Origin of the sequence: Mariniflexile gromovii, from assembly GCF_017814435.1 — a bacterium.
GTDB lineage: Bacteria > Bacteroidota > Bacteroidia > Flavobacteriales > Flavobacteriaceae > Mariniflexile > Mariniflexile gromovii.
In genome coordinates, this window is record NZ_JAGJCB010000007.1 from 57672 (window position 1) to 173014 (window position 115343).

General features: G+C 33.1%; 91 protein-coding genes, 1 tRNA gene and 1 pseudogene (2 of these 93 cut by a window edge). 25 read left to right on the forward strand and 68 right to left on the reverse strand.

The annotated features are described in order from the left end of the window. The 30 genes and pseudogenes from J8H85_RS09115 to tnpA all read right to left on the reverse strand — a co-directional run. A protein-coding gene (locus J8H85_RS09115) for a fasciclin domain-containing protein (RefSeq protein WP_209654814.1) crosses the window boundary here: on the reverse strand, positions 1 to 587 show its 5' end (the start). It extends 934 nt beyond the left edge of the window; the window shows 587 of its 1521 coding nt (coding positions 1–587); its start codon is at positions 585 to 587; the stop codon falls past the left edge of the window. Positions 588 to 667: 80 nt separating this feature from the next. Beyond that, the gene (locus tag J8H85_RS09120; protein WP_209654816.1) at positions 668 to 2332 is read right to left on the reverse strand and encodes a fasciclin domain-containing protein; all 1665 of its coding nucleotides are present in this window, start codon (positions 2330 to 2332) and stop codon (positions 668 to 670) included. Positions 2333 to 2596: 264 nt separating this feature from the next. After that, entirely contained in the window at positions 2597 to 4261 is a 1665-nt protein-coding gene (locus J8H85_RS09125; RefSeq protein ID WP_209654818.1) for a fasciclin domain-containing protein, read from the reverse strand. A gap of 21 nt (positions 4262 to 4282) precedes the next feature. Continuing rightward, complete coding sequence (locus J8H85_RS09130; RefSeq protein WP_209654819.1) at positions 4283 to 5743, reverse strand: RagB/SusD family nutrient uptake outer membrane protein; 1461 nt, start codon at positions 5741 to 5743, stop codon at positions 4283 to 4285. A gap of 23 nt (positions 5744 to 5766) precedes the next feature. Further along, positions 5767 to 9000 (reverse strand): SusC/RagA family TonB-linked outer membrane protein, encoded by a 3234-nt coding sequence (locus J8H85_RS09135; RefSeq protein ID WP_209654827.1) that lies wholly within the window; start codon positions 8998 to 9000, stop codon positions 5767 to 5769. A gap of 24 nt (positions 9001 to 9024) precedes the next feature. Beyond that, positions 9025 to 11328: a fasciclin domain-containing protein gene (locus J8H85_RS09140; RefSeq protein WP_209654829.1), complete on the reverse strand. Its 2304-nt coding sequence runs from the start codon at positions 11326 to 11328 to the stop codon at positions 9025 to 9027. A 636-nt stretch (positions 11329 to 11964) separates the two neighbouring features. After that, positions 11965 to 12936, reverse strand: coding sequence for a type I phosphomannose isomerase catalytic subunit (locus J8H85_RS09145; RefSeq protein ID WP_209654831.1), 972 nt, complete (start codon positions 12934 to 12936; stop codon positions 11965 to 11967). Positions 12937 to 12953: 17 nt separating this feature from the next. Continuing rightward, entirely contained in the window at positions 12954 to 14141 is a 1188-nt protein-coding gene (locus J8H85_RS09150; RefSeq protein WP_209654833.1) for a DUF4861 domain-containing protein, read from the reverse strand. A gap of 1 nt (position 14142) precedes the next feature. Continuing rightward, on the reverse strand, positions 14143 to 14937 hold the full coding sequence (locus tag J8H85_RS09155; protein WP_209654835.1) for a gluconate 5-dehydrogenase: 795 nt from the start codon (positions 14935 to 14937) through the stop codon (positions 14143 to 14145). 5 nt (positions 14938 to 14942) lie between these two features. Then, complete coding sequence (gene kduI / locus J8H85_RS09160) at positions 14943 to 15785, reverse strand: 5-dehydro-4-deoxy-D-glucuronate isomerase (RefSeq protein WP_209654837.1); 843 nt, start codon at positions 15783 to 15785, stop codon at positions 14943 to 14945. Positions 15786 to 15884: 99 nt separating this feature from the next. Next, positions 15885 to 16214 carry an L-rhamnose mutarotase gene (locus J8H85_RS09165; protein ID WP_209654839.1) on the reverse strand — a complete coding sequence of 110 codons (330 nt, stop codon included), beginning with the start codon at positions 16212 to 16214 and terminating at the stop codon, positions 15885 to 15887. A gap of 26 nt (positions 16215 to 16240) precedes the next feature. Next, positions 16241 to 17572 (reverse strand): L-fucose:H+ symporter permease, encoded by a 1332-nt coding sequence (gene fucP / locus J8H85_RS09170; protein WP_209654840.1) that lies wholly within the window; start codon positions 17570 to 17572, stop codon positions 16241 to 16243. Between the two features lie 37 nt (positions 17573 to 17609). Then, a complete protein-coding gene (locus J8H85_RS09175; protein ID WP_209654842.1) occupies positions 17610 to 18392 on the reverse strand; it encodes an L-fucose dehydrogenase in 783 nt (260 codons plus the stop codon). A 12-nt stretch (positions 18393 to 18404) separates the two neighbouring features. Beyond that, positions 18405 to 19235, reverse strand: coding sequence for an amidohydrolase family protein (locus tag J8H85_RS09180; RefSeq protein ID WP_209654844.1), 831 nt, complete (start codon positions 19233 to 19235; stop codon positions 18405 to 18407). A 2-nt stretch (positions 19236 to 19237) separates the two neighbouring features. After that, entirely contained in the window at positions 19238 to 20095 is an 858-nt protein-coding gene (locus J8H85_RS09185) for a fumarylacetoacetate hydrolase family protein (protein ID WP_209654846.1), read from the reverse strand. Between the two features lie 110 nt (positions 20096 to 20205). Beyond that, entirely contained in the window at positions 20206 to 20985 is a 780-nt protein-coding gene (locus J8H85_RS09190) for an SDR family NAD(P)-dependent oxidoreductase (protein ID WP_209654848.1), read from the reverse strand. Between the two features lie 29 nt (positions 20986 to 21014). After that, a complete protein-coding gene (locus J8H85_RS09195) occupies positions 21015 to 22676 on the reverse strand; it encodes a UxaA family hydrolase (RefSeq protein WP_209654850.1) in 1662 nt (553 codons plus the stop codon). Positions 22677 to 22810: 134 nt separating this feature from the next. Further along, positions 22811 to 23575, reverse strand: a complete 765-nt coding sequence (locus J8H85_RS09200) for a DUF6250 domain-containing protein (RefSeq protein ID WP_209654852.1) — start codon at positions 23573 to 23575, stop codon at positions 22811 to 22813. Beyond that, complete coding sequence (locus tag J8H85_RS19050) at positions 23575 to 23790, reverse strand: hypothetical protein (protein WP_209654853.1); 216 nt, start codon at positions 23788 to 23790, stop codon at positions 23575 to 23577. Before J8H85_RS19050 ends, J8H85_RS09200 begins: the two co-directional genes overlap by 1 nt. 26 nt (positions 23791 to 23816) lie before the next feature. Next, positions 23817 to 25229 carry a GH39 family glycosyl hydrolase gene (locus J8H85_RS09210; protein WP_209654854.1) on the reverse strand — a complete coding sequence of 471 codons (1413 nt, stop codon included), beginning with the start codon at positions 25227 to 25229 and terminating at the stop codon, positions 23817 to 23819. Positions 25230 to 25244: 15 nt separating this feature from the next. Next, positions 25245 to 26693, reverse strand: a complete 1449-nt coding sequence (locus J8H85_RS09215; protein WP_209654855.1) for a glycoside hydrolase family 30 protein — start codon at positions 26691 to 26693, stop codon at positions 25245 to 25247. A 32-nt stretch (positions 26694 to 26725) separates the two neighbouring features. Then, a complete protein-coding gene (locus tag J8H85_RS09220; protein ID WP_209654856.1) occupies positions 26726 to 28321 on the reverse strand; it encodes a sialate O-acetylesterase in 1596 nt (531 codons plus the stop codon). A gap of 251 nt (positions 28322 to 28572) precedes the next feature. Continuing rightward, the gene (locus J8H85_RS09225; protein ID WP_209654857.1) at positions 28573 to 31269 is read right to left on the reverse strand and encodes a carbohydrate-binding protein; all 2697 of its coding nucleotides are present in this window, start codon (positions 31267 to 31269) and stop codon (positions 28573 to 28575) included. 15 nt (positions 31270 to 31284) lie between these two features. After that, positions 31285 to 34245 carry a CBM96 family carbohydrate-binding protein gene (locus J8H85_RS09230; RefSeq protein WP_209654858.1) on the reverse strand — a complete coding sequence of 987 codons (2961 nt, stop codon included), beginning with the start codon at positions 34243 to 34245 and terminating at the stop codon, positions 31285 to 31287. A gap of 292 nt (positions 34246 to 34537) precedes the next feature. Then, positions 34538 to 37486 (reverse strand): CBM96 family carbohydrate-binding protein, encoded by a 2949-nt coding sequence (locus tag J8H85_RS09235; RefSeq protein WP_209654860.1) that lies wholly within the window; start codon positions 37484 to 37486, stop codon positions 34538 to 34540. 237 nt (positions 37487 to 37723) lie between these two features. Continuing rightward, entirely contained in the window at positions 37724 to 39193 is a 1470-nt protein-coding gene (locus J8H85_RS09240; RefSeq protein WP_209654862.1) for a sulfatase-like hydrolase/transferase, read from the reverse strand. 105 nt (positions 39194 to 39298) lie between these two features. Beyond that, positions 39299 to 40867, reverse strand: a complete 1569-nt coding sequence (locus J8H85_RS09245) for a sulfatase family protein (RefSeq protein WP_209654864.1) — start codon at positions 40865 to 40867, stop codon at positions 39299 to 39301. Between the two features lie 42 nt (positions 40868 to 40909). After that, entirely contained in the window at positions 40910 to 42712 is a 1803-nt protein-coding gene (locus J8H85_RS09250) for an arylsulfatase (protein ID WP_209654869.1), read from the reverse strand. A gap of 132 nt (positions 42713 to 42844) precedes the next feature. Further along, positions 42845 to 44677, reverse strand: coding sequence for an arylsulfatase (locus J8H85_RS09255; RefSeq protein ID WP_209654870.1), 1833 nt, complete (start codon positions 44675 to 44677; stop codon positions 42845 to 42847). Positions 44678 to 44888: 211 nt separating this feature from the next. Continuing rightward, a pseudogene (gene tnpA / locus J8H85_RS09260) lies at positions 44889 to 45242 on the reverse strand (IS200/IS605 family transposase); the annotation flags it as partial. 291 nt (positions 45243 to 45533) lie between these two features. Here tnpA and J8H85_RS09265 point away from each other — a divergent pair. Continuing rightward, positions 45534 to 45737: a hypothetical protein gene (locus tag J8H85_RS09265; protein WP_209654871.1), complete on the forward strand. Its 204-nt coding sequence runs from the start codon at positions 45534 to 45536 to the stop codon at positions 45735 to 45737. 103 nt (positions 45738 to 45840) lie between these two features. Here the strand turns inward: J8H85_RS09265 and J8H85_RS09270 are convergent, their stop codons facing one another. After that, a complete protein-coding gene (locus tag J8H85_RS09270) occupies positions 45841 to 47487 on the reverse strand; it encodes a sodium/sugar symporter (RefSeq protein WP_209654872.1) in 1647 nt (548 codons plus the stop codon). A 133-nt stretch (positions 47488 to 47620) separates the two neighbouring features. On the opposite strand from J8H85_RS09270, the gene J8H85_RS09275 reads away from it, so the two are divergent. The 3 genes from J8H85_RS09275 to J8H85_RS09285 are packed head-to-tail and all read left to right on the forward strand — an operon-like array spanning position 47621 to position 50827. Then, positions 47621 to 48619: a GntR family transcriptional regulator gene (locus J8H85_RS09275; RefSeq protein ID WP_209654873.1), complete on the forward strand. Its 999-nt coding sequence runs from the start codon at positions 47621 to 47623 to the stop codon at positions 48617 to 48619. 18 nt (positions 48620 to 48637) lie between these two features. Beyond that, positions 48638 to 49786: a galactokinase gene (gene galK / locus J8H85_RS09280; RefSeq protein WP_209654875.1), complete on the forward strand. Its 1149-nt coding sequence runs from the start codon at positions 48638 to 48640 to the stop codon at positions 49784 to 49786. A 21-nt stretch (positions 49787 to 49807) separates the two neighbouring features. Continuing rightward, positions 49808 to 50827 (forward strand): UDP-glucose--hexose-1-phosphate uridylyltransferase, encoded by a 1020-nt coding sequence (locus J8H85_RS09285; RefSeq protein WP_209654877.1) that lies wholly within the window; start codon positions 49808 to 49810, stop codon positions 50825 to 50827. 346 nt (positions 50828 to 51173) lie between these two features. On the opposite strand, the gene J8H85_RS09290 is transcribed toward J8H85_RS09285, so the two are convergent. The 5 genes from J8H85_RS09290 to J8H85_RS09310 all read right to left on the reverse strand — a co-directional run bounded on the left by J8H85_RS09290 (position 51174) and on the right by J8H85_RS09310 (position 56638). Continuing rightward, positions 51174 to 52436 carry a site-specific integrase gene (locus tag J8H85_RS09290; protein ID WP_209654879.1) on the reverse strand — a complete coding sequence of 421 codons (1263 nt, stop codon included), beginning with the start codon at positions 52434 to 52436 and terminating at the stop codon, positions 51174 to 51176. Between the two features lie 930 nt (positions 52437 to 53366). Next, a complete protein-coding gene (locus tag J8H85_RS09295) occupies positions 53367 to 54668 on the reverse strand; it encodes an MFS transporter (protein ID WP_209654881.1) in 1302 nt (433 codons plus the stop codon). A 170-nt stretch (positions 54669 to 54838) separates the two neighbouring features. After that, positions 54839 to 55525, reverse strand: a complete 687-nt coding sequence (locus J8H85_RS09300; protein WP_209654883.1) for a VTT domain-containing protein — start codon at positions 55523 to 55525, stop codon at positions 54839 to 54841. Between the two features lie 161 nt (positions 55526 to 55686). Beyond that, positions 55687 to 56193 (reverse strand): hypothetical protein, encoded by a 507-nt coding sequence (locus J8H85_RS09305; RefSeq protein WP_209654885.1) that lies wholly within the window; start codon positions 56191 to 56193, stop codon positions 55687 to 55689. Positions 56194 to 56290: 97 nt separating this feature from the next. After that, on the reverse strand, positions 56291 to 56638 hold the full coding sequence (locus J8H85_RS09310) for a hypothetical protein (RefSeq protein ID WP_209654886.1): 348 nt from the start codon (positions 56636 to 56638) through the stop codon (positions 56291 to 56293). Between the two features lie 137 nt (positions 56639 to 56775). Between J8H85_RS09310 and J8H85_RS09315 the strand changes: the two genes are divergently transcribed. Further along, positions 56776 to 57726, forward strand: coding sequence for a hypothetical protein (locus tag J8H85_RS09315; protein ID WP_209654888.1), 951 nt, complete (start codon positions 56776 to 56778; stop codon positions 57724 to 57726). Positions 57727 to 58051: 325 nt separating this feature from the next. Here J8H85_RS09315 and J8H85_RS09320 read toward each other — a convergent pair whose 3' ends face one another. From J8H85_RS09320 to J8H85_RS09335, 4 genes are read right to left on the reverse strand one after another with little or no spacing between them, the layout of a single operon-like run. After that, positions 58052 to 59116 (reverse strand): CNNM domain-containing protein, encoded by a 1065-nt coding sequence (locus tag J8H85_RS09320; protein WP_209654902.1) that lies wholly within the window; start codon positions 59114 to 59116, stop codon positions 58052 to 58054. A gap of 40 nt (positions 59117 to 59156) precedes the next feature. Further along, positions 59157 to 60101 carry a TerC family protein gene (locus J8H85_RS09325; protein ID WP_209654904.1) on the reverse strand — a complete coding sequence of 315 codons (945 nt, stop codon included), beginning with the start codon at positions 60099 to 60101 and terminating at the stop codon, positions 59157 to 59159. A gap of 52 nt (positions 60102 to 60153) precedes the next feature. Continuing rightward, the gene (locus J8H85_RS09330) at positions 60154 to 60381 is read right to left on the reverse strand and encodes a TFIIB-type zinc ribbon-containing protein (protein WP_209654906.1); all 228 of its coding nucleotides are present in this window, start codon (positions 60379 to 60381) and stop codon (positions 60154 to 60156) included. 26 nt (positions 60382 to 60407) lie between these two features. Then, positions 60408 to 61058: a DedA family protein gene (locus tag J8H85_RS09335; RefSeq protein WP_209654907.1), complete on the reverse strand. Its 651-nt coding sequence runs from the start codon at positions 61056 to 61058 to the stop codon at positions 60408 to 60410. A gap of 157 nt (positions 61059 to 61215) precedes the next feature. Here J8H85_RS09335 and J8H85_RS09340 point away from each other — a divergent pair, with 157 nt between their 5' ends. Beyond that, positions 61216 to 61869: a TetR/AcrR family transcriptional regulator gene (locus tag J8H85_RS09340; RefSeq protein ID WP_245243774.1), complete on the forward strand. Its 654-nt coding sequence runs from the start codon at positions 61216 to 61218 to the stop codon at positions 61867 to 61869. Between the two features lie 919 nt (positions 61870 to 62788). On the opposite strand, the gene J8H85_RS09345 is transcribed toward J8H85_RS09340, so the two are convergent. Continuing rightward, positions 62789 to 63784 (reverse strand): IS110 family RNA-guided transposase, encoded by a 996-nt coding sequence (locus tag J8H85_RS09345; RefSeq protein ID WP_209654918.1) that lies wholly within the window; start codon positions 63782 to 63784, stop codon positions 62789 to 62791. 755 nt (positions 63785 to 64539) lie between these two features. Between J8H85_RS09345 and J8H85_RS09350 the strand changes: the two genes are divergently transcribed. Then, a complete protein-coding gene (locus tag J8H85_RS09350; RefSeq protein WP_209654920.1) occupies positions 64540 to 65079 on the forward strand; it encodes a BfmA/BtgA family mobilization protein in 540 nt (179 codons plus the stop codon). A gap of 172 nt (positions 65080 to 65251) precedes the next feature. Then, positions 65252 to 65455, forward strand: a complete 204-nt coding sequence (locus J8H85_RS09355; RefSeq protein ID WP_209654921.1) for a hypothetical protein — start codon at positions 65252 to 65254, stop codon at positions 65453 to 65455. A gap of 268 nt (positions 65456 to 65723) precedes the next feature. Here the strand turns inward: J8H85_RS09355 and J8H85_RS09360 are convergent, their stop codons facing one another. After that, the gene (locus J8H85_RS09360; protein WP_209654923.1) at positions 65724 to 66074 is read right to left on the reverse strand and encodes a hypothetical protein; all 351 of its coding nucleotides are present in this window, start codon (positions 66072 to 66074) and stop codon (positions 65724 to 65726) included. Continuing rightward, on the reverse strand, positions 66074 to 67237 hold the full coding sequence (locus tag J8H85_RS09365) for a HEPN domain-containing protein (RefSeq protein WP_209654925.1): 1164 nt from the start codon (positions 67235 to 67237) through the stop codon (positions 66074 to 66076). Before J8H85_RS09365 ends, J8H85_RS09360 begins: the two co-directional genes overlap by 1 nt. Positions 67238 to 67392: 155 nt before the next feature. Here J8H85_RS09365 and J8H85_RS09370 point away from each other — a divergent pair, with 155 nt between their 5' ends. From J8H85_RS09370 to J8H85_RS09385, 4 genes are all read left to right on the forward strand, one after another. Then, on the forward strand, positions 67393 to 67611 hold the full coding sequence (locus tag J8H85_RS09370) for a helix-turn-helix domain-containing protein (RefSeq protein ID WP_209654927.1): 219 nt from the start codon (positions 67393 to 67395) through the stop codon (positions 67609 to 67611). 190 nt (positions 67612 to 67801) lie between these two features. Continuing rightward, on the forward strand, positions 67802 to 68899 hold the full coding sequence (locus J8H85_RS09375) for a Fic family protein (protein ID WP_209654929.1): 1098 nt from the start codon (positions 67802 to 67804) through the stop codon (positions 68897 to 68899). A 78-nt stretch (positions 68900 to 68977) separates the two neighbouring features. Then, the gene (locus tag J8H85_RS09380) at positions 68978 to 70825 is read left to right on the forward strand and encodes an ATP-dependent nuclease (protein WP_209654931.1); all 1848 of its coding nucleotides are present in this window, start codon (positions 68978 to 68980) and stop codon (positions 70823 to 70825) included. Continuing rightward, positions 70815 to 72851: a UvrD-helicase domain-containing protein gene (locus J8H85_RS09385; RefSeq protein WP_209654932.1), complete on the forward strand. Its 2037-nt coding sequence runs from the start codon at positions 70815 to 70817 to the stop codon at positions 72849 to 72851. Before J8H85_RS09380 ends, J8H85_RS09385 begins: the two co-directional genes overlap by 11 nt. Positions 72852 to 73224: 373 nt before the next feature. Here the strand turns inward: J8H85_RS09385 and J8H85_RS09390 are convergent, their stop codons facing one another. The 3 genes from J8H85_RS09390 to trxB all read right to left on the reverse strand — a co-directional run bounded on the left by J8H85_RS09390 (position 73225) and on the right by trxB (position 75857). Continuing rightward, positions 73225 to 74481, reverse strand: coding sequence for a site-specific integrase (locus J8H85_RS09390; protein WP_209654934.1), 1257 nt, complete (start codon positions 74479 to 74481; stop codon positions 73225 to 73227). A 214-nt stretch (positions 74482 to 74695) separates the two neighbouring features. Continuing rightward, a tRNA-Pro gene (locus J8H85_RS09395) sits at positions 74696 to 74770 on the reverse strand. 106 nt (positions 74771 to 74876) lie between these two features. Further along, positions 74877 to 75857, reverse strand: coding sequence for a thioredoxin-disulfide reductase (trxB, locus tag J8H85_RS09400; protein WP_209654936.1), 981 nt, complete (start codon positions 75855 to 75857; stop codon positions 74877 to 74879). Between the two features lie 169 nt (positions 75858 to 76026). On the opposite strand from trxB, the gene J8H85_RS09405 reads away from it, so the two are divergent. Further along, positions 76027 to 76473: a hypothetical protein gene (locus tag J8H85_RS09405; protein WP_209654938.1), complete on the forward strand. Its 447-nt coding sequence runs from the start codon at positions 76027 to 76029 to the stop codon at positions 76471 to 76473. A 51-nt stretch (positions 76474 to 76524) separates the two neighbouring features. Here J8H85_RS09405 and J8H85_RS09410 read toward each other — a convergent pair whose 3' ends face one another. From J8H85_RS09410 to J8H85_RS09420, 3 genes are all read right to left on the reverse strand, one after another. Beyond that, positions 76525 to 77193, reverse strand: coding sequence for a bifunctional 4-hydroxy-2-oxoglutarate aldolase/2-dehydro-3-deoxy-phosphogluconate aldolase (locus J8H85_RS09410; protein WP_209654939.1), 669 nt, complete (start codon positions 77191 to 77193; stop codon positions 76525 to 76527). 45 nt (positions 77194 to 77238) lie between these two features. Then, positions 77239 to 78456, reverse strand: coding sequence for a 6-phosphofructokinase (locus tag J8H85_RS09415; protein WP_209654941.1), 1218 nt, complete (start codon positions 78454 to 78456; stop codon positions 77239 to 77241). Positions 78457 to 78554: 98 nt separating this feature from the next. After that, a complete protein-coding gene (locus J8H85_RS09420) occupies positions 78555 to 79601 on the reverse strand; it encodes a sugar kinase (protein WP_209654943.1) in 1047 nt (348 codons plus the stop codon). A 161-nt stretch (positions 79602 to 79762) separates the two neighbouring features. On the opposite strand from J8H85_RS09420, the gene J8H85_RS09425 reads away from it, so the two are divergent. Continuing rightward, positions 79763 to 80791 (forward strand): LacI family DNA-binding transcriptional regulator, encoded by a 1029-nt coding sequence (locus J8H85_RS09425; protein ID WP_209654945.1) that lies wholly within the window; start codon positions 79763 to 79765, stop codon positions 80789 to 80791. A 135-nt stretch (positions 80792 to 80926) separates the two neighbouring features. On the opposite strand, the gene J8H85_RS09430 is transcribed toward J8H85_RS09425, so the two are convergent. From J8H85_RS09430 to J8H85_RS09450, 5 genes are all read right to left on the reverse strand, one after another. Next, positions 80927 to 82345 (reverse strand): sulfatase family protein, encoded by a 1419-nt coding sequence (locus J8H85_RS09430; RefSeq protein WP_209654947.1) that lies wholly within the window; start codon positions 82343 to 82345, stop codon positions 80927 to 80929. A 10-nt stretch (positions 82346 to 82355) separates the two neighbouring features. Next, positions 82356 to 83072, reverse strand: a complete 717-nt coding sequence (locus tag J8H85_RS09435; protein ID WP_209654948.1) for a sialate O-acetylesterase — start codon at positions 83070 to 83072, stop codon at positions 82356 to 82358. Between the two features lie 163 nt (positions 83073 to 83235). Next, positions 83236 to 84219: a glycoside hydrolase family protein gene (locus J8H85_RS09440; protein ID WP_209654949.1), complete on the reverse strand. Its 984-nt coding sequence runs from the start codon at positions 84217 to 84219 to the stop codon at positions 83236 to 83238. After that, a complete protein-coding gene (locus J8H85_RS09445; protein ID WP_209654950.1) occupies positions 84209 to 85651 on the reverse strand; it encodes a hypothetical protein in 1443 nt (480 codons plus the stop codon). Before J8H85_RS09445 ends, J8H85_RS09440 begins: the two co-directional genes overlap by 11 nt. Positions 85652 to 85674: 23 nt before the next feature. Continuing rightward, on the reverse strand, positions 85675 to 87096 hold the full coding sequence (locus J8H85_RS09450; RefSeq protein ID WP_209654951.1) for a sulfatase family protein: 1422 nt from the start codon (positions 87094 to 87096) through the stop codon (positions 85675 to 85677). Between the two features lie 726 nt (positions 87097 to 87822). On the opposite strand from J8H85_RS09450, the gene J8H85_RS09455 reads away from it, so the two are divergent. Further along, positions 87823 to 88197 carry a DUF6252 family protein gene (locus tag J8H85_RS09455; protein ID WP_209654952.1) on the forward strand — a complete coding sequence of 125 codons (375 nt, stop codon included), beginning with the start codon at positions 87823 to 87825 and terminating at the stop codon, positions 88195 to 88197. 80 nt (positions 88198 to 88277) lie between these two features. Here J8H85_RS09455 and J8H85_RS09460 read toward each other — a convergent pair whose 3' ends face one another. From J8H85_RS09460 to J8H85_RS09475, 4 genes are all read right to left on the reverse strand, one after another. After that, positions 88278 to 89549 (reverse strand): glycosyltransferase family 4 protein, encoded by a 1272-nt coding sequence (locus J8H85_RS09460; protein WP_209654953.1) that lies wholly within the window; start codon positions 89547 to 89549, stop codon positions 88278 to 88280. A gap of 5 nt (positions 89550 to 89554) precedes the next feature. Further along, positions 89555 to 91387: an ABC transporter ATP-binding protein gene (locus tag J8H85_RS09465; RefSeq protein WP_209654954.1), complete on the reverse strand. Its 1833-nt coding sequence runs from the start codon at positions 91385 to 91387 to the stop codon at positions 89555 to 89557. A 478-nt stretch (positions 91388 to 91865) separates the two neighbouring features. Next, the gene (locus J8H85_RS09470; protein WP_209654955.1) at positions 91866 to 92249 is read right to left on the reverse strand and encodes a DUF1398 domain-containing protein; all 384 of its coding nucleotides are present in this window, start codon (positions 92247 to 92249) and stop codon (positions 91866 to 91868) included. A gap of 165 nt (positions 92250 to 92414) precedes the next feature. After that, positions 92415 to 93179: a helix-turn-helix transcriptional regulator gene (locus J8H85_RS09475; protein WP_209654956.1), complete on the reverse strand. Its 765-nt coding sequence runs from the start codon at positions 93177 to 93179 to the stop codon at positions 92415 to 92417. Positions 93180 to 93677: 498 nt separating this feature from the next. On the opposite strand from J8H85_RS09475, the gene J8H85_RS09480 reads away from it, so the two are divergent. From J8H85_RS09480 to J8H85_RS09515, 8 genes are all read left to right on the forward strand, one after another. Beyond that, positions 93678 to 94853: a DmpA family aminopeptidase gene (locus tag J8H85_RS09480; RefSeq protein WP_209654957.1), complete on the forward strand. Its 1176-nt coding sequence runs from the start codon at positions 93678 to 93680 to the stop codon at positions 94851 to 94853. A 4-nt stretch (positions 94854 to 94857) separates the two neighbouring features. After that, positions 94858 to 95700 (forward strand): GNAT family N-acetyltransferase, encoded by an 843-nt coding sequence (locus J8H85_RS09485; RefSeq protein ID WP_209654958.1) that lies wholly within the window; start codon positions 94858 to 94860, stop codon positions 95698 to 95700. Between the two features lie 302 nt (positions 95701 to 96002). Continuing rightward, the gene (locus J8H85_RS09490; protein ID WP_209654959.1) at positions 96003 to 97691 is read left to right on the forward strand and encodes a T9SS type A sorting domain-containing protein; all 1689 of its coding nucleotides are present in this window, start codon (positions 96003 to 96005) and stop codon (positions 97689 to 97691) included. Between the two features lie 109 nt (positions 97692 to 97800). Further along, positions 97801 to 98424 (forward strand): CatB-related O-acetyltransferase, encoded by a 624-nt coding sequence (locus J8H85_RS09495; RefSeq protein ID WP_209654960.1) that lies wholly within the window; start codon positions 97801 to 97803, stop codon positions 98422 to 98424. 548 nt (positions 98425 to 98972) lie between these two features. Next, positions 98973 to 100382 (forward strand): DUF5689 domain-containing protein, encoded by a 1410-nt coding sequence (locus J8H85_RS09500; RefSeq protein ID WP_209654961.1) that lies wholly within the window; start codon positions 98973 to 98975, stop codon positions 100380 to 100382. Positions 100383 to 100631: 249 nt separating this feature from the next. After that, entirely contained in the window at positions 100632 to 102401 is a 1770-nt protein-coding gene (locus J8H85_RS09505; protein WP_209654962.1) for a tetratricopeptide repeat-containing sensor histidine kinase, read from the forward strand. After that, complete coding sequence (locus tag J8H85_RS09510; protein ID WP_209654963.1) at positions 102398 to 103147, forward strand: LytR/AlgR family response regulator transcription factor; 750 nt, start codon at positions 102398 to 102400, stop codon at positions 103145 to 103147. The genes J8H85_RS09505 and J8H85_RS09510 overlap by 4 nt, the downstream gene beginning before the upstream one ends. A gap of 159 nt (positions 103148 to 103306) precedes the next feature. Beyond that, the gene (locus J8H85_RS09515; RefSeq protein WP_209654964.1) at positions 103307 to 103975 is read left to right on the forward strand and encodes a porin family protein; all 669 of its coding nucleotides are present in this window, start codon (positions 103307 to 103309) and stop codon (positions 103973 to 103975) included. A gap of 1007 nt (positions 103976 to 104982) precedes the next feature. Here J8H85_RS09515 and J8H85_RS09520 read toward each other — a convergent pair. The 8 genes from J8H85_RS09520 to J8H85_RS09555 form a co-directional block, all read right to left on the reverse strand. Next, positions 104983 to 105915: a zinc metalloprotease gene (locus J8H85_RS09520; RefSeq protein ID WP_209654965.1), complete on the reverse strand. Its 933-nt coding sequence runs from the start codon at positions 105913 to 105915 to the stop codon at positions 104983 to 104985. 109 nt (positions 105916 to 106024) lie between these two features. After that, on the reverse strand, positions 106025 to 106669 hold the full coding sequence (locus J8H85_RS09525) for a head GIN domain-containing protein (protein ID WP_209654966.1): 645 nt from the start codon (positions 106667 to 106669) through the stop codon (positions 106025 to 106027). A 27-nt stretch (positions 106670 to 106696) separates the two neighbouring features. Next, positions 106697 to 108040: an amidohydrolase family protein gene (locus J8H85_RS09530; RefSeq protein ID WP_209654967.1), complete on the reverse strand. Its 1344-nt coding sequence runs from the start codon at positions 108038 to 108040 to the stop codon at positions 106697 to 106699. Positions 108041 to 108082: 42 nt separating this feature from the next. Next, positions 108083 to 108748: a porin family protein gene (locus J8H85_RS09535; protein WP_209654968.1), complete on the reverse strand. Its 666-nt coding sequence runs from the start codon at positions 108746 to 108748 to the stop codon at positions 108083 to 108085. Positions 108749 to 109500: 752 nt separating this feature from the next. Continuing rightward, positions 109501 to 109941, reverse strand: a complete 441-nt coding sequence (locus tag J8H85_RS09540) for a hypothetical protein (RefSeq protein ID WP_209654969.1) — start codon at positions 109939 to 109941, stop codon at positions 109501 to 109503. A 24-nt stretch (positions 109942 to 109965) separates the two neighbouring features. Then, positions 109966 to 110454 carry a cupin domain-containing protein gene (locus tag J8H85_RS09545; protein ID WP_209654970.1) on the reverse strand — a complete coding sequence of 163 codons (489 nt, stop codon included), beginning with the start codon at positions 110452 to 110454 and terminating at the stop codon, positions 109966 to 109968. Positions 110455 to 110533: 79 nt separating this feature from the next. Then, positions 110534 to 111103: a Crp/Fnr family transcriptional regulator gene (locus J8H85_RS09550; RefSeq protein WP_209654971.1), complete on the reverse strand. Its 570-nt coding sequence runs from the start codon at positions 111101 to 111103 to the stop codon at positions 110534 to 110536. A 547-nt stretch (positions 111104 to 111650) separates the two neighbouring features. Continuing rightward, positions 111651 to 112241: a Crp/Fnr family transcriptional regulator gene (locus J8H85_RS09555; RefSeq protein WP_209654972.1), complete on the reverse strand. Its 591-nt coding sequence runs from the start codon at positions 112239 to 112241 to the stop codon at positions 111651 to 111653. Between the two features lie 71 nt (positions 112242 to 112312). Between J8H85_RS09555 and J8H85_RS09560 the strand changes: the two genes are divergently transcribed. Both J8H85_RS09560 and J8H85_RS09565 read left to right on the forward strand, forming a co-directional pair. Continuing rightward, positions 112313 to 112888: an HD domain-containing protein gene (locus J8H85_RS09560; RefSeq protein WP_209654973.1), complete on the forward strand. Its 576-nt coding sequence runs from the start codon at positions 112313 to 112315 to the stop codon at positions 112886 to 112888. A gap of 7 nt (positions 112889 to 112895) precedes the next feature. Next, on the forward strand, positions 112896 to 114059 hold the full coding sequence (locus J8H85_RS09565; protein ID WP_209654974.1) for an MFS transporter: 1164 nt from the start codon (positions 112896 to 112898) through the stop codon (positions 114057 to 114059). A 151-nt stretch (positions 114060 to 114210) separates the two neighbouring features. On the opposite strand, the gene J8H85_RS09570 is transcribed toward J8H85_RS09565, so the two are convergent. Further along, a complete protein-coding gene (locus J8H85_RS09570; RefSeq protein ID WP_209654975.1) occupies positions 114211 to 114720 on the reverse strand; it encodes a GNAT family N-acetyltransferase in 510 nt (169 codons plus the stop codon). Positions 114721 to 114822: 102 nt separating this feature from the next. Beyond that, positions 114823 to 115343, reverse strand: partial view of a DMT family transporter gene (locus tag J8H85_RS09575; RefSeq protein WP_209654976.1) — the 3' portion only. The gene runs 343 nt beyond the window's last position; the window shows 521 of its 864 coding nt (coding positions 344–864); the start codon falls outside the window, past its right edge — the gene reads right to left on this strand; the stop codon is at positions 114823 to 114825.

Below are 115343 nucleotides of genomic sequence, written 5' to 3' on the forward strand. Positions count from 1 at the left end.
TTAAATTGAGTTAGAAAAGTCATTAACGAAGGATATTCGCTTTCGTTACTGTTAAGGTATCCCCAAATATTTGGGCTAACCTCTAAAACTTCATTTATAGTGTGTAGAATACCATTAGATGTCAGTATGTCTTTTGTTGCAAGATTTATACCTCCAAAAGTAGAAGCTCCAGATGTATTAATGAATTCAATATATTTATCATTGAACATTTTCACAAGGGTTTCCTGATTACTGGTTGTGTTATAAGAAAATAAGCTTATGTGATTTCCTATCAACTCTTTTAACGCATCAGGATCATTTAATATAGCACTAGACACTTGAGCAAAAGCTGCATTGTTTGGTGCCCAAACGGTATAGGCTTGCGATGTTTGTAATTGACTTTTATAGCCAGTTTGTTCAAGTAATGTAACAAATGTTGAATATTCTGGATTTTCAGACAATACCGTAAATATGTTCTTTTCTAGTCTAGAATCTTGTTGGTCGTAGTGGTCATCCCAAGCTTCTTCTTTACAGCTGACCGTAAGGAATATACAAACGATTACCAGTAATCGACTGAAATTAAATATGCAATTGTTTTTGTTCTTCATTATTAATTGTTTAATTATTTTTCTTAATATGAAGGAATCCAATTTAGGTTATCATTGGATTCCTCCCAGTTTAATAGTTTCTAATCATTATAACAGTTTGAATCGTCTGCTGGTCCATTTTCAACAACAGGGATCCACTCTATGTAATCTATTGGCATAGCTCCTGACTTAACAGCCTCTAGCCTGACAACATGGCGCTTTTGTTCAGGACAAAGTAATTCTTTGGTAACAATAAATCTACTCCAATTGTGTCCGTCGTATTGGGCGACTCCCGACCCATTTTTAATGCATTTATAACCGTGACGCCATCCTCTAGATTCCATAAGAGCTTCATCTGGAAATCCTTTGGCAGCAGCATTTAAAGTTAGATTGTACAGTGCCCCTACTGGCTCGCCATCCCAATATGTTTGGTAAATACCTCTAGAACTGGCACCACCATTACTACATATTAACATTTCATACTTTCCTTTAGGTAATACGGGTGTATCAAATTCTATCCAAGCAAAACCACTTACGTCAAATACATCATAATTTAAAGCAGAATTACTAGATGCACCAGACCATCGCTTATCGCCTTCTGGAAACCATCTTACAAATTCATAAGCCGTACTTGGTACGTTTACTCTATTCCCAATTAATCTAGACTGAATTTCTGGTTGATCACTCACCACATCAAAAATAATATGTTTTGGTTTTGGCGTGAATATGGTAAATAACTTATTCACCGTATGGTAAACCCCATTTTTGGCAGGAAAGTTACTTTCACTAATAATTAAAGAAACCCAGGTATCATTCTCGCCCGTTTCGGTCTCGTTTATTCTAAGTTCAGTATCAGTTTTAAAAGATTTCCAGGCATTTCTTTCTAAAACTGTATTTACAAAAGCATTACTTGGGAAATTTCTTGAATATAAAAAGTTTTGAGTAGCGTGGTATGCTACAAACCTGTTTAATTCATTTTGAGGATTGGTAAAATCACTATCATTTGGAGAAATTCTGCTAACCAAATCATTAAATGAGTTAATACCTTCTTGTGCATAAACCACATCCGATTCTGCTAAAAGAGTAAAATTAGTTCTAGAACCAAACTCATTAAATATAACCGAAAATTTTTGATAATATCCGGTTTGTTTTAAGGCTTCAACAAAAATAGTATGTTTACCCGCTTTATCCATAACTACAGGTACTGGATCTATATAAGGATCTAATACACCATTAATAGTATGTATAAGACCATTACTAGTACTTATGTCGTATTGTTCCAACCCTACCGTACGGTTAATTTCAACATTAGCTATTCCACCTCCTTTTAAAAAAGATGTTGTAAGGTAATCTCCTGTAAAAGTTGTATCCGCAAGTCTTCCTTCTACAAAACCACTGGTTCCTCTACCTGATGGTATGGTTTGGAACTTTACAACAATTTTTAAAAACTCAATATCTTCAGCATTCGTTATTTGGCTTACCGATTCTACATTGAATTTTTCCATCAAATAAGCCTTTACAGCTTCATTTGTAGGTGCAAAACAGGTATAGTTTCCATAACTTTTAAAAGAATTGTAAAAGTCGGTTTTTTTAAGAATCTCTATGTAAGACGAAAACGTCTCTGGGTTAGATTCTAATGTCTGAATAATCGTCATTTGATCCGAAGTAAAAAATGTGGTTCCATCGAGTTTGTCATTGCATCCTATCATGCCAAGCATAATTAAGGCAAGCCCTCCAATCCAAGTAATAAGTCTATTATTTTTCATAACAATATGAGTTTTGAATTAAATTAGGGTTAAAAATATTTTGATTTTAATACAATGGAGAATAAAATAAAGCGCTGAATAATGCTTAAATTATTTTTGTAACAACTAACCTTGTTTTCTCCTTCACAAGGTTAGTTACTACTTTTAAGCCAATGAAATTAACTATGCCATATTTCTATTGCTCATTTAAATTTTTTAATTACTTCTTTTTTATAAATCTTAACTATCATCAAGTTATTTACTTGCAGATAGATTTTATTATTTTTAGTCATTATAACAGTTTGAATCGTCCGCTGGTCCATTTTCAACAACAGGAATCCATTCTATGTAATCTATTGGCATAACTCCTGCTTTAACAGCTTCTAATCTAACAACATGGCGCTTTTGCTCTGGACAAAGTAATTCTTTGGTTACAACAAATCTACTCCAACTGTGTGAGTCGTATTGGGCGGCTCCTGACTTATTTGTAATACATTTATAACCGTGACGCCATCCTCTAGATTCCATAAGAGCTTCATCTGGAAATCCTTTGCCTCCAGAATTCAAAGTTAGATTATACAGCGCACCAACAGGTTCGCCATCCCAATATGTTTGGTAAATTCCTCTAGAACCAGCACCACCATTACTACATATTAACATTTCATACTTTCCTTTAGGTAATACGGGTGTATCAAATTCTATCCAAGAAAAACCACTTACGTCAAATACATCATAATTTAAAGCAGAATTATTAGATGAACCGGACCATCGCTTATTTCCTTCTGGAAACCATCTTACAAATTCATAAGCCGTACTTGGTACGTTTACTCTATTCCCAATTAATCTTGACTGAATTTCTGGTTGATCACTTACCACATCAAAAATAATATGTTTTGGTTTTGGCGTGAATATGGTAAACAACTTATTAACCGTATGGTAAACTCCATTCTTTGCAGGAAAATTACTTTCTCTGATTATTAATGATGTCCAAGTATCATCCGTACCTGTTTCGGTTTCGTTTATTTTAAGTTCTGTGTCTGTTTTAAAAGATTTCCAAGCATTTCTTTCTAAAACTGTATTTACAAAATTATCTTCTGGAAAATTTCTTGAGTATAAAAAATTCTGGGTAGCATGATAAGCGACATATCTGTTTAACTCATTTTGAGGATTGGTAAAATCACTATCATTTGGAGAAAACGTGTTTACCAAATCATCAAATGAATTAATACCTTCTTGTGCATAAATTTCATCGGATTCAGCCAAAATGGTAAAATTGTTTTTTGAACCAAATTCATTGAAAATAACTGAAAACTTTTCATAATATCCCGTTTGTTTTAAGGCTTCAACAAAAATAGTATGTTTCCCAGCTTTATCCATAACTACGGGTACTGGATCAACATATGGATCTAGCACTCCATTTATGCTGTGTATAAGACCATTAGCGGCTTTAATATCATACATTTCTAACCCTACTGTGCGGTTAATTTCTACATTGGCTATTCCGCCTCCTTTTAAAAAGGATGTAGTAAGGTAATCTCCTGTAAAAGTAGTGTCTGTAAGTCTGCCTTCAACAAAACCACTAGTTCCTCTTCCTGACGGTATGGTTTGAAACTTTACAACAATTTTTAAAAACTCAATATCTTCAGCACTAGTTATTTGGCTTACCGATTCTACATTGAATTTTTCCATTAAATAAGCCTTTACAGCTTCGTTTGTAGGTACAAAACTGGTATAGTTTCCATAACTTTTAAAAGCATTATACAAATCTGTTTTTTTAAGAATCTCAACGTAAGACGAAAACGTCTCGGGATTAGATTCCAATGTTTGGATAATAGTCATCTCATCCGAAGTAAAGAACGTTGTATCCTCTAGTTCGTCTTTGCACCCTACACAGACGACCATAATTAATACGATGCTGCCTAGCCATGTAATAAATTTTTTAGTTCTCATAATATATAGTTTAATTTAGTTTTAGTTTTCGTAATAAGGGTTCTGAACTAAATTAGGATTCAGGTTAACCTCATTTAAATATATTGGCAAATAATAAGATTCTTTCTCAGAATAATAACTTAAAATTTGCTCATAATCGTCCGGTCCGGCTTTCACTGTTGCTAAATCTAACATAAGATACTGATTCTCAAAATTATTACGTTTAGCAAAGCGTAATAAATCGTACCATCTTTTTCCTTCAAATGCAAGTTCTTTTTGGCGTTCCAACAATAAAGCATTTAGCAATTCGCCTTCTGTTGAGATAGGATCTAAAGGTGCTCCAATAGCACGCTCATGCACTTGGTTAATAAGATTGTAAGCCTTAATTAAATCTTTATTTGTTGTAGAAAGTATATAGGCTTCAGCTTGCATTAATAAAATATCGGCATATCTGTAAAAAATGAATGTGTTATAAAACTGGTTTTGTCCTCTATAAAGACCTGATGCATCTACCCCAGCATATTTAAAAACCGAATTTTGAGACATACCAAATGTTGCTAAATTTCCTCTTACATCATTAGGAAACTGGTTATATAATTGAAATATTTGATTGTAGGGTGCATAAATAGGATTACCTACATAAAATGAATTTCTTAATGTAACATTGATATCGCTAAACTGAAGTTCAAAAATACCTTCATCTGAATTACCTTCGAAGAAGATATCGTTAAACCAATCCGCACCATCTACCAAACGGTATTTATTCAAGTTTACTAATCGTGTAGTTACATCTATACAGTTGTCATACTGCTCATCCCACAAATAAATATCTGCCAATATTGCTAATGCTGCTCCTTTGGTCATTTTTCCTTTATCGTGAGCTGGCGATTGTGCAAATCCTAGATTAAGGTCATTTACAGCCGCTTCAAGATCTGTTGTTATTTGAGCAATAATTTCATCTTCTGTGCTTTTTGCTGGATAAAAATCTGTATCTGTGTTAGCTGTAGCCGTTAATATTAATGGTACCTCTTTAAAGTTTTTAACCAATATAGAGTAAACTAAAGAACGAATGGTTATGGCCTCGGCTTTAATTCTTCTTAGTTCTTGTTCTGTAAAAGACAAATCGTTTGCTTGTGCTTGATCGGCAAAAGTTAATACCAAGTTACAATGGTTAATGGTTTTGTAAAATTGGCTCCAGTCTACAAAAGAATTGCTAGGGAACATATAGTTCTTAAGCATATTGTTTTGGTTGTTTCCCGCTCTTAAGGAAACCAACATGTCTCCTCTTAGTTCTCCCCACAACAATACTTTATCTGTAAAACCAGACTGGTTCATAGATGCATAACACCCTGCAAGCGCAGCAGATACCTGTTCTTTATTTTTCCAGAACTCTTGTTGTATTAAACTATCTTGTGGTTCCAATTGTAAATAACTATCGCATGAAAACAATGTTATAAATAGTATTGGAATGATGGCGTATATTTTAATTATGTTTCGTTTCATAATGTTTTATAAATTTTTACAATTTAGAATGACAGATTTACCCCTAAAGTTATCTGTTGAGACCTTGGTGTTTGATTGGTATCGTAACCAAGTTTTTTCCAATCACTACTACCTCCAGTTTCTGGATCTGGACCAGAATACTTAGTAAACGTAAGCAAATCTGTACCAGTAACAAAAAGCGATGCACTATTAAAGTTCAGTTTTTGAATAAATGTTTTTGGTAAATCGTATTTAAGGGTTATGAACTTCATTCTTAAAAAAGAGGCGTCTTCAAGAAAACGATCGGAAGCCAGTGTATTTACAGGGCTATTTAAAACAGCTCTTGGAATATCGGTAACATCGCCCTCAAACCTCCATCTACGTAAAACCGCAGTGTTTTGGTTATCAAAATTATCCATACTTTCAGTTTCCATTCTTGCAAGGTTAATAACCTTTTGGTTGTACCTAAAGTTAAAGAATGCATTAAAAGATAAGTTTTTATATCTAACCGTTGGTCCAAAACCACCATACAATAAAGGATTGGCATTACCTAAATAAACAACATCCAAACGGTCTATACTACCGTCATTATTTACATCCTCGTATTTAGCCTCTCCTGGTTGAAACAAACGTCTACTTGGACCAAACGCCATACCTTTTGGCGTACCATTTAAATCGTATATAATATTGCCATTTTCATCACGTGCCACTAACTCCTCAGTAGTACTATACACGCCTAGGTATCTATATCCATAAAATGACCCAATTGGGTTATTTTCTTGAATTCTTTTAAGATACCCATTTGGTCCTGTAGCAAAAGGATCACCATCTTCAACATCTTGTGCCTCAGATATTTTTGTAATAAGATTGGTATTACGTGCTATGTTGAAATTCACTTCCAATGAAAAATCATTGTTTTGAATTAATTTTGTTCTAACACTTAATTCAAATCCTTGGTTCGAAATATTTCCTAAATTAAGAAAAGGTAAATTTGAAAAACCTGATGATGAAGGAATTGCAGTATCCTTTCCTAATAAATCTTTAGTTTCTTTTTTATAAAATTCTAAATCTCCACTTACACGATTATCAAAAAATGAATATGTAAGACCTAAGTTACTCTGTATGATAGTTTCCCATCTTAAATCGGTTAACTCCATGTTATCTGGATATACCGGACGCTCACCAAGATAATCATAATTATAGGTAGAATAGGTGTTGTACTGCCCGTAGTTAAAGTTTGGCGAGTTACCGTTTACACCATAACTGGCTCTTAAACCTAACTCATCAATAAAGTCATACGATTCCATAAAAGGCTCGTCAGAAAGTATCCATTTAGCTGCAATACTAGGGAACGTACCGTATCTATAACTACTACCAAATCTAGAGTTTCCTTCAGAACGAATACCACCACTTAAGATATAGCGATCTAAGAACTGGTAATTGAACATAAAGTTATAAGCTATGGATCTGTTTTGTGAAAAACTAGAGCCCAAACTGTTACCAGATCCTTCTATTCTTGTTTGTGCAATAGGCGTTTGTATTAAACTACTTGGGGAATTACTTGTTATAGCAGAATATCCTTGACTTGTTTTATCATAAGTTTGAATGGTTCCACTAGTAAAAATAGAATGGTTATCGCCTAAATTAGGATTCCAAATAAGTTTGTTTTCTGTACGCATTACAAAAAATTCGGCATCAGCAAATCTTGATAAGTTAGCAGCAGAATTTGTCCACGATGCTCCAAATGCTGCTTCCGGTATGAAATTAGACTGCTTATCCGTGTTAACATCAAACGCAATATAACCATCATATGTTAACTGTTTTAAAGGCTTATAATTAAGCCTAAAAGTAGGCGTAATTCTATTATTCTCTACATTGGTAGTAGATAATTTAGCCATGGCAACCGGATTATAATAAGATAAACCACCTCCTTGAAATGCATCTACAGGTGTAAAATACACTTCGGTTGGGTTACCAAACTCATCCAATTCATAAATGGATTGATTTGGCATTTTTCTAAGAGCGAGCTCCCTAATTTTATCAAAAGACTTATCTAAAGACCCATGGGTATATGCCAACTCTGTAGAAATACGCAATTTATTAGAAATGTTATAATCTAAAATGGTTCTAGTTGTAAAGGTTTTTAACCCACTACCAATGGTAGTACCTTGTTGGTTTTTATAACTGGCAGATACACGGTAAGCCGATTTTTCTCCACCTCCTGATACACCTAAAAAGTGTTCGTGTGTGTAACCTAATTGCGTTATTTCATCTACCCAATTAACATTCTTGTTATAAAGATTGTATTGCGCATAATTTGGATCGTACTCAATTTGAGGTTGGCTAGTTGTATTATTAACCGCCGTAAGCTCATCTTTAATTAGAGTAGAGTATTGGTCTCCATTTAGCATAGGCATTCCTTCAGGTTGCCATCCCACACTACCTCTGTAACTGTAAGAAAATTGAGCTTTACCTTTAGCTCCTCTTTTTGTTTTAATAAGCAAAACTCCATTTGCTGCACGCGAACCGTATTGAGCTGTAGCAGCGGCATCTTTTAATACTGAAATTTCCTCAATATCATTTGGCGATACACCAATTAAGGCAGCATATTGTTGTTCATCGGCAGAACCAAAATCGAATAATGCATCAATTTCTGTTTCAAAAGGCACACCATTGATAACAATTAATGGTTCAGAAGAAGCATTTAGTGATGATGTTCCACGTATTCTGATGGACATACCAGCTCCGGGCTCACCTGAACTTGCAACAATATCTACACCACTTAAGCGTCCTTGTAGCTGATCAACAAGACCTGTAGAAACGGTTTCACTAATATCTTTCATATCAATGGTTTCCATAGCTGTAGCTATACGGCGTTTGTCCATTTCAAAATCTCCAGTAAACACCTTCTTTGTGCCTCGAATTACGATGGCGTCTAATTCTGAAATGTCTTCTTTTAATGCAATGTTAAATTGCGTTTGTTTTCCTGGAACCAATTGTTTGGTAACAAAACCTACATAGGAAAACGTTATTGTATTATTTGGATTTGAGACTTTTAATGAATAATTTCCATTAAAATCTGCAACAACACCATTAATAATACGATTGTTTTTATCTTTTTCAGCTATCGTAGCTCCGGTTAAGGGTAGTCCGTCTGATTCGGCGGTAACTACACCTGTAATAATAATAGATTGCGACTGTGCTGACATGTTGTACATTGAAAACAATGCAAACACTATCATTAAGGCATAGGAATATGACTTGTGTTTATCCTTCATACTTATCAAGCTTTTGTTGGTTTTCTAGTTTAAATAATTTTCAATTTCGTGAATCACTACTCTTCTGGACAGTAAGTTTGTCACGGCTCCTGTTTCGGTAATTACCTCTCCAGTTGCTGGTTTTTTTATTGTTAGATTTGATGTTGCATGGTTATTTTCGAATAAGTATTCATCGTAAACTGGTACAAAATCAATAACTTTTCCAAAGTACATAGATGCGTATGAACCTGCTGTTATACCATCTGTTGGAATAGCTTGTTGTATAAAATGCTTTTTAGCAAAATTTAAAAGATCTTGTTTAGCAATAGCCTGTTCAAGGGCTGGTAAAGAATTTACTGTACTTGGTTCTACTATAACACCATCACTAATGGCTTGGTTAACGGCATTATTATTTGGCGCTAATAATGTAAATGTTCTTGACAAATTTAAGAAACTTACCAATTTATCATTATTATTATTAGGTATTGCAACAAAACCTCCCGTAGATTCCATGACTTCAATAAATCTTGAAAATGTTGCTGAATTATCTACTAAAGCCCCATAAGTAAACTTCAAAGGTCTTTCTATAGCCCGAGACATTTCATAAAACTTACCGTTATCTGTATCTCTAACAGAAGTAACTAGTGCAGGATCGTTTATATTACCACCGCCTGACACTTTAGTGCCCTCAGATACATAAATAAACTCACCACTTTTTGTAGCATAGTAATTATTACTACTAAGATCTACCGCTTTTTCTACTATTTGGTTAAGGACAATATCTTTTAATGTATTTGTTACATAAGCTACGTCTGCAGAAGTAGGACTATTTATATCTAATGGATAACGACGGTTGTTTGCTGCTACAGGATCTCCTGTCACTTCTATTTGTATTACTGATAGATCTGCTGTATAAGCAACTATACTTATTTTTCTTGAATCACTGTTGGGGTCGGCAATATTTACATATTGATCATTCTTAATTCCGAATACTGAAAATTGAGAACCTCTACTTTGCAAAGCAACATCAATCCCTAAATCTTTCACCGCTTTTAACATGATAGTATAATCCGGGTCTAATAATAAAGGTCCTAAAATTGTTGAAAAGTTAGCATTAGTATATACTTTATCTATACCAACAAATAAACCATTAGTACACATTTTTACGTCTACAACATCATTTATATTATAATCAACAAGTTGCAAACCAACATTTAAAGTTTCGCCTTGGTTACTAGGGCAAAGTGTCCAAAAGTGTGTAAAGAAAAATGTACTAATAAATTTACCAAGAACATCCAATGGCATATCATCATAAGAATCATAAAACTGCCCAAGAATACTATCTCCTTGCAGGTATGCCTCCAAAGCATCATTAGTAGGTACCACCAACCCTGTTGCATTAGCTAAAGTTCTATCCACAGAATTAAGTAAAAGCGGATATGATTCATCATAAGGGTTGAAGGGTAAATAGTTATTTGTTACACCTGTTAAAAAATTTAAATAGTAAAGTGGTTCTATCTCTCCTGTTGCTTCATTAGGCAAATTACCCCTAAAATCCATATATGCAAAACGCTCTAACAATTGCTTAAAACGTGTATACTTACCACCATATTCTTCTGAAGTAAGGTTTTTGTATTGAGTATTTCTTGGTTCAATCACCTTGTCTAAAGCATAAATCATTCCGTTCTCAGCAACAATATTAGTTTCTGATACGTTTGCCTCAAATACTTTCATACCATTGTCTGTAAATGTTTCACCAGGAAACATAAAGGCATAATCCGATGTTTGAAAATCAGCTTTAGTATCAAAATAAGACTGAAGGAAATATGTTGTAGGTTTAATTTTCCCGTAACTTTGATCAATCCTATATACACCTGGAGGCGGTGTATTAGCAGTTTCATATAGGTTATAATCTTCGGTATTAATTGTTGCAATAGTATCTTGATACTGTGTACGACGTTTAAAAGCACTACCCGCATAAAATTGGCTTGGGTAATAAGTCAGCGTTGTTGTATTCCATCCACTAGTTATTATTGAATACTGCACAATATGCAATAATCTACTAGAAGGGATATCATCAACAGATGTATAACCTTCTGCTTGCATAAACTTTTCAAAAGCTTCATCTGTTGGAGCAAAAATAGTCCATGACCCTCCTTTTACTAAGGGATCTTTATACTCAGTTTTATCAATGCATTGTAAATAATAATTAAAGTTCCCCATGGATTCTAGCTGGCTATAAATAGTACCAGCCAAATCATTTGGTCGAGCAAATTCGAGAGGATCAGGCTTGCAGCCAAAAGTTGATATAATTATAAATAACATAATTATACCCATTCTATGCGTCATTTTTTTTACCATGTTTTAATGTAATTGAGATTAGTAAAAATTTTCATTTAATTAGTTTTTAATTTACTGTTAATATTTAGTTTAATTTAAGTTAGCAATATCTTAACATATGGTTCTTAGATATGTTAATATTTGTTAACGCAATTAATAAAAAACTAGGTCTTTAATTAATAAATTATGGTTCTTTAATAATAAATTATCGCCCTTTTTATGTATTTTTTATGGAAAAAACCTAGTATTTACCTTAGCTGAGGTGCTTTTAAGGTAATTTCTTACTCTTCTAGTTGTTTTAATTAAAGCAATTAAATTTTAAAAGTTTTATATATGTATACAAACTATTAAGGAGGTTTTGAGGTATCTTAATTTAAGCAATTATCTTCATTTTACAAACATTTTTTAGCCCCTTAACCATTAAGTACATATGAATGGTATATACTTATATTTCGTGGTATTAAGCAAAAGCTAAACTTATACAAATTCCCTTAGCGGTTTTTAATGGTGTTTAAAGAAAAAATACGTCTAAATTCGTTTGTAAAAAAAAAGGCGGGTTAAAAAACCCGCCTTTTTAATTACTTCATTTTAGAAAACTTCTAAAAGCTTTTTATACTACTCTATATTGTATCTTGTAAGTATGAATTAATAATAAACCTCTAATACATCGGCGTTACTAGACTTTAATTCAACATTCTTAATTGCAGCTGGCAAAAACAAGGTTTCACCTTTTACTACTTTATAGGTTTTGCCTTCATAAACTAAATCTAAAGAACCTTCTACACATATGTATATAACAAACGAATCTAAATTTGAATAATCCTTTTTAATTTCGCCTTTTATATTTAATATATTGGTTTTAAAGTAAGGAGAATGTACTAAGGTATTTGTTTCATTTTCAGCTACTACATAATCAGTTTTGTAATTGCTATCAAAACTATAATCTATAACATCTACAGCTAAATCAGTATGTAATTCTCTAGTTTTACCTGTTGTTGCATCAACACGATCGTAATCGTAAATTCTATAAGTGATATCCGATGTTTGCTGAATTTCAGCTAACATAACACCTGCACCAATGGCATGAATACGACCCGTTGGAATGTAATACGTATCGCCTTTAGAAACGGTATCATTATTTAATACTTCCAAAATTTTACCTGAATCCAATGCTTTTATATAGGATGCTTTATCAACTTTTTGATTGAAACCTACAATTAATTCAGCATCTTTTTCAGCTTCCATAACATACCACATTTCATTTTTACCAAATGAATTGTGACGCTGTTTAGCTATTTCGTTACTTGGATGTACTTGAATGGATAAAGGTGTTTTAGCATCAATAAACTTAATTAGTAATGGAAATTCCTCACCAAATTTTTTGTAAACATGAGCCCCAACAACATCTTCTTTAAAGTCTTTAATTAAATCTCTTAACGATTTTCCTGCTAACGCTCCTTCACTTACCAGTGTTTCATCACCTTTTACATCTGAAATCTCCCAAGATTCGCCTATATTCTCTTCAGTATAATTTTTATTTAAAACTGTTTTCAACTTATTCCCACCCCAAATTCTATATTTATAAAGGGGCGTGAATTTTATTGGATATAATGTCATACTTATGCTTTTTGTTATTAATTAAACACAACTTCAATGGGATTATTGATTTTACGACTAAAGTCGCTAAGGTATTTCTCCCAATACCTTTTAGTTGGGTATTGATTGGCTTCTTTCCACGCAAAACCAGCGTAATAAACCACTTTACCATCTTCAACTTTTAATTGCGCATACAAATTACTTCTATCCTTTTGAGGTGTTACATAGTATTCTGATGACAACATGGTTCCTTCCTTAGCTACAACAGCTGTTCCTAGTTCTGAATTGAAATAATTAGGTTCCCAATAAGAAATCCAACCCTTATCAGGGTTTTCTGTTATTTCGCCATCATTTTCATGAAGCGTTAATCCTACAGATAACACATCTGCACCCGTAGTATGTATTTCAAATCTGGAAAGATTGCTTCCATAATCCAACGAGATATATTTTTTTTCTGTAATAACTTGTCCATCAGCATCCCAATCAGCATATTCCAAAACGAAACTTGTTCTAATTGGTCCTGTTGTAATGGTTTTCCAACCTGTGAAATTTTTAGAAATGTAATACGTAGAATCTTTTTTTACTGCTGTTCCGCCAACACCTCTACTAGAACCTACATGAAAATTATCTAAACCTTCACCGTGATCGATATGATAAAATCCTGGATCTTTATCATTTTCTGCATACCATTTATTAATAATGGGGTAGTCTACTTTTTTTAACCATGCATCAATTCCAGAAGACAATGTACCACCTGGAACAGAATCTTCAATCATTTTTTGTGCTGTTGGTCCATAAGTTCTAAAAGCTACTTTGTTATTTTCCCAAGCATAATCGTCTGTACGTTCAGGAACAAATCTTGAGTAACAATGCATTGTTGCTGTAGGTTTAGCCCCTTCTCCTAACATAACCAATTCATATTGCTTCTCAGAGTTTGGATCTAATTTAGGTTGAAACAATAACACATCGGCTGCTCCATCACCATCTTTATCTACAAATTGAGAAACAACAAGTACATCTTTTGAAACATCTTGTACCTGAAGATCTTCAAAATTTTGGTCTTCAGATAAATTTAAATCTGCTTTTGAAATTTCAATCGTTTCAAAATTTCTTGGTAAATCCAAATTGTTCTTTAAAGTAATTACTGTTTTTCCTTTTTGCTTAGCACCACAACTCACTAATATTGTAAATACTAAAGCATATACATAAACTACGCTTTTTTTCATCTTAATTTTCGTTTGAAGGTTTTCCTATAGTTGCCAAAATTCCACCGTCTACATATATTACATGTCCGTTTACAAAATCGCTAGCTTTAGAGCTTAAAAAAATAGCTGCACCAGCCAAATCGTTTGGATCTCCCCATTTCGCAGCTGGGGTTCTGTTGATTATAAAGTCGTTAAATGGATGTCCATCAACACGAATAGGTTCTGTTTGCGAAGTAGCAAAATAGCCTGGGCCTATACCATTAACTTGAATGTTATGTTTTGCCCATTCTGTTGCCATGTTTTGCGTTAACATTTTAAGTCCTCCTTTAGCAGCAGCATATGCCCCTACACTATTTCTACCCAATTCACTCATCATAGAGCATATGTTAATTACTTTCCCCTGTTTTCTTTTTACCATGTTTTTTACTACATGTTTAGAAACAATAAAAGGACTTACTAAATCGACATCAATGACTTCTTTAAAATCTGCCACTTCCATTTCTAATAATGGCGTACGCTTGATGATACCTGCGTTGTTGATTAAAATATCTATAGGACCTACTTCTGCTTCAATTTTAGCAATAGCTTCTATTACAGCCGCTTCATCCACCACATTAAATTTAGAACCTACAGCTTTAATACCCTCTTTTTCATATTCTATAATAGCCGCATCAATTTTTTCTTGAGAAGAATTACCATTTACAACTATGGTAGCTCCTGCCAATCCTAAACCTCTGGCCATTGCCATACCTAACCCATGTGTGCTTCCTGTTACTAGGGCTACTTTTCCTTTTACATCAAATAAATTTAAACTCATATCTTTTATCTTAAATCGGTTATTTTAGCAACATCCATATCGCCATAATCTAAATTTTCTCCTGCCATTCCCCAAATAAAGGTATAATTTGACGTACCTGAACCTGAATGAATAGACCAAGGTGGAGAAATAACAGCTTGATCGTTTTGCATCCAGATATGACGTGTTTCTTGCGGTTCGCCCATAAAGTGACAAACAGCTTGATCTTGAGGAATATCTAAGTAATAATAAATTTCCATTCTACGGTCATGAACGTGTGCCGGCATGGTGTTCCATACACTACCTGTTTTTAATTCCGTCATACCCATTTGCAATTGGCATGTGGTAACAATACCACCAATAATCATTTGGTTTACCGTACGGTGGTTGGCTGTTTCCAAAGAACCCAGCTCTAATTTATTGGCTTCAGCTTTACTCACTTTTTTTGTTGGATAATTGGTGTGTGCCGGTGCAGAGTTAAAGTAGAATTTAGCCGGATTTTTAGCGTCTTGACTAGCAAAAACAACTTCTTTATTGCCCATACCTACATAAAGTGCATCCTTTAAACCTAATGGATGTACAATACCATCAACAATAACGGTACCATTTCCGCCTACATTTATAATACCTAATTCTCTACGCTCTAAAAAGTAAGGAGCCTTTAATGGATCAATTGTCTCCAATGTTAATGTTCCAGCAACAGGAACGGCTGATCCTGCGATGTAACGATCGTAATGTGTATATGTTAAAATGATTTTATCTTTTTGCATTAAGTTATCGATTAAAAACTCATCGCGTAACTCTTTGGTGTCGTACTTTTTCACCGCTTGCGGACTTGATGCATAACGGCTTTCATAAATTGTACTCATGTTGTGTTGTTTTTATTTTTGTTATTATTAATTCTGTTTAATAATTTGATTTGGTTTTGATTCCCAAAATTGAGAATAATTTCTTTATTAAATTCGTTTTTATAATTTAAAAATACAATCCATTAGCTTCCATTTTTCACCTGGTTTGGAATTCGGCAATGCCTTTTGATAATTCCACATAAGGGTTTCCCATTTTTGAACGGTTTCATTTTTAGAATCCATTTCACCTTTTTTTTCTAAAGAAAAGGAATCATCTGCTTCAACTATCATAAATAAGCGATCTTGAACTAAATAGATTTCAGCATCAATAATTCCAGAATCTTTGATACTTTTCAATATTTCTGGCCAAACATTTTTATGGTAACTTACATATTCATCTATTAAGTTTTGATCGTTTTTAAGATCGAGTGCAAAGCAATAACGTTTCATTAATTGTTGTTTTAAATTGTTTTGTTTTAGTTGTTAGATATTACGTCATCTGAGGTTTCATGTCTTTTAAAAACCCTTAAACCATACCACGCAATATATATAAAACAGATAAGTGGTAAAATAAATGAGAAATTAACTTCTGAAACGCCTGCGATTTTTATTTCATTAACACCTGAACCTCCTAAATCTATGATGGAACCTTGCCACTGTGGCATTAAAGCACCACCAACAATAGCCATAACCAAGCCTGCTGCACCAATTTTTGATTCTTCTTCATTAAGTCCGTCCAAGGCTATACCGTAAATAGTAGGGAACATTAAAGACATACAGAATGAAACCCCTACCAAACAGTATAAGCCCACCACGCCATTTATCCAAATTGTTCCTATGGTGCAAAACATGGCTAAAAGCGCGAAATACATTAGTAGTTTACCAGAACTAAAAAAGCGCAACAAATACGTTCCAATAGCACGCCCCACAAGAAATAAAATAAAAGCTACAAATTGATAATTCGCGGCCGTTTCACTATCAATGCCCATACCTTCAGCATATTGGTAAATATAGGTCCAACACATAATTTGTGCACCAACATAAAACACTTGCGCCAAAACCCCTAAAGTATACTTATTGTTTTTTATTAATGAAGAAAATGTTGCTTTGATGCTAGGTACTCCACCTTCATCTTTTGCTTGAGGCATTTTATTTATGGCTATTAAAATAAAAACACCAATAATAACTAAACCTAGCACAACATATGGATTTCTTATCACCATTAAATCGGCCGTTTTTATCATTATTTTTTTTGCTTCAGCCAATTCACTAAAATTCGCATAATCATCTGACTGCAAATTTTTCAAAACAAATTGTTGCGCCACTAACAACCCTAAAAGCAAACCAACAGGGTTAAATGCTTGCGCTAAATTTAAACGTTGGGTTGCGGTATCTTTAGCTCCCATTGCTAAAATATAAGGGTTGGCGGTAGTTTCTAAAAAAGCCAATCCGAATGTTAAAATATATAAGCCTAAACAGAAAAACCAAAATTGTTCTGTTATAGCCGCTGGGTAAAACAATAAGGCGCCTATAGCATAAAGTGCCAAACCTATTAATACGCCTGTTTTATAAGAATATTTACGCACAAATAATGCTGCTGGTAGAGCCATACAGAAATACCCTCCATAAAATGCCATTTGAACCCATGCTGCTTGTGAGTTACTAAGTTCTAAAACTTTTTTGAAAGCCTGAACCATGGGATCGGTTACTGCATTTGCAAATCCCCATAAAGCGAATAATGATGTTACTAGAATGAATGGTACTAATACCTTTTTTGAAACAACTGGAGATTTATGAATGTTTTCCATATATTTTTTTAATTAGTTTAAGTTGGGTTTAATTTATTTATTCGATTGATCTATCTAAATGGGTATAACCACCATCTACATAAAGTAACTGCCCTGTGGTATGGCTAGATTTGCTTGATAGTAAAAAGGCTACGGTGTCGCCTATCTCTTCAGCAGTAGTCATTCTTTTTTCAAAAGGAATGTGTTTTGTTATAGCCGCTAGTTTTTCTTCTTTATCAGGAAATGTGCTTATCCATTTTTCATATAAAGGGGTATAACACTCGGCTACAATTAAGGCATTTACCCTGATGCTGTATGGCAGAAGCTCTACAGCCCACTCTCTGGTTAAGGCATTACGACCTCCATTTGAAGCTGCGTACCCCGAAGTACCTCCTTGCCCCGTATCGGCCGTTTTTGAACCAATATTCACTATGGCACCTTTGCTTTTCTTCAATTCTGGTAATGCATAATGCGCCATTAAATAATAATGAACCAAATTTCGTTTTAATGAAGACATGAAACCTTCTAAATTACCATCTTCTAAACCAACACCATCATTCACCCCTGCATTGTTTACAAGACCATCAATACGGCCGTATTTGGCAACAACTTCATCTACTGCTCTTTTACACTGTTCGGCATCAGTTAACTCTGCTAGTGCATAAAACACATCGTGACCTTGCTCATTAAATGTCTCTAAAACCTCTATAACACTTTCTTTGTTTCTTGTAACAATTACAGGAATGGCATTTTCCCTTAATAAAGATTCTACGATACCTAAACCAATACCTTTAGAGCCACCTGTTACTATAATTACTTTATTTTCTAATTGTAAATCCATTTTGTATACTTATTATCTTTTAATGTTATAGATTCTTATTGCATTTTCTCCCATCACCTTTGCACGGTCTTCTTTAGAAAAATCAACAAAATAATTTTGAACTATTTCTAGTACTTTTTGATATTCGGCAGCCAATAAACATACTGGCCAATCGGAACCATAAAGTAATCTGTCTACACCAAACGCTTCAACAACTGCATCAATAAATGGTTTGAATACCGCTTCATTACCTTGAAAATTTTCGACTTCGGTTACTAAACCTGAAATTTTACAAGCTACATTTTGATGGGTTGCTAAGGTTTTAATATTATCCAACCAAACAGCATCTAAAGCTTCAGACATTCTTGGTTTGGCTATATGATCTAATACAAATTGCTGCTTCGGAAATTTTTGTACCAACTTAATGACATTTTCTAGATGATGTGGAAACACCAAGATATCGTAAACCAGTCCAAACTGTTCTAATTTACCAATACCATTTTGAAAATCGGGTCTTAAAACAAAGGTTTCACTTTCGGCCTGAACAATATGGCGAACACCTTTAAACAGTTTATTTTTTGAAAAATGTTCTAGTTGGGTTTCAACGGAATTTGAAAGTAAATCTACCCATCCTACAACGGCCTTGATAAACGGATTTTCTTCAGCACATTGCAATAAAAACTCAGTTTCTGCTTCAGATTGATCTGCTTGTACAGCAATACAACCATCTACCCCATTTGTTTCTAAAATAGGCTTTAAATCTGAGGGTAAAAAATCTCTTCTTATAATAGTCATAGAATCATTGATCCAGCTATCTCTAACTGGATCATAATTCCAAAAATGCTGATGCGCATCTATAACCATAATTAAGCTTTGTAGTTTTTACAAACTTGCTTAGAAGTTCCTAAACCTTCAATTCCTAATTCCATCACATCACCTTCTTTTAAATATACTGGTGGTTTTAAACCTAAACCTACGCCAAAAGGTGTTCCTGTTGAAATGATATCACCAGGTAAAAGGGTCATGAATTGACTGATGTGACTCACAACGTGTTGTACGTTAAAGATAAAATCGGAGGTGCTGCTATTTTGCATCATTTTCCCATTTAACTTTAACCATAAATTTAAATTATTAGGATCTTTAATTTCGTCTTTAGTTGCAATAAAAGGACCTACAGGTGCGAACGTATCACAACCTTTACCTTTACACCATTGCCCTGAACGTTCAATTTGAAAAGCACGCTCACTAACATCATTATGCAATACGTAACCAGCTATATGGTCATTGGCATCTGCCTCTTCAACATACGATGCTTTTTTTCCAATTACAATGGCTAATTCTACTTCCCAATCAGATTTTGTACTTCCTTTTGGTATTATTACATCATCATAAGGACCCACTAAAGCTGTTGTAGATTTAAAAAATAACACAGGCTCTTTTGGAACTTCCATACCTGCTTCTGCTGCATGTTGTGCATAATTTAACCCAACACATACAATTTTTGAAGGACGCGTTAAAGGCACTCCTAAACGTGTGCTTTCTGGAATTACTGGACAGCTTTCTTGATTTTCTTTTAACCAATTCGCTAGTTTTTCGATACCATTATTTCCGAAGAAGGTTTCATTATAATCCAATCCAAATGCTGATACATCTATTTTAGTTCCATTTTCTAACTGCACCCCTGGTTTCTCGTTTCCTACAGCGCCAAATCGTATTAGTTTCATGTGTATATATTTATTATTTTTTAATGGTCACATGCTGTTTGCTATTAATCATACCATTGTGTGATAATGCTTTTAACATGCTCGTTTCATGTGTTTTTATTTATTATTTTTTAGTTTCCGTTTAATGTTACAAATCCGCCATCAATTGCATAATTGGACCCTGTGATAAAGCCTGCTTCATCTGAACATAAAAACAAAGCCAAATCTGCCATTTCCTGTGGTTTTCCCATACGGCCAATTGGTTGTGTTTTTGATAGTTTATCAAACATTTCTGCTTCTTGTCCTGGATAATTTTTACTAATAAACCCATCAACAAAAGGTGTATGAACACGCCCCGGAGAAATGCAGTTGCAACGAATTCCGTCTGCAATATAATCTTTTGCTATGGAATATGTAATAGTTAGAACCGCTCCTTTTGTCATAGAATACGCAAAACGGTTATTTATGCCAACAGAAGAGGCTATGGATGCCAAATTTAAAATAACACCTTTACTTGCTTTTAGTGCTGGCAAACTTGCTTTAATACAGTTGTAAACCCCTTTTATATTTACGTTATACAATCGATCCAAATCGGCTTCTTCTACTGCTTCAATATTACCAATATGGGCAATCCCTGCATTATTGATTAAAATATCTATGGAATCATTTTTAGTGATGGATTCTACAATATCACTTACATTCGTTTGGTTTGAAACGTCGCATTTGTGGGCTTCAGCAGCTTCACCAAGTGCCTTAATTTCTGCAACGGTTTCTTCAGCACCTTCCATATTAAAATCTAAGATATGTACTTTGGCACCTTGCTTTGCAAACGTTAAAGATATAGCTTTACCAATACCACTTCCACCACCTGTAACAAGTGCTACTTTATTTTTTAAACTGAATTTTGTCATGTTTAATCAATTATTTTTATGAAATTATTTTATAAAGACATGCCTCGTTTCCAAGGAATAAAATCGTCTTGTCTTAATTGTCTTGCTTTCGTTTGTTTTCCACTAGCTACTTCAATAACATAGTCTAATAAATCTTCACCCGCTTTTTCAATGGTTGATGAACCTTCTATAATAGTACCCGTGTTAAAGTCTATAATATCAGGCATTTTATTAAACAATTTAGAGTTTGAAGATACTTTTATAACAGGCGTAATAGGGTTTCCGGTTGGTGTACCTAAACCTGTTGTAAACAAAATGATGTTACATCCAGAACCTGCCAAACCTGTTGTAGATTCCACATCGTTACCCGGTGTACATAATAAGTTTAAGCCGCTTTTTGTAACCTGCTCGGTATAATCCAGTACATCTTCTACGGGTGAAGTTCCACCTTTTTTAGCTGCTCCGGCCGATTTTATGGCATCGGTAATTAAACCGTCCTTTATATTTCCTGGTGACGGATTCATTGAAAACGCTGCTCCTAAAGCTTCCGCTTTTGAATTATACGTAGACATTATATGTGAAAATTTCGTTGCTTTTTCAGGACTTGTACATCTATTAATAAGTTCCTGTTCCACACCGTTAAGTTCTGGAAATTCCGACAATACTGTAGCACCACCTAAACCAACAATTAAATCGGATACATAGCCTAAAGTTGGATTTGCTGAAATACCTGAAAACCCATCAGAACCACCACATTCCAATCCAATAACCAATTTTGATAAAGGTGCCGGTTTACGTTCTATTTTATTGGCTTCAATTAAACCTACAAAAGTTTTCTTAACCGCTTCGGCTAACAATTCTTTTTCTGAGACCGCTTGTTGTTGCTCTAAAACATACACCGGTTTTTTATTGTCGGCAGCCATTCTATTCAATGCATCTTGCAAAATACTGGCTTGAGCATGTTGGCAACCTAAACTTAATACGGTGGCGCCTGCTACATTGGGGTTGTTAATATAACCTGCCAATAAATTACATAAAGTAACAGCATCTGAAGTAGCACCACCACAACCGCCATCGTGGGTTAAAAACTTGATACCATCTACATTTGGGAATAGTGGGTTTTTAGACTGATCTTCACCTTCTACTAAAATATTTTTTTCTAAAATGGCATCTGTTGATGCTCCAGATTTGTAATCGTTAATTAACGCATCTACATCTAAACCTAAATGTTGTTTTTTTCCATAGCCTAATTTTTCAACCAAAGCCTGTTTCAAAACTTCTACATTTCTATTTTGGCAGAAAACCAATGGAATAATTAACCAGTTATTCTCTGTACCCACTTTACCGTCTGCACGGTGATAGCCTTTAAATGTTTTGTTTATAAAGTTCGATACATCTGGTGCTTGCCAAACTTCTTTTTCTTTTGAATCGTTAACAGCATATTCCTCGGTATCATGTACTAAGTTGGTTGTGCTTATAAGATCGCCTTTGGCAATAGCTTTTTTTGCTTTACCAACCAATACACCATACATGTAAACCGAATCGCCTGGAGCCAAATCCTCGGTTACAAACTTATGCTTCGCAGCTATGTTGCTTTGAAGTGTATACTCTTTGTTTTCAAAAGAAATGGTAGCTCCTTTTTCCAAATCGGTTAAAGCTACAAGCACATTATCTTTTGCATGTATTTTCAATACCTTCTGTTGATCTTTCATTTTAAAAAAAAATTATAAATTGATTACACAAAAATAATATAGATATCTATGAATGTCTTCTAAAACTCATGCCATTACTAATACTATTTTTGCCCAAATAGAACTAATCACTTAAAAAAGTGTTCGTTATATCACTACTTTTTTAATTTATATACCTTGAAATTATCTGCTGTCATGTGGTTTTTTACAGTTCTAAACCCAAAATAACCAGATGTGTAGGGGTTTGCATCTTCGAGTTCTGCCAACAATTGATTGTCTCTAAAGTAATGAATAGTCCCGTTATTTGCAATAATTTTGATATGATAGGTTTTATTAGGTTCTAACATATATTGAGAATCAGTTAAATCGTGCTGCGGAAGCAATGGTCTTTCACCGTTACCAACATACCTTCTAAAACGCGTTGTACCATTATCATTTCCGCCAACACCCATATAATAAAGTTTCAACGAATCGTAGTTTGAAAATTTTCCGCCACGTTTTTCAGAATTTGCAAACAGATTGTTTGGGTTTTCAGGGTCAGTGGCCATCCAAAAACAGTTTAAATCGGAAACACGATCATTTGGCCCTCCGTTTTTAATCATAAATACATCGTATTCAATCATAATGGGCCCTTCAAACTTTTTATTTAACCAAACGGTACAACCGGCAACGTCATCAATTTCCAATTTACTATTTTTTACTTCTACAGTTCCTTTTGGCATTTGCTCCACGATCCAGTTCTCTAAACCATTATCAAAATTTTCCTGAAAAATCAACTCGGTTTTTAATGTTTCACCTTTAATATTTACCGTGCTTTCTTTACTAGAACAAGCACTTAAACAAAGCAACAAAAGAGCCACTGCAACTATAGCGGCTCCCTTAATTTTAAACGGATACTTTTTAAATTTTAAATAATTCATTATTTTATTTGTTTAATTAACACCACACTCCATGGAGTAAGTTCTTGATTTATGGTTAGCACACCATTTTTATCTGCTTTTAGATACTTTGTATCCATGGTGTTTGCGAAAGTTTTCATTACTTTTATTTCTTCACGTGTTGGGGGTTCTGGTTTCCCCATGGCTTCCCAGAAATTATGAATATTACCGTGGTCTTTATCTAAAATTTCAACCATAAAATTACTTTCTGCTTTTAATCCTGTTAAAGTGAAATTAAGTTTTTTAGACGTTCCTGTTTCACGTTTATCCGAACCAGAAGGTACCGCATTTCGTATTCTTTAGGATAGTTATAAGCTAAAGCAACAATGTTATTATTTTTAGAATTTTTACTAACGAAAAGATAATCATCTTTATATAACTTTTCCTCACCCAACTGATGCAACATACGGTACGCGTGATAGGATGGTTTTACCAAGCCTTGAAAATTAATCATTCCAAAACCACCATGAAAAATACTGGAAGCACCACCTTTTTCTTCAAAAATATCGGTAAATGTCCATAATGCCAATGAGTTTGTTAACCCAATACACTCTAAATTGGATTTTACAATATAGGTTGCTGCCGGTAAACGATCGTGCATGTGATCGCGACTGCTTGGGCTGGTGTGCCACTCGGTAAGGTGCAATTCCACATTCGGGAAATCGCTTTTAGCAATGGTGTTTTTTAACCACTGCAAATCATCCTTAACGGAATGCACGTAACGCGTTAAACCTTTTCCTTTTCCGGTTTCTGGGTTAAAGGCATAATCGGTTGGATATGGGTGTGTACTCACAAAATCTACCGGTAAATTTTCTTTTTTACAGTATTTTAGAAAATCCTCGATCCATACGCCATGCCATTTTAAACTATTGATGTCTTTTGTGTTGAACACAGCTTCAGAAGCTTCATCGTTTGTTTTTTCACCATCAAAACGCGTATCGGGTACAAAATTACTGGTTGATGGTCCGCCGACTTTTAAACGCTTATCAACAGATTTAACGGCCATCGCTGATTGTTTGTACAACTCAAAATACTGAGATTTGGTACCATCCCAAAAGAATGGATACAGATTTGGCTCATTCCAAACCTCAAAATACCAAGTTAACACCTCATCAATCCCGTAACGATCTACACAATGCTGGGTGAATGCTTTTACCAAATCGTGGAATTTTTCAAAAGAATCTTCCGCTGGTGTAATATTGGCTTTCCACCAAAAAACAGTTTTAGAATTTTCTGCCGCCATACTCGATGGAAAGAATGCCAATTCCACAAAAGGTTTTACGTTTAAATCCAGCATTCTATCAAACAAATCGTCTATATATTGCCAGTTGTAAACAAGCTTTCCTCTTTCTTCCACAATTGGGAACATATCATCATGAAAAAGTCCGTGGAAACGCACGTATTGAAATCCACAATTTTCTTGAACCTGTTGTAATTGCTCTAACCAACCAGCACGCAACCCTTCATTGGCACGACCAGCACCAACCATTTTGCTCCAATAGTGGTCAAATTTTTCACCTTTGCTATTCGCATCAATAGTCACTACTTTTTGAGCCAATACATTTACGCTACTCAATACAGCTAAACTTAAACAAAGGATTCCTGTTTTTATGCCGTAAAGTTTATGTTTTATCATGTTTTTTATTTTGAATTATTTATTGAAAATTACTGTATTAATAGAGGTTGGTTGCACTTCTACAGCCACCTTCTGGCTCCCTACTTTTAAGTTGATTATTTTTAGTTCTTTTTCTGGGTTATTCACCAATACAATCACACGACCGTCTTTTAACTGAAATGCTATATGGTTTTTTCCTTCAGAAGATTTTAAAAAATGATCGCCTGGTTGCACAAAATGCGATACGTGTTTAAACAAATAAAACTCATTGGTAAACTTTATGTTTTTGGTGTTTTTATCAATAACCACCATGGAGTTTTGTGGCCATCCCCAAGCGCTTTTCCCTGTTTCATCAAGCACCATGTTCCAGTACATGTACGAACCAGCCCCATTGTTGAAATAATGAACCAAATCGCTCCAAGATCTTTCAACCGAAGTCCAATCGTTTTCATGTTCACCACACTTGTTTTCAGTTTGCATCAATTTTAAATCTGGAAATTCTTTATGTACCGTTGGAATTGATTTGGCACCACCCCATTGGAACCCTACTCCAGAAATATATTTAGCTGCCGATTTATATTTTAAAATTGTTTTTACATAATTAGGATCGCTTGAATTTACCGTACCCAACCAAATTTCTGTATTTAATTTATCTGTTTCAAATTGAGGCCCCAAAAACCCATTGATAAAATACGCCATATCTTCTGGTCTCCATGTACAACTAGGCCAGTTTGGTTGAAAAGCTATCTCGTTTTGAGGCATGATAGCGAACAAAGGCACACCCGCTTTGGCATACGACTGTACAAATTTTGAAAAGTACAAGGCATAGGCTTTTAAATAGCGTTCTTGCATTTTAAAAGCAGTGGCGTTGTTGTTTATTTCTGCACCAACATGCATTTTATTACCTTCTATGGCGTTTTCAAAATTGCCACTTCGCATGGCATAATGCTCGTTTACTTTCATCCATGCTGGTGGCGACCAAGGTGATGCCCAAATTTGTAAATCTGGACGTGCTTGTAAGGCTGCTTTTAAATACGGAATTAAGATATAACGATCTCTGTCGATATTAAAATCGCGCATTTCGAAATCTTCCGGAACATCGTTACTTGAATAATAACTTAAGGCATAATCTGAAGCTCCTAACGGAATTCGGCACATAGAAAAATTACAACCTTCTTTTGAAAACAAAGCATCTATAACTTCTTTTGAACCTTTAGCGTCCAATGATTGGATGGCATCCCAACCTAACTCGTTAAAAGCACCTCCAACACCATCAATTTTTTGTAATAAACTATCGGTATAAACCGTAATATCTATGTTTGAACTGCCACTATCTTTTTTTAGAAACTTTTTTGGCTTTTCCCAGCGTTTCGATTCGGTGGTATAAATTAACTCTACTTTTTGCGCAAAAAGTTGCGTACTAAAAAAACCAAGACAAAATAACAAAGCTGTACGTGTTAAGGTTCGTCTATAATTGTTTTTCATTTCTTTATGATAATATTTATTCTAAAAATCAATTAATTTTCAGTTGAAAAAACCGCTGCCGGTAATCCTTCCTTGTTATACAAATTGGCACCTTCCGGAATCCCCGACCATGCATAGCGCACATTAACGGGATTTGCTACCGATGTGTTCCAAACTTCAATGTTGTTTTTTGAAATTATTTTAGCTTCGGCCGGTTTCCATTCGCCATCTGCACCAACAATTTCAAACCATTTTAAAGGTTCGTTCACCTTAACCGCAGCATCTAAAAGATGTTTATTAGCAACCATTAAACCAGAACCCACTTCGGTAAACTGAATCTGTACTTTGTTTCCTTTCACTTCATGTGATTTGTATAAAGGACCGCTTACCGCAGCTACTTTTTTATTGTAATCTTTTGCCAAAGCCCAAAGTGCCAAACGTTTTCCTGCATCCATTTTGTTGTGCGGGTGTATATCGCTTGCTTCACCTATATCGTACAAAACAGCCATCCCTGTATTTGGTAATTTTAAGGATTTACGTAATTTATCATTTACCGTTGCCCAACCTTTATCGGCTTCATCATTGGCTCTTCTGCAACCTGCCAATTGCACCCAGTAAAACGGGAAATCGCCTTGGTTCCAATCGGATCTCCAACCCTTTATCATGGCAGTAAAATGGTCTTCGTATTCATTGGGCATATAAACCGCATTGCTTTCGCCTTGATACCAAATAGCGCCTTTTATAGCATAAGGAATTATGGCGTTAAGCATGCCGTTGTACAACGTTGCTGGAAGTTGCATATTATCTTTTGGATGTGTAGCTGGTTTTGGTTTGTTGCCTTTTTCCCCTTTTTCTTTCCAAGTGGCTAAAGCACGCTCGTAATCGGCATCTACATAATCTTCAGCATCCATTATTTTTATGGTTTCATTGATTTCCTTTCTGCTAGCTTCAAAATATGCTTTTAAGTTTTCATCTGCTAAATAGGATACTTCAGAAATCCAAGGTTCTACACGTGTGCCTCCCCAAGAACATTCCACCAAACCTATTGGCACGTTTAATTGTTTGCGCAGTTCTTTAGCAAAGAAATAGCCTGTAGCTGTAATTTTTTTAACATCGTTTGGTACAGCGCTTATCCACTGCCCTTTAAATTCGGTTTGCTTTTCAAATAAAGAGGTGTTTTGAAGCACTTCTATATGCCTAAGTTGATTGTCGTTAGCATTGGCAACTTCATTTCTTATATAGTCTACCAAAGGTTGGTATTGGGGCTCTTTGGAATCGTTCAGGAATTTACCTAAGTCAAAATCCATATTCGATTGCCCTGTACACAACCAAACTTCACCCGATAGCACATCGTTTATTTCAATTTTATTGTTCCCTGAAATGGTAATTATAAAAGGCCCACCTGCTTTGGGTGTTTGTAAATCTACACGCCAGGTGCCATCTGCTCCGGTAATGGTGCTTGCGCTTTTACCCCAGCTTCCTGTTACTACTACTTTTTCGTTAGGATCTGCCCAACCCCAAACGGGTATTTTTGTATCGCGTTGTACCACCATGTGGTCAGAAAATATGGCATTCACTTTTACATTAGCATACAATGCTATTGGCGATACCGCCACTATAAAAAGTAATATTTTGAATTTTAATTTCATGTGAATTAAATTTTAGATTTGATTAATAATACAAATGATTTGATAGACTACGCAATTTTGCAAAAAATTAAGACTAAGTGTATAACTAATTATCCATATACTATAAACGATGGTTCATTTGGCTATGACTCACTTTATAATTGCCTTTTTTAAGAAACTTTCTAATTAAGAGTCTATTTTGAATGAAATAAAAAAACCCGTTTCAACATATCATTGAAACGGGTTTTAAAAGAGTGACTAATTCTAAAAATCTATTGCTTTACAATACGTTTTGTAAATTCAGCATCATCCACTTTTACTTTAAATAAATAGATACCCGAAGCTAAGTTTGAAATATTAATTTCCGAAGATGTTTCATTAATATTTCTATTCAATAAAGCTCTACCATTTAAGTCGTAAACACCAACGCTTGCGTTATTAAGTTGTTTGCTTTTTATAGTTACAAGACCGTTTGTTGGGTTTGGGTAAACTTCTACATTATTTTTTTGAAACTTTTTATTAGAAAGTATGGCATCCACACCATACACCTCCACTTCAGCTAAGGTGATATCGCGTCCATCTGCTTTTGAAATTTTTACAACTTTCCCTATTACGCCACCAGTTTCTATTGACATGGAAGGGTTTGGATAGGTTGAAAAAAACTGAGTAAAAGTTACGGTTCCCTCAGAATCAAATACCTCAACCGTAAAATCGATAAGCCTTTCACTGTAATTGCTACCTGTTCTATTAAAAATGGTAATGTTTTCAATATTATAATCGGCTTGCAAATCTACCTGCCACCATTTTGCATTACCATCGCCATTATTTGTATGCGAAACAGAGCCGTTATTGTAATTTCCATCCGTGTTACCATCAATAGCCAAGGATGCGTGGGCTGCTGCATAGGTTGATGATTGCGTAGCAACACTACCATGTGAAGCCAAAGCTAGATTGGGAATGGATGGCGTTGCTTTGATGAAATTAGATGTGATGACGTTAGACGAAGCATCTGTAACCTCTACCCAATAATAATACGTTTCACCATTGCTTACGGTGGCATCGGTATAATTGGTACCGCTCACATTTTCGGCAATTAATGTTTTGCCCGCTTTACTTAAATAGGCGTTTCTATAAATATTTTGAGTTCCTAATGTTACATTTTCCAACGTCCAATTTAATGCAACCGAACTGTTTGCTGTTGAAATATTCAAAGCTACGGATGATGGTGCTTCTTTCAGCTGAAACCAATTCACATTAAAAAGACTCCCAGAAGCTCCAGTAAAAACGAAATACAAATCTTTAACGCCTGTAAGTTTTGTGATAGTTGCGCTAACCGTTTTCCAGTTTTGCAAACCTCCTGTATTGGTTACGGCCAAAGTTCCCACTAAAGTTCCTGTTGGGCTATCGGTTCTAAGTTCTATACTTCCACCCGTTGTATTACTAGAAACTCGGGCACTAAATTGTGTAGCGCCACTACCTAAATCGATAGCTTCAAATTTAAGCCAATCGCCATTTTCAATGCTAGTTACATTATCTGTTCCTTCTGTGCTTGGTTCTGTTTGAACACCCAACATGGTATTGTAACATTCTGCCTCAATTAATGAAGTTGGTGCCAAATTGCATGTATCTACGGCATCTTCAGTGACATTAAAAATATAGCAATTCATACTTTCACCTTTTACAGTCGGTATGAAAGTATTACCAGAAGCTGTATAAGTTGTTGTAGAACCTTCAATAGGCGTATCATTCGTCCAAAAATGTGTAGCCACTTGACTTGTTATGGTGGATTGATCCATTTTAATTGGTAATGTATACTCGGTGCTACTTTTATTTATAACCCACAATACCATTTTGTTGTTTTCTCTAAAGGTGATAGTCCAAACATTGGAAGCTGCATTCACCGTAGATGTCATATAAGTATGATTCAAAATGTTATTAGCAAATTGTTTCATGATGTAATAGCCTTTAACACGTCTACCTGTACCGTTGGCTGGATAATAAATAGCGCGTGTTTCTTTATCAATACCTCTCGACCAAATTTCAAAAAATATTTCACCACTTAAACCTGCTTCATAAGCAATAGCTTTATCAATATAAACACCTATGGGTTTAGACATGGCTGGTTCAACACCATAAGTGGCAGCTCCAGAACCTGTACTAAACTCGTCGTTGTAAAGTTTTTTACCCAATGCGTTGGCTTTTGAAATAATGGTAGCCCATTTGGTGGCGCCTTCATTTTGGTAATCGTGACTGCAAAAAGATTCGTATTGGTTTTGAGAACCGCGTACTGCCACATCATCAATAAAATTAATGCCTTGGGTAATACTCCAAAAACCTTGCTCAGAAATTAAAGGCATAGTAATACCTCTTGTTGCACATTGCGCCCTTAAAGACGTAGTAATATTATCCGACCGTCTTGCATTTACAAATGAGGTCCATTCTTTGGTAATGGACATGGTATGGATTGCCACACCTTGATTTTCCATAAACTCCAAATAATCGGCTAAAAAGGTAGCATACTTATCAATTTCCACATCTTTGGTTGTATAATTAACAATCCAATCAGGCATGTTGTTATCGTTTCCAAAACCATCGTAATCGGTTCGCATGGTGGCAAAAAACTTAATATTTGGGTTTATAGCTTTAATTTGTTGCATGGTAGCCACCTGCTTTGTGTAAAAATTCCAATTTTTAACACCTTCAACCATTTCTTGGTTTTTATCGAACTGCACGCGACAGTAATTAAAATTGATATCGCCAAAACCCCAATTGATAATTTCCGCTTTGTTTTTAGCATTTTGAACAGCAATGGAATTGCGTTCTATATCGCCACCCATCATATCGATGGTTTGTTTGTAATTGGTAGAATTTACAGTAATTGACTGTGCCGTTACTACAACACTAGACATAAATAACACAATACAAAGAATGCTATTTATAAAACGACATGCTTTATTTTGAATTTTCATATGGTTTTATTAGAATTATAATTTCACTATTTTTTTAGGAATGCTTTTAGAAGTATCATTTATTGTTAAAAGATAAACACCTCTGCTTAGTTTAGACAGATCCATTTTAACATTATTGGTATTGAACTTAGTTTCCATTACTTTTTGTCCGTTTAAGGTATATAAAGCTATTTTAGTATCCTTTATATTTAAATTGGCCGAATCCAATGAAATATTAAGCTCATCCGATACCGGATTAGGGTACATGTCTATTTTAACATCTTCGGAAGCAACACTTAATGATGCATTAGAATATTCTATAACCAGCACAGGAGCCACACTACCTAATTCAAACTCTTTAGTTCGAAAATCGACACCAATACCGCTAGTAACTGGGTCTTTAATCACCATAGAAATCATTTTATCGCTAGCATATTCTTGAGCTACATATGATGACACATCCCATTCGCACCAAGTTGCTTTATTTGTTAAACTGCTAGCGCGTGCATCTCCAAAGGGAGGTTTGTTAATCCATTTTAATTCCGTTTCTGTCCAACTATCGTCAGCCACATCATAAACAACACGGGTGTCCTGAAAATTAGTCCTTTGGAATACCCTAAGTTTTGCTGAAATTATAGAACCTGGTACCGAGTTTAAATCGAATTTTAAAAAGGCATAACGACCAGAAACTTTTGTTACCATACTTGCATCCGTTCCGTAATTTGTGCTTGACGCCCCATCATTTACATAGGTATCGGCAACGGTTATAAGGTTAAGTGAACCATCTACTGCATTTACTACATGTAATTCTTGCGTAGCACCAGGAGCAGCATTGTAATAAGTATTACCTGCTTGTGTAGCGGTAATTGTGGTAGTACCCGTACCTACAATATGAATTTTTCCATTTACAATAGTTGCAACTGCCGTATTTGAACTTGTAAAATTTACTGGCAATCCAGAACTTGCGGTTGCTTCAGCTTCAAAATCTGTACTGCTTATCAATTTAACAGGAATTGTAAAAAACTTTATGGTTTGGTCCTCTTTTACGATACCTGATTGTGTTAATGTAAAATTATCAAGTTTGAATGATCCTGAAATGCCCCCAAAAGTTATTTTCAAGCTTTGAACCCCTTTATTTAAAATGACGTCATTTGAAATAACATATTCTTTCCAATCGGTATCTCCTGTTGAGTTTGGAGTACCAAACGGAACAGCTAATTCAATAGTTTTATCTTCTCCACCCGCGCTAAATTTGATAGTACCACCAGCTTGAGAAGCGGCATAACGAATAGTAACACCATAAACCGCAGTTTCTGGAGCCGAAATGGTATAAGTAAGCCATTCGCCTGATTCTATAGAAGTAAGGTTGTAACCGCCTGCTGATGTAGACTCAATATCTACATCCTCCCTTGTACGATACGCCCCATTTAAATTACCGCTTGAATTATCATGATATGTTCTCCCCTCGCCATCTGCTGAAAAATAATCGAAATTTTCAGCTTCTATAGTCTCTGGTAATACCTTCATAGAATACACAGGAAGCCCCGAAGCAAAACCACTGATGGGATCGCCGGCACAACCTATAGGACGACGAAAAGTTAAACCTCCCCAACCTGGGGCATCTGTTCCATCTCCTTTTTCATAACCATTAACACCTATGGCAAACTCTCTTGCCCTAGTTGTCCACAAAGCGTTGCTAGCTTTGTTTTCTCTAACAGTAAAATGCGCTACAGCCAATTCATAAATCGGTCTTAATATAACGCCTGCGCCTCTACTATTTCTAGTTAAATCTGCGCCTACCCAAGGGTTTATTTTTAAAGATTTCCAACGTCCGGTTCTGGTTGTATATTGATAAAAAACGGGTGGCTCCCATGCCGTTGTTTGATCTGGATACGATTGAGCAGAAGATAAATTATACTTAGTTGTAAATTCTAAACCTTTCAAAACTCTGTCATCCAAAAAGCTGTAAAGGTCGGTGCCTTGGTTCCAAGCTACTTCCATCATTTCTGCAATGGTACCTATGCCCAATGAAGAATGAACTTGATCCCTGCTACTTTCTTGACACTGCCCATTATCATAAATATAATGTTGAATTTGATCGTCAAAACCATAATCCTCAATAGTATTTTCTCTACCTAATAATTGAAACTCGTCATAATATTCATTTGAAGATGCTAAGGGTGTTGGATTTGTAATTGCCGGTCCAGATGGATACGGAATATCGTCCGCTCTATGCGGTAAGCCCTGTATTTGGCGTAATGCGCGATCGTAAATAATTTCATTATCTAAAAAAACACCAATAGCCATAACAGTACGCCATGCCAATAGACCTTGATTTCCATGTCTACCAGGATCTCCCATAAAGGTTCTCCAATAAAAAGTAACGTTATCGTTGTTGATATCAGTTTGCGGTATGGTGGTATTCGAATACCCAGGATACACCAACATGTCTTTAAATGCTTGAATATCGTTAGCTGCCCAACCTGTATAAGTGCTTTTAATTATTTCAGCTGCATTTATTAATGGGGCACCATATAAACCCGCACAAAGAGGCTCGGTTCCGCCACCAAAAAAGCTTACTAATTTACTCCATGCATTTAAAATTTCGATAGATTTTTCGGCATGACGGGTATCTCCCGTAATATACCACATCAAGGCATTTTGATAGGCCGCTAAAGCATCCGATTCATATTGATAGCGTTGGTGTGATGGATTCTCGCGGGACAGTGTATGATCGTTCGGGTCTTTTCGCACAACATAATCATAACTGGATTTTCCATCCGATTTCAGATTATTATATGATGAAATATACGGATCAACATTGGCTTCTATCATATATTTCATACGGTCCAAATCGGACTTTTTATGCCATAGTCCTGGATGTACAAATTGTGCCTGAACGGAACCTATCATTAAAAACCAAAAGAACAGAATACTGCATATTTTCTTATTTAAGATTGATTTTCCAAAATGATTTTGAGTAATTTTTTTAGTCATACTTTATTAATTTAGTTTAGCTGGTTGTTGGATTCACTTGGCAAAGAGGATACTACTGTTGAAAACTAGTCTTTACCATGTTTACAATACTATTACTATATCTATAAAAAAAATATAAATTATAAAGCTATTGTTATAAATTATAATTCATTTTAGAATGCCAAAAGCCTTAATTTCTTGATTAGCCTTATAAACAAAAAAGTTCCACAATTTTATTAAGTGGAACTTTTAATCATCATAAATTATTCACAAATAATTTATACTTATTTAGCTATTAATCATTTAAGATAAATCACAATTTCACAATTTTTTTAGTAATACTTTTAGAAGTATCATTTATTGTTAAAATATAAACACCTCTGCTTAGTTTTGATAGATCCATTTTAGCAGTATTGGTTTCTAACTTTGTTTGCATTACTTTTTGCCCGTTTAAGGTAAATAAAGTTATGTCCGTATCCTTTATGTTAAAGTTGGCGGTATCCAACGAAATATGAAGGTCGTTTTGTACAGGATTAGGATACATATTTACTTTAATATCTTCAGAAGAAATACTTAATGGTTCACTAGAATACTCAATAACCAATACGGGTGTAAAATTACCTGAATCAAACTCTTTAGGGTAAAAATCAATACCTTTTGCAGTAGGTATTGGATCGATTGGGTCTCTAACAACTACGGTTATTATTTTATCATTGTTATATTCTTGGGCAGTGTATGAAGAAACATCCCATTCATTCCAAGCTGGATTCGTAGTAATACGAGCTCGTTCATTTTCAAAAGATGGTTTGTTGTTCCAAGTAATTCCTGCTTCTGTCCAGCTATCATCGGCAACATCGTAAACACTGCGTAGATATCTAAAACCTGTTCTTTGATACACCCTTAGCTTTGCTGAAACTATGGGACCTGGTACTGAACTTAAGTCGAACTTAAAATATGCATAGCGTCCCGTAGAAGCTGTTACCAAATTATCTGCCGTACCGTAATTAGTTGTTATGGCTGATTCGTGCACATAAGTATCAGCAATAGTTAAAAGGTTGATAGATCCATCTACTGCATCTACAACTCTTAATTCCTGGGTTGCGTCTGGAGCTGCGTTGTAATTTGCGTCACCAGCTTGCGTAGCCGAAATAGTTGTAGTTCCTGTACCTACTATATGTATTTTACCATTTACAATAGTTGCTACCGATGTGTTTGAACTTGAAAAACTAATAGGCAAACCAGAACTTGCTGTTGCTTGCGGGTCAAAATCTGCACTACCCACAACTTTATTTGGGATTGCAAAAAACTTTATAGTTTGGTCCTGTTTTACGATACCTGTTTGAGTTAAAGTAAAATTATCAAGCTTAAAAGATCCTGAAAAACCACCAAAAGTTAATTTTAAACTTTGAACGCCTTTATTTAAAATGATATCATTTGCAATAACATACTCTTTCCAATCGATATCTGATGTTGAGTTTGGAGTTCCGAACGGCACAACCAAATCAGTTGTTTTATCTTCACCGCCAGCGCTAATTTTAATAGTTCCTCCTGCTTGAGAAGCCGCATAGCGAATGGTAAGGCTATAAACAGCTGTTTCGGGAGCTGAAACGGTATAGGTAAGCCATTCGCCCGATTCTATAGATGTCAAGTTATATCCTCCTCCAGCAGTAGCTTCAATATCAACATTATCCATGGTACGGTAAGCCCCTCCTGTATTACTTCCACTTAAGTCGTGATAGATACGACCTTCTCCATTATTAATAGGGTCGTAATCAAAATTTTCGGCCTCAATCACATTTGGAATCACATTCATATTATATACTGGTAAACTATTGGTATCGAAACCACTAATAGGGTCTCCATAACAAAATGCAGGTCTGCGTGCACTGAGGCCGCCCCAACCAATAGCATCATTAGTCCAACCTGCCTTTTCATAACCGCCTACTTCAATAGATTTATCGCGTGCACGTAGTGTCCATTTTAAATCGGCTTCTGTTTTAAAACCTCTGCCTATAAAGTGGGCAACGGGCATTTCAAACACGGGTCTACTATTAGGAAACCCTCCTACGGCATCAGGACTGATTGCTTTTGAAAACCAACGCTCTGTTCTATCAAAACGTTGTATAAATTCACCCGAGCCCACTGTTGGCACCCATGGGGTTGGTTGGTCTGGGTACGATTGAATTGCTGAAACGTTATATCTCATATTGTATTCAAGCCCCAATAACAACCTATCGTTAGCATGACTGTATAAGTCTACCCCTTGATTCCATGCCATTTCAGACATGGAAGTAAGCAACCCAATACCAAAGGCTGTATGCGCTTGGTCTCTTGAACTTTCTTGACATTGGCCATTTTCCCAAATATAATTGGTCATCACTTCATTAAAACCGTAATTAGCGATACTATTACCTCTATTAACGTTGTAATCGTCAGCATATTCATTAGACTTCTCTGGATTCAGGGTTGTATGTGTGCTTGGACCTGCTGGATAAGGTATATCATTCAAATGAGACGCTAAATCTCCTTGTATATATTTAAGCGCACGATCGTACATTTTTTCATTATCTAAAAATATACCCATAGCCATTACGGTACGCCAACCCGATAAGCCTTGATTTCCATGACGTCCTGAATCTCCTTGATACGCCATCCAATAAAACGTTTTGTTCGGCCCTGTAACTGGTGTTGTTGAAGAATATCCTGGATACACCAACATATCTTTAAAGGCTTGCAAATCGGCAGGTGCCCAACCTGTGTAAGTACTTTTAATGATTTCGGCAGCTTCAATCATGATATAGCCTATACCACCACTTAACGCATCGGTACCACCACTGGTAACCGACGTAAGGTTACTCCACGCTTTGAATATTTCAATCGATTTTTCAGCATGCCTCGTATCTCCAGTTACATACCATCTGATAGCGTTATAGTAGGCTGCTCTAATATCGCTATTCCAAGCACTTTCATTCACACCTGAATCTCTACCTAATTCTGTAAAACTTGCATCACCCCGTACTACATAATCGTAACTCGACTTACCATCGGCTACCATGTCTTGATATGATGTATACCAAGGGTCAATTTGTGCCTCAACCATATATTTTATACGGTCTAAATCGGACTTTTTGTGTGTAATTCCAGGATGTACAAATTGCGCATGAACAGAACCTATCATTAAAACCAAAAAAGCTATAAAACTGATTGTTTTTATCTTAAATTTAGGATAGGTTAATTCCTTTTGAGTAATGTTTTTATCCATATAATCTTTATGATTTAGTTTATGAGTAATTTTACGATTTTTTAAGAAATAAGATTATAAATTATGGTGCTTTGACTTCAACTTATAACCCTTATCCCATCCCAAAATATTAGTAAACTATGCTTTTTGAGCAAAGAGAACGTCTAAATGATTTTTATTGACTAAATTTCTAAAAACAAAAAAAAGCACTGTATTCAACTAAGAAACAGCGCTTTTATATAAAAAACCTATTTCATTTTAATTAACTTTTGGTTGATTCCATAATCTATAAGGATCATCATTAGCAATCATTTGTTCCAACAACAAAGCTTCCATTTCCGCTAGTTTATCGGCATATTTTGGGTTATTCGCTAAATTGGTTTCCATCTCGCCCGTTTTATGATGCTCTGGCAAATATTCATTTGGATTTTTTGCTAAATTAAAAAGCTGTGTTTCATGAATGGTACCATCCATCACATCATACTTTATTAGTTTCCAATCGCCTTTTTTCACGGTACGCATGCCTGGTTTTGTTCCGCCAGCATAAACGCCATACATGACGTCTCTAACAACTTCTTGTTTTCCTTTAAGAATAGGCACAATACTCTTACCTTCAACTGTTTTAGGAACTTCAATGCCTGCCAAATCGCATAAGGTAGGCAACACATCTAGAAGGTACATATTTCCTTTCACACGCTTTCCTGCTTCAATACCAGGACCTTTAACAATAAAAGGAACACGCCATGTATGCTCGTAAAGATTTTGTTTTCCTTGTAAACCATGACGTCCTATAGCCATTCCATGATCGGATGTATAAATAATGTAGGTATTATCCAATTCGCCCATAGCCTCTAACTTTTTAAGCACTTTAGCCAATTGAATGTCAATGTTTTCAGAACAAGCAAACTCTCTACCTAGTTCGTTTCTAATGGTGTTTTCGTCTCTATTTTTCCATACACCACTTACACGCACCTCGTCTCTTAGATCTGGATGTCCATGAAAAAACGGGTGTTTTTCTAAATAATTTGGAGGAAGCTGCGGTTGCTTATCATTTAATGCCGGAAGGGTATTTTGGTCTTTATGGTTTACAGCCCCGTATTTTTCTAATAATTGTGGGGTTCCATCACGCGTATCATGAGGATGCGAAAAACCAAAGTAGATAAAAAACGGATCTTTTTCTTTTCCTTGTTCTCTATCCCCTAAATAGTCCAAGACTTGTTTGGCATGCCATGCGCTACCACTTTCCTCGGTTCCGCCACGTTTGGTAGCATCATGCACAACTGTAAACTGTTTATTAGCACCTGGGTATGAATTTCCTTTTTTACAAGTACGCATGGTTTTATAACCTGCTCTGTTAAAAACAGCGCCAATAGTTTGGTCGTCCAACGGATGCGGATCGGTTTGCTTTTGAAATTCTGCACTTGGTGGTAAATGCCATAAGGTACGCCCGGACATAATCATGTGTCTTGAAGGTGTGCAAACAGCCCCATTCATAGACCCCATATGGCGTGCTTGCTCTACAACAATACCATCGCTTGCTAATTTGCTAATGGTTGGGGTTTGCAAAATTGAATTGGCATCATAAACTTGCAAATCAAATGGTGATTGATCATCAACCAATACGAATAAAAAGTTGGGACGTTTTTCTTCTTTTGGTTCACTTTTAGCATTTTTACAGCTAACAATGAGCAAAATCAATACTAATGGGATAATTTTAAAGAGCTTCATTTGGTGGTTTAATTTTTAATAAAGTTGATAAACAGAATTTTTTTTTAAGAATTGTAAACTATGATACTTTCATTGTAAATAACAATACATCATTATACTACATTTTTAATTTAGGGTCATCCAAGTTAATTGCTCCCAATTATCTTTAACAAACGGCTGTGGTTTTCCATCTGTTGAACGCCCATTTTTTATGATGTTGGTAATTCTATCCTTTAATCGATTTACAATTTCAGGATGTTCAAAATATAGATTTGTTGTTTCTCCTGGGTCGTTTTCCAAATCATACAATTCAAAAGGTGCTTCTCCTGGTTTAGGCTCAATAATCACTGGGTTTAACGAACCCCCAGAACCACGAAGCATATTCAATTTCCATTTTCCTTCGCGAATGGCAAAATGTCCTGTAAAGGAATGATTAATAACAGGTCTATCTGGATTTTGATACACTTTCGTATCTTTCATCATGGGCAACAAACTATAGCTGTCTTCACCTGCATTTTCTGGAAGTTTAGCGCCAACAATATCTGCAACCGTTGCCAAATAGTCTGTTTGGCATACTGGCGCATTTACCTTTCCTCCTGCTTTTATAACTTGAGGCCAACGCATTAAAAATGGCACACGATGGCCACCTTCATAAATATCACGTTTTCCACCTTTAAAATTCATACAACTGTAATGTTGATAGGTATCTCGTTGATATTCATAATTGCTCTCAGCACCATTATCCGACGAAAAAATAACCAGGGTATTTTCTTCTAAACCATTGGCTTTTAAAGCATCCAATACTTGTCCTACACGATAATCGGTTTCCTCCATAAAATCGCCATAGTTACCACAATTGCTTCTTCCTTGAAAATCGGGATGCGTACAGTGTGGTAAATGTGGACTCGTTAAAGGCATGTATATAAAAAATGGTTTGCTCTTATCTGCTTTATTGATATAATCTACCGTTTTGTTTGTTAAGGTTTCCAACACCAACTCATCATTGAATGATGGTGCTACTTCTACATAGCCTTTCTTATGTTCTGTTTCGTAAGGCGGTGTCATTCTATAAGTGCGCGGTGTTACATCCATTTTCTTTTTGGTGAACATCGTTGGCGGATCGAGTACGCGGTCGTCCTCCAAATACGTTAAAATTCCGTAATTCATAGAAGCAGCAATTCCGAAGAAATAATCGAAGCCTTTTTCAATAGGGCCATCGGTGAATGGTTTAGACCAATCGCGATCGCCGTCCTTTACATCGCCCACAAATTCCATTTGAAGATGCCATTTACCAATCATAGCGGTGTTATAACCGTTATCTCTAAGCAGAGAAGCAATGGTCATTCTATCTTTTTCAATTAAACAAGGCCCATCGGCATGCAGCACATTTTCTTTCAGCGAGGTTCTCCAACTGTAACGACCTGTTAACAAACTGTATCGTGAAGGTGTACAAACCGCATCACTACTGTGGCCATCGGTAAATGTTAGCCCTTCGTTTACCAACCTATCCATATTAGGGGTTTTGAATTTTGCTTCTGGATTTAATGCACTTACATCACCATATCCTTGATCGTCTGTATATATAATGACTATATTTGGTTTGGTTTGAGTTGGTTTGGTTTGGCTTGAAGACGAACCACAGCCAACATAAAAAACAACACTATTCAACATTAAAAAAATGCTGATATATTTCATTTTTAGATACATAGATTTGATTCTATTTATTGAAAATATTCTTTATTTTTTTTCCACATACACATAATATGCTGGATGCACTCTGCCTGCCTCATCTATTAATTGCGCTTCCATATCGTATTTTCCAGCAGGAATGTTTCCTGTAAAGGTTACCTCATCCTGTCCTTCTTTAATTTCTATAGCTTTAGAAATATTAGCGACATATAAAAAAGCTTCTTTAAAGTCCGTTTTTACACTTGCTGGTGATGTTTTATCATATTCAATAGCTTCTTTTTGAGCTGGAAACGTTTCATTGATGGCTAAGTTGATTTCCCTTGGGAACCTACGAAGACTAATCGTGTATTCCCCATCTTCAACAAATTCAATTTTCCATTTACCAGCCGCTTGAGCACCTTGAATGGCACCATTTTGATGCCATGCCTCGCTGTATTTACCAATAATCATATCGTGGGCTGAGATGCGTGTTGGGTTTTCTTTTGGCGACCCCACTTTTATATAGGCATATTTTTCATTAACACCTTCATCTACAAACGATTTCCACCACTTTTCATAACCAACTGCTAAACGCGCCGCCACTTCTGGATACGAGTCTATCACATTGTTTTCTTGACCTAAATCTTTACTCATATCATACAGTTTATCGCCATCAACCAAGCGCCAATTATCATCCATAACCGTATAATTTCTGTATTTTATTAAGTTTTGTTGCCTTTGGGTATCCATGTATAATATTCTGTTTTCCCAGGCTACTTTCTCGTTTTTAAGAAAAGGTTTTAAGCTTTTTCCATCCAATGGCTTTACTGGATTAAAGTTTAAACCAAGTAAATCTACAAAGGTTGGCAACAAATCGTAATGGGCTACCAAAGCATCAATATCTTTTCCGCCAGTTAATTGTCCGTTAGGCCATCGGATATACAATGGAACACGGTGACCACCTTCGTACTGACTACCTTTTCCACCTTTCATACCAGCATTGAAAATACTACGTCCTGCCGCTGTACCATTATCGGTAGTGAAAATCACAATAGTGTTATCAGCTATTCCTAAGGCTTTTAGTTTGTCTTCCAGTTTTTTTAAGTTATCATCAATATTCGTAATCATTCCATAGAAACGCAACGTTCTTTCATTGATATCTTTATACTTGTCGCCTTTGTATAAATCAAAATATTTTTTTGGTAAGTTATACGGCGAATGTGGCGCATTGGTAGAGATGTAGCAAAAGAATGGCTTATCTTTATTTTTATCGATAAAATTTAATGCTTCCGAAAAGAAAACATCGGTGCAATAACCTTCGTATTTCTGTAATTTTCCGTTGTGCCAATAGGTATCATCAAAATAATCGTTCCCCCAATAATCGGGTCCTTGACCTAAACCACCACCACCATGACGGATAACTTCATGAAACCCCCTGTCTTCAGGACGGTACGGATAATTATCGCCCAAATGCCATTTACCAAACATGGCATTGGTATAACCATTTTGAGCAAATACTTGAGCTAGCGTTACTTCATCTTCAAACAAAATAGAGCGTCCGTTTATGGTATGGAATACGTTTACACGGTTACTGTGTCTCCCCGTCATTAACGCACCTCGGGTAGGCGCACATGTGGTAGATACGTGGTAATTTGTAAAACGAACTGCGTTATTATATAGCTTATCTAAATTTGGTGTTTTTATATAAGGGTTTCCCTCGCAAGCCAAATCGCCTTTTCCTTGATCATCTGTAATAACGATAATGACATTCGGTTTTTGTTTTGAACTTTGCTTGGTTTGTGCAAATAATCCATCAACTTGTGATAGTATCGCAATTAAAACCAAGAATATTGAGAAGTTTCTGTTATTCATTTTTGATAAAAATTAGACTGTGTTTATGAATCTCGAAAATAAAGAAAATTAAAAACTCCTTATTGTTTTTTCGACCAATGCAACATAAACCTTTGATTACTTATTTTTGAAGCAACATAAATAAAGTTTCATTTATATTTTTTCTATGGTTGCATAATATGCACCTAACTCTTCTTTATTATCTAAAGTAAACCAGGTTTCAAGGTGTGTTTCTCCTTTTTCAAGATTAACTTCAAACTCAACATATTCATCATTTGGATTTACACCTTTGGTAAGTTCTATATCCTGAATTTTTATTTTAGCCTTCTTGATTATTAATGCTTTGCTTTTTTTACTTTCAGTAACACTGGTTCCGGGAATTGCTGGACGTAATGGGGCTTTGGCATTTAAAGCTAAATGTGTTTCTACTGGCCAACGACGAAGTTTTATAGTATAGGTACCAGCTTCGACTGCTTTAACACGCCAAAAACCATTATTAATTTGCCCTTCTCTGATATGATTTTGTTGCCAAGGTGTGAAGTCATCACTATGCCAATCATGACAAAACAAGGTGGTTGGATTTTCTGCTTTATCCCCAATAATGAAATATGGTTTTTCTACGAAAGTAGGCGATATTTCTGCCCACCATTTATCGTATGCCGCTTTGTATTCTTTTACTTTTTCAGGATATTGATCTGCAATGTTTGTACGTTGTTCTGGATCCGTTTTCAAATCATATAATTCAGTGCCTTCAACCAATCGCCAATTACGATGCATCAATGCCGTTCTTTTCCAAGGCACAGGATCTGTTGAAAATTGGGTGTTAACGTATACAATTCTATCTTCAAATTTAGAAGCATCACCTTTCATTAAGGGCACTAAACTAGAACCATCAAATTTTATATCTTCTTTAACATCTAACTCACACAAGTCAATCAATGTTGGTAAAATATCATAGTGAGCCGTTAAATCATTGATATCTTTCCCTACATTAATGCCTCCATTTTTCCAATGAATGAAAAACGGAACACGGTGTCCGCCTTCATACATACTCGCTTTTACACCACGCATGCCAGCATTATTTCCTTTTGCAATGAAACCATCCAATCGGTCTTGTCCTTCTTCCATTTTATTTCCGGCAGCAGAACCATTATCAGCAGTAAAAATAATAATGGTATTATCCATCAAATTGATAGATTTTAAATAGTCTTGCAACTTACCAAGGTTTTCATCAATATTAGCAATCATGCCATAAAAGGCAGCATTGGGGATGTTTTCATTGTCTTTATAAGGGTCGGAGTACTTGTCATCAACCCAATATGGCGAGTGCGCCGCATTGGTTGAAAGGTAACAGAAGAATGGCTTGTCTTTTTGTTTTCCTATATATTGCTTTACGTTTTCGAACCATACATCGGTAGCGTAACCTTCAAACTTTTCCAATTCACCATTGTGGATGTAGGTGTCATCAAAGTAATCATTATCCCAATAATCCATGGTTTGCCCCACACCACCACCGGCATGCATCAAGACTTCATCAAAACCTTTATCTTGAGGACGGAATGGATAATTATCACCTAAATGCCACTTACCAAACATGGCTGTACTATAGCCATTGTCTTTAAATATTTGAGCCATGGTTATTTCTTTTTCAAGAATAAGTGAACGCCCTTTTATGGTAAAAAACACACCTGTTCTATAGTTGTGATGCCCCGTCATGATAGCTGCCCTTGTAGGCGCACAGGTAGGACTTACGTGATAATCGGTTAAGCGTGTACTTTCAGCATATAATTTATCAATGTTTGGTGTTTTAATCCATTCATTGCCATGTGCTGCTATATCGCCATAACCAACATCATCGACCATAATTAGGATGACATTTGGCTTTGTGGTCTCATTTGTTTTAATTTCAGATTTACAAGACGCATACAATAATACACTTGATAAAATTGATATATAAAATACTTTTTTCTTTAAATTACGTTGCATATAACTAATATTTTAAACGGTTGAGATTGTGAGGTTCTATTTTTTAACAAAATTATTTTTTTAATACTACTGAATCATAACTTATGGTTCATTATAAGTTGTTAACTCTTTTATAAAGTATATTACTAAAATTCGGAAATAAACCAGTATGGATTGGAAGTTCATAGCCTTAAACAAAAGAATGAATTTTTTTTTAATATTAGTTAAATATTCAGTTGCCTTTTTCCGAATTGGGTTTATCCTTGCGATGCTCAAGATATTCTTGAACCATTTCATCTGTTATCTTACCCGTACTCTATACACCATAACCAACAGCCCAAAAATGACGACCCAAATACTGCTTGTTTAATTTTGGAAATTCTTGTTGCAAAAGACGAAATGAACAATCTTTTAATTTTTTTAGCAAATTGTTCACACTCAATGATGGCAAGTACTCAATATGAATATGATCCTTACTTACAACACCCTTTAGAACAGGAACATATTCAGAATTACATATCCGAATCAACAAATCTCGACAGCGATTTTGAATAACTCCTTGTAAAACAGCATAACGATATTTTGTTTATCAACCTAAATGATATCTTAACTTACTACAAAACTAAAATATTTATAAAAACTAAAGGAATTGCAATGAAATTGCAGGGTTTTAACCTTTAACTTGAAAATAAACATATTTTATTTATAAAATACCTTTTACTTCAAATATAACAGCATATCTAATTAACATAATTTCGACGTAAGAAATCTATAATTTTATTAAGAAAAAGTAGAATAATCAGTAAATTGTAGGCTTCCCAAAAAAAAATGACAGTTATAAATTCAAGTTTATTAACTTTAAATTTAAAATGTCATAATGAAAAACAGCAAATTTATTGAGAATCAGATAATCAAAACTCTCAAGAAAAAAGAACAAGGAAGATCTGTAGGTGATTTATCCATAGAATTAGGAATAGATAAAAGCACGCTTTATACTGGAGCAAGAAGTATGGCGGCATGGAACAGCAACAGCTTAAAAGGCTTAAGGAACATGAAGAGGAAAATAATAGACTCAAACTGATCTATGCAGACGTTAGCATAAATAATAAGATGTTAAAGGACGTTCTATTGACGTCCTAGAATGGCATCACACTTAACACCAATTGATTTATATCGCTAACAAATTACCAAAACAAGCAATATAGAGCCGCCGTAATAATGCATACTAAAAACGACCCGATGTTGAACAATGGTGTGGTTTTAAATAAATCTTTGGACAAACCTATGCCCTTTTCATCATCTTTTCCTTTGTTCTGAAGGTAGCTCAATATTACTATCACTAACATGGTAAATACCGCGGTCAGTCCCATTTGGTGCATCCAAGGTTCTAAAGCTGCTATTGGAATATATTTTAACAGTAATGCTATTGGAATCGATAAAAGCGCTCCCCAAATAGCGGCATTATTGGTTGTTTTTTTCCAGAACAAGCCTAAAATAAATACGGCCAATATACCAGGGCTCACAACACCAGTCCATTCCTGAATAAACTGGAATGCCTGATCGATGCCTCCTAAAAGCGGTGCCATTATTACGGCAATTATCAATGCCACGGCTGCCGAAATACGTCCCACATTTACCGTGGTTTTATCGTTCGCATTTTTATTGATGTACTGCTTATAAATATCCATGGTGAAGATGGTTGACGTAGAATTTAACATGGATGCCAATGAAGAAACAATGGCAGCAGCTAAAGCAGCAAAAGCCACACCTTTAAGTCCTGTTGGCAAAAATTGCAACAACCAAGGATATGCTTTATCCGCTTGCCCAGTAGTAGGCATATTCAATTGTCCTGCTTCACCTAGACCTGCCATGATGGATGGGTCGTTAACCATCACGTAAGCTGCTATTCCTGGAATTACAACAATTAAAGGAATTACTATTTTTAACCCTGCTGCAAGCAAAATACCCTTTTGGGATTCTTTTAAAGATTTAGCCGCTAAAGTTCTTTGGATAATATATTGATTGAAGCCCCAATAGTAAATATTGGCTACCCATAAACCTCCAATAAGTACCCAGATACCTGGCAAGTTCAAATAATTTGGATTTGTGCTTCCATCAGCATCAAATTCATCTAATATCATATGGAATTTTTCTGGAGCTGCTTCAACTACTTTAGAAAAACCTGCTAGCATTCCTTCGCCTCCCGATACTGTATTCAAAGCCAAATAAGTGGTAGCCAAACCACCTAAAACTAAAAACACGACTTGTATCACATCTGTCCAGGCAACAGCGGATAATCCACCGTACAATGAATAAGCCGCAGCAAATAATGCCAGACCTATTACGGCATACATCATATCCACGCCCATGATTGTTTCAATAGCCAAACCTCCTAAGTATAATACAGAAGCAAGATTTACGAATACGTAAAGCGCTATCCAAAATACAGCTAATATGGTTTTAAGATTGGTGGAGAATCGTTTCTCTACAAATTCCGGAATGGTATAAAGTCCTTTTTCAATAAAAATGGGCAAAAAATATTTACCTACTATTATTAAAGTTATAGCTGCCATCCATTCGTAAGAGGCTATGGCCAATCCCAATGCAAATCCAGAACCGGACATACCAATAAATTGTTCTGCCGAAATATTTGCCGCAATTAGCGAGGTACCAATAGCCCACCAAGGCAATGATTTACTTGCCAAAAAATAATCTTCAGCATTTTTTTCATGCCCTGCCTTATCGCGAGATACCCAAAGGCCTACACCCAATATTAATATAGCGTATGCCACAAATACAGCATAATCCCAAAATTCAAATCCGTTTGTCATAGTAAAATAATTTAGCTGGTTTATTTTTTAAAATTTCAAATATTGAAAACAAAATTTGTCAAATATATATAAAATATTTAAAAACATACCAGTACCTACTAGTTTTATTTGGTATTTTTTATACATTTGCCACATGAGCATGATTCGTGTTAAAAAACAAATAGGTACACCTAAATACAAACAAATTATAGCTTCCATTGAAGATGCTATCGTTTCTGGTACTTTAAAAAAAGGCGACCAACTGCCGTCCTTAAACAGTATTAGAGATGCTCACAAACTTTCTAGGGACACGGTTTTAATGGCTTTTAACGAATTGAAAAACAGAGGCATCATCCAATCTGTAGTTGGAAAGGGCTATTACCTTATAAATGACAACATTGAAGTTTCCCAAAAAGTATTTTTGTTATTTGACGAGCTCAATTCGTTTAAAGAAGACTTGTACAATGCCTTTATCAGCAACCTTGGAGAAAACGTTCGGGTTGATACTTATTTTCACCATTTCAATGAAGACATGTTCAGTAAATTGATTCAGGAAAACCAGGGCGTTTACAACCATTACGTTATCATGCCAGCCAATTTAAAGAACACACATTTGGTTTTGGAGGCACTACCTAAAGACAAAGTTTACATTCTGGACCAAACACACCCCGAACTATCTGAATATGCAGGTATCTATCAAAATTTTGAAAAAGATATTTTCAACAACCTCAATATGGCTTTGCCTTCAATTCAGAATTACAAAAAAATAATATTGCTTTTCGACCACAATAGGCAGCCCCAAGGCATGCTTAAAGGGTTCAAAGATTTTTGTCAATTAAACGCTATCGCAAACGAAGTTATTAACTCCTTACAAAATAGAGACTTAAACAAAGGTGAGGTTTACATAATACCCGATGACAAAAACCTTTTAATAGCTATCAAAAAAATTAAGGAAAAAGAATTTACGCTTTCAAAAGATATAGGAATCATCTCTTATAATGACACCCTTTTGAAAGAAATTGTTGAAGGTGGCATCACAACCATCTCTACCGATTTCAACAGTATGGGAGAACGTTTGGCAAAAATGATACTTAACAAAGAACAACTTCAAATTGAAAATACCAACAACCTAATACTTAGAAATTCATTGTAACTAATTATAAAATGCAACATGAACAAAACATTAACCAATACCATAAAAAACAGCTTCATTAAGAAGTTCAAAGCTGAACCTCTTATGATATTTTCACCAGGACGTATCAATATCATTGGAGAACATACCGATTACAATGATGGTTTCGTGTTTCCCGCTGCCGTTGATAAAGGCATTGTGACTGGCATCCAAAAAAGTAATGCCAACACCTCTATGGCTTATGCCGTGGATAAAGAACAAACCATAGAGTTTTCTCTTGACAAACTGAAACCATTAGCACAGGGCAGTTGGCAAAATTACATACTGGGGGTGGTAGCCGAAATTCAAAACAGAAGCAAAACCTTGGGCAATTTCAATATTGCTTTTGGCGGCGATATACCCGGAGGAGCAGGCATGTCCTCTTCCGCCGCCTTGGAGAACAGTGTGGTTTTTGGGCTGAATGAGCTTTTTGGTTTAGGGTTGACCAAGCACGAAATGATTTTGATCTCTCAAAAAGCAGAGCATAACTATGTTGGCGTTAAATGTGGTATCATGGACCAATATGCCAGCATGTTCGGTATTGAAAACCATGCTCTGTTACTGGATTGCAGAACCGTAAAATCGAAGCCTTTTAAGATTGATTTTAAAGACCACGAACTTATTTTAATAAATACCAACGTGAAACACAGCTTATCCGATAGTGCCTATAACGATAGACGTTCCGTTTGCGAATCGGTAGCTGAAATGTTGAATGTAAAAGCCTTAAGGGACGCTACGGAATTTGATCTGGAATCCATAAAAGATAAAATAACGCCCGAAAACTATCAAAAGGTATTGTATGTCATCCAAGAAAACGAGCGTGCCGTTCAAGCTTCCATAGCCATGCAAGAAAATGATCTGGAAACACTTGGAAAACTTATTTACGCTTCGCACAACGGGCTGCAGCACCAATACAAGGTGAGTTGCGATGAACTGGATTTTCTTGTAGAGCAGGCCAAACTGAACGGCCATGTTTTGGGCGCTCGCATGATGGGCGGCGGTTTTGGTGGCAGCACCATTAATTTAATTGAAAAAACGGAAACCGAATCTTTCAAAACCTTTGTTGCAGAAGCTTACAAGACCCAATTCAACAAAGAATGCTCCATATATAGCGTTAAACTATCTGAAGGCACACATTTAATAAAATAATTAAAATTTATATCAAACAAAATGAATACGGATTTACAGGACTATTCACATAAAAGGTACAATATTTTAACGGGCGAATGGGTTTTAGTATCACCACATCGTGCCAAACGTCCTTGGCAAGGACAAAATGAAGCAGTATCAAATGAAACAAGACCAACACACGACCCCAGTTGTTATTTGTGTGCCGGAAATACCAGGATTAATGGTGAAATAAACCCGAATTACGAAGATGTGTTCGTTTTCACCAATGATTTTGCCGCTTTACAGACTGATTCCAAAACCTTTCAGGTTGAAGATGGTTTACTTTTGGCACAAAGCGAACAGGGTATCTGTAAAGTCATTTGTTTCAGTCCGGACCACTCCAAAAGTTTGGCGGACATGCAGCCTTCAGAAATAGAAAAAGTGGTTTTTGCTTGGCAACGGGAATACAAGGAGCTTGCAGCCAACAAACTAATCAATTACGTTCAAATATTTGAAAATAAAGGCGCCGTTATGGGCTGTAGCAATCCGCATCCGCATGGGCAGATATGGAGCCAAACCAGTTTGCCCAATGAGGTTGATAAAAAAGACAAACACCAATTAGCGTATTACAATAAAAACAAGAGCAGTCTTTTAGGGGATTACCTTAACCAGGAACTATCAAAAAAAGAGCGTATCATTTTTGAAAATGATGCGTTTGTGGTATTGGTTCCTTTTTGGGCCGTTTGGCCATTTGAGGCAATGATCGTTCCCAAAAGACAGCAATCAAACATTCTTGAATTAAAAGATAACGAATCGTTCCTTTTTGCCGAGGCTATTTCAGTATTGACCAAAGCTTACGATAAATTGTTCAATACCTCATTCCCCTACTCTAGTGGCATACACCAAGCACCAACTAATGGAGAGGATAACAGCCATTGGCATTGGCATATGAGTTTTTATCCGCCTTTGTTAAGAAGCGCAACCGTTAAGAAATTTATGGTAGGATATGAAATGTTCGGGTCGCCTCAACGCGATATTACCGCGGAAATTGCTTGTAATAAATTGAAAGAACTTATTTGATTTTAGCTAACTTCTTAAGGTTCAGTTAGCCAAAAATGAATGTAAAATGTTGTTAAGTTTTTGCTTTTGGGCTTAAGCAACACAATCTGTTGAACGACGGCCAAAACATCAAACAAACTTTTCATTGATAAACATAGTTAAATAAAATTCGATTTAAATTATAATTGAATCTATATAAGGTTCTTTTTAATTATATTTATAACACGAAAGTTAATTAGACAGATTTTATAATAAAGCAAGGTTCACAAATCGTCAACAAAAATTACAACAATTAGCAAAACCCTTTATATGACAGGCAAATGCATAATGGGTTCGAATCCCAGCCCGAATCGAACCTAAATTCCCTTTATGAATTCAGATTTACTTTGGCTTCATTAGTATTTCTGTTAATTTGATTATTTAATTTATTACTTAACGTCTTCATGTCTACACTCACTTTCTCTTCTATTACTCTAGCATAAACCTGTGTTGTTGAAAGTTTGGAATGCCCCAATAACTTTGAAACGGTCTCTATAGGTACACCGTTGGATAGAGTTACCGTGGTGGCAAAGGTATGACGCGCTGAATGAAAGGTTATATTCTTTTTTATTTCAAGTAGTGCTGTGATTTCTTTTAGGTAGACATTTAATCTTTGATTTGTATAGACCGGTAACAATCCAGAATCACTTTCAATATTCCCGTTATATTTTTTGATAATATTCAATGCTTTTTCTAAAAGCGGTATTTTAACAGACTGCGCTGTTTTTTCGCGTTGGGTAAAAATCCAATAATCTCCATCTATACCTCTTACGATATTATTATCTGTAAGTGACCTAACATCTGTATAGGACAATCCTGTATAACAAGAAAAAATAAAGATATTCCTTGTCTTTCTATGGACTTCCTCTTCCAACATAACCTGTTCAAATCTTTGAAGTTCCATTTTTGATAAGTAATCTCGTTGATGTTTCGTGAATTTTAGCTTGAAACGAATAAAAGGGTCTTTTTCTATCCATTCTAAATTAAGTGCTAGATTCATCATTTTTTTTAGGCGTTCCAAATGCTTCATAACACCATTGTTACGTAATGGTTGTCCTTTGTTAATAGTAGGCCCTTTTCTAAGGAACTGTTCAAAATCAATAATAAAACCATAGGAAAGTTGTTTTAAGTAAATATCACTCGACTTTATTTTTGCTTTTAGAAACCTTTTTAAATAGCGCTCTGTGGTATAATAATTCTTCAAGGTTCCGAACTTCAAAACGGCCTTCATAGTTGTGTTATGATAATCAACCAAATACAACAGTGTTTTTTGGTCGTCGTCCTCCCCTAAATATCTAAATTTAATTGCTTGTGCCGTTACCAGTTTAAACTCCGATTGCAATTGTCTCTGACACTCCAATAAATCAGCGTACACTTGGTCTAAATATGCATTCAGGGCTGAAGCATTCGGAGTTCTTGGTTTTGCCCTTTTTGATTTCGGATCCCAATAGGTAACCGATAGGTAACGCTTCAAACTGATTTCTGCTCGTTTTCCGTTGACAGTTACGCGAGCATAAAGTGGGGCAATATCGTCCTTTTTTTTGGCTGCATTCAACCAAAAATGAACACTAAAAGTCATTGAAGTCTGCATGTTCTCTCACTTTAAATGAATATTCGATTTGTTAACGAAAGTCAAATCGAAGCGAAAGTCATTGCTACTGCACTACCAATATAGTGAAAAATTTTGCAACTTTTTAGGTAACCGAATAGGTAACCTTTCAATTGATTTTAAAGCTTATTTTATAAAATCAAAAAAAAATGCAAATATTTGATTTTCATAAAATTAACTATTTTTTGATATCCATTGATACCCTAAAAGTCGGGATGACAGAACTAACTACGGATTTTTAAGTTACTGTTTTTCAGTATTTCAAGTGATTTAATTTCAGTAATTCACCGAATTGCACACTAAAGTCAATAAGAGCTATTTAAAAACAAAATTTAATTTGTTTTTTTTTGATAAATATACAAATTAATTTGAGTAAAATCAGTATCGTAATTTAATACTTATTTTTGATTTATAAATTTAGTAGTAAAAGATAAAAAAAAGATATAATTGTGGCAGAAAGACCTTCCTCAACTTAATTTTTTAATATTCAAATAGTTACAAATATATTTACAGCTTGTTAACCGAATAGGTAACTTTATTGAGAACTTTTGTTTCATTTTGATGTTAAAATCCTAATTTTATAAAAAAATACTAATTCTACAGCTTTAATAATATTTGAAATTTGCTAAATTTCTTTTCTTTATTTCACCTTTTCGTAATAAATATAAATTAACTTTTAAAATCTGTACCAAACCTTAATCTATAGGTTGAACAACAGTAATGCTTGCATTAAAACTGCCGACTTTATTCAATTTTTGAAATGCTTAACCAATAAATACCCTTAAAAAATTACCCTCTTCACATTACATTATTTTTTATTGGAAACCTTTCTTCTAATGCAACATTCTTTCTGTTCTATTTTTTTAGTGTATGCTGTGAGTCCATTTATCTATTATTAAGTCTGATAAATTATTATTTTAAAATTGGTTTTAAATTTTCATCCAAAGGAGTCATGTGCGGCATTAATAAATGAACAAAGCCAAGTATGATTAAATAACAGGAGCCTGCTATCATAAACGCCCAAAAATAACCTGAATTGCCGGCTGAATCTAATACAGAACCTAAAGCGTAATCGGCTACGATACCTGCAACAGCACCAACCATTCCGCCAATACCAACAACGGATGCGGTTGCTTTTTTAGGAAACACGTCTGAAACTAATGTGAAAATATTAGCTGACCAAGCTTGATGACCTGCCGCTGCAAAACCTATAAGAAAAATGGCTAGCCATTTGCTATCTGTTATAGCAACAAAACATACTGGTAAAATGATTAAAGCACAGATTAATAAAGTGATTTTTCGTGCCTTATTAACCGTCCATCCTTTTCTCATAAAATAGCCAGATAAATACCCTCCTAGTATACTACCACCATCTGCCATAATATAAATAACAAAGAAAGGAAGTGCTATATTATGAATATTAACCCCAAAAGTGTCAGCCAAAAATTTAGCTCCCCAGAACAGGTAGAACCACCAAACGGCATCAGTAACTTTAGCTAAGGCAAATGCCCAGGTTTGACGTTTATCTAGCACACTTTTCCATGGTAATTTCTCTTCACTTTCTGCTCCAGCAGAATCACTTTGAATATAGGCCAATTCTTCTATACTTACATGGGGATGTATTTCTGGTTTTTTGTACATTCTAAACCATAAAAATACCCATAAAGTACTTAGAACACCTGTAATTAAAAATGGTATTTGCCAGTTTTCACCATCTTCATGTACAATCCAGCCAACAACAAACGGTGCTGCAATAGCTCCAATACTTGTAGCGGCGTTAAAAAGTCCAGTAGCAAACGCTCTATCTTTTTTTGGAAACCATTCTGCGGTAGTTTTAATAGCAGCTGGAAAGTTACCTGCCTCACCAAAACCTAATCCAAATCGCGCTGCGGCAAATCCAATAACACTAAACCCTGGACGGACCAAAGCATGTAACATGCCGAAAACACTCCAAATAGCAATGGAAACTGTATAACCATTTTTGGTACCCAATCGATCAATTAAACCACCCATAAAAAGCATACCTAAAGCATAAGCAACCTTAAAGGCTATCATAATATTGGCATAATCCTTATTTGTCCAGCCAAACATTTTTTCTAATGTTGGAGCCATCACTCCAATAATGCTTCTATCAAAATAATTGATGGTAGTTGCGAACATTAAAAGGGCAAGAATCCTATAACGATAGTTCCCTATTTTTTTAGAATCAATCATAACTTAATTGTTTAGTTGGTATTGGTTTAATTTTTCTTGTTTAATTAAAATTTAAAATAGTTTTTGCATTATTATAGCTAATGTGCTTGTTGTACTAGACTAGGACATAATTGAATTTTGCTTTCAGTTCAAGCAAATGGGAATCAGTGCAATCCAAGTTGTCATTTGTTTCATAATGTGTTACACGCTTTTTTCTTATAATAGTTCTTAATGATTTCAATAAGCATGGGTAATAAAGACAACAGTATAATTCCGAAGATTACCATTTCAAAATTATTTTTCACAAAGGCTAAATTTCCAAAAAAATAGCCAAGAAAAACCAAGCTAAAAACCCATATAAATGCTCCAACTACATTATAGCGAACAAATTTAGCATATGGCATTTCTGCTATTCCTGCTATAAAGGGTGCAAAAGTTCTAATAATAGGCAAGAACCGAGCGATAATTATAGTTTTGGGTCCATAAAGTTTATAGAATTCATTTGTCTTTAGTATATATTTTGGATTTACGATTAGCTTTTCTTTAATTTTCAAGTTAAGTATTTTTAGACCGATATTCTTACCGAGATAATAATTAATACCGTCTCCCAGTATTGCAGCTATAAACAATAGTAGAAGCGTCATCAAAAGATTTAATTCTGCTGTTTGTCCCATATCATTTTGCACGCCTGCGCAAAAAGTACCAGCGGTAAATAATAGAATATCTCCTGGCAAAAAAGCCATAAACACAAGGCCAGTTTCCATAAATACTATCAAAAATAGAATAACATAAATCCATATACCATACTCTAAAACCAATTCAAAAAGATGATGGTCAAGATTTAATACCAAATCCAAAAGATTATTAATGATTTCCAAAGTATTTTTTTTTTTAAAATTTAAGTTTTACTTGAAAATGAGTTTTCAAGTTTTGACATACAGCAATTGCTTAGTTTTAGCAGTGTTAACTATAACCAAACCTTAATCAATAAACTTTACAAAGATTAAGGTAGGTTATGGTTTTTATAGTAAAAGCTTAATTAAGCGGCCTTTATTCGGGCTACTGCATTAGTTTTACTTTGTATAATAAGGGACTTCCATTTTTCAGCACGTTTCATTTCCAGATATTCAGAAAATTCTTCGTTTACGTCATAAAAACGAAGCGTAATGGTCTCATTTTTAAATAAAAATGCCAACTCTAAATCCACTGATTGTAATTCGGTTTCTATTTTCTTTTCCTTTTTAAAATCTCTTGTTTTTCTATTTATATGACAACTTTTTAGTTGGCTAAGATCAATTTTAGAAAAAGAAGCTTCTTGGTTGGTTAGTTTTATGAACATCAGTATATTTTGAGATTCATTAAGTCCGATGAAATTATTATTCCAATATTCTTCAATATTGAAAGACATGTTTTCTTTTTTTATAACATCCTTAAATAATTTCTCGTTTTTTTTGGTATTATTTTTTCCAATAAATATGAACCATATATAGGGTAATATACAGAATAAGGTAGTGAATATAATCATTACCGAAATTGATATTTTCATTGTATTTATGTTTTAAGTTTTAAATTGAAATAGTAAAAGTGAATATGTATTCCCAATAAATAGGAATAAATTCAAAAGAAACAATAAAGCAATTTTTTTACGTAAAACAGTGGAAGGGAAAGATGAGCGTACTTGATGTTAATTTTAAAGGAATGTTTTTGCCAATCTCTAAATAAAGGAGTTTAAAATCATAGGATTCGGCAATAGACAGCAATACCTTATAATTAATTGGGATGAACGGTATTTTAAATGTTTTAAATGACCAATTAGCCTGATTGATTTCGAGATATCCATCAACGATTAAGGCTTGATGCTTGTTGCCGTTTGAAGAAGTAATACTATCTACTTTGATATCAATATTTGAGGAAGCCCCATAAAATTCTTGTGGAGAACTAAAGGACAGCCATAAAAATAGGCTGCAAATAAAATACTTAAAACCAAGCATTTTGAAAAAATTATTACACAAATGTAAAACTATTATTTGTTAATAAATTCATAAATTTATTTTTAAAAATCTTTATTGAGGAATATTTTTTTAAACCAATTTCCTCCTACATTTGTTCTACTTTTATCAAAATTATTATGGAACTAGTTATAGGTTATATTGGTTTTATTATTTCTGCTTATTCGGTAATTGCCAATGATGTTATTCAAACACTTGGTACGTTTATCTCTTCAAATTTTAAAATAAAGTGGTGGTGGCTTTGGCTTTTTTCCATTAGTATTCTATCGATAACGCTGTGTTATGGATGGTATATCAATGATGGTGATGTTTCATATGGCAGATTAGCAAATATACCTTTGCCTGAACCTCTAGAATGGTGGTATCTTTTAGCCCCCATTGCTTTATTAGTCATTACTCGATACGGAATACCTGTGAGTACTACGTTTATGATTTTAAGTGTTTTTTCTTCAGGCATTATTATAGAAAAAATGATTTTAAAATCTGTGTATGGTTATGCAATTTCCTTTGTTTTTGCCATAGTTGTATATGTTGTTATTTCAAGGCGATTTGAATCTAATTATTCCTTGGATAAATTAGACAAACAGAAAAAGAAACATTTTTGGCTAATGGCACAATGGTTTTCTACTGGATTTTTATGGTCTCAATGGCTTATTCAAGATTTTGCAAATATTTTTGTTTTTCTTCCTAGGCAACTCTCCATCGAGCACCTCTTAATATCCTTGACTTGTATTCTTCTAATTATGGCATATATTTTCAGGAAACGAGGTGGTAAGATTCAGGAAATTGTCAATCAGAAATCCAATACCAAGAATATTCGTTCTGCCACTATTATAGACTTAATCTATGGCATCTTCTTGTTTGTATTTGGTAACCTTAATTCGATCCCCATGAGTACCACTTGGGTTTTTATTGGTATTTTGGCTGGACGGGAATTGGCTATAACTTATCTACTGAATAAAAAGAAAATAAAATACACTTACATCATTATTGCTAAAGATTTTGGAAAAGTAAATATCGGGCTTGCTGTCAGCTTAGTGATAGCTTTTTTTATGCAGTATTTGAAATAAATAAAATATTATTTATTTAAGAAAATAGAATATAATTCTAGTGGTTGGCTTTTCGATGTTTTTTCTTTTGAAGTTTCATTTTATGTTGCTCATTGCATTGTGCGTTTAGATATCTTGTAATTCTTAGGGTATGGTATCGGTAAAGAATTACCGTGGCATTCTACCTTAAAATACACATGAAATTATAGGAAAAATCACTAAATGTGGTTCTTAGGCAAACACATTTTTCAAAAGCTGCTATAGTTTTTTTAGTATTTTTTAAAAAGCCAAAAATCTTATCATTATTATTAATTCTCTCTAAAAACTAATTGAGATATTTTAATATTTAGCTCATTTCTTCTTCTTCATTTTTCAATAGTTCATATTTCTTTTGTTTTTCTTGCCACCTTTTTAAAGCATATTGTTGCATATCATCTACCTTATCTTTCTCATCTAAAATTTCAAAACCGAGAAGGGTTTCTATTATGTCTTCAAGTGTTGTAACACCATCCATACCGCCATATTCATCAATTACTAGAGAAATGTGTTCCTTTTTATGAAGTAGTTCTTCCCACGCATCAAATAGGGTTATGTTATTAGAGAATACCACAATATCACGTTTAATATCCTTTAGTTTCAAATGAAACTGGTCTTCTGCCAATTTTTCAAAGACCAATTCTCTAAAAACATAACCTGAAATATTATCTCTATTGCCTTGGTATATTGGAATTCTTGAAAAATGTAAAAATTCTTTGTTTTTTAAAAACTCTTGCAAAGTCATCTCTTCATTTGCTGTAATGACCACAATTCGAGGGGTCATCACGGTTTTGATTCTAAGGCTTTTTAGCTTTATTAAATTCTGAATAATTTTGTTTTCTTTATCAGCAAAAACACCTTCTTGGGTTCCAATACTTGCCAAAGCCGAAATCTCTTCCCTACTGGTTGTTAGTTGTGGTTTTTTTCTTGATAGCATTTTTGTTAGGATAGAAGACAACCAAACCAGAGGGTAGACTATAAAAACCATCCCTTTGATTAATTTAGAGGTGATACCTATTAATTGTCTACTATGGCTTGCTCCTAAAGTTTTAGGTATTATTTCGGTAAGTACTAAAATCAAAATGGTTAGAATGGCAGAAACTACACCAAAATAAGCATCTCCAAATACCACTGTTGCTTGAGCACCTACACCTGCCGCTCCAACAGTGTGAGCCACTGTATTTAAAGATAATATTGCTGATAATGGTTTGTCTATATTTTCTTTAAGCGTAATCATTGCATCTGCATTTTTATCGCCCAAGTTAGATTTGGACTTCAAAAATGAAATTGGCACCGATAGCAAAACCGCTTCCATAATAGAACACACAAAAGAAACGAAAAGTGCAAGAAATAAATATATTAATAAAAGTGTCATTTTGAATTCAAGTTATTTTTATAGTGTTCCTTGTTGTTTCTTATTCAGTTTGATTTTTTTTTATAAATTTTGAGGCAAGCATTCCTCCAGCGAGAGAAATCAAGATAACTCCAAGTGACAACCATTCAGGAATTTCTCCTTGATGAGAAATTATCATTTTTATGCCAACAAAAGCTAGAATTACAACTAAACTATAGTTGATGTACTTGAATTTGTCTAACATACCAACAACTAAAAAGAACATAGACCTTAATCCCATTATTGCAAGAATGTTAGAGCTGAAAACGATAAACGGATCTGCTGTAATTGCTAATATTGCAGGAATGCTATCAATAGCAAAAAAGACATCGGTTAATTCTATTATTATCAGTGCTACGAATAATGGCGTAACATATTTGACACCATTTTTCATAATGAAAAACTTATCACCTTCAACTTTGGTTGTAACTGGATATACATTAGAAATCCACTTATAAATTTTAAAATCGTGTGGGTCTTTTTGCTTGCTATGACTAAATAACAATTTAAGAGCGGTTAAAATTAGGAATACTCCGAAGACATAAATCATCCAGCTAAATTTCGTAATAAGAGCTACTCCAAAAAGAATCATCAATGCCCTAAAAACAATTGCACCCAAAACCCCATAAAAGAGTACTTCGTGTTGGTATTTCTTAGGAATTCCAAAAGAAGAAAAGATAAGTGCAATGATAAAAATGTTATCAACACTCAATGAGAGTTCAATTAAATACCCTGTAATGTATTTTAATACTGCATTTGTGGGTGTTAAATTTGTAGGGTTCGCAATCCAATTATTTTGAAAGGAAAGATAAACTATTCCCGAAAAAAGTATGGCACAAGTTACCCAAACACCTGTCCAAATGGCGGCCTCTTTTGTTTTTATTTCGTGGGGTTTGCGGTTAAATACGCCTAAGTCTAAGACTAAAGCAAAAACCACTATTACAATAAATACTGTCCAAACTATCATAAGTTATTTTATAAATTGTGGGTTAACTTTGTTTAAAAATCAAATAAATCGCCTAAAATCCCTTATTTTTATTATGGTAGTTGTTTTTTTCGGCATAATAGCGTTCCTTATCAAGATAGTTGTTTCTCTTTGGATTTGATGGTTGCTGAACTGAGCGTTCGATAATCTTATCCAGTTCACTACGGTCTAACCAAATACCTCGACCATTAGGACAATAATCAATTTCAATTCCATTACGGTCTGCCATTACCAAGGCTACATTACATGTTGGACATTTCATAGTTTTCTTTTTTTATATTCAATTGTTTAATTATTTGCTTTCTTTTTAATGTATAATTTTATGATTACCGGCGCAGTAACGATTATTACCAAACCTATTAAAATATATTCCAAATTACTTTCAACCCAAGGAACATCGCCTAAAACATAACCTAATAATGTGATACTACCTACCCATACAATTGCACCGATAATATTGTAGAACGCAAACTTTTTGAAATTCATCTCTACTGTGCCAGCAATAATTGGAGCAAAAGTTCTTACTATGGGCAAGAAGCGCGCGATAGCAATCGCGAAGGCTCCTCTTTTTTCATAAAAATCGTGTGCCGTTTGAATATGTTTTCGTTTTAAAAACCAAGTGTCTTCTTTTATGTTAATTACCTGTTTGAATTTATAGCCAAACCAATACCCAAAGAAGTTCCCTAGAATAGTGGATCCTGTAAACAAGGTCATCCAAAACAAAAGGTTAATAGATTGGTCAGTAAATGGATATGGAGTTTCGTTGGCAGAGGCAATCACTATTCCCGAAATAAACAAAAGAGGATCTCCTGGTAGAAAAAAACCAATTATTATCCCTGTTTCAATAAATAAGATCAATAAGACCAAATATAATCCACCATTTTTCATTATCCAATCGGGGTGTAATAGGTATTGGAGCGATTCTAATATAACATCCATTAATTTATTTTTAGTTTTTTTGACTCACAAAAGTAGCAATACAATTTTAAATAATAGCATTACTATTATAAATAAACGTTAAACTTTTTTACTTATCTTTGTCAGCAAATATTTCGGGCAGGAAACATTTATTATGGAAGTTGAGTTTAAAATAAAAATGAATGAAGGTTTATATCTTCGCAACCCAGAAGATACGGAGTTGGGAAGAAAAATTCTGAAACACAGCGTAGAGCTTATTTATAAGTTGGGTTTTGAAGCCTTCACATTTAAAAAACTTGCGGAAGATATTGGTTCAACAGAAGCGGGGATTTATCGTTATTTTGAAAATAAACATAAATTATTGATTTATATTACTGCCTGGTATTTTGGGTGGGTTGAATTTCAAATAAGTTTTCAAACCAATAATATAGAAGTTCCTAAAGTTAAACTTCAAAAAATAATAAGTTTATTATCGTTCCCAATTGAGGATGATATACAAACGAGTTATATAGATGAAAGCTTGCTTCATCCTGTGATTGTTGCAGAAGGCTCCAAAGCTTATTTAACGAAGCAAGTTGCGGAAAATAACAAATTACAATTTTTCCAACCGTATAAAGATTTATGTACATTGATTGGCAATGTCATTTTAGAATATAACCCTAAATACAAATTTCCTAAATCGTTAGCTTCTACGATTGTTGAAATAGCACACTTTCAAAACTTTTTTATGCACAATCTTTCATCACTTACCGATTTTGGTAAAAGGGATAAAGAGACTGAAATAGTTGAATTTTTAAATGATTTAGTTTTTTCAAGTATAGACAAAAGTTAACTATTGAAAACTATTTAATTTGCAAAGTTGACATATTTTGTGCTACCTATTGGAAGCCTACAGGCAACGTTTATTTAGGAAAGTTGCATATTTGTGTACGAGGCTTTTAGAAGTAAAATCTAATATAACAAAGGGGGCTCGGACTCTTTGGTTAATCACTAATTTGAGCATTATTTTTATACGGTTAGACAGCTATTTAACATTCAATATTAACCGTTACTGAAATGCTACAAATTCCAACTGTTAAAAAAATCAGTCCGACCAGTACTGTAAAATTAAACTAAAAATATTAATTTTTTTTATTTTCCAATAACGAATTTTTTAGGTTCTTTTGGATCACATATAATCTCAATCTGTATATCAATATTCTTTAATAAGTTCGAATTTTACTTTAATGATAGCATGTTTTTTCTTAACTTGAATTCCATTTTTTAGATGCTAATTCGACAGTTAGTGTTTTATGTCCGTCAGTGTTTGGTTCGTCTTACAGAAGAGGTGTGCTTAATAAATATATCTTTGATAAAATTGCTCAAACCAGAGAATAAACACAAATACGGATTACCAGATTATATTTATCATAGACCACATGAATTGGATAACACTCTACATAGAAACAGAAGTATTATTTTAGAAGTTTTGGAAAATTAAATAATCATAAAAAAGGAGACCAATAAATTCGGCACATTACCCTGCATTGCGCGAAAAGCTGCATTTCGGAAAAAGAGCTTCATTAAAAAAATCTTACATGATTTCAAACTTTTTAGATTTATTCTTCGTATTTTCAATTCTTATTACAGAAAAGACATTACATTTTTGGAAATAATAGTATTTTTTTGTCCTGATATATCGGGATGAAAAGGATTTCCATGATAAAAACAATGAAAAAATGAAAAATTTAAGCCCAAAAAAAACAATACAATTAAGCGACACTTTTTTGATATGGCTTTTGCCTTTTAATAACAGCACAAACTCTCAAAATGAGTTTGTTTCTTACATTATTAAGGATAAGCATTTTATTTTTTCCTTCATCAGCCTTACGTTTATAGTAAATTTTAAGTTCTGGGTCATATCTGACCGCAGACAAGGCACACATATGCAAGTGCCTTTTCATCGTTTTGTTAGCCATGTGGTGCACTCTGGATCTTTTTTGTACGGAAGAGCCAGAAGTATGCTCAAAGGGTACAACACCACAATAGCAAGCCAGTTGTTTGGCTTCTTGATACCTGGTAAAGAAGTTTGTAAAAATAATGAGATATAAAGCCGTCATGATACCAATTCCTGTAACTGAAGTAACAAGTCCTACAGTTGTATTTAGCTTTTCATCAGCAAGAATGAAAGCTTGTAAATCTGCTTCTATTCGTTTAATCTCATCATCGAGGCATTTGTTGGTCTTTCTAATCTGTTTTTCGGCAAGCTTTCCCAGCTCAGGAGCAAAATGGTTTACTTCATTTGGGTATTTATTTAAATCCGCTTTGAAGTTCACAAGTTGTTCCCTTGCTTTGATAAGAATCTTTATTTTTTCAAGAATTTCAGGAATTGGTTTGTACATTTCCATCTCATTACAGTTTTTAACTGCATATTGGGCTATACGAATGGCATCTATTTTGTCGTTCTTACCGCGTTGTATTCCTAAACTACGGGTAATTCTTAAAGACATCTCCACACAGAAAACAGCTTCTGTTTCTAAAAGTTTTGTGATAAGTAAGTTTCCGTATATACCTGTATGCTCCATACAAATAAGAGTCTCATTTAAAGGCATTCGCTGGTTTTTTAGCAGTTTTAAAAATGCTTTGACACCTTTGATGGAATTGTCAAATAAAAATGATTTTATAGTCTCTCCATTGATGATAGCGACATCGAATGTGTGTTTGGATACATCTATCCCAACAAAGTACAGAAAGTCTGATTTTTTCATAATAGAAGGTTTAAAAAATGTAACATGTAAGATTAAACACAACCAAGAATCTGAGGTATCATCTAATCCCTAATAATAGGTCTGTAAACCTGAATTTCCATTTGATGCCAATTCAGATATAACCGATAAAGGATTTAATCCGACCTTATAAGTCCGAAACTTTGAAGAGCAATTAATTCTCCTTTATCGGTTTGGTTGCTATTCATAATTATTGAAGGTATAATATAGGATAAAAAACAATCCAACCTTCTATATGAACAACAATATAGACCTGTTAAATACTAGTAAGTATTTAAAGATTAATTTTTTTGATATGATGTAAACACAATTTATAATCTGAATTATCATCGAAACCCTAATATTAGGTCTTAAAGCCTGTATTTCCATTTGATACGATTCAGAGATAACCGATAAAGAAATTTAAAAGTATAAGCCCAAAGCTTTATTCGCGTTTAATTCTTCTTTATCGGTTGGTTGTAATTTACAATTACGGAGGGTTTTCTTAAGTAAAAGATAAAGTTCATTTTAAGGAACGATTATCTTAAAAGAAAGCTCTATGTAAATGACATTGCGAATCTAAGGGAAGAGCAAGAGCAAGAGCAAGAGGGTAACACGCTACGCGATGTTACTTATTTCCATCTGTTTGGTTTTCAGTCGATTAAATCGTTAATTTTCTTTGCCTATTTTTAAAATTGCGTTAACTTGAACGCTGAGACCAATAGAATCAGCGTTTCATTGTAACAATCTCATAAAATATGGACGATTTTAATACCATTCGGCTAAGGAAAAAGACCATCAATAATTTTAAGGAATATTCGAAAATGATAAGCCCCAACTATTCGGAAACCCTGGATTATATGATTGCCTACTTTAAGGACAACAACATTTCGCCCTACGACCTACCAAATAAGTTTGGCCTAAAGCCTCTCATTAATGACCTCAATAAAAGAACGAATGCCATTGCTACCATATTAAGGGACATTGAGAAAAATCAACTTGAACCAACTAGACAAAGATTGGAATCGCTCTTCGATGCTATGGACGAGATAAAGGAGCCCATTTACATCGCTAAAAGCCTGCCGGAGATTGAAGCTTCAAAATCTGATACAGAAAGGATGCTGGATTATTATTCCAATGCGTATGAAAGTAAAAATAGAGAGCTACACCTTGTTAAGACCGAACTTAAAAACCTTGTGAAAAATTTATCTTGTGTAAAGAATACATTTGGCAAAGATTATTTCAGACTGGATATGTCTAAAGAAAAATTAGAAGATATCAAGACCAGGTTGCTTTGATGTTATTTTACAAGCCTAAATGATGTATCCTGTTACTTGATTTCCTCCTTCTCCAAAAACACTTCATAGTATTAGTTCGATAGATATTGGGGCTTTTAATCCGTAAAAGAATTGAAATGCCAACATTAAACGTACTCACTTTTATTATTGATCAGAATTTTTAAATTTGTAAATGGATCTTACCAATAGACAAACTAATATTATAAACATAGTTACCACTCTAGAAAAGGCAAGCTTGTCCACAATTAGAGCATTATTGGAAGAGCCTATTAGTATCCCAACTCTTAATAGGGAAATAGAGAAACTAATTTACCATAAGATACTTTATCAAATTGGCAGGGGAAGAACCAAAGCCTATGCCCTATCTCCCAATTAAAATTGAAAATATTATTTTAAATTGAAAATATTATAAAAACTACCGCACTCGCTTTGGTCGAGCTTGGTTCATTTTTAAAGCGAAGGATTCCCCAGGCTCAAAATCGGAGTCATATAAAAATTCGTTTTTAAAAAGCCAATCTTAAATCCATCCCTTTAAAAACGGATTACCCCGTATGGCGTGAAATACCTTGCCACTTGCCGACTATGTACATTGCTTAATCCATTGTGGTTAGAATGCATCTAATATATTTACCTTAGCTTTTCTTTTAGTTATCCTTCTTTTTGTTCTTTGAAAGGATTTCAGTGACCCTGTCCATGCAGAACATCTGATCATGTGGCAAGAGGTCGATGACCATTTCGAGTACCTTGGTCACACTACTTATTGGTGTTTTATTGCTATGCTTGGGGTAAACAAAAGTTCCATTGCCATCCAAGGCATAATAACATACTTCCAAGAGTGCCGAAATGCTGCTTGTAATGTCCTCATTATCGAATACCTCAAATCCGATGGTCTTTCGTATCCTATTCCCATAAGCTTCCGTGTTTACTCCAGGGAAGTTTTGAATGTGCTTCTTAATTGCTTTCAATTTCTTTTTATATTTCTTTTTTTCTTTCATTAGTCTTTTGTTTCTGGTTCTAAAACTAAATCCTTGATAACATCCAACAGCTTCATTTCATTATGGGGTATCATATCCAAGACATATCCTAAAACCTCTTTAATGTTATGGTCTGGCTCAGGTATAGAACGTGTTGAGTAGTAGTCCGATTCCATGGCGATAATGCATACCTTTAAGAGATTTGAAATCATAAAAGAGGTTTCTAAATAGCCTTCCGTAACTATTCCAATGGTATAATGTCCCTTTTTAAAGGGATAGGGTATTAAAAAAGAGAAATCCTTTTTGGACAGGGATTTAATAAAACTTAATAAGTCTGTGTCTTTGGGTTCAAAACTTTGTTGCTTAGGAACTTTTATTTCTTTAGTATTTGATACTTCAACAATACAGGCATCCCATTTATTTTTAAACAATGATGTAGCCAATAATTTCATTTTATTGGCTTTCTCCAATATTCTATGGGTTTGTTCCAAGTTGATATGGTAATTGTTTTCATAACGTGTAGTTATATATGCATCATCCAATAATTTTAAAAGATGTTGCTCCTCCTGTATTTCTGTATTAAAAAGGTTTCCCAGTTCTGGAGTAAATGTTCTTATATAGGTTTGAAGCTCCTTAATACTATGGCTTTTACGTTCCTTGCCCATTGTAAATAGAGAGACATATCTAAACCATAGTTCTATATGTTGGTGCAGCATATAAGCGGCATGGGACAGATTATTTTTTTCAATAAAAAAAGTCGTTCCATCCAGAAATGCAGCTATTTTATCTCGTTCCCTTTCGAAAAGGGATTGGATATTTTTTTTTGTTTTTTCAGTAGCATAATACTCATGAAAACTGTCCAATTCTGTGTCAGAATTTTGAAAGATTAATTTGTCCCCAGTGCATCCATGAACAAAGAACAGGTTCTCTTCTTTTAACTGCTGATGGGCATATTCAAACGATAATATCCTGTATAAGAAATCCGTTTCTTCCTGAAATATTTTTGCGACCATAGAGGATAATTCTTTGGTTAAGGAAGAACTGTTTCCTTTCAAAACGACAATTAATAGGGATTTGTTATAGTCATCAAACTTAAGGTCTGACTGGTAGATGTATTTTACCTCGAGAAAAGTTGTAAGCTTATTTACGACCATTTCCATATGTGAATTAGTCTCTTGATTCATGATTTTTGGAAATTTAAGTTAATATATTCAGACATACAGTTCATATAATCGGAACTAATGTACACATAATATGATAAAATAACAAACTAAAGTTTAGAAAATCGGAAAACTTTATCTTAAATATTAACTTTATATACTGAAAATAGGATAAAAACATGACTCAATTAGGACTCTACTTTGCTAAAAAATCAATAAACAGATCAGATGTGTCTCGTAAAACTGGTATTAGCAAAACAAGATTAAGTGAACTTGCTAATAACATAAATACACAATTGAAGGTAAAAGAGTTGTATTTGATTTCACTTGCTGTAGACGAAGACCCTGGTGAATTATTAAAGGAAGTTTGTAAAGACTTAAAACTACCAAAGGAGTAAACCTTCTTGAAATAGAAATAAATTTCTTATTTAGTATTGCACAAACCTAGTGAACAAAGCTTTCTAAAGTTTGGTTCTATCAAACGAGGGCGAATTTCACCTACAAAAACAAAACGAGAGTAAAAAATTGCTATATTTACGCTTGAATATAAAACAAGGGCAAAAAACACCCTTGTTCAAGATTACAAGTATGAATAGCAAATCAATATATAATCCAGAAATACCATATAACAGTTTACCTCTATTGCCACCTAAAATGGAAATAGAAAATATGGTCATTCTAAAAAAAACTATCAGTGCTAGTAGAGCCTTGTCAGAGCTAAAAGGAGCTATAACCAATTTGCCTAATCCGACGTTATTTATTGACACCATCAACTTACAAGAAGCACAGGCCAGTTCTGCCATTGAAAACATCATTACCACCCAAGACGAATTATTCAAAGCTTCCATAGCCGAAAAGAGAAATGATAATCCAGCAACTAAAGAAGTTATGCATTATAAAGATGCATTATGGTATGGGGTGGAGCAAATTGAAAAGCGGCCCATTTTAAACACGAATCTATTCATTGCTTTAGCACGGATTATTAAAGAAAATCAGTCTAGTATTAGAAATGCACCAGGCACACAATTAAAAAACCCTGCAAATAATACGGTGGTTTATACACCGCCCGAAGGAGAGAACGTCATAAGAGAAAAACTAAAAAATTTAGAAGACTTTATCCATGCAGAAGACACTATTGACCCATTAGTAAAAATGGCAGTCATTCATTATCAGTTCGAAGCAATACATCCATTCTTTGACGGGAACGGACGTACGGGGAGAATCATTTTATTGTTATATCTCAAAATGACTGGTTTATTGGAATTGCCAGCATTATTTTTAAGTAATTATATTATCCAACATAAAGCCGAGTATTACACCAATTTAAGAAAAGTAACTGAAGAAGAAAATTGGCAAGATTGGATTATTTTTATGCTGGATATGGTAGAACAAACAGCATTAAAAGGAAGGGAGCAGATTGCTAAAATAGAAGAACTAATGAATCATATGGCAACAGAAATACAAAATAAATTGCCTAAAATATATTCCAAAGATTTAATGGAAGAATTATTTAGATTGCCTTACACCAAAAGAAACCAATTAGAAAAGGTAGGTTTAGGAAATTTAAAAACAGTAGGGAATTATCTTAAGGAATTAGAAAATCACGGGTTCTTAAAAAGTGAGCAAGTAGGTAAAGAAAAGTTGTATTTGAATTTTAAATTAATGGAAGTTTTGAGAGGGAGATAAGGGAAACTATATTAATTAAAAAGGAATAATGTGGAGGTTTTTATTATTTGTCTAAAAGCTTCTTAAGCTAAAGATAACATGTATATATCAGAATTAAAACTTTGGAATTTTAGAAAATATGGATTAGGTTCAAATATTTTAGACTTAGATACCCCTGATTTATTAGTTCCTTTTGAAAAAGGAATGAATATCTTAATTGGAGAAAATGATTCTGGTAAATCAGCAATTTTAGACGCAATAAAATTGGTCTTAAAGACTCACGCCTATGAATGGATTAAAGTTGAGAAATCTGATTTTAAAAAAGATTCTGAAAAATTACGTATTGAAGTACATTTCAAAGGCATTACTAATGAAGAAGCTAAACATTTTATAGAATGGTTAGGCTGGAATGATGAAAATGGAGAAAAACGCCCAAAACTCATTTTAATTTATCAAGCTGAAATAAGAGATAATAGAATAATCCCATCAGATGTAAAAGCTGGAATGGATGGAACAGGTTATCTTTTAAATGCAGAAGCAAGAGATTATTTGAAATGTACTTATCTTAAAGCTTTGCGCGATGCCGATAGTGAATTAATGGCAAAAAAGAATTCAAGACTTTCTCAAATTTTGCAAGAGCATAAACTTTTTAAAAAAGTAAAAGGAACAAAACATGAATTAGAAATAATTTTTAATGATGCTAATACATTGATTAAAAATTATTTTAATAAAGATGATAAAAGCGAAGGTATAAAGAGCAATAAAGATCAGATAGTAAAACCAATTAATAGTTTTCTAGAGAGTTTTATTGATAATAAGCACTTTTCAAAATTTGATATAACTGAGGCAGAAATAAAGAATATACTAGAAAAAATATCTTTAGGTATTGACAGCCAAACCAATTTAGGTTTAGGTACAATGAATAGGCTTTTTATGGCTGCCGAATTACTTCATATAAAAAAAGAAAACTATGATGGTTTAAAATTATGCATGATTGAAGAGTTAGAAGCTCATTTGCATCCACAAGCTCAAATGAAGATTATTGAAACACTCGATAAAGAAGCTAAAAATGAAATTCAATTCATTCTTACGACACATAGCCCCAATATTGCATCAAAAGTTGATTTAAAGTCTTTAATTGTTTGTAAGAATGAAGATGTTTTTCCTTTAGGAGAACGCTATACTCTCCTTGGTAAAGAAATTCAAAAAAGTAAATATGAAAATAGCTATGAATATTTAAAAAGATTTTTAGACGTAACAAAGTCTAATTTGTTTTTTGCTAAAGGTATTATTATAGTTGAAGGTTGGTCAGAAGAAATTTTAATACCTGAAATTGCCAAAATGATAAGTTATGATTTAACTAGTAATGAAATTTCAATCGTAAATGTTGGTTCTACGGCATACCTCCATTTTGCAAAAATATTTATAAGAGAAGATAATAAAGTTTTAAAAGTTCCTGTATCAATAATTTCTGATTTAGATGAGAGAGAATATGAAAGAGAAGTAGAAGTTGATGAAAACGGAGAACATAAGAATATAGATAAGAATAAACAATATTTATTTATAAAACAAGAAATTGCAAATCATGATGAACTAAGGAAAATAAAAGAAAAGGATTTATTAGAGAAAGAAAATGAATTTGTAAAACCATTTGTCTCGAACCTATGGACTTTTGAATGGTGTTTGTTAAAGTCTGATACTTTAGGAGAAGCATTTAAAACTGTTTTGAATAAAGTTCATTCTCAAACATTTAAAGATTGTAAAAAAGAACATGATTGGGAAATTGGTCTGGCAAAGTTATTATTAAGTAAAAGTCTTGATAAAACACAATTAGCTTATGAATTAAGTGAAGAAATAAAAAAAATGAAGCTCCTTAGTTTTCAAGAAAATGACACTTTTTTTTATGTGGTTAAAGCCATAAAGCACGCTGGTAAAAATGGAAATTGAAAAACACATTGAACAAGCTGAAAAAATTTTCATTAATGGAAATTTTGATTCAAAAAGAAAGAAATTTATAAAAAATCTTAAAACCTGTGATTTACTAGCCGTTCCAGGCAGTGGAAAAACTACAACTTTAATAGCCAAATTATATTGTATTTCTCAAAACATGCCTTTTGAAGATGGTTCAGGAATTTTAGTTTTAGCACATACAAATCATGCAATTGACGAAATTGAAAAGAAACTAAAAAAGCATTGTCCTCAACTTTTTGAATACCCTAATTTTGTTGGAACTATTCAAAGTTTTGTAAATAGATTTTTGGCTATACCTCATTTTACTCAAAAAAACAAATTTAAATTTAAGGTAATTGACGATTTTGAATACAAGAAAAGATTTGATTTTTTTTTAAAACATGCTAAAGATTCAATTTCATATTTTTCAAAAAGAGATACAAACATTTTTTATAAATCAAGATTTAATTTAGACGTAGAAGGTAATTTAATTATTTGTAATGAATTTGATAATGAGGAAATTAAATTTAATATACCTCAAAAATGGATTAACCAAAATACTGAAATAGAAAAGATAACAAAAGTTTTAGATTTTATTAAGGATTGTAAAACTAAATTATTTAAGGAAGGCCTTTTACATTATGATGATTGTTATTTTTATTCAAAACAATATTTATTATCCAATAAAGATACTAAGAAAATCATTCAAAAAAGATTCAAATATGTTTTCATTGATGAAATGCAAGACTTAGAAGAATATCAAATTAAGATTATTGACGATATATTTTTTGAAGAAGATTCTGAAACAATAATTCAAAGAATAGGTGATAAAAATCAATCAATTTATGGTTCAGGTAAGAAAGTTAAACAAACATGTGATTGGAGAACGAGACAAGATAAAGAACCATTGAAATATAAAGATTTGAATATTCAAAATTCTTTAAGATTAAGCCCTAAAACTGCTGTTTTAGTGGATAAATTTGTTCTTGAAAGACTTGAAAAATATAGAGTTGTTGGAAAATTTGAGGAATCAAATTTATATCCTCATTTAATAATTATAAACAGAAAGACAACTGGTGAACAGATTAAAAACAAATTCATTGATTTAATAAAAAAATATAATTTACAACAATGCAAAAAAAACATTGATAATGGTTTTAAAATAGTAAGTTGGATAACAGAAAAAGAGGATGAAAATAAAGAAGTATACCTAAAAAAATTGTTTTCTGAATATTCTAAAGAAAGTAAATCGAGAAAAGAAGACTTTGATTGCTTCAAAAAATATTTATATCATTATGACAAAGAAAAATTGACATTAGAATCTATTAGAAAATCAATACTTAATGGATTTACAAGGATTTTAGATTTAGAAGGCATTAAGGATAATAAGGGCAAACGATATAGAAAATCCACTTTAATGCAGTTTATTAAAAATCAAGGTGAAGCATTTTACAATGATTTTAAATCAAAATTATTCTCTTGGTGTTTTGATATAGTTATTCGTAATAAGTATGAAGAAGTGTTTAATGAAATGAAAGATTTTATTTCAAGTAAAGTCTTCATAGGTCAAAACTGGTCAAATGAAGAAAATTATGTCCCAAAAACTATTAACCAATCGAAAGAATTTATTGATTCGGAGATCTTTCAACCAATTGAAATTGTAAAGCAATCTGCTACAGAAAAAGAAGAAATTAATATAGAGTTAGCTTCTGTACATGCTGTAAAAGGACAAACGCATTGTGCAACAATGTATATTGAATCTGCATATCAAAGACCTCTTTATGAAACGAATAAAATTATTAAAAGAAAAGGAAAGAAAACATCAAATCCATTACTACTTGAAGAACATATGTGTGAAGGAACTTATGACAAACAAGCACTTAAAATGATGTATGTAGGTTTTTCTAGACCAACTCATTTATTATGTTTTGTGGTTTTAAAAGAGAATGTAGAAGATTGTTTAGATAGTTTATGTCACTCTAAGGGTGGTTTTTGGGAAGTTGAAGAAATAAGAAATAATTAAGCTGAGATTATGATAGAAAAATTCTTTAGTCGTTTCAACTTATTTAGTTTTTTTAAATAACAGAATTTTGTGTCTTAGATTTCAGAATGAAAGTCATTTGATAATAAACCAAATTAATTAATAAGGTAGTTATATAGACACCTCAAATTAATGACTTCTTCAAACGCCTATAAATATTACAGGTTTCGGATGGGGTTATAATCCCTTCGCTACCTAATAATCCATTTCTAAATAATAATTAAAAAATTGCTATTACTTTTGAAGTACAATAACTTTTTAAAGTTGTTTGAAAAATTATTCAAGGTAATTGCTAATTTAATTCCCTTTTGATACATTATCCTAACGTATAGGTGTATTAAAAGGGAATTTTATTTTACCTTATAACTTCTTTCTGTAATTCCCTCTTTTTTCTTTCAAATCGCTGTAATAAGTTATCTATATCTTCACTTATTTTGGTTTCCACAACTCTAGCATAGATTTGAGTTGTAGAAAGCTTAGTATGACCTAAAAGCTTTGATACGGTTTCCAAAGGCACTCCATTAGAAAGCATAACAGTGGTAGCAAAGGTATGTCTGGCAACATGGAAAGTTAAGTTTTTATGAATACCACAATCTATAGCTATATCCTTTAGATAAACATTGATTTTCTGATTAGAATAAAGAGGTAATACTTTTTCATCATTATTGAGTTTGGAAAGGGCTTTATATTTTTTTATAATTTGTAGAGCTTTGGGCAGAATAGGAATCTTAACCGTTTCATTTGTTTTTTCTCGTTTGGTAAAAATCCAATAATTATTATCAATACCTCTAGTGATATGATTGCTTTTTAGCATTTTGACATCAACATAAGATAGACCTGTATAACAAGCAAACAAAAAGCAGTCCTTGACCCGTTCCAAACCCTCTTTTGTGAAAAATGTATTTTCGATAAGTTCCAATTCTCTTTCGGAAAGGTACTGTCTGTCAAACTTTTTAAATTTTAACTGGAACATCTGAAATGGGTTTTTGTTAATCCATTCCAATTTGCAAGCAAGATTTATTATCTTTTTTAAGCGTTCTAAATGCTTCATAACACCATTATTTCTTAAAGTCAATTCATTCTTGGGATTCTTATGATTCCTTAGAAAAATCTCAAAATCACAAATAAAGCTATGATTTAGTTGCTTTAAATAAATATCGTTTGCCTTTAGCACATCGCCCAAAAATTTATACAAATATTTTTCGGTGGTATAATAATTCTTCATGGTACCAAACTTTAAAACATCAATCATGTTTAAATTATGGTACTCAATAATATCTCTTAATGTCCTATGATTTTCATCTTCACCCAAGAATCTAGCTTTTATAGAATTGGCAGAAACCATTTTACCTTCCACAAATAATTGCTTTTGGCAATCAAGTAATTTACTATATACCTCATCGAGATAAGCATTTAAAAATTTAATTTTGTATGTATTTCCCCTACATCTAGCCTTATTGACATCCCATTCACTCACTAGGACGATTCTTTTTAAACTAATTTCTGAACGTTTTCCATTAACGGTTATGCGAGCATAAATTGATAATTTATCTGCTGAATTTGATAATTTCCTTGTGAAGAAAAGTACTGAAAATGTGGTGTTTGTCTTCATTTTACGAGTTTTAAGTTAAACAATTTTAATTGTAAAACAAAAGTCAAATTGCTCTTAAAAGCTCTTTAAAATTACGACAATTCCGATTAGAAATGACTCACCGAATAGTACACCTTTTAGTTGATTTTAATTGATTTCATTTGAAATCAATTAAAATTAAAATACTGAAAATCACATAATTAACAGTGTTTTAATTTTATAAAAATAGGGTTCGTCGGGATGACAGGATTTGAACCTGCGACCACACGGCCCCCAGCCGTGTACGCTAACCGGACTGCGCCACATCCCGTTTTAAAATTGTTTCCAAAGAAAACACATTTTAATAAATTAAGAAAATCAATTCATAAAAAAAAGCCGAAGAAATTACTTCGGCTTCCATTTTATTTTTTTGTATTTTAATTATAAGTAGAGGTAGACACTTCAAAAGTAGCGTCTTTACCTGCTAAATAACGTTCAGCATCCAATGCCGCCATACATCCAGTTCCTGCAGCGGTAATGGCTTGTCTGTACACATGGTCGGCCGCATCACCCGATACAAATACACCATCTACATTTGTTTTTGATGTTCCTGGTACGTTTATGATATACCCTGTTTCATCCAACTCTAAAAAATCTTTAAATATGTCTGTATTCGGTTTATGCCCAATGGCCACAAAAAATCCTGTTGCTGGTATTTCGTGCTTTTCTTTTGTTTGGTTATTAAAAACCCGAACTCCGGTAACCACTTGTCCATCTCCTAAAACCTCATCAGTTTCTGTGTTAAAAAGTATCTCAATGTTCGGAGTGTTTTTAACTCTGTTAGCCATAATTTTAGAAGCTCTAAATTCATCACGTCTAACTAACATGGTTACTTTTTTACACAACTTAGAAAGGTAGTGCGCTTCTTCACATGCCGAATCGCCCGCTCCTACAATAACCACTTCTTGGTTTCTATAAAAGAAGCCATCACAAACCGCACAGGCTGATACTCCACCTCCTAATTTTAAATATTTTTGTTCAGAATCTAAACCTAAGTATTTAGCCGAAGCACCTGTTGAAATAATAACGGTATCGCAATGAATTTCTTTTGTATCATTTACCCATACTTTATGTACATCGCCTGAAAAATCTACTTTAGTAATCCAACCATCGCGCACATCGGTTTCAAAACGTTCTGCCTGTTTTTGTAACTCCATCATCATTTCCGGACCTGTAATTCCATCTGGGTACCCAGGAAAATTTTCAACTTCATTCGTTGTTGTTAATTGGCCTCCTGGTTGTGCTCCTTGGTATAATACAGGTTTCATGTTGGCCCTAGCTGCATAAATTGCTGCTGTATAACCCGCAGGTCCCGAACCAATTATTAAACATTTTATTTTCTCAATTGTATCTGACATAATTCGCTATTGATTTTAATCTTAAACAAAAGTAGAATTTTTGAATTAAAACTTACATTAAAAGTATCAAAAGATATTATCATATTATAACATCTAACTATTCTAACAAACTAATCCTTTATTTTTTCGTAAATTGTAATAGTTTGATTATTAATTAAATAAACAGATCATGAAAACCATTACATTTATTTTATGCACCTTTATTTTTCTTTCTTGCAATAAGAAAAACACTGTTGAGCCCACTGTAAAAGAATATACTTTAGAAGGCGCGTGGGAATTAGTTAGCTTTTTGAACTATAAAAACGATGGCTCTGTAGACACCATAAGATCTTCAAACGAATACAAACAAATGAAAATGTATTCCAAAACTAAAATTATGTGGAGCCGTTTACAGGCTTGGGATTCTTTAGATTGGTTTGGTGTAGGAGATTACACTTTTAGAGATGGTAAATTGACCGAAGTTTTAGATTATGGTTCTAAAGCTATGAATAGCCGACTTAAGGCTCAAAATAAATTTGTTTTTGATATTTTGATTGACGAAAACAAATTTACTCAAATTGAAATTGATAGTATGGGACACCCCATATATGCTGAAAACTACAAACGGGTGGAATAAAAAAAGCTGAACTATTAGGTTCAGCCTCTTTTTAAATTGAAAATATTAAAATTATTTTCTAACTGCTTTTACAATTGCTAAAGCAGCTTTAACATCTTGCTCTAGTTTAGCGTAATCTTTATTGGCAATAATATCTTTAGAAATTAATTGAGACCCCATACCAACGCAGGTTACACCAGCATCAAACCAACCTTTTAGGTTTTCTTCTGTTGGAGACACACCACCTGTTGGCATAACACTTGTCCAAGGTTGTGGGCCTTTAATTCCTTTTACAAATTGTGGTCCGTAAATATCACCAGGGAAAAGTTTTACTATTTCGCAACCTAACTCTTCTGCTCTTGCTATTTCAGTTAATGTTCCACAGCCTGGAGACCATAATACTTTTTTACGGTTACAGGCAATGGCAATATCTTCTCTTAAAACAGGCGTTACAATAAAGTTTGCACCTAAAGACATATATAAAGTTGCTTGTCCTGCATCTGTAACAGAACCTACACCCATTATCATACCTGGTAATTCTTTGATAGCATATTTAGTTAATTCTCCAAAAACTTCGTGAGCAAAATCGCCACGAGCTGTAAATTCCATCAATCTTGCTCCACCATCGTAACATGCTTTTAATACTCTTTTACTTAACTCAATATCATTATGGAAAAACAAAGGAATCATCCCAGTATCTTTCATTGCTTGAGCCACTTCTAATCTTGAAAATTGTGCCATTTTATTGTTGTTTTTTATTATTATTTTTATTCTTTGGAATTTATTTTAGTTCCAGTTTAATATTTTCTTAAAATCGTATGCTTCAGGGTTTGGAACATACTTTTTTGCCTCTTCATAATCCTTTTCTTTTATATAGAATAGATTATTAATAAATAGTTGGGCCATATCTGAATTGATATCCACTAACCTAGGTGGGATTTTGCCATTTTCATCTTCAAAATCCTTTAAATATAATGGTGTGATGTCGCCACGTGAATTGGCACTAACAATACAACCCGTTTTGCCTTCATCAAATAATTTTTTAACACCAATACCTAGTAAGGTACACAAGGTTAAATCGAATGCAATTGGAGGACAACATCTTAATTCGTAACCAAGTTCTACCGGTCTTGATTTTATATCCAACCCTAATTCTTTCAATTTAACTTGTAATAAATAGTTGAAAATATGCGACTTACTAACATTACCCAATTCTGGATGTCCGTGATCATCATATGTGAAGTTAATTCCAGAATTTATGATTTCATCTTGTTCCATAAAATGAAAAACACCTTCACTAACCAACGCCACACCATATTCAATACCTTGAATTTTGCACTTAACAATTGAAGAAATAATCATATTGATGATTTTCTCGAAAGTGATGTTCGTTTTATTGAACATTTCAGGAATAATCATCATTTGATAATGACATGCCGATGCAATGCCAAATGCCAAATGACCTGCAGAACGCCCCATAGCTGCCACCACAAACCAATTTTCGCTGGTTCTAGCATCTTCATAAACCGTATTGCCTATACGCACACCTTCGTCTTTTGCCGTATGAAAACCAAAGGTTGGGTTTCTATCTGGCAATGGCAAATCGTTATCTATGGTTTTAGGAACATGAACATGGGCTACATCTAAATTCTGCGTATTCACATATTTGGTTAATCTATTAGCTGTAGAAGCCGTATCATCGCCACCAATAGTAACCAATAACTTTACATTATGCTTTTTAAAAAAATCAGCATTAAAATCGCTGTCTTTTGGTTTAAACCTACTCATTATTAAAGTAGAACCACCACGACTAAAAATACGATCGGCATGATGAAAATCAAAATGTACTAGAGAGGGGTTATCAGAAAGCAATCCTTTATATCCATGATGTACTCCTATAACGTTGTAGCCGTCTTTTAAAAAAGTTTTGGCCAAAGTGCTAATAACAGTATTAATCCCAGGTGCTGGACCACCACCACAAATAATTGCAATCGATTTTTTCATATTATATAGAAGGATTTAGTTTAGTTGGGAATTTTAGATTCAATTAAAACCTGTAAGGTTTTGAAAACCTTACAGGTTAATGTATTTAAAATCTATTGTTATCTAGCAACTCTACCAGAAGCATCACCACCCATAAGTTTGGTTACTTCATCAACAGTTACTAAGTTAGCATCACCTTTGATAGTGTGTTTTAAACAAGATGCAGCTACAGCAAAATCTAATGCATTTTGATCGTTATCTGGGTATGTTAACAATCCGTAGATTAATCCACCCATAAAAGAATCACCACCACCTACGCGATCAACGATATCGGTAATTTGGTATTGACGGGTTTGTAACATTTGTTTTCCATCATATAAAACCCCTGCCCAAGTATTGTGAGATGCAGAAATAGAACCTCTTAACGTAGTAATTACTTTTTTAGCTCTTGGGAATTTTTTCATCATTTGTTGACAAACAGATAAGAACGCTTCAGCCTTTACATCGTGACCGTGAGTTTGAACTGCTGCTCCTGCTGGCTTGATACCAAAGTGCATTTCAGCATCTTCCTCATTTCCTAAAACCACATCACAATAAGATGTTAACTCAGTCATGATTTCTTCTCTTTTTGCAGCATCGCAATACTTCCAAAGCTTCGCACGGTAGTTTAAGTCGGTTGAAATAGTAACGCCTAATTTGCTAGCAGCTTTTACAGCCTCTAAACATACATCGGCAGAACTTTGAGAAATAGCAGGTGTAATACCTGTCCAGTGGAACCACTCTACGCCTTTAAATACTTCTTCCCAGTTAATCATACCAGATTGAATGGTAGACATTGAAGAATATACTCTATCATAAACTACTTTACTACCTCTAGATACCGCTCCAGTTTCTAAGAAATAAATACCTAGGCGCTCTCCACCCCATACAATTTTATCTACACCAACGCCTCTTTTGCGCATTTCCATCATAGCACATTCGCCTATGTCATTTTTAGGTAAACGTGTTACAAAATCTACAGAAATACCATAATTAGCTAATGATACTGCTACGTTAGATTCTCCACCACCATAAACAACATCAAAATTGTCTGCTTGTGAAAATCTTAAAAATCCTTGAGGTGCTAATCTTAGCATGATCTCTCCAAATGTTACTACTCTACTCATGTTATTATAATTATAAAATTTAGTTAATTAAAATTCTGCTTAAACGTTTAAGCAATGGCTTATTAGTAAATATACTAAAACATTAAATAACTTATCTGTTTTGTTTATAAAAACTAATGTGCTATTTTTGCTTAAACGTTTAAGCAAAAATATACAAAAAATTGAGAAACAAAAAAAAAACTACAATAAAAGACATTGCTAGCGTTTTAAACATCTCGCCTGCAGCTGTTTCAAAGGCTTTAAACGATGATTCTCGAATAAGTGCTAAAACCAAAGAAGCTGTAAAAAAAGTTGCTAAAGACTTAAACTATCAACCAAACCATTTAGCAAGTGCGCTTCGTAAAGGAAAAAGTAACTTGGTGGGCGTTATTGTACCTAGAACCAACAGCAACTTCTTCTCTTCGGTTATTCAAAATATTGAAGAAGTTTTAAATAAAGAAGGCTATAATATCATTATTACCCAATCCAACGAATCCTATAAAAAAGAATGCAGTAATATAGATACCCTTTTGTTTACTCAAGTTGATGGTATTATCGCCTCTATGGCAAATGAAACCGTTAAGCTTGATTACTTTGAAAAAGTTAAATCTAAAGGTATACCGCTAATTTTATTTGACCGTGGTGAAAATGATTTGAATGTAGATTATATTGGTATTAACGATTACGACAGTAGCCATATGATTGTTGAACATTTAGTGCAGCAAGGGTGTAAACGTATTGCCCATATTGGTGGATACAGGCATACTCGCATTTTTAATAACAGGATTAGAGGTTACATTGATGCCATAAAAAAACACCATTTACCTTTAGATGAAGCTTTGCTTATTGAAAGTAGCCTTACTATTGAAGATGGCAGAGAAAAAATGACACAACTTTTAGCGTTGGAAAACAGACCGGATGCTGTGTATGTTGCTGGCGATTATGCTGCTTTAGGCTCCTTGCAAGTACTTAATGAAAACAACATTAATATACCTAACGATATTGCTTTAGTGGGCTTTGGAAACGAACCCTTTACTTCCATGGTAACCCCAACAATTTCCAGTATAGACCAACATAGTACTGAAATTGGAAAACAAGCAGCTTTAACTTTTTTAGAACGTGTAAACAACCCTGAAATAAAGCAAACATTAAATAAAAAAATTCTTGATGCCGAATTGATAGTAAGAGATTCTTCAAATGTGAAAAAATAATAGGATATTAATTTTTATAATTCATTGTATTCAATCTAAAAATTATTGTTTCCAAAAGTTCCTATATCAGTTTTTCCTAATATGGAATTACCCGAAAAACTTTTGTGACAAAACAAGAAATACTCGTTTCATTTTTTATTTAGGAATCACTTTAATAGGAAAATCATCACCCGTTTTCTTAATCCATTCTTTCAACATATTTCTATGTGCTGCAATTTCCTTTTGATGCTCTTTTGAATAGATTAAAGGTTTCAATTCTTCAGGGTCATTTTTTACATCAAAAAACTGCTCTGGATGCTCCCCACCATCAAAAAGGAAATATTTATAGTTTTCTGTTACTACCATACGCCCCACAAATTCGCGTCCTTTCGGTTTGTTTTCTTCTTTTTGATTCAGTTCTGAAACCACATATTTTCTAGTTTCCTTAGGTTGTTTCGCATCCTTTAAGATATAAGCACTTAAGTTTTCACCAGGTAACGATTCATCTATTATCACACCTGCCATTTTACAAATAGTGGGATATAAATCCAATCCATTGGAAGTAAGTGTTTTTGAATCGATAACTCCCGATTTTGTATGCCCTTTCCAAGAAATTACAAACGGTACATTGATGGATTCTTCATAAAAAGTCATTTTCTGGTTCCATTCATGCGACCCATGACCATCACCATGATCGGAAGTGTAAAAAATAATGGTGTTTTCCAAAAGTCCTTGATTTTCTAGCGTATTAACGATGGTTAAAATATGGTCGTCCATTTTTTCAACCAACCTATCGTAACCATACATGTATTGGCGCCATTCTTGTTCTTCCCAATACTTCACAGGGTGTTTTCCGAAATTTACTTTATCCGTAGAATCTGGTGTTCTTCTGGTATAAAAACCTTCCGCTTCATTTTCAGGAATTTTAAAATTAACTGGTAGTGGTGGACATTCCTCAATAGGTTTATTTTCTTCTACAGCACCATCGTGGTAATCATCTCCCAATCCAGAAATATTTCGTGCCAATTCGCAACAATCGTGTGGATTTAACAACGATGTAACCAAGAAAAATGGTTTATCGTGTTTCTGACTGATAAAATCTGTTGATAATTTGGCTGTTTTAGTATCGTTATATTCTTGTTTGTAAGTTTCAAAACCATGCCAATCCTCTACCTCTTTTATTTTTGAGTTCGAAACGTGCCACTTCCCAAAATAAGCCGTAGTATAACCTGTTTCCTTTAATGTTTTTCCAATGGAATTATATGCCATTAAATTAGAATTACTTTTGTTTGGCATATAACCAGTCATCAATGAAGCTCTAGAAGCCATACACACGGGATAGGTGCAATAACTACGGGTAAAGGTTACGCCTTCATCGGCAAGTTTATCAATACCCGGTGTATTTACATGCTTATAACCTACTTGCGACATCACTCTTCCCGAATGTTGGTCTGATATAATGAGCAGAATATTTGGTCGTGTTTTATTCTCAGAAGTGGTTTTTACACTTTGAGCATGATTAGACTGAAAACTCCATACTAACAATAATGCGATTGTTTTTATAATGTTATTCATGATTGAAGTTCTATTCTTTTGAAATTAGCTTTAACATTTCTATGGCATAGCGTTCTCCTAAAAGCCGCTGACTTGCACTATCAAAATGGGTGTTATCTATGGTTGCTGTGTTTTCAGTAGTAATAACCCCCGTATTTTTTACTTTGGTTGGCAGTTCTAATATCATTTGGTTGAAATCATTTCGTTGTGGTTTGTCTGGTGATAATTGCCCCGCAACAAAGGGTAAGTTTGGCGCGTTGAAATCCTTTCGTAATGATTCTATAAGTTCTGTAATTTTGGGCATATAAGCTTTATATCTTGATGCGTTTGTTTCTCCTTGATGCCAAATAATGCCTTTTAAAACACCATGTTTTAGAGCTTTTTTTGTTTGATTCACAGCTTCATTATATAAAGTATCACCGGGTTTCCATTCTTCTATAGATGTGCCTCCTTTAGCATTAACAACCAAACCGATGCGTTTTCCTTGTCTTGATTGTGCCATTGTTTTTGCAAAACCATAACTTGGTCCTAATTTTTGCATATCGATATGTTTTCTAACGGTCGAATACTTGTTTAAAGGATTCGCTGCTTTTTCCCAAGGCTTATTTTCATCATTTGTAAACAAAAACACGTTGTTTAAACTATCACGATCTTGTGTTTCTATGGGAGCTCTACCTGCCATGTTGGATTGACCAATACACAAGTATATCTCCATGGGTTCTTGTTTACTTTCAGAAACTTGTTTCATTGAGTTACATTGAAATAACAAACCAACCCATACTAGTAAAATTATTTTCTTGTCTTTCATTTTTTACAGAATTATTTCAACCTTTGCGGTAATATAGCATTTTCTTTAAAGTATTCTGGAAGCATTTTAGATTCACCATACTGTTTATTAAATAGGATTTTATTTATTTGATTTTTTTGAGTTTTGCCACTGCAATTCCAAACTCACCAGCTATGGAATAATAGAGATACACCTCATTTTTATCAATAAAAATAGCGGGATCTCTTAATTCGTGCATTGGCACTTTTGAAAATCCTTTTACAGATTCTTGAATAGGAAGGTTTACGCCTTCATAATCCTTTTCTGGTTTTAAAACTTCTGTTTGGTCGCCTGCTTTCCAATCCTTCCAAGTTCCTTCAGAAAGATTCACTTCACACTTAAGAATCCTTTCAGGAGCATCCCCTTTTTGCGAATAAAATACAATAAGGTTATCGCCACTTAAAGTAACCGCTGTATGTCTCGCTTTTGGTAATATGGTAGCACCTTTTTCAAATGGGGTCATACCATCTTTAGAACGGTAAAAAGTCCCTGAAACCAAAGCATAATAATCGGATTCATATTTAAAAACTCGAAAATAGGAAGGTCCTAATATGGTTTCAGAAGCTGTAAAATTCAACCCATCTTTAGAAGTGCTTACAAAAGTTTTTTGTCCTGATTTGTCCTGATTATAGCCATGAAAATACATTCTGATGGTTTTCGTTGCTTCATCCATAATAATATCTGGTGAAGCAATATGTCCTTTGGCTGCTGTATTATCTATATGAAGTACTCCCGGTTTGTAAACAGTCCACGGTCCGATAGGAGAATTTGCATAAGCCAACCGAATGAATTTACCATGATGGTCTGCAAAATACATGTAATAGGTTCCTAAAGGATTTTCAACCCAATTTGGTACTTTAATTACAGAAGGCCCATTTATGTTTTTGCCTAAATCGCCTTCTAAACCTTCCATATCTGGATAAATAATGGGGTTGTTATCTGAACGTACAAAAGAATAATTATCGTCCACCAACATTTTGGAAGCAGACACACATGATGTAGCACCAATTAAGATAAAAAAACAACTGAATTTACAGATGGTATTGAAATAGGTGTTTCTAATTTGCATGGTTATCGAAATATTCTATTAGATTATATACATTGGTGTTTATTTCTTTCATTTTTTCCATCATGGGTTTCCAAACTTCATATTCGTTACTCACAACACCTTTGTTGGCATCAATGTTTGAAGGATCTACTCCTTTGGCAGTTGGGTCGTTGTCTTGGTATTTAAAATAATGCCAGCCTACACAGTTTTTAGATTCTAAAAGTGCAAGGTTATAATTTTGATAAAACAAACCGCGATCTTTTTGGGTTCTAACAATCCAACCTGCACCACTGGTATTTCCCATACCGGAATCTTCACCTTTAACATAATACTCGGTTACGATAAATGGTTTACCTGACCATTTTGACCAGTTAGCCATTTGTTCAGCATCAGGCGTCCAATAATTGTAATAGTTGTTTGAAATAACATCTAAATGTTTCCCAGCCACTTTCATAAATTCTTCATGGTTTTTTTCTTCAGCATAAAAACGAGAACCAATGTACATGTGATTGGTGTCGTATTTTTTAATGGCTTTGGACACTATAGAAAAATATTTATCGGCCACATAAGCCATAAATAATTCGCGATGTCCATCGTTGATTTTTTCTTTTGAAATTCCTTTTTCCTTCAACCATTGCACAGCAGCTTTATAGCCGTAATCGGTTTTTGGCAACTTTAAAAAGTTATCTATGGATTTGAATTTAAAAGGCATTTCGTTATCTGAAAAATGTCCGAATAAATTTGGGTCGTCTTTGTATTGTAATAACTGTTTTGCATGTTCGTCACAAAAGGTTTCAAATTCTGGATCGAACGTAAAAATAGCATCATTTGGATAGCCCGTATGCCCTGGTTGCTGGTGTGTTCCACCTCGTTTACGCCCATGACTGCTCATAAAGTTCCAAATTATGGTGTACGCCATTGGTTTTTCAAGCGTTTTGTTAGCTTCTACAATCGCTTCAACATCGCTCCACGAACCTGCACAATTGAAACCATTTTCTTGTAACATATCAACGGTTTCGTTCATCCAATTTGTTTTGTTACCAAATTTTTCAATTAAAGCATCCTTAGTTCTTTTTGATTTTCCTTCAGTAACGCCATTTAAAGCGATATTAAAATATTTATAGCCTAAAGGATCTATGCCCCACCAACGATCACCTACTTTTTTTACATGATAAAAACCAGTAGCAAAATTAGTTGGCTGATTTAAATCACCGCCATACTTACTTAATTGAATGCTTTCATTTTGAAAATCCGGTAATAATTCTAAAGTACGCGTTTTAAAAGGTTTATAATCTTTATAGCTTCTCGTTCCATCACTATTATAAACTTTTACTTTGGCATCAACAAAAAGGTATTTTTCTGTAGTTGAATCTGCGATTTTAGTACTTTTTGAATTTGAACTTTTGCACCCAAAAACACCAACTATCAGTAAAGCAATTATTATATTTTTCATTCTGATTAAAAATATTTATCCAATTACCATTGATAATCTTTCCCTTCTCTACTTTGTTTCCATGATTCTTTAACTTTTTCAAGCTCTAGCATCATTTTCTTTAATAATTCTGGTTTTTCCAATGCTAAATTATGTTTTTCGGCAGGGTCGTTTTTTATATCAAAAAGCATCATTTCATCTCCTTTTTCTGGAATACAAATTTTGTATTGTCCATCTATATAAGCATATAGTTCTGTGTCATTATACAATCTTTGATACCCCGAAGCAAAAGCCGTTTTCCTAACTTTAGATTCCCCTTTTAGAATTGGGTTGAAGCTAACCCCATCTAAAGGCACTTTTTTATCCTGTTGGATATTTAAAATATCCAGTATGGTTGGGAAATAATCGCTTGTATTCGCTTGAAAATCTGAAACGATTCCTTCTTTTATATGTTTTGGCCATAAAGCCAGAGCAGGAACACGCAAACCACCTTCCCACATTTGGTGCTTATGCCCAGTGAAAGGACCAGCGGAAGCAATGCCTTTTTTAGCTAGCGGATCTGCATGACCATTATCGCTACAAAAGAAAATGATGGTATTATCCTCAATGTTTTTATCTTTCAAAAACGCGCGTAAACGCCCTATTTGGTCGTCCATAGCTGTAATAGCACCGTAATAATGCCTTTGTGCTAAAGGTAAATCGGGATACTTCGCTAAATATTCTGGACCAGCCACAACGGGTTCGTGTGGTGTATGAAACCAAATAGTTGCAAAAAATGGTTTGTCTTTTGAAATGGATTTTTCTAAAAACGGAATCGCTCTATCCATAATGATGCGGCTATCATCACCATCTAAATTTTCGGTTGCAGGTTTGCCGTTATGTACATAAATAGAACCACCCCATGAACCATCATCTTCTGAACCAAAACCTGTCCACCCTTCTGGTGTTTTTGTAGGGTTCCAAGTAGGTACCGCACTTTTTGTTGCAAATGTTTCTTCATAACCATGGTGCCAAGGTGGTGAATACATCCCTCTAGACTCCACTTCATCTGGCTGCACCCAACCTAAATGCCACTTTCCAAAAAAGCCTGTTTTGTAACCTTCTTTTTTTAGAACCTCAGCTATGGTTTTTTCTGCTGGTCTCATAGCGCCAGTATGTGCTGCGAAAATACCTTGACGAAACGGACTTCTCCCTGTTAAAACACTAGCCCGTGTAGGCGAACAAAGTGGCGCTGCGGCATAGAAATTTGTAAACTTCACACCAGACTTTGCCATTAGGTCTAAATTGGGCGTTATTATTTTTTTATTGCTGTTAAAGCCAACATCGCCATAACCCAGATCGTCTGCCATAAGCAGAATAATATTGGGTTGGTTACTGGTTGTTGTCTTTTTTTGGGCATAACTGCTTAGCATTATTAAATTAACACCAATGGTAAGTGCTAGTTTACAAGTACTTAGTATTTTCATAGTCTACTTTATTTAGCCTATTAAATTAAGATAATTTAATAAGTCTACACATTCATTATTTAAGTTTTATATGAAAACAAAAAAAACATCTCGAATTTAAAAAGAAGACAGTTCTATAAATTAAAAATAGGTTTATCGGGGTGGCAGGTAGATCGAAAACCACTCATATATTTAAAAATCAAATAATTACAAGTTATTAATTACAATTGGTAACCGATTAGGTAACTTATTTAATAAGAACTTTTGTTTTATTTTGATACTAATATACGTTTTTTTCAATATATAATTCCAAAATTACAAGTTCAGTTCTTTGTAATGCCCAGAACAAAAATTTAATATAATCTCATACAATATGTTTTGATAACATTGACAAAACCAAAGTTGCTACAGGTTATATCTAAGAATTTGGTATTCCTTTTAATGAAGTTGAAGCCTATAATGGAGTTATCGTTACCAATAATTTGGGTGATGAGAAACCCAATGACAATTTTAACCTAAACATAACACTAATTACGGGTTTACTGCAATTAAAACTCAAATCAAATCTGTACATTTAAAATAAAAATAAACCTTATGAAAAATGTACTATTAATTCTAGCATTTACATTTGGCCTGTTTTGTTGTAAAAACGATGACGACACCCAAAAAAAACCCATTGACCAATTACCGCCAGCCACATAAATCGGTGAAAACACGTTTGGTTGCTTGGTTAATGGTAAACCTTTTGTGGTAACAAACACAACAAAAATAACGGCTATATATCAAGGAGGAGGTCTTTCAATAGCTGGGGAAATAAATGTAAATAATTTTTTCTCCGAAGTAAGCATATTTATAAGTGAACCTGTTGTAGGTCAGGAAATTTCTGATAATACAACATATACCCTGAATAATGACAACACATTAAAAGGGCAATATTACAGAGAAGACCAAAACTGTTTTTATCACACAACTTTATCGAATGTAGGTCTCTTAAAGATAAGGAAAATAGATAAAGAAAATTTTATTGTTTCAGGAATATTTGAGTTTCAAGCAATATCAGGCGATTGTGATGAAACAATAAATATAACTGATGGCAGATTTGACATGAAATATATCCCATAAAATAATCCTCTAACATTTTAATCCATTTTCAATTATAAAAAACCAATCATAAATCAATATTTATTTCGAATAAAACATTCTTAATAGGCCATTTTAGATTTATACTTTCTAACCGTATCTTTTAAATATAAAATAAAACTGATAATTACATTTTTTTTCATCCTCCGAATTTGTCTTTGAAGTTGTACTATTTCCTTTTTTGCAAACTGCAATTGATTTAACAGATAAGAACTTTGCTTATCTTTAGCAATTGATTTATCAAAGTTCTCATAAAGATGGTCTAATCTGCCCTTAATAATAGATCCTACGTTATAAAGCGATAATTTATCATTCACAAAAAGCTTCGCATTCATTGCTTTCTCCTTCCTTAAATCTGGATTGTTGTAGACTTCTTTTAAATTTTTGATGGCAGATTGCATATTCGGATTGCCCCAAACTGTTTTAAAACAAAAGTTTCTATCCGGATTTTCAATCAACCCAAGTTCATAATCCACTAAAAAACTATTGCCCTCATTCATAAATTCGGTATTTCCGGAATAGTTTATAGATATTGTAGGTTTTCCTAAAGACATAGCTTCCGCAAGGGTTAAACCAAATCCTTCCGAGTGGTGCATAGAAACATAACAATCACAATCGTTTATTAAATGGTTTATGCTATTTTTATCCAGATCAATATCAAATATCTTAATGTTATTTTGCCCCAAAATTGCTTGATGTAATTTCCTTTTTGATTGTTCAAACTGTTCAGACCCTACGGTTTTTATTATTAATTCAACATCTCCATTGTTTCCAAATGCTTTAATAAAAGCTTCAACCAAGAAAAACGGATTTTTCCTTTCTATAGAACTATGGTAATTAAATATAAATAGAAAACTGAATCTGTTTTTTTCAAAAAACACAATAGAATTTTGGTGTGTTATAGGTTTTAAACACAGCTCAACAGGGTGAGGAATTACTATTATAGGCCCATTATATATCTTTTCAAATATTCCCTTACAATAAGAAGAGGCCGTCCAAATTTCATCGAACATGTTAATTGCCCCCATAAATCTTGAAGGAAAATATTCAGATTCCCACATTAAGAAAAGAATGGAATATTTATTATTAAAAAAATCAAGATCAATAACACTAAAAAATGTATCTAGATCGTTTATTGCAATTTGAACTAAATTTATAGAGTATTTAAACTCATATCTGTAATTAGCATCTTGCTTAACTTTTTCATAGTTTATTATATTTAATGGTATATTATGCTTTTTAGCTGCTTCTATATTTGACTTTACGGCTTCTCCCAAGCCAAAATCACTATCGGTATAACCAACAATATTAAGTCCTAGATGATGTGTTTCCATGTCATTTAATTAATTTCTAATGATTGCAGTGAAACCAAGTTAGTATAAGTTCCATTCTTACTTAATAATTCTTCATGGGTACCTTGTTCCACTATTTGTCCCTTTTTCATAACCACAATAAGATCTGCTTTTTGGATTGTAGAAAGCCTGTGCGCAATTACCAAGGAAGTACGGTTTTCCATCATATTCTCAAGAGCTTCTTGTACCAATTTTTCCGATTCTGTATCCAGAGACGAGGTTGCTTCATCCAATATCATTATTGGAGGGTTTTTCATTACCGCTCTAGCTATGGCAATACGCTGACGTTGACCCCCAGAAAGCAAACCTCCACCGTCCCCTACATTACTTTGGTATCTGTTAGGGAATTCTGAAATAAAATTATGCGCATTTGCAACTTTGGCAGCAGCAATAATTTTTTCCTCGTTTGCATCGTCAATACCTAAAGATATATTCTTTGCTATGGTATCATTAAATAAAATAGAATCTTGGGCCACAATACCCATTTGCTCTCTTAGGGATTTTGTTGTCACATCCCTTATATCAACTCCATCAAAGGTGATACTACCTTTGTTCACATCATAGAAGCGAGTTATCAAATTAGCTAAGGTTGATTTCCCACTTCCTGACTCGCCAACCAGTGCCACTGTTTTCCCTTTAGGAACAGTAAGATTAAAATCCTTTAACACATAGTCATCCTTGTATTTAAAAGATATATTATCGAATTTTATTTCTTTGTTGAATTCTTCAATTATTTTGGCATCAACCTTGTCTTTTAATGGGTTTTTAGCATCCAAAATAAAAGCGACCCTCTCATACGCTGCATTCCCTCCTTGTAGAGCATGAATGGCTTTTGTTATGGCTTTAGCAGGTGTCAATATTTGATATGCCAACCCCATATAGGCCATAAAAGCTCCGCCACTTAAAGATTTATCAATAAGCACCAAAGAACCTCCATAAACAAGTAGTACAGAAATCACTAAAATGCCTAGAAACTCGCTCATTGGAGCGGATAAACTCATTTTTTTTCCAATAGAATTGTTAAGTGAATTTATATTATCCGTTAAGTCTCTAAACTTTTTGGAAAAGAAATTTTCGGAAGTGAAATTTTTAATAATCTTAATACCTCCCAAAGTTTCTTCTATATTCGACAATAAATGTCCTTCTAAAGCAAAAATATCACCTGATTGGCTTTTTATGTTTTTACTTATTTTTGAAATCAAGAAACCTGAAAGAGGAATAAAAAAAAGCACAAAAATTGTTAACTTCCAACTTATGGCCACCATTCCCAACAGAGTAAATAGAATAGTTAAAGGTTCCCTTACCATCATTAAAATACTCATGAATGAGACCTTTATGGTATTAATATCCGAAGTCATTCGAGCAATAAGGTCACCTTTCCGTTCATTAGAAAAGAAAGCAACATTTAGGCTTATGACCTTATCATAAACATCTTGTCTTAAGTCTTTTAATATACCATTGTTCAAATATGTCATATATAAGATTGACAGGTAACTAAATAAGTTTTTCAATAAGAATGTACTTAAAACAAAAGTGACTACCGTTATTAAGGTAATTAATGGCCCTTTCGTGTCACTGAGATTTGTAATGAAATAGTTAAGATAATTTTCCAAATAATTTAGGTCCAAATCTTCAATTCCATTAAAAACAGGTTTTTCTCTTAGTTTATCCCCCTCTTCAAAAAGTACCTTGACCATCGGCAATAAAGACAACATGGATATTGAAGAAAAAAGAGCATATAGAATATTAAAAACGATGCTTAAAATTTGAAATTTTTTATGGGGAATGAGGTATTTTAGAAATCTCTTAAAGTTTTTCATAAGTTTTATTTGGGACTTAGTGATTTAATTAGTTTAACAATGTTATTTTGAAATATTAATACACATGTTAGATACTAAAAACTTAAAAAGGTTGCTTTTTAGAATTTGAAATCATTAAAACTTTAAGATAATTTGTTTTTTGTTTAAATGCTTTTTAAATTAATACCTGATCTAGAGTTATTATTTTTATATCTAAAACAATTGATTAATTCCCGAAACGAAAAGGTTTAAACCAACTGTAAACCGGAATACTAAATATGTAAAAATCATACTGATGGTATTACTTTATTATTCGACAAGAACAATAAAAAACTGAAGTTGGAGATGTAAACAAAGTTACAATTTGGGTATCTGTCTTAAGAAATTCGACTAAAACAATTAATGTAACGTTATCATAATAAAGAACAATCTAACAATCCTAATTTATAAAGCTTTTGAAAAGTTACCGCAAACTAAATTTGACAAAGCATTTTTGTTATTAAATTTCTTCAACTAAAACCTTAATTCCTGCTCTATCAAAATAGGTACAAGTCATTTTATCCATACAAATCTCCCATTTGTCAATACCTGTTGTTGCACACATTTTAATAAAAGCTAAGAAATCGGTTTTACCTCTTTGATGGGCAATCAACTCTTTCTTAAATTCTTCAATTTTTGTAGTATGAGCGATTTCTAACGGGGCATACTTTGCAGGTATTTTTGCTAAATAATCATTTGCTCCATGATAATCAATATGTCCATCAATTACATATGCTTCATAGTGCGTTACACCTAAGGCTTTAATTTCTTTAATGTAAGACGGAAAGTCCGCACCTGATTTTACCTTACTGTGGGCTGTTTTAATTTGTTCTACTGTAAACATTTTTCTTGGTTTTAAACGATTTATTGAATTACATACAACTTTAATTCTCAAACCTAATAGTATGATTATCGATTTTTGAATTGATTTTACTATCAGATCTTTACATTAAGATTACAATGCAAAGATGCGATGATGAAAAAAACTGTGATTGTAAAAAATCGTTTCCTACAGGAAACGCTTGAAATTTTCTGGAGTGTCTCCTGTAAACTGCTTAAAGGTTTTAATAAAATGAGCTTGATCAAAGAAATTATTTTGGTAACAAATCTCAGTCAGCGTTTTTGTTTCATTTAAATTGTCAAGAACCGTATTGAAACGAACAATGCAAGCAAATTTTTTGGGTGTAGTCCCAACCACCTTTCTAAATCGTTTTTCGAATGGACTTTGACTAATAAATAACTTTTCGTTAAGCTCTTTTATACGAATAGTTCCATTACTTTGGTAAATGAGCTTAACGGCTTCGACTATTAATTTGTCTGCTTGAATATCTTTGAGTTGAGATACTAAAAATTGGTCTATGATTTTTATCCTTAGTTGGTCTTTATTGGCCATTCCCAATCTTTCTTCAACTTCTGCTATACTATTTTTATCAAAGATGTCGTCAAGAGATAGACTTAGATTAAAGAGTTCGTTTGCAGGACACGAAGCAAAATAAGTAAAGCCAATTTCGGTAAAGTAAACCAATATAGTTCCAATGTCTGCCGAATTTCTGAAGACTTTGTAGCTGTTAGTAATTCCTGTTACTCCAGCTGTAGCTAATCTGCTTTCGGCATTGTCTTTTATGGTGGCAAGTTGACCCTTGTATTGAAACCCCATAACAAGTCCTGATGAAGGGAATATTTTATACTCATTTTCCAAGTCATTCTCAGACACTACAAAATATTTAATGTAGGGTTTTAGCTTGTCTGACGGAACATACTTGTTAAACTTCATCCTTTTATCTATTAGAATAATACTTATAAACTAGCCTACTCCGAATCTCTAAATATTAATTTACGAACTAAAGATACTCATTTTCAATGAATTGTTTTTTAATTACTCAATCTCATTTTTAAACTATTTTACAAGTTTTATCTACTTTTTTTTCCCTTTTTATAAGTGTGGTGTTCTGAAAGTCTTTACAATTATACTTTCGAATTAATTGATTAATAGAAGCGATATCTGGAAAAATTTAGCCAAATGATTTCTTTATTTTATCTGCCATTATTTATCCAGAACTTTAAGTTTAAAGGGTGCTTAAAAATACCGATTACTTTATATTTTACTTATATAATATTTTAAATTATACAAACTTGTAACAGGATAAAACCACAAAACTCATTGACTCCTCCATAAATAAATTCACTCGATACATATAAATACACCTTCATTACATTTATCTATTCCAATAGAAAAAAGTTATTCAATTTTGTTTAGATAAATGAATCAATTATGAATCTAATAATAAAATTGTTTGCATCAGCACTTGCTCTAGTTTTTTTCTCAATTAGCCTCCAATCAATTCATGCTCAACAAAAATTACGTGCTCGAGATTTGGGTATCCCTTTCGAAGGCAAAACAGGAACCTACAATGCCATTACAGATGTTTTTGGTGTGATGGTGGGATACAAAACACTTATTAAAGATCAAGATGACCTATCAACGCAAAATGGTTCTGTTAGAACTGGTGTTACAGTAATTCTTCCAAAAGGCAAAAGTGAAACACCAGTTCCAGCAGGGTGGTTTTGTCTTAATGGCGATGGCGAAATGACTGGCACTACATTTATAGAAGAATATGGTTTTAATACAGGCCCCATTGGAATAACAAATACGAATAGTGTAGGCGTGGTTAGAGATGCCATAGGAGAATGGAATATTAAAAATTTTTCTTCTGGTAATGCTTTTGATTTTGCGTTTGGACTACCTGTTGTTGCCGAGACCTTTGATGGTGTTTTAAATGACATCAATGGATTACATATAAAAAAGCAAGATGTTTTTGAAGCACTCAATACAGCTAAACCTGGTCCCGTTGAAGAAGGAAATGTAGGTGGAGGAACCGGTATGTGTCTTTTTTATTATAAGGGTGGTAGCGGTACGGCATCAAGAGAAATAACTATTGCAAATCAAAAATATACTTTGGGAGCATTTGTTCAAGGAAACTTTGGAGCTCGTAAAGACTTAATAATAGCAGGTATTCCAGTTGGATTAGAACTTACTTCAGCACAGCCTATCATTAATTCAAAAGAAAAAGATGGATCTATTATTGTAATTGTTGCAACAGATGCTCCCCTACTACCCACACAATTAAAACAAATTGCAAAAAGAGTATCAATTGGTATAGCAAAAACTGGAGGATTTGGTCGTAATAGCTCGGGCGATATATTTCTTGCCTTTAGCACGGCAACTCCTGAATTTGATAAGGAAACAAAATTAATTAACTGGAAAAGCATTCCTAAAGGGCATATGGATGCCCTATATAACGCCACAGTTGAAGCCACCGAAGAAGCCGTTATTAATGCACTAGTGGCCGCCGAAACAATGCAAGGAATTAACGGAAATACTTTTTTTGAGATACCCAAAACAGAACTTCAAGACATTCTGAAAAAATACAACCGTTTAAAAAAGTAAAATTATGATAACTTTTAAAACTCTTGAAAAAACAGATTTAAATATTATTCTAGATGCTCTAAATACGGCCTTTTCAGATTATATCATTCCGTTAGAATTTACAAGTGAAACTTTTAAATATAAATTAACCAATGATAGAATTAACCTCAACTATTCAGTTGGCGCATTTCAAAATGGCAAATTAATTGCTTTCATTCTGCATGGCTCAGAAACTTATCATCATAAAAAAATATTATACAATGCAGGAACCGGGGTTATCCCTAACAAAAGAGGACAGCAATTAACCACCCAGCTATACAATTTTATAATTCCTAAATTTAAAGAAGCAAACATATCCCGTATCATACTTGAAGTTATTACCACCAATAAAAGTGCATTAAAAATATATAAAAACTTAGGTTTTAAAACCTATAGAACACTTCATTCTTACAAAGGAATTGTAAACAATCAACCACGAGAATCAAAATATATTATAAAGCAATTTGAAATTAATGACTGGGAAAAGATAAAAACCTTTTGGGATTTTGAGCCGGCGTGGCAAAACGACATTCAAGCCATTGAAAAAGGCAAGAAAGCTAATCTATCGCTAGGCGTTTTCGAAAAAGATACCCTTTTAGGCTATGTATGCTTCAATCCAAAAAATAATATAATTAAACAATTTGCGGTAAAAAACACAAAGCGCCGTAATGGAATTGCCTCACTTTTATTTGATTACCTAAGCTATAATTACAATTCCAACTTTCATATAGTCAATATTGAAAGTACCAATTCATCAACCATAAAATTTCTTGAAAATTATGGACTTAATAAGGTATTTTCTCAATATGAAATGATTTTAAATCTATAAGAACTTGTTTAATAAAATTTTATGTTCAAAACATCAAATCTATCTCCTTACTTCTTCCATTATTTATTGAATCTATATTTTTTGTAAAACATTTATTTAAAAAATAATCGGGTTCAATACCTTTTTCTGCGCTTTCATGTATTTCTATTATTAACAGCTAAAACTCTCAAGTACTTTTGAATTGTTAGATTTTGGCCGAAAACTAATTCAAAAAACAAAAAATAATTGCTAATAATTCAATACTAAGATAACAGTCTTCAACAGAAGCTATATCTCCGCATTGAATTAAAACTAAACTAGAAATGAGAATAATAACAAACACACTTAACTGTTTTACTTTGCTTTTTTTGTACACAAATTCCAATGCTCAAACTTTTAATTGGGCAGGAACTTACGGTGGACAAGCCAATGACGTTGTATCCAAAATCCATGTTGATAATGAAGGAAATATCTATTCTACAGGTTTTTATGCTGAAGACTGCGACTTTGACCCTACCGAAGGTTCCTACATCCTTCAGCATAGTTTTGATACTGATATTTTTGTTTCCAAAATAAACAAAAATGGAGAACTAATTTGGGCTAAAAGTATTGGTGGCACGGCAAATGATGCAGGAAGAGATATTTCTACAGATGCAGATGGAAATGTTTACATTACCGGAACATTTGTAGAAACAGTAGATTTTGATCCTGGAGCTGGTGTATTTCAACTTACTTCTTTGAGTCAAACAGATATATTTATACTAAAACTTGACAAGTACGGTAACTTTATTTGGGCTAAAAGTTTTGAAGGAGATGATATTGAACAAACTGTAGGTATCGAACTTGATTATTTAGGAAATATTTATATCGCTGGAGATTTCAATAGTACCACAGATTTTGATCCTAGTGCTTCAGATTTTCATATGACACCTAAAAATAACTCGGAAGGATTTTTAGTTAAACTAAGCCGAAATGGCGATTTCATTTGGGCTAAACAATATGGCGGCCCTGGAATTGTGACAGCCATGAAAGTATTAAGCAATGGTGACACCTATATTTCAGGATTGTTTGACGAAAATGCCGATTTTAATCCTAATGAAAACGAAGATTTCTTTTTAAATGTTCCTAAAAATTACCATGGCATGTACCTATTGCGGTTAGATAGCAATGGTAACTTTATAAAAGCCAACACGATTGCCACAACCGATTTTCAATGTTTTACAATGGGTTTAGATTTTGATAGTCAGGGAGCGATAATCATGACTGGATATTTTAGCGGAAAAATTCAGTTTGAAGTTCCAAACAACACTGTTACTTCAAGTATCTTAAGAATGTATTACAACTCATTTGTGGTAAAAGTTAATCCTAATGGACAAAATGAATGGGCTAAAATATTAAGTAGTGACTTGGGATTTAATACGGCAATGGCAATTGGCATAAATGCTGAAGATGAGGCATTAATTTACGGTTATTATGCTGGAACATTTAGTAGTGATCAAGTGACACTATCCAAATTCCCTTCAGATAACAATACAGAGAACTACTTGCTAAAAGTTTCGAATGATGGTATTACAAAAACCGGATTGAAGTTTGGCGGCGCTATGCTAATTTATGGCTGTGCCATTTATATTGATAAAGAAGAACATATCTATCTATCTTCTGGATTTCAAAATACAGTAGACCTAAATCCATTATTTAAACAAACCCTACAAAAAACAGCAATCGATATGGTCGACAGTTATATTATAAAATTAAATGATGACATATTATCTGTTCCAGATTTCTCAAAACACAACACATGGAGTTTCTATCCAAACCCAACCCATGACAAAATAATGATTGTAAGTAAAACAACTCTAATAGAAAAAAAATACCATGTTTTTGACATGGCTGGAAAATCCGTTATATTAGGTGTTCTTGATGCGTCGCAAAGTATTGATGTTTCACAACTCGCAGCAGGCATGTATCATATTAAAATTGAAAACACCGTTTATAAACTTATAAAGTACTAATTTGATTTTAAGACTTAAATAATAATTGAAGCTAATCAGCTGTATTGAATATTTAAATAAGATATTTTTTTACACAGCTTATTAATAAAACCTATAAAAAACAATACATATGAAAGCGCCAAATAAGAACTCCATATTTCCTTTAGAAAATTATGACAAACTTTGTTTTTTAAAAAACATAATTAAAAATCCGAATATCATAGTTGGCGATTATACGTACTATGACGATTTTGAAGATGTTTATAATTTTGAAAAAAACGTAAAATATCATTTTGATTTTATTGGGGACAAATTGATCATAGGAAAGTTTTGCATGATTGCTTCCAACGTAACATTTATAATGAACGGAGCCAATCATTTAGCAAAATCGATAAGTTCTTTTCCCTTTGCTATTTTTGGAGAAGATTGGAAAAATGCAATGGATGGCAAACACTATCCAACAAAAGGGAATACCGAAATTGGAAATGATGTATGGATTGGTTTCAATGCAACCATAATGCCTGGAATTAAAATTGGAGATGGGGCTATAATAGCAACAAATTCAACCGTAACAAAGGATGTGGAACCATATTCAATTGTTGGAGGAAACCCTGCTAAAGAAATTAAAAAGCGATTTACAAAAGAACAAATTGAAATATTATTAGAAATTAAATGGTGGGATTGGGAAATTGAAAAAATCACAGAGAATGTGCAAAATCTTACGGGTGAAAATTTAGAAAACCTTATAAACTAATAAGCATTATTTAACATTACATAGGATAAATATCCTTTTTCATGTATTTTAGAACCACAAAGCCAGGTCCCTCCGACTTGGCTTTTATTTTTTCTATTCAAAGGTTTCTACAAACTCTTAGTTGTAACCCAGCTAGCCTATAAATCAAAATATCACACCCTTACCTAATCCACTTATTCAATAGCTAAACACCTGATTTCTAATTACCAAGACAATAAAATCTATATTTGTTTTTTCCTTTAGGAAATTCTATTCCACTTTCACTACAATATTATTCCCTTTCATTACAACGCATAAAAATTAGACAAAATGAAGGCTCTATTTTTGCTTCGAATTAAAAAGCCTACAGTAGTAAAATAATCATAAAAATTAAAAACCAATCAAAAAGCGAACAATCTAGAATAGAATCATTAGTTCCATGGAGCTAATGATTCTATTAAAAAAATAATTTTTTGCCATTCTTTATAGGATGGAAAATTTTTAATCAATCATACATTTTAGTAACAAAAATTTTAAAACAAAATCTTAAATAAACATCAAAAAAAATAATGAAAACACAAAATTTTATTCGACTATTACACTATTTCTTTCTTAGCTTAATTCTTTTGAATTGTAGTGAAGATGAAGAAAATTATCAAATTGATTCATCTAAAATATCAATTGCAAATCCTGCATACACCATCGAACCAGGAATGAGTTCTACTACTATTCATTTAAAATTAGATACCAAAGCAACAATAGATGGAATTATTTCAGTAGAATTATCTGGGAGTGCTTTGTATAATACTGATTATACAACAATCCCACAAGCTGTAAATAATGAAATTAACATTAAACTTCTGCCCAAAACAAAGGATACTAGTTTTGTAGTTTATCGCAGCAATCAAAATTTACCTACTGATAAAAAGATAAATCTAAAATTAAAAAATCCAACCACAGGATTTTCATTAGGAAACAATATTGTATCCGAAGTAAAACTAACTGCCCAAATGCCTACAGGTAACAAACTAAATTTTGACAACTCTGCCGGCAGTGTTTCTGAAGGTACTTTAGCAGGAATGGTAGTTGGATTAAATACAACAAATACAGTATCTAATGGAAGTCATGCTAGAGTTAAACTTATAATTCCGGAAGGGATTGTGTATGGTACTCATTTTAAAACTGAACCTGCAACCGTTTTAAACGAAGTAACTCTAGAATTCAATCAAAATGCCCAAAGCACAAGCTTTAAAATCATACCAATAAATGACAATTTAGTTTTAGGCGATTATTCGATAGGGTTTGAAATAATTGAAGTTACAGGCGGTTTAGAAATTGGAGCAAACAAAGTATTTACAGCAACCATTCTTGAGAATGATAATGCTACAGGAGTTATAAATACCATTGCCCAACTAAGATCTAAGTTTAATGAAAATCAAAATAATTGGTACTTACCTGAAAATTACTTAATTGAAGGAGTTGTAACATCAAATGGAAATACAGCTGATAATAACTCGGTATACATTCAAGATGCAACAGCTGGTATTTTAATACGGTTTACCACTTCAAACATATTTAATTTAGGAGATAGAATAAGACTAAATCTTGGAAGCGCAACAGGAACTTCCATTAACGGTCAAAAGGCTATAAATCAAGTAAATTTAAATGGTTTCGCTAAATATTCTGAAAACGTATTTGTAGAAGCCGAAACCATAACAATGGCTCAATTTCGCTCAGGAAATTATGAAGGTAAAAAAGTTAAAATTGAAAATGTATATTTTCTAAATGCAGATAACAAAGAAACTTTTTATGGGCAAAAAATAATAAGACATGATGCTTATATGGCCGCTGTAATAACTTATGGCACAGCTTCATTTAGTCATTTCGTGATTCCTCAAGGAACATTATCTATTACGGGAATTGCTGGAGACTGGGGAGCCCTTCTTCCTCAAAAATACAGTCACGATATCAACTACTAGCATAATAAAAATTATAAAAAAAACAAAAAGTTAATTATTAAGATTTTGTTTATAATTTGCCATATTATTATTTAAGTCTGAAAACACCCCAAAAGTTAGTGTTTTCAGACTTATAAATTTCACTAATAGGTTTGTTACTAAATAATTCACTTTCATTACATAAACATGATTTTTTTCAATTTTTAAAATTAATTTTGATAATCTAACTTAATCAAAAAATCTAAATATTACTTCTTCAATGGCTACAATATGAAAATAGGCTTTCTTAATTTACCATTTAAAGGCTGTCTTACATTACTCTTTTTATTGTTACTATCAAAAAGCATCTATGCTCAGACAGCAAAACATTCCGATTACCTAGAAGAACTAAGTGTATTGATTAGGGAAACAACAAATGATCCAGAAAAGGGTTTAAAAATTTCTGATTCACTCATCACTATTGCCAAAAAAACAAATAACATAAATAAATATGCAATTTCATTGCTTGCAAAAGGAGCAGCCCTCTCTTTCATAGGCAAAAATAGTGAAGCCCTCGAAATTGAACTAAAGGCATATGCTATTTTCGATTCTATAAATGATACTACGGGGAAATCTATAAGCTTACTAAATATATCTTATGTGCAGATGCATCTTAAAAAATATAGAAAAGCACAAGATTATTTACTTCAGGCTTTAGACTTTGCCGAGAAAGATAATAGCAGACTCTTAACAAACATTTATGCCAATTTAGCAAGCGCTTCTGTAGAATTAGAACAATACAATGAAGGGATAAAGTATTATAAAATGGCATTATCTCATTTCAAGAAAATTGAAAATTTTTATGGGGTCTCTATTACCTATCATGGTATATCCATTGCCTACCGAAATTTGCATGATAATACTCTAGGTGAAAAATATGGATTATTAGCATTAAATTATCAAAAGAAAACCAATTCCGATTATGCTCTCTCAATGATTGCTTTAAATTTAGGTGATATTTACCTGGAAGAAGGCAAATTAGATACTGCAAAAAAATATTTAGACATTGGTGGCGAAGCATCAGAAAAGATTAATTACCCGCATCACAAAGAAAACTATTATGAAAATATGGCCAGATGGCATAAACTTAATAATGATTACAAAAGTGCACTTGAATACTACGAAAAATATTCAATAGTCAAAGACTCTATATATTCTTTGGAAAATGAAAAAATTAGCAGCGAAATAGAAGAACAATTTCAAAATGAATTAAAAACAAATGAGATCAAATTATTAAAAACCCAAAAAGAATTGGCCACTGCCGAAATTGAAAAAAACAGATTTTGGGCATTGATTTTAATATTAGTAACTATTCTATGTATAGCTGCCATTGTTGTATTATATCAAAATTATATAGGAAATAAAAAATCCAACGAGTTGCTAAAGTTAGAAAAAGTACAGCTGTCCGAAAGAAACCAGCTTCTAGAGAGTGAAAACATCTTGGTTCAATTTGAAACATTAAGAACCCAAGTAAGCCCCCATTTTTTGTTTAATTCTTTAAATGCGTTAACCTCATTAATTAAGACCGATAAAGAAAAAGCATTACGGTTTACTAAAGAATTTTCTAAAATTTTCAGAAACACATTAGAATTAAAAAAGAAAAATCTCATTACTTTAAAAGAAGAGCTAGAACATGTCAATGCTTATTTATATCTACAGAAAATGAGATTTGACTCCAATTTAATCATAAATATAAATATTGATTCCAAGTTTTTAAATGATTATCTACCTCCTTTTTCCTTACAGATGGTCATTGAAAATGCCATTAAACATAATATTATCACCGTAGAATCTCCTTTACAAATAGAAATAAATGCTAAAGATTCTTTTTTGGTTGTTACCAACAATCTTCAACCTAGACAAGTTACTGAAGATTCTACCAAAACAGGTGTAAAAAATATTATATCTCGTTACAAATACATCTCGGAGTTAGAACCAACATTCGAAATTACAAACAACCTTTTTTATGTAAAACTACCATTAATAAAAGAAGAATTATGAAAGCTGTAATCATTGAAGATGAAAAATTAGCATCAGACTATTTAGAAACCTTGCTTCAAAAAGATAGTTTCAACATTAATGTTGTAAAAATCATTGATAATGTAAAAGATGCCATCCAATGGCTTTCACAAAACACCGTAGATATCATTTTCCTAGATATCCATTTAGGTGATGATACTAGCTTTTCAATTTTTGATAAACTACACATTAACACGCCTATTATTTTTACAACAGCCTATAATGAATACGCCATAAAAGCTTTTAAACTTAATAGCATTGATTATTTGCTCAAACCAATAGATGAAGACGAATTGAGAGCTTCAATTGATAAATTAAAAAATAGAATTTCAAACTCCAATTCCTTTAATGTTCAGAAAATTTTAGAGGTAATGCAGCAAAAGGAAGATTACCAAGAACGGTTCATGGTAGTTAGTGGACAAAAAATAAAAAGTATTCTTATTGATCAGGTAGCGTATTTTCTATCTGAAGGGCGCTATGTTAAATTGGTAACCAAAAACAATGAAAAATATCTTTTAGACCAATCATTGGAAAATCTAGAAAACAGGCTAAACCCCAGTTATTTTTATCGTGTAAACAGACAAGCCATAGTAAGTTTTGCTAGCATTCAACAGATGATTGTTTGGTCTAAAAGTAGAGTGAAATTAGAATTAAGTCCTGTTACCGAGTTTGATGTTATTGTTAGTATTGATAAATCTGGTGAATTCAAAAAATGGCTTAACCGATAGATATTTTAAAATCTGTATTCTTCACATTTTAGCCCTTTCATAACAAAATTTCTTCCTTTCATTACATCCCAAAATATTGGGCAACTAAAGCCTACATATATTTGCTTCATAATAGAAATTCTTCTATAAAATATCATCATTAATCAAAAAACAAACATTATGAAATTTAGAATTTTAATGATTACAAGCTTAACTTTATTAATCTGTAAAATAGCTACGGCCCAAGAAGTAAAATGGGGTATTAAAGCGGGAGTGAACATGTCCACTTTAAAAACCGATTTAAATGAGGAAAAGTATTTATTTGGATACCATGTTGGAGGTCTTGCAGAAATCAAATTCAGTGAAAAGTTTTTACTGCAACCAGAATTGCTCTACTCTTTGCTAGGTGGGAAAATTGAAGACTCTTTTAGTTTTGATGATGAAGGTACAACCTTCAGTATGGACTATAAAGAAGACGTAAAACTAGCTTATCTACAACTACCAATAATGCTTAAATATCATGTTGCAAAAAACTTGAATATGGAAGTTGGTCCACAAATTGGTTATTTATTAAGTGCAAAAAGTGATTACGAGGTTAAAATGAAGTTTGACGATGAAGACATGACCGACTCCGGCTCTGAAAAAATCAAAGACCAAGTAAAATCTTTAAATTTTGGTTTAAACTTTGGTTTGGGATATGAATTTAACAACAAAATGTTCATTCAAGGTAGATATCATTTAGGCCTATCGGATATAAACGATTCCGAAACAAGTTTAGATGAAGAGTCTATAGATAGGGGAAGCATTAAAAATAACAGTTTTCAAGTATCTGTTGGATTTAAATTTTAGGAATTTAATTTTAGTTTTAGTTAAAATGGAGTTTCAATATATAGAAACTCCATTTATTAAAAAACCAATCAATTATGAATTTAAAAAAATATTAAATATCCAAAGAGTTATCATTTAAAACAGCAACGGAAAACAATAAGGCCTTCCTGCTTTTTTATACATTGATTATTCTTAAACATAATAACTAAGTTGAATTTTACTAATAAAATAACTCCGAACATTTACTGCATTTATAAAAAATCTATTGTTAAAGTACTTAAATAATTATCATATATATTCTTTAAAACACTTTAATTACTCTTTGGCTCATGATAGTTAAGATTATTTAAGATTTCAAAAGCAAATATTTGTAGGTTTTTTAGGATAATTAAAATCCATTCATAAAGGTTATAACAGTAAATCCCTAAAATTAAACTTATAAGCTATCCAAATGTTTAGTCCAAAATTTGCATTTGATGAGTTCAGAAAACGGTTTGACTACTTAGTCATTTTATTCGTAGAATTAAAACTATGTAATCTTACTTTAAAACGAGTTATATTGATTATCTGTTTAAATTCCAATATAATGATTAAACAACTTATAGTGGTTCTTCATAAGTCCATATAAATCAAATTCATAATTTATTTTATTAACGTATGTTCTAAGTAAAAAAAATAATGGTGATAACAAAAAAATTATCTCAAAGTACAACTGACTAAGTAAACTAAGATTGATTATGAAATAGGATACTTACGATAAATAATCAAACTGAAACTAAAAATTAAACAACGCATTGGAAAGATTACTTTTTTTTATAAAATGATAGTCTCATGCAAATAAGCATTCTTTATATAAATCCTTTTTAAATGTATTAGTTTGAATCACTTACTTATATGCGAAGAGGTAAAATTACCCATAAAAAAGTAAATAATTGATCTACTACAGGAAAAACACTTCTTATAAATTAAAAATCACAAAAATTAAAAAAACATCCATGCAAAGAACACAACTAAAACTATTTTAAAGATTATTTAGTTTGTAAAAGTAATTTAGAGTTAAGATACAACTCCCTTCTCGCTCCTCCCTTATTAAAAAGAGAGCGCATTCTTTCCTTTTGGCCAATTGTAAACATACACATTGATTTATCGTTAACTCTATCCATAAAATTCATAAACATATCATTACTACCACAAGAATTTTGAGGATGTATAGGATCTCCAAGATACTGTGATTTCTGGTTAGGTGTATCCTCAACTAAGTCTCCAACTTCACAATTCCCATCTTTACCATAAATGTGTAATAAATTCAACCAATGCCCTATTTCATGAGTAGCTGTTCTTCCTTTATCAAAGTTGGCTATTAATGGGGGCAAAACTCCAAACACCCTAGGGTCAATCACTACCCCATCAATTCTTGGATCGTCTCCTGGAAACTGTGCATAACCTCCTAATCCAAGATTTCCATTATGATCGCTTAAATCAGCTATCCAAATATTTAAATATTTATTACAGGGCCAAGAATCTTGTCCTCCTTTATCAGAAAAATATAATTTTAGGTCTGTAATTGGAGTGCTAACATTGCTAGGTGTCTTTCCATCCCATCCTGTTACCTCACCGGTTGTCCTAATTATACCAGTCGTAGAATTCCCTTCTGGATCCTTTTTTGCTAAGTAAAACTCAATCCCCACATCTGCGGATAAACCAATAAATTCTAATGGAGTGTTAATAATATCTAAGTTTAACTTTCTAAAATCCTTATTTAGCACTTCTATTTGAGATTTGATTTTTTCATCACTAATTTCAAACGGCTTAGGAGCATAGTTGACAACATGAACAACTACAGGTATAGATATTATTTCATCTTCTGGAATTATAGAAGGTAATTTACCATTAGAGGTATTTTCCACTTCTGAGCATGAATTAAATAAAACAATGCAAAAAACCAATAATGTTTTTCTCATTTTCAAATTATCATAATTTATTAAATATTAAAGACTCTTTAACTTAATATTGATTCACAATATGTAACAAGGTTTACATGTACTATATTCAATTTATCTATACAATTTATCAATTGTCATTAATAACTTTTCCCGAACCAGAAATATTAGTGCTTATTAAGGGAGCTCCCCTATAATATAAACTTCCACTCCCTTCAATTTTAACGAAAAGTTGGGATTTACATGTTACTTCAATATCACCTGCTCCTATGGTTTTTGTGGAAACCTTACTTCCTTCCATTTCATACGCAAAAATATTACCCGAACCTTCATTTCTAATATCCAAAAATTCACAGCTTCCTTCCAAAAAAACCGAAGCGGAACCACTGTTTATGACCTTAAAAACTTCTACCTCATAGTTATTGAACAGATGAATATCTCCCGCTCCAAAATTCTCAACTTGACTTAAGTTTTTTACTGTTATATAAGCTTTCAAATGGGTATTATTGTAGTTTCCATCTAGAAGATGTAACTTTAATTTTCCATTTGAAACTTTAGTCTTTACTCTGTGCATAATATTGTCGTCCGCAATAATTTCGACAGATTGTTCATTCCCCTTTGTAATGTATACTTCAAACATTCCTTCACTAGACACTTTACTAAAGTTTGCTACCTGTCGAATTTCTGATATTGTATCACCTGAACCCACAAATGTATCACTAGAACATCCTAAGAAAGACAATACAAATATTGATATAATTCCTATATTTTTCATTTTATAAATTTAAATTATTTAAACAAACTACCTGTTGGCAACAAATCTTTCCTTCATTTCATGGGCTCCCTTTAACAAGCCGCCAATATCCTCTCTTACTAATTTACCATCTTTCTTTAAAATATTACCAGCAACCATAACAGTATCGACGTCGTGGTCCTTAGCATATAAAACTAGCATTGAGACGTGGTTTTCAAAAGGTAAAGTCGATATTGTATTTGGACTAATTATAATTATATCTGCCTGCTTTCCAACCTCTAACGATCCAATTTTATCGTCTAAACCTAAAACCTTAGCACCTCCTATTGTGGCCATTTTTAAAACCTCCATATCCTTTACAGCAAGTGTTTCTGGCATTTGTGATTTTTGATATAAAAATTCATTTTGAATGGCTCTTTCGGTTTGCAGGGCTGCTTTCATCTGATCAAACATACTACCTGAGGTGGCACATACCACATCAACCCCCAAACCTACAGGAATACCAAATTTTAAAGCTTTTCCAGTAACGGGGAGTCCTAATCCCATCTGTAATTCAACTTCTGGAGTCACTGAAATACTAGAGCCATGGTCTGCCAGCAATTTAAAATCATTTTTACTAATGGTGTTGGCATGCGCAAAATTGAGGTCATTACCCAATAAGTTCTCAGCATATAATTTTTTTATACCGTTGTATTTTGGACCAAAGGTTCCACCTCCAATATGCATTGAAATCTGTAAATCTAATTCTCTGCCTAATAAAATGTCATGTTTTGTTGCTTCCATGGAAGAGTATTCAGGACCTCTAATGGCTAGAGCCATTGTCACTAAATTATTAGAAGAATTGAAATGATTTTTTCTTAGGTCTTTTGCTTTTAAAGGATGCCTTAATTGACTTTCATAAAACCATTCCCACACGGATGTGCCAGGTGTTCCATATCCAAACTTCGCTCTTATCTTAGAATCTTTTAATCCTTTGATGGCGGCCTCTGTATGTTCTGGCGTATTCATGATGTGTGACCAATCAAAGACAGTTGTAATTCCAGAATTTATAGCTTCAATGGCACCTAGTAAATTGGCTATGTAGACATCTTCAGCAGAAAGGGTAGGTGCAATTTCTCCTAACATATTATTTAGGTATTCCATTAACGTCCAATTGGATGCCATTCCTTTAAAAGGGGATTCCCAAAGGTGCCTATGAGTATCTACAAATCCAGGTAAAACAATCTTCCTATGTGCATCTATAATATTACATTCCACTGAAGGAACTATGCATTTATTTATTTCTAATATTCTATCATTTTTGATTAGAATATCAAATTCACCTTGTACTAATTGGTCATTATTAAAAGAGACCATGGTACCTCCTTTAATTAAAATATACTTACTTTTCATAATGTCGATTTAAATTAAGAGCTTATAAACAATGATTCCTTTTTAGTTAAAACAATACCCCAAAGTCAGTATTACACTTCTGTTTTTAAAAGTGTCATCTTTAAATTCATCAGTATTTACAACATTTGATAAGCCATGTAAATAGCCTAATTGAATCATGCCCTTATCAAAAATATGTAAACCTATTATAGCGTTAAGGCTTAAGTCAAACTGATTAAAACCAAGTCCACCATCTTCGACTTTCTTGAATGGTTTATAATATAAGGTTTCCGTATTGCCTTCTATGGCTTGGGATATCTCTGCTTTCCCAGAAATTCCATAACCTAAAGAAGGACCTGCACCTATATACCACTTGTTTAAATTAAAAACAAAAAGGATGGGCATTTCAATATACTCGAGTTTGATTTCGGCCTTTTGAGTACCACTTGCCCCTTCGATAGAAAGGTCCAGATCCATTTTAGTCCCTTTTTGTTGATAATTTAAAGAAGGACGCAAGTAAAAATTATTCTTTAATGGTATTTCGGCAAATACGCCAATACCATAACCCAATTTCCATTCCTTTTCGGGTGATTCGTCTCCTTCTGTTTTAAAAGAAGATTTGTTTAATATACCACGTGTCTGCACGCCATATTTAATTTGAGCTTGTATTGACATAGCTGATAAAATAATTGTTGTTAAAATGATTGTTTTTTTAAGAATTGTTTTCATGTTCGTTTTTGATTTTTAATGATTGTTTATATTTATGTTTATTGTTCACTTAATATTAATTGATTATGTTGTTCTTGTTTGAAAGCTAACTCGTCTTCAGTTTTGCCTATGTTTGCTAGAATATCAATAGATGGGAGAAAATGTTGTTCAACTTTTATTAAAGATAATTTAGTACTTGTTCCATTAAATAAGTTAATTATTTTGTCATATATTCGATATTCGTTAGGGTCTAATAAAGCATGATAATCTTAAATAACTTTAATAATAATAGACCTCAGTTTATTCTGTTCAACGTTTACTTCTTAAAGTTTGAATGTCTCCCAATCTTTATGTTTAAAAGCATATTCTATCCTTAACTCCTTTGGATTTACAGGGTCTTCATATTTTTCTTGAATATGATTTTCTAATAGGGGAATTTTATCATACAATTGTTTTTTTATTGATATCCAATTCCTTATGGTTTCCTAGGAAATTTTTTAGGAGAGCTATCATTATATTACAAGTTTCCATAGCTTCTGTTAATAGAATGGTTGAGGTTAAAACTAAAAGTGTAATTTTTGTTTTCATAATGTTTATTTAATGAAACAAATTTCCACCATTTGTTTGTGGGTACACTTGATCTAAATCAAGAACCTGCATAAATAATACAAAAGGGAAGTTGTTATAAACAGTACTATAAATAGCATATGGAGTATTAGATTAAATCTAACACTCCATTTGTTATTGTTTATCTACTAGGAAAGTAAAAATGTCTATTGAGATAATTCAATATACTTTTTGGTTAGCCATGCTTCGGCCTGTGATATGGTTTCACAAAGTATAGTGGTCACTATATTATTGCTTTTTTTTTGTAATTCTATGGACGACATTTTAGAAAAAAGATCTGGTGATATAATACTTATGTTGTATCGAAGTCCAAACTCATAGTTTAAAGGGAAAAAGTAATTACTTATCCAATCCACTAACCCAGCCCAAGCTCCTTCCATTTCTTTGGTGTCATGAACATGAAATTTACATTTCGCTTTTAATCCTTCTCTTTTCTGCCAATCATACATTTTCATAGATGCTGCCATTACTTCGCTTTCCGTACAAGGACCAGTCCATTTCATGAGCAAATAATTTTTTTTTGGTTCATAGCTTAATTTGCCATAAATATCTCCGTTACTATTCCTTATTATATTGATGACTATCATAATGAAAATATCTACCTAAAATAATTAATTTTTAATTACCTCTGGCAAAATAAAATTGACCTGATGTTTTGGTGCATATTTAAATACTTTGGATAAATCAAGTTTAGAAAAGTCTGGCACTTCATTCAAGTTTGGAAAATCATCAGCACCCTTTAATGTGTGGCCAATATCCCTAAAAAAATCCAACAAATTACCAGGAGTTAAAATAACTATCATCTTTCCTGGAGAAATACCTACATTTTTAAATGTGTGTACCGCATTTGAAGGTACATGTACAACACTGCCCGGAAGTGCTTTAAATGGATTTTCTAAATCATTTAATATAAATTCGAATTCCCCTTCAAGAATATAGAAAACTTCTTCATCGGGGTGGGTATGTGGTGGAGGTCCTCCCAATGGCGGAACGCTTTCTTGAAAGATGGCATACTGATTATTTGATTCGTTACTAATGGCCAAAACCATTATGATATCAGTTAAAACTAATAACTGTTCGTTTTTTGATTGTGTTTTCATGATTATTATTCTTTAATTAATATATAAACAAAGAAAACAATGAATCATTTATATATAATTGATTCAAATCAAGAATCAATTAAATTAATAATTTGGTTCTGTATCGACTCAATGTTTCGGGAGTAATACTAAGATAGCTAGCTACATAATGTAATGGGATTCTTTTAAAGAGTTTAGGATGTTCCTCTATCAAATTTTTAAAACGTTCTTCAGGGCTAATTTGAAGTAAGTCGGCTTCTCTTTTTTCGGATCTGATTAGTTGCTCCTGAATGATAACATTGGACATGTTTTTAAACGTATCATATTTTTCTATTAACAACACAATATCTTCCTTATTTAAAGTTAACAAGCTACATTTTTCAATAGCCACAATATTTATTATGGAAGGTAAATTGGACATAAAACTGGCAATAGACCCTATTAAGGAGTTTTCAAAAAAGAAATCATTGCAGATCTCCTTATTTGGAGAATCATAATATAAACGCATAGAACCCGAAGTTATAAAAGCCAAGGTATCACATACTTCACCAGATCTTAAAAAAAAATTATTCTTTTCAATCGTACACTCTGTCATCACGCCTTTCAGCGCATTTAGCTCTTTTTCAGAGGCCTTAAACGTACGCTCGATATTAAATAAAAGCTGGTCCATAATCTTTTATATTTATTAAACAATGGAAAGATGTAAATTTAAACCATTATAAAACAACTAAATCATTTGAAATTTAGTTTTTTATATACTCAGTAATAATTGGATTCTAGTTAAGAAAATTAATTATAAGGAATCCAATGGTTTTCAAAAAAAAAACATTTGGGATTAAAATATCTTAATTAAGTTTATTCCAAGCCTGTAGCCATTAATTAAAATTAAAAACCCATTCTCTAAAACACTAAAATTAGAAAAAATAAAACATATTATTACTGAAATTTAACTTTACATAATTCAAAATAAAAGCTGAATAAATTCTATTAATCAGCTTTTATACGCCCTAATTGTTCAGAAATAGAATATATATAAACATGTTCCCTTCCATTAGAACAAATCCTCACTACTTTGATTGGTTTCCAATTTCCAATAATTGAATTTGGTGCTGATTCAGAATCATCTTAATTTTAAAAAAGTATTTTTGAATAAACAACCTCCCTTTACAATTAATATACTAATGGATTAAATCATAAGTATATGAAATAATACTCCTTTATTTTACTTTATTTTTTGTGAAAGAACCGGCTTGCAAACTTCGCTCTTTTAAAATCCTATTCAAACTTCTTATACTAATCCCTAAATAGCTTGCAATATCAGTTTTTGAAATAATTTCCATAAAACCTAAAGTGGATTGTTCTAATCTATTAAGATTAGATTTAATAGAATGTAATTGATTATGAGAATGTCTTACTGCCTTGTATTGAATTTTTTTAGCAAATGACCTCATTATCAATGTGTTAAATTTTTTGTCATTTTCTAAAAGATATTGAAAGTTGGTTTTAGATACTTTGTAAACGGTCATTTCAGAAATAGCTTGAATTGTACAAAAACTATTAGTGTTATTTATTATTTCAACTTCCCCAAATAATTCTCCTTCGCCAAAAAATTCTTGGATAAAATCATTTCCACCTTCGTCCGTTAAAAAACATTTTGCAATACCTTTTTTAATTATATACCCAAAAGCACTATTCCTATTCTGTTCAATTATCTTTTGTCCTTTTTCAATTTCCTCTTTCAAAAAAAAATGAGCCGAATTTGCAGCCAATCCAATATATTCTAATAATTCAATATTTGTTCTAATCATATTTAGACTGGGACAAATGTCCTTTTTAGCTCAAAGATATTAATTTTTATTTGTGTTGTAAATTAATCCATATGGAACTAAATAGATTAGAAAAACAGATTGAGTTTATTAAGGAAATTGATAAACTAAAATATATTGAAAGAAAAACTAAATTGTTTAATAGCGACAGAAGAGAAAATGATGCAGAACATAGCTGGCATTTATCAATAATGGCCATTATTTTAGAAGAACATTCTAACGAGAATATTGATATTTTAAAGGTATTAAAAATGCTGCTCATTCACGATATCGTTGAAATAGATGCTGGTGATACTTTTTTATTTGACACCACAAAGAATCATGTTAATACAATTGAAGAGTTTGTTGCCGCAAAACGTGTTTTTGGAATTTTACCTAAGAACCAAGCGGAAAATTTAATTGTGATTTGGAAAGAATTTGAAGAAGGAAAAACAAATGAGGCCAAATTTGCAAAAGCCATGGACAGATTTCAGCCAGTTCTTCAGAATCAATCAAACAATGGTGGATCTTGGTTTGAGTTTAATATAAATTTTGAGAATATTATTAAAAAAACCAAAACAATTAAATTAGGCTCTAACACTATTTGGTTGTATGTAGAAAAAACAATTAAAGCACTTTATAACGAATAAATTATAAATGAAAAATAAATCACTATATACTTTGGACTTTGGTCTTTTATGTCTTAGTTCCATATTGTTCTCATCTAGTTATAATATGCTAATTCCTGAACTGCCTTCTTATTTAGAAAGCCTAGGCGGAAAACAATATATAGGATTAATTATTTCTTTATTTACTCTTACATCTAGTATTTCAAGACCATTCAGTGGCAAGTTAACAGATACAATTGGAAGAAAGCCTGTAATGTTAATTGGAATAGCTGTGTGTATTGTATGTGGTTTTCTTTATCCAATATTAACTTCAGTATATGGATTTTTGCTCTTAAGACTTTTACACGGTTTTTCAACAGGTTTTAGTCCAACAGCTTTTGCTGCTTTTCTTACAGATATCATTCCTTCTAACCGTTGGGGTGAGGCATTAGGAATACAAAGCCTTTTCTTTAGTTCAGGTTTAGCATTAGGACCTGCTTTGGGAAGTCTTATTAAACAGCATCATACGTACAATTTTTTGTTTTATAGTACCTCATTTATTTCATTATTATCCGTATTATGTATTATAAATTTAAAAGAACCCTTAGTAGATAAAAATAACTTTAAAATTTCGCTTTTAAGAATTAATTTGAAGGACATAATTGATGTTAAAGTAATTTATCCTGCAATAATTACATTTATTTCCTATTTGTCATTTGGAATTGTGTTAACACTCATTCCGTTATTTTCACTCTCTTTAGGGATAATGAATAAAAGCCTGTTTTTTATTGTTTTTACCTTAGCGTCATTGCTAGTTCGGTTTGTTGCAGGAAAACTTTCAGATAAATTTAGTCGTCATTTAATAATTATTCTGGGATTAATTTTCCTTTCTACATCCTTCCTTGTAATAGGTTTTTATCATACCAAAAGTGGTTTAGTAGTTGCTGCTTGTATTTATGGCATTGCTATTGGCATGTTGGCTCCAACTTTAAATGCTTGGACAGTCGATTTATGCAATCCTAAAGAAAAGGGCAAGGCCATAGCCACTATGTTCATTGCCTTAGAAATTGGAATAGGAATTGGCGCTATTGGCTCGGGGTGGTATTTCCAGAAGGGGATAACAGAGATTTCTATTATATTTTATACTTATGCTATTATAGTATTTTCTTCTTTAGTTTATATGCTCTTTACCTATATCAAGGATTCTCGATAAATGTTTGTTAGGATTTAATATTTAATTAGCTGTAAATTTTGATTATCAAATTCAGCAACTACTCCCGCAAAGAAAACGTATAAGGATTATTACAATTACCACAAAGCCAACAATTAAAATTTATGACCTTTTTACAATGGAGAATTTTCCATTAATTTTTCAATTCCCATTTCCATATTACCCCATCATTTGGGTCATTGATTTTTTGGGTTTTTGTAAAGCCACATTTTAGTAAAACCTTTGTCGAAGGATTTTCAAATCCAAGCGTATGAGCAATAATTAATTTTACCCTGCTATCATTGAATGCATTCTGTATTAATCCCTTGGTCATTTCTGTAGCAATTCCACGATTTCGGTAATCTGGAGTAATTTCATATCCAATTTCTACTGTCCCTTCTATTGTCGGTTTACCCTTATATCCTCCACTTCCTATTAATTTATTGTCTTGCTTATAAATAGGAAAATATGTCCACCAATTTTTTTCTTCTTCACTTTCAATAAGTCTATCAAGTGAATACTGCAAAGCACTAATGCCAAATTCAGTCCAATTGTTTTGAACTATCACGTTTAACTTTGCTGCAATAGCTTCATTCCCCTGAATAGCAGATTTCAATATTTCAGTGTCACAGGGAATGAGTTTTAAATTCTGAGTTTCTATCATTCAATTTTAATATTTGATATTGTTTATACTTTATATATTACGATTAACATTTATGTATATGACCTATGTTTTGGTACAAACACCAATAAATTTAGCTAATAATTATTTGCTTTTATTAAGTCCAATAATAACAAAAAATGTTCCAAATAATTCGTATTGTGTTATTTCTTCTCCTAAAACCAAAAATGATAATAAATATCCAAAAACTGGGGCTAAAAACAACCATTTACTAGCTTTTACCGTGTCCCTTTTAAGCAAATTAAGCCAAAGCAAGGTCGTGAAAACTGAAATAACAATTGTTAACCAAAACAGAGAAAAATAAAAATTATAATCTAAATGAATAGTTTTTTTATTAAACAAATAAGCGGCTGGTAGTAAAAGGATGCCGCCGATAAGAGTTTGCCAACCATTTATTAATCTATTTGATAACTTTAAATCAATTTTTTTATAATAGACACTGCCAATAGAGTATGAAGACATTCCAATTATTAACAGAACAAGTCCAATTAAACTAGATTTAGAATCTTGCAAAACGGGAATAGATGCAATTAAAAGACCACTAAAACATATAATAAAACCTACGATCTCATTTTTAGAAACTTTCCTATTCAAAAAAATAACTG

Excerpts from the sequence above, each read along its gene's own strand:
- J8H85_RS09490 (WP_209654959.1), top strand. The coding sequence starts at position 96,003 with ATGAGAATAATAACAAACACACTTAACTGTTTTACTTTGCTTTTTTTG.
- J8H85_RS09450 (WP_209654951.1), bottom strand. The coding sequence starts at position 87,096 with ATGAAAATACTAAGTACTTGTAAACTAGCACTTACCATTGGTGTTAAT.
- J8H85_RS09410 (WP_209654939.1), bottom strand. The coding sequence starts at position 77,193 with ATGGCACAATTTTCAAGATTAGAAGTGGCTCAAGCAATGAAAGATACT.
- J8H85_RS09265 (WP_209654871.1), top strand. The coding sequence starts at position 45,534 with ATGAAAAACAGCAAATTTATTGAGAATCAGATAATCAAAACTCTCAAG.
- J8H85_RS09185 (WP_209654846.1), bottom strand. The coding sequence starts at position 20,095 with ATGAAACTAATACGATTTGGCGCTGTAGGAAACGAGAAACCAGGGGTG.
- J8H85_RS09360 (WP_209654923.1), bottom strand. The coding sequence starts at position 66,074 with ATGAAAGAAAAAAAGAAATATAAAAAGAAATTGAAAGCAATTAAGAAG.
- J8H85_RS09540 (WP_209654969.1), bottom strand. The coding sequence starts at position 109,941 with ATGATAGTCATCAATATAATAAGGAATAGTAACGGAGATATTTATGGC.
- J8H85_RS09470 (WP_209654955.1), bottom strand. The coding sequence starts at position 92,249 with ATGTTTACAGTAGAACAAATTAAAACAGCCCACAGTAAGGTAAAATCA.
- J8H85_RS09420 (WP_209654943.1), bottom strand. The coding sequence starts at position 79,601 with ATGAGTAGAGTAGTAACATTTGGAGAGATCATGCTAAGATTAGCACCT.
- J8H85_RS09475 (WP_209654956.1), bottom strand. The coding sequence starts at position 93,179 with ATGAAGTTTAACAAGTATGTTCCGTCAGACAAGCTAAAACCCTACATT.
- J8H85_RS09305 (WP_209654885.1), bottom strand. The coding sequence starts at position 56,193 with ATGAAAATATCAATTTCGGTAATGATTATATTCACTACCTTATTCTGT.
- J8H85_RS09150 (WP_209654833.1), bottom strand. The coding sequence starts at position 14,141 with ATGAAAAAAAGCGTAGTTTATGTATATGCTTTAGTATTTACAATATTA.
- J8H85_RS09480 (WP_209654957.1), top strand. The coding sequence starts at position 93,678 with ATGAATCTAATAATAAAATTGTTTGCATCAGCACTTGCTCTAGTTTTT.
- J8H85_RS09415 (WP_209654941.1), bottom strand. The coding sequence starts at position 78,456 with ATGAAAAAATCGATTGCAATTATTTGTGGTGGTGGTCCAGCACCTGGG.
- J8H85_RS09385 (WP_209654932.1), top strand. The coding sequence starts at position 70,815 with ATGGAAATTGAAAAACACATTGAACAAGCTGAAAAAATTTTCATTAAT.
- J8H85_RS09520 (WP_209654965.1), bottom strand. The coding sequence starts at position 105,915 with ATGAGAAAAACATTATTGGTTTTTTGCATTGTTTTATTTAATTCATGC.
- J8H85_RS09345 (WP_209654918.1), bottom strand. The coding sequence starts at position 63,784 with ATGAAAAAATCAGACTTTCTGTACTTTGTTGGGATAGATGTATCCAAA.
- J8H85_RS09215 (WP_209654855.1), bottom strand. The coding sequence starts at position 26,693 with ATGAAAAACAATTATAGACGAACCTTAACACGTACAGCTTTGTTATTT.
- J8H85_RS09155 (WP_209654835.1), bottom strand. The coding sequence starts at position 14,937 with ATGAGTTTAAATTTATTTGATGTAAAAGGAAAAGTAGCCCTAGTAACA.
- J8H85_RS09430 (WP_209654947.1), bottom strand. The coding sequence starts at position 82,345 with ATGAATAACATTATAAAAACAATCGCATTATTGTTAGTATGGAGTTTT.
- J8H85_RS09555 (WP_209654972.1), bottom strand. The coding sequence starts at position 112,241 with ATGATTAGAACAAATATTGAATTATTAGAATATATTGGATTGGCTGCA.
- J8H85_RS09180 (WP_209654844.1), bottom strand. The coding sequence starts at position 19,235 with ATGGTTATAGATGCGCATCAGCATTTTTGGAATTATGATCCAGTTAGA.
- J8H85_RS09570 (WP_209654975.1), bottom strand. The coding sequence starts at position 114,720 with ATGATAGAAACTCAGAATTTAAAACTCATTCCCTGTGACACTGAAATA.
- J8H85_RS09120 (WP_209654816.1), bottom strand. The coding sequence starts at position 2,332 with ATGAAAAATAATAGACTTATTACTTGGATTGGAGGGCTTGCCTTAATT.
- kduI (WP_209654837.1), bottom strand. The coding sequence starts at position 15,785 with ATGAGTACAATTTATGAAAGCCGTTATGCATCAAGTCCGCAAGCGGTG.
- J8H85_RS09320 (WP_209654902.1), bottom strand. The coding sequence starts at position 59,116 with ATGACACTTTTATTAATATATTTATTTCTTGCACTTTTCGTTTCTTTT.
- J8H85_RS09355 (WP_209654921.1), top strand. The coding sequence starts at position 65,252 with ATGGATCTTACCAATAGACAAACTAATATTATAAACATAGTTACCACT.
- J8H85_RS09525 (WP_209654966.1), bottom strand. The coding sequence starts at position 106,669 with ATGAAAAATATAGGAATTATATCAATATTTGTATTGTCTTTCTTAGGA.
- J8H85_RS09235 (WP_209654860.1), bottom strand. The coding sequence starts at position 37,486 with ATGGATAAAAACATTACTCAAAAGGAATTAACCTATCCTAAATTTAAG.
- J8H85_RS09250 (WP_209654869.1), bottom strand. The coding sequence starts at position 42,712 with ATGAATAACAGAAACTTCTCAATATTCTTGGTTTTAATTGCGATACTA.
- J8H85_RS09210 (WP_209654854.1), bottom strand. The coding sequence starts at position 25,229 with ATGATAAAACATAAACTTTACGGCATAAAAACAGGAATCCTTTGTTTA.
- J8H85_RS09220 (WP_209654856.1), bottom strand. The coding sequence starts at position 28,321 with ATGAAATTAAAATTCAAAATATTACTTTTTATAGTGGCGGTATCGCCA.
- J8H85_RS09275 (WP_209654873.1), top strand. The coding sequence starts at position 47,621 with ATGAGCATGATTCGTGTTAAAAAACAAATAGGTACACCTAAATACAAA.
- J8H85_RS09435 (WP_209654948.1), bottom strand. The coding sequence starts at position 83,072 with ATGAAACAAGTTTCTGAAAGTAAACAAGAACCCATGGAGATATACTTG.
- J8H85_RS09485 (WP_209654958.1), top strand. The coding sequence starts at position 94,858 with ATGATAACTTTTAAAACTCTTGAAAAAACAGATTTAAATATTATTCTA.
- J8H85_RS09135 (WP_209654827.1), bottom strand. The coding sequence starts at position 9,000 with ATGAAGGATAAACACAAGTCATATTCCTATGCCTTAATGATAGTGTTT.
- J8H85_RS09545 (WP_209654970.1), bottom strand. The coding sequence starts at position 110,454 with ATGAAAACACAATCAAAAAACGAACAGTTATTAGTTTTAACTGATATC.
- J8H85_RS09515 (WP_209654964.1), top strand. The coding sequence starts at position 103,307 with ATGAAATTTAGAATTTTAATGATTACAAGCTTAACTTTATTAATCTGT.
- J8H85_RS09195 (WP_209654850.1), bottom strand. The coding sequence starts at position 22,676 with ATGAAAGATCAACAGAAGGTATTGAAAATACATGCAAAAGATAATGTG.
- J8H85_RS09175 (WP_209654842.1), bottom strand. The coding sequence starts at position 18,392 with ATGGATTTACAATTAGAAAATAAAGTAATTATAGTAACAGGTGGCTCT.
- J8H85_RS09325 (WP_209654904.1), bottom strand. The coding sequence starts at position 60,101 with ATGATAGTTTGGACAGTATTTATTGTAATAGTGGTTTTTGCTTTAGTC.
- J8H85_RS09500 (WP_209654961.1), top strand. The coding sequence starts at position 98,973 with ATGAAAACACAAAATTTTATTCGACTATTACACTATTTCTTTCTTAGC.
- J8H85_RS09530 (WP_209654967.1), bottom strand. The coding sequence starts at position 108,040 with ATGAAAAGTAAGTATATTTTAATTAAAGGAGGTACCATGGTCTCTTTT.
- J8H85_RS09445 (WP_209654950.1), bottom strand. The coding sequence starts at position 85,651 with ATGAAAAATATAATAATTGCTTTACTGATAGTTGGTGTTTTTGGGTGC.
- J8H85_RS09145 (WP_209654831.1), bottom strand. The coding sequence starts at position 12,936 with ATGACATTATATCCAATAAAATTCACGCCCCTTTATAAATATAGAATT.
- J8H85_RS09405 (WP_209654938.1), top strand. The coding sequence starts at position 76,027 with ATGAAAACCATTACATTTATTTTATGCACCTTTATTTTTCTTTCTTGC.
- J8H85_RS09330 (WP_209654906.1), bottom strand. The coding sequence starts at position 60,381 with ATGAAATGTCCAACATGTAATGTAGCCTTGGTAATGGCAGACCGTAAT.
- J8H85_RS09375 (WP_209654929.1), top strand. The coding sequence starts at position 67,802 with ATGAATAGCAAATCAATATATAATCCAGAAATACCATATAACAGTTTA.
- J8H85_RS09200 (WP_209654852.1), bottom strand. The coding sequence starts at position 23,575 with ATGAATTATTTAAAATTTAAAAAGTATCCGTTTAAAATTAAGGGAGCC.
- J8H85_RS09565 (WP_209654974.1), top strand. The coding sequence starts at position 112,896 with ATGAAAAATAAATCACTATATACTTTGGACTTTGGTCTTTTATGTCTT.
- J8H85_RS09255 (WP_209654870.1), bottom strand. The coding sequence starts at position 44,677 with ATGCAACGTAATTTAAAGAAAAAAGTATTTTATATATCAATTTTATCA.
- J8H85_RS09130 (WP_209654819.1), bottom strand. The coding sequence starts at position 5,743 with ATGAAACGAAACATAATTAAAATATACGCCATCATTCCAATACTATTT.
- J8H85_RS09505 (WP_209654962.1), top strand. The coding sequence starts at position 100,632 with ATGAAAATAGGCTTTCTTAATTTACCATTTAAAGGCTGTCTTACATTA.
- J8H85_RS19050 (WP_209654853.1), bottom strand. The coding sequence starts at position 23,790 with ATGGTTGAAATTTTAGATAAAGACCACGGTAATATTCATAATTTCTGG.
- J8H85_RS09140 (WP_209654829.1), bottom strand. The coding sequence starts at position 11,328 with ATGACGCATAGAATGGGTATAATTATGTTATTTATAATTATATCAACT.
- J8H85_RS09350 (WP_209654920.1), top strand. The coding sequence starts at position 64,540 with ATGGACGATTTTAATACCATTCGGCTAAGGAAAAAGACCATCAATAAT.
- J8H85_RS09560 (WP_209654973.1), top strand. The coding sequence starts at position 112,313 with ATGGAACTAAATAGATTAGAAAAACAGATTGAGTTTATTAAGGAAATT.
- J8H85_RS09245 (WP_209654864.1), bottom strand. The coding sequence starts at position 40,867 with ATGAAATATATCAGCATTTTTTTAATGTTGAATAGTGTTGTTTTTTAT.
- J8H85_RS09440 (WP_209654949.1), bottom strand. The coding sequence starts at position 84,219 with ATGCAAATTAGAAACACCTATTTCAATACCATCTGTAAATTCAGTTGT.
- J8H85_RS09290 (WP_209654879.1), bottom strand. The coding sequence starts at position 52,436 with ATGCAGACTTCAATGACTTTTAGTGTTCATTTTTGGTTGAATGCAGCC.
- J8H85_RS09295 (WP_209654881.1), bottom strand. The coding sequence starts at position 54,668 with ATGATTGATTCTAAAAAAATAGGGAACTATCGTTATAGGATTCTTGCC.
- J8H85_RS09510 (WP_209654963.1), top strand. The coding sequence starts at position 102,398 with ATGAAAGCTGTAATCATTGAAGATGAAAAATTAGCATCAGACTATTTA.
- J8H85_RS09370 (WP_209654927.1), top strand. The coding sequence starts at position 67,393 with ATGACTCAATTAGGACTCTACTTTGCTAAAAAATCAATAAACAGATCA.
- J8H85_RS09465 (WP_209654954.1), bottom strand. The coding sequence starts at position 91,387 with ATGAAAAACTTTAAGAGATTTCTAAAATACCTCATTCCCCATAAAAAA.
- J8H85_RS09230 (WP_209654858.1), bottom strand. The coding sequence starts at position 34,245 with ATGACTAAAAAAATTACTCAAAATCATTTTGGAAAATCAATCTTAAAT.
- J8H85_RS09380 (WP_209654931.1), top strand. The coding sequence starts at position 68,978 with ATGTATATATCAGAATTAAAACTTTGGAATTTTAGAAAATATGGATTA.
- J8H85_RS09190 (WP_209654848.1), bottom strand. The coding sequence starts at position 20,985 with ATGACAAAATTCAGTTTAAAAAATAAAGTAGCACTTGTTACAGGTGGT.
- J8H85_RS09165 (WP_209654839.1), bottom strand. The coding sequence starts at position 16,214 with ATGAAACGTTATTGCTTTGCACTCGATCTTAAAAACGATCAAAACTTA.
- J8H85_RS09310 (WP_209654886.1), bottom strand. The coding sequence starts at position 56,638 with ATGCTTGGTTTTAAGTATTTTATTTGCAGCCTATTTTTATGGCTGTCC.
- J8H85_RS09390 (WP_209654934.1), bottom strand. The coding sequence starts at position 74,481 with ATGAAGACAAACACCACATTTTCAGTACTTTTCTTCACAAGGAAATTA.
- J8H85_RS09240 (WP_209654862.1), bottom strand. The coding sequence starts at position 39,193 with ATGAAGCTCTTTAAAATTATCCCATTAGTATTGATTTTGCTCATTGTT.
- J8H85_RS09550 (WP_209654971.1), bottom strand. The coding sequence starts at position 111,103 with ATGGACCAGCTTTTATTTAATATCGAGCGTACGTTTAAGGCCTCTGAA.
- J8H85_RS09335 (WP_209654907.1), bottom strand. The coding sequence starts at position 61,058 with ATGGATGTTATATTAGAATCGCTCCAATACCTATTACACCCCGATTGG.
- J8H85_RS09460 (WP_209654953.1), bottom strand. The coding sequence starts at position 89,549 with ATGGAAACACATCATCTAGGACTTAATATTGTTGGTTATACCGATAGT.
- fucP (WP_209654840.1), bottom strand. The coding sequence starts at position 17,572 with ATGGAAAACATTCATAAATCTCCAGTTGTTTCAAAAAAGGTATTAGTA.
- galK (WP_209654875.1), top strand. The coding sequence starts at position 48,638 with ATGAACAAAACATTAACCAATACCATAAAAAACAGCTTCATTAAGAAG.
- J8H85_RS09315 (WP_209654888.1), top strand. The coding sequence starts at position 56,776 with ATGGAACTAGTTATAGGTTATATTGGTTTTATTATTTCTGCTTATTCG.
- J8H85_RS09340 (WP_245243774.1), top strand. The coding sequence starts at position 61,216 with ATGAATGAAGGTTTATATCTTCGCAACCCAGAAGATACGGAGTTGGGA.
- J8H85_RS09535 (WP_209654968.1), bottom strand. The coding sequence starts at position 108,748 with ATGAAAACAATTCTTAAAAAAACAATCATTTTAACAACAATTATTTTA.
- trxB (WP_209654936.1), bottom strand. The coding sequence starts at position 75,857 with ATGTCAGATACAATTGAGAAAATAAAATGTTTAATAATTGGTTCGGGA.
- J8H85_RS09285 (WP_209654877.1), top strand. The coding sequence starts at position 49,808 with ATGAATACGGATTTACAGGACTATTCACATAAAAGGTACAATATTTTA.
- J8H85_RS09495 (WP_209654960.1), top strand. The coding sequence starts at position 97,801 with ATGAAAGCGCCAAATAAGAACTCCATATTTCCTTTAGAAAATTATGAC.
- J8H85_RS09225 (WP_209654857.1), bottom strand. The coding sequence starts at position 31,269 with ATGAAAATTCAAAATAAAGCATGTCGTTTTATAAATAGCATTCTTTGT.
- J8H85_RS09125 (WP_209654818.1), bottom strand. The coding sequence starts at position 4,261 with ATGAGAACTAAAAAATTTATTACATGGCTAGGCAGCATCGTATTAATT.
- J8H85_RS09270 (WP_209654872.1), bottom strand. The coding sequence starts at position 47,487 with ATGACAAACGGATTTGAATTTTGGGATTATGCTGTATTTGTGGCATAC.
- J8H85_RS09365 (WP_209654925.1), bottom strand. The coding sequence starts at position 67,237 with ATGAATCAAGAGACTAATTCACATATGGAAATGGTCGTAAATAAGCTT.